Genomic DNA, 110,534 nt, shown 5'->3' on the forward strand with positions numbered 1-110,534 from the left:
GTATTGGTGCCTGGCGCGATGGTGGAGATTCGAGCCGCCGCCGGCGCCGCGGCCTGGGCAACGCCCGTGCCGGTCGCGCCGAATTGCGCTGCGGCAACGGTCAGCGCTGCCACGCCCATGAACCGCCGTCTTTGTTGATTGATTTCCTCTGTCATCACTGCTCTCCGACCTGTGTTAAAGACACCCGCATAAATCACTATCCGTGTGTATCAATTGTGTATCCGGCGCTCGGAATTGAAAGCAAATGTAGGTATCGGTCTAGCGATACATTGGTATACATTCGCGCGAGTTCATCAGCAGTTCGCAACAACCGAGGCATGCTGAGTTAGGAAGCGGTCGGGGCACCGACATGACCCGACCTCGAATATCACTGCGACCGGCATTGCCGGCGTACTTTGTTACCGGATGAGTTCAGGCACCGGCACGCTGAACATTGTAAATGCCCCGCGCGAATGCCCCGATGCCCTTGGCATCCAGCAAGCTGAGTGGCGCGCGAAACGTCACCCTGGCCACGCCGGGATGCCGGCCGATTTCGATGGCGCCGGCCAATGTGGCACGGTTCATCACCTCCGGTACGGTGAGTCCCAGGAAACCGGCTGCCCGTTCAAGGCCGTTCGTGGTGGCGTCGTTCAGGTTCGGACCGGTGCCGATGAAGCAGACAGGCACATCGTCCTCCACCTTTCGCACCCCGTGCTTGCGGGCAAGCGCCTGGACCCTTGTCCGCTCGGTTTCGTCGAGCGGGCGCGCCAGGAACGGCACGTCATCGAGAACCGGAAAAAGGATCGGCCCATCGATGTCGAGCCCCTTGATGACATGCACCTCGAGTGTCACCGTTCCAGCCACGTCGCATGTGTGGCCGGCAATCTCACCGTCTCCTTGCAGCGCATGCATATCGCCCAGATAAACACCGCTACCGGGAACCTTGACCGGGCAGATCAGAACGGCCCCTTCGCGGACCGTGTTCACGTCGAGGTGGCCGTCCGTCTTGTGCTCGGCTATCTCCTCTGCCGTCAGCGCGTAGATGTGGGGCGCATGATCCAGGAACGCGCCAAAATCGCCGGCATTGTGCGAGTCCGGCATGGCCTTGGACGGCGTGGTTCCCAACTGTCCGAGGAAAGGCCGCAGGCGCGTGGCGATACCAACGAGATCAGCCGGCGCGAAAGTCAGGATAGGATGCTGGATGGACGCGTCCGGTAGCGCCATCAGGCGATCGGCATCTTCCGCGAAGGCTTCCGCCTCGGCCTTGCCCACCGTCAGACCGACCTGTCGCTCGTCGTCGAACGCGATCGTATAGCCATTGGTAAAGGTAAATGGTGACGCATCCGTGCTTCGCAACGGATCGCCGTCGGCCCGATGCCTTCGACACGCGTGCGCGGCCACTCCACTCCGCAACCGGGGCACACGGCCGCACAGAAGGGATCGCCGTTGAACCTGCCCGCCATTGGCTCGTCGTTGCCGGAGGCTGTGGCGGAGGAAGTCACGACAATCGAGCGGATGCGGATGGCAATCGCGTCACCCACCTCCGCGCCTGCGACCGCAACCGGGCGCGTCACCTCATGTCCTCCGCGAATTTCCGGCGTGATCATCGGGCCCCAGCACCCGGGAGCGGTGTTGGCAATGATCGTGCCGCCGTCGGCGACCGGCCCCAGCATCGGTGCCGCTGGATCTAGAATACCGTTGGTCAACTCGTTGACGAAAATCGTCTGCGACCCGAGTTTTGACTGTTTTGCTTTATCAAGCATTTAGGCTCCTGTTGAATCTATCGGTGAACGACCTGCGAGGGACGTTTAAATTCGGCGAATGCTCATGTTCGCGGCACGGGACCGTTGTCGATAAAAGCCGGGATTTCGCGAAGCCTGGCGACAACGCTCGCAATACGCGGCCATTGACCGAGGGCAAGATTGTTTCTCTCGGCGTTTACGGCTTGCGGGAACAGGCAGATATCGGCCACCGTCGGAATATCGCCAACCGAGTATTTGCCGGTTTGTCGCCGCCCGAGAAGTTCTTCTACCGCTGTCAGGCCGACGCGGATCCAATGGCGGCTCCAGTCCGCGACATCCGCCGACCCCACACCGATGGCGCTCAAATGCGCGGTCACCCTAGGCGGAAGAAGCGGATGGATGTCCGCGGCGATTGCCAAGGCAACGGCGCGTGCAAAGGCGCGATCCTCAAGCCTGCCAGGAAGCAGCGGTGGCTCGGGATAGCGTTCGTCGAGATATTCGATGATTGCCAGGGACTGTGTCAGTAGCACGCCCTCGTCAGTCAGCAGGGCAGGAACGAGTCCCTGCGGATTGACCTGCAGATATTCGGGCGTCCGATTGATGGCATCGGCACCGAGGATGCCGATCGTCTCGCGCTCGACATCGAGGCCTTTCAGCGCCAGCGCGATCCTGACGCGCGACGCCGCCGACGAGATCTTGTCTTCGAACAATTTCATTGCCGATCTCCTCAGTTGCTAAAGCTTTCGGGAGCCGCCTTGGCCGAGGCAGCATCGGCAGTATGCGCGAGCTGCTTCGCGCTGGCAGCGACTGAGGGCGATAGCAGCGAGAATAGTGCCGCGATCGGGGGCGGCTCTCCGGGAGCGCTGTCCCATGCGCATGGAACGGCTGCCAGCGCGAGCACGGCAAAGGAAGTGACTAGAAGGCGCATTGCTTATCTCCTCAATTGCTTGACCCATCTGGGCCAACTCCTGGAAAATTCTAATCTTCCGGGGAGAACTTGAGCGTGACGACCGCGCGTGTCCCGCATGTGTTCGAATCCCCAAAGAACTGTATCGTTGTGTAAGCGCAGCAAAATCAGCCCGCCTTTTCTGCGACGAGAACTGGGTGCTCCCGATACTCTTCCGGGAAAAGCCGCTTCAGCGCTTCAATCTTTGGCTGCTCATAGACGTACACATAGGGTTGATTGGGATTGTTGTAGACGTAGTCCTGATGATAGGCCTCGGCGCGATAGAAGGTCTTCCCGACCTCGATCGAGGTGGCAAGCGGGCGAGCGAAAGCACCTTCACCGCGGAGCTGAGCGATGTAGTCGGACGCGACCTTCTGCTGCTCGCCGTTCAGCGGAAAAATCACCGAGCGGTATTGCTTTCCTACGTCGGGACCCTGCTGATCCACCTGCGTCGGATCGTGAACCACGGAGAAGAAGATCTGCAGCAACTGGCCGTAGCTAACTTGCTGCGGATCGAAGACGATCTCGACTGCTTCCGCATGACCGGTCTGCCCGGTCTCGGTCATCTCGTAGGTGGCTGTCGCGGCACTGCCGCCTGCGTAGCCTGCCGTCGCGGTGACAACCCCGGCGACATGTTGGAAAGCGCCTTGGACACCCCAGAAGCACCCGCCGGCAAGGACCAGCGATTGTGTAGCTGGGGTCGCGGCGACATCGTGGAGGACCGGGGGAACGCGCCTGGCCTCTTCCGCTGCCGCCCCGCCACTTAACTTGAGCACAAGGCCGCCGCCTCCGATCACGACAAGGGCGACAATACCCACTCTGCCGACGGAGCCAAGCAACGATGAACGAGATTTTTCTCGACTTTTCATAACCTTATCCTTTCATCCGAAGGTAAATACGAAGGCTTCGACGCCGGGATCGAGGAAGCGAATTTCGAACGTCCGCTCCCGCACCTCTCCCGACTGGCGCACCAGCTGGTAGAGCCGCGTTTCGGAAACCGTGCCATTGCCGTCTGCATCGATATCCGAGCCATGATCGGCTCCCGGTGCGACCCCATCGACCTTCACCTGAAAGCGGACCTTCTTGCCGTCCGCCCCGGGTCCGAGAACCAAATGCAGATCCCGGGCACTGAACCGATAGGTGATGCCGCCGCCGGCCTGATCGAGTGAGGCTTGCTCTCCCCCAACGGTCCACTTTCCGGTGAGCCCCCATTCATTCAGATCCGGCTTTCCCACGGTGTAGTCTCGAGCAGCGTCTGCCCTGACGCCTTCCGGCGAGATGAAGTTGGCAACTCGGAGGTAGCCGATGTAGGATTCTCCGGACTGCAGGCGGGCAAGGTCGGGCGCGGCCTCGGCACCCTTGGCGTCAGGTGCGACGGTGGCTGCATCGGCCTTCTTGCTGCCTGCTGCTTCCGCCAGCAGATCCTGGATGACCTGTTCGGACTGTTCGTAGTCTCCTTCACCGAACTGGGTGTGCCTGATCTGGCCCTTCGCGTCGATGAAGTAGTGGGCCGGCCAGTAGTTGTTGGCGAACGACCTCCAGATCTTGAAGTTGTTGTCGATCGCGACGGGATAACCGATCTGGAACTTGTCGATTGCCTGACGGACGTTGTCGATCCGCTTCTCGAAGGCGAACTCGGGCGAATGAACCCCGATCACGACCAGTCCCTGATCGCGGTACTTCTCCGCCCACGCCCGAACGTAAGGGATTGTCCGAATGCAGTTGATGCAGGAGTAGGTCCAGAAGTCGACGAGAACGACCTTGCCGCGCAATTCTTCCGCGGTGAGCGGCTTCGAATTCAACCATTCTACGGCACCGTCGAGCGACTGCAGGCGTCCAAGCACGGGCAAGTCGCTCTGATATCCCTTACGCGCATCGTTCGCTGCAAGTTGCATGGCGTTGCCGCCCGGCTTTGCAACACCGCTCGAACCATGCAGCTTGTCCAGCAACGACTGTTCGATGCCGGCGTTGCTGGCATAGGAGAGACGCGACAGCAGTCCGGTATCAAGGCCAAGGGCAATAGCGGTAACGCCAACCAGCACAGCTATGCCAAGACCCTGCCGCAGGCGCTCGCCGACGCCGAGCGACCGCTTCATCGCCGAGAACACCTTCTCGCCAGCAAGAACAGCTATCGCCAGTGAGGTGGCGGCACCTGCCGCATAAGCGGTCAGCAGCAGCGTTGTCTGCACGTTGGCGCCTTGCAGGGCGGCGCCCGTCAGGACCAGTCCAAGGATTGGACCGGCGCAGGGAGCCCAGAGAAGGCCGGTTGCGACGCCAAGAAGGAACGAGGTGCCGACGCTGCCCTTCTTGCCGATTGCCTGCTGCGACAGGCGGCTGCCGAGGGCAACGGCTGGCCGGGTCACGACCGCCGCGATGCGTGGCGAGAGCAGCGTCACGCCGAAGCCGGTGATCAGTGCGATGGCGGCATATCGGCCGATTTCGTTGGCATGCACCGCCCAGCCGCCGCCGACGGCGGCAAGTGTTGCCACGCCCGCGAAGGTCACGATCATGCCGACCAGCATCGGCAGGATGCTTCTCGTAAAGGGCTGGCCTGCCCGCGACAGAACGAAGGGCAGGACCGGAAGGATGCAGGGGCTGACGATCGTCAACGCCCCTGCAAGGTAGGCAATAAGGAATAGCAGCATAGTCATCCCCTGCAGTTGACCGATGCTCGCGCACTGGTCGTTGATGGTGGCTGCAGGGAACCAGCCCGAAGTATCTCGGTTGTGTCGCGTTCCGCCCGATTTGTATCAGAATGCAAGCAACGTCAGCCGCCGCTTCAGGAGTTCAGGCGCTTCAGCAGTTTCTTGGCAGCCGAGCCCGATGAAGCCGGGTTCTGGCCCGTGATCAGCCGGCCGTCGACAATCGTAAAATCGACCCAGTCGCCGGCCTTCTCGTAGTGTCCGCCGAGACGCTTCAATTCATCCTCGACGAGAAACGGCACGACCTCGGTGAGATGGACGGCCTCTTCCTCGCTGTTTGCAAAACCGGTGACACGCTTGCCCTTGACCAACGGCTGCCCCTGGTAGGCTACCTTTTTCAGAACCCCGGGTGCGTGGCAGACCAAGGCGACCGGCTTGCCTGCATTGTAGAAGCTTTCGATAAGGGCGATCGAGTCCTGGAATTGGCGAGATCCCACATCGGACCGTGTCCGCCGGGATAGAAGACGGTATCGAAACCATCTGCCTTGACCCCGGTGAGCCGCACCGTGTTGGCAAGCTCCTTTTGCGCCGCTGGATCGCCCTTGGAGCGCGCCATCGCCTCTGTCTGATTGGCTGGTTCGTCACTCTTCGGATCGATGGGAGGCTGCCCGCCTTTCGGTGATGCAAGGGTTATCTCGGCGCCGGCATCCTTGAACACATAGTAGGGGGCAGCAAATTCCTCCAGCCAGAAGCCGGTCGGCTTGCCGGTGTTTCCGAGCCTATCATGCGAAGTCAAAACCATCAGAATCTTCATCGTCAGTTTCCCTTTGTTGAGCAACCATAAGACGTGGCTGGCATGTCCCTTTGCCTGAACGCGAGCATGGCGCGTTGCAAGGCTTTGCCACTTGAAACCCGATCCTTCGAACCGCCGCCGGGCCCAACCACGGATAGCGCGCTGGCTCAGGCTTTCCTGGTTTCATTCCCCGATATTTACTTCCGTCCAATTTCGGGTGAATACTCGCCGCCGGGCAATCACTATTCCGCGAGGCGGCACAATGGATCGCATCGACGCAATGAAGGTGTTTGTGACGGCAATTGACGAGGGCAGCCTCGCCGGCGCCGCCCGCAATCTGAAGCGATCGCCAACGGCGGTCAGCCGGGCGCTAAGCTTTTTGGAAGCGCATGTTGGTGTCGAGTTGTTGCATCGGACCACTCGAACGCTGAAGCTGAGCGAGGCAGGCCAGCGCTATGCGGCAGCCTGCCGGCGCGTACTGGTCGATCTTGAAGAAGCCGACATGCTGGCAGGCGGCGAGCGCGCGGCTCCGCGCGGAACTCTGACCATCTCGGCACCACCGATCCTTGGCGAGGAGGTGCTGCGTCCTATACTGGACGACTTCCTCAACCTTCACCCGACCGTTTCTGTCCGCTTTCTCATGCTGGATCGCTTCGTCAACATGGTCGATGAGGGCGTCGACCTTGCCGTGCGTATCGGCCAACTTTCGGACTCCTCGCATGTCTCCACCCGTCTCGGTGGTGACGTGCGTCGCGTCGTGGTCGCCTCCCCTCGCTACCTTGCAAGCCATCCGCGCATTGACGAGCCCGGCGACCTTGCCAAGCACCAGATTATCGCATTCAGCAATTTCGGCCTGGATTCCTGGAGCTTTATACCAGCGAAGGGGACCGCCATTCCTCGGGTCGTCCATTTCACGCCGCGCTGCATCGTCAATAGCGTCCGCGCCGCCGCTGCATCCGCGGCTGCCGGCGGTGGCCTAACCAGGCTCTATTCCTACCATGTTGCATCATACGTGCGCGACGGACAGCTGAAGATCGTGCTCGCAGATGCCGAGTACCCGCCACTGCCCGTACATCTGCTCGCACCACAGGGCCGCATGTCGGTGCCGAAGGTCCGCGCATTCGTGGACTTTGCGGCTCCCCGACTGCGTTCCGAGTTCGCGCGGATGGCCACTGCAGCCGGCTCACTTTCCTGATTATGCCGAAATTCGGTTGATTGTCGGTCAATCAACGTCAATTCCCTCAGTGATCGGATGGATCTAAATCAAATGCACCAACGCCGAGGGCGTAGGGCGGCCAGCAACTGAAAGGCCGCTGCACTTGAAAGGATCCCATCATGAGCACGGAACAGAAGGTCGCCATTATCACCGGCGCATCACAAGGTATCGGCGCAGCATTGGTTCGAGCCTATCGCGATCGCAACTATCGCGTCGTCGCCACCTCCCGCTCGATCGAGCCAAGCTCCGACACCGGTATCATCGCCGTACCGGGCGACATCAGCAAGCCTGAGACCGCCGAGCGCGTCGTTCGCGAAGCACGCGAGCGTTTCGGCCGTATCGACACATTGGTGAACAATGCCGGTGTCTTTCTTGCCAAGCCGTTCACTGAATTCACCGAGGAAGACTACAACCACAACATGGGCGTCAACGTCGCCGGTTTCTTCCACATCACGCAGCGCGCGGCGACCGAAATGCTGAAGCAGGGTTCCGGCCATATCGTCAGCATCACGACGAGCCTGGTGAACCAGCCGATCGCAGGTGTTCCGGCGGCCCTCGCCTCTCTGACAAAGGGCGGCCTGAACGCTGTCACGCAGTCGCTCGCCATCGAATACGCAAAGAGCGGCGTTCGGGTGAACGCGGTCTCGCCGGGTATCATCAAGACACCGATGCATCCGCAGGAAACGCATGCAGCGCTCTCGACCCTGCATCCGGTGGGCCGGATGGGCGAAATCCGCGATATCGTCGATGCCGTGCTGTATCTCGAGGGCGCGAGCTTTGTCACCGGCGAAATCCTCCACGTCGATGGCGGCCAGAACGCCGGTCGTTGGTAGGCCGTGTAGCTCCGGTCCGGCCTGCCCGGACCGTTTTCCGACGACTGCGACCCCAGATGGCCGCAGTCGCCATCAAGACAAGGCTCAAGAAGGTGGAAAATGAAACTGGTACTGGTTGCCGACCCGATGTGTTCATGGTGCTACGGCTTTGGAAAAGAAATGACGGCCCTGCAGGAACGTCATCCCGAGATGTCGCTTGAGATCGTCGTCGGAGGCTTGCGCGCCGGCGCGACCGACGTGCTTGATGATGCCGGCAAGCGTTTTCGCTTGGAACACTGGGCAAGGGTAGAACAGGCGAGCGGCCTGCCGTTCAATCGGGACGGATTGATGGCCCGTCAGGGCTTCGTCTATGACACCGAGCCCGTTTGCCGGGCGGTCGTGGCGGCGCGCATTCTTAAGCCGGAAGCCGATCTATTGACGGTCTTCCGCGCCATCCAGCAAGCATTCTATGTCGATGCCCTCGATACGACCGATGGTGCTGTCCTCGCGCAGGTCGGTGCCGAGGCTCTGAGCGCTGCCGGCCATCCCACCACACAGGATGAGTTCCTCGCGGTGTGGCAAGCCAAGAGCACGATCGATGCTGCTGCTTCCGATTTCGTCAGGGCACGATCTATGGGAGTATCGAGCTTTCCGACTTTGTTTCTTTCTGACCAAGGCAAACTGCGCCGGGTCGGCAACGGATATGCCCATGTCGAAACATTGGAGCAGGAGATTGGCGCCCTGCTCGCAGCATAGCGACCCTCAAGTTCAAATCTGAGAAAGGAGACTGCAATGCCCATCGTTACCGTACAAGTGACTCGCGAAGGAACGACGCCCGACCGAACTTCGGTCACCGCCGAGGAAAAGGCCGCGATCATCAAGGGCGTCAGCCAGGTACTGCTCGACGTCCTCAACAAGCCTCTTGAATCGACCTATGTTGTCATCGAGGAAGTCGATCTCGACAATTGGGGCTGGGGCGGACTGCCGACCGTGCAGTATCGAAAACAGCGAGCTGCAAAGCCTTGAAAAGCGAGACCCGCTGTCGGATATCGGCGGCGGGTTCGTTTGGTCTCCTCCTTCGACCACGGAAAAATCTTCCAGCTTGACGTTTGCCCGCACCGGTGGGCCCTCTCAGTCAACGCGCCGGCTGACTCTGCTGAAGATCTTGAAATCCGATCTCAGGGCACCCGCGCACATTGGCGAAAGTGATCTCGCGGCGATCACCCCACCCTGTTAGCCCTCGCAGCGTCAGAACATTCTCGTCGCGATAGACGAGATCCGTGCGGTAGATACCGGCGCGTCGGGCCCTGTTCGTCGCTTGACTGACGTTACAGGTGCCCTCCGATGGCTCCACGTGCCAAGTGCTCGTACCCCTGCCATCGGGATTCCAGCCGTCCGCGGCACCCGCCACAACCGGTAGCAAAGCTGCGAAAGTCAACAAGGTTGCACGGAACGCGGCTTTCATGATCCCTACCCGGTTGCGCTGCGCTGGAACGCTCCGCGCCAAGATAGACGGACTGTGGCGCAGCGCAATCGCGTCCGGGCAACCCACACGCCCTTTACAGACAAAAGTTACCGGACTCGTGCGGCAGCGTTGATGATCGGTTAACGTCGCCGCACTGTCGTCTGGCTGGTCACCTCATCGCTTCGCCCGAGCAAGCACGAAGTCGTGCTTCACCTCCCAGAAGTCGCCGGCAAACTGATACTGTTTCGAGCGTTCGGCATCGCTTGTCCGGCGAAATTCGGCGAGCAGGCTTTCCTTAACGCCAAACACCGCATCCGAGTCGATGTATGGATCATCGGGATCGAAGATGTGCGTGATCAGTGTTTCGAAGCCGTCGACCTTGATGATGTAGTGCAGATGCGCGGGTCGATTGGGGTGGCGCCCCAGCGCCTTCAGCATCTGCCCCACCGGACCATCGTAGGGGATCGGATAGTATTTTGGCTTCACCGCCCGGAACCAATAGTGCCCGTCCGGCCCTGTCCGGAACACGCCGCGCAGATTGAAGTCCGGCTGAATACCCTTTTGCTGGACATCATAGAAGCCCTCATCGTTGGCCTGCCAAACATCAAGGACCGCGTTGGCGATCGGCCGCCCGTCGGTGTCGAGAATCCGTCCCTCGATCACCATGTCCTCGCCCTTCTGGTCGAGACAGATGTTCGCGCCCATTGGAAGTTCCGGCGCGTCGGCAACGTGAAATGGGCCAAGCACCGTGCTCTCCGAAGCTCCGGAAGGCTTGCGATTGTTGATCGCATCGACCAGCATCGACACCCCGAGCGTGTCGGAAAGCAGGATAAACTCCTGCCGCCACTCGTTGCACATCTGACCCGTGCGCGTGAGGAAGAGAATGGCTTGCATCCACTCGTCCTGCGTCGGCTCGATCTCCTTCACTGCTTCGTGGAGCTTTCGGGTGATGACCTCCATCACCTGTTTGAGGCGTTCGTCCTTGGCGTTCTTGTTGCGGCCGGTTACGACCGCCACCGAATCTTCTTCCGTGAAGAAGCCCTTTTCATGCGCTTCCATGTTGCTCTCACTTATCAAGAATGGATTTCAGGACGCGGCGCAATTCGGCTTCCGGATTGGAAACCATGTCGTCCGCGCGCCAGGCGACGTGGTGGTCGGGACGTACCAGAATGGCGCCGGAATCCCGCACCTCTCGCGCGTTGGCCCAATCGCCAACGAGGTCCTGCCATTGCTGGCGCGGTCCGATGACGTGCGTGGTGATCCGGATGTTGAACTCCTTCGCGAGCGCCTTAGCGGCCGCAACCCAGCGGTCACCGCCAATGCCGGTCAGGATGGTGAAGGTGCCGTGGCCGGTCAGATCGAGGGTCGAAGCTTTCTCGCCGCTTTGATTGAACAGCCAAGCGTGCGGCAATCGAGCGCCGGGCCATGTTGTTGGCTGATAGTGCAGCTCCGGATCCTTCGCAAAGGCGGGTTCGGGTCGGCCGTCCGCTACAATGCCGGCCGACTTGTAGCGCTGGTTCATCTCGACGCCATGCGCATCGAATTCATAGACCTTGTAGGCAATCGCATCGCGGATCGCCTTTCGCTGCTTTTCCGCGTCTGGCGTGTCCTGGCAGCGCGCATCCATATTCTCTTGCATCTTGACGGGATCGACCGAGTCCAACAGGCCAAGCGCCTTGAAGATTGGGCCGAACTCTTCGATCGACTTGTTCGCCCGCGTTACGATCTGCTTGGCGACAGGCGCACGTTCGACATTGTAGCTATCAAGCAGTCCCGACCCGGCCTGTCCCTTTAGGACCATCGACAGCTTCCATGCGATGTTGAAGGCATCCTGGATTGACGTGTTGGAGCCCAGTCCGTTCGACGGAGGATGGCGATGCGTCGCGTCGCCCATGCAGAAGACGCGTCCGTTCGACATCGTCGTCGCGTACATGTTGTTTACGGTCCAGGTCGAGACCGACTTGATCTTTGGCTGAAGCTCCTGATCCCCAACGAGTTCGCGCACGACCTTGATGGCGAAATCCTCGGTCACCTCAGGCGCCGGCTGGTTGATGTCGTAACCCCAGACAATCAGCCATTCGTTCCACGGCCGCACCATGCGCACGAGACCCATGCCGATGCCACCGACATCGGCACCAGGCTGCAGCACCCAATAGAGCACGGAGGGGCGGTGCGCGACATGGCGCGACAGATCAGCCTCGAACAGTATGTTCATTGAGCCGCCGACACCCATCTTGCCTTCGAAGGCAAGGCCCGCATGTTCCGCCACCTTCGAATTGCCGCCATCGGCGCCAACCAGGAACTTGGATCGGACGGTAAATTCCTTGCCGGTCAGCCGATCAAGACAGGTGGTCGTGACACCATCGGGATGCTGCTCATGGCTGATATATTCGCACGACATGCGCGCCTGCGTGCCGCGCGAGCAGGCGGTCTTGAAGAGCAGCGGCTCCATGAAGGTTTGCGGCAGGTCGTTCATCAGGCTCGGTGAAGAGAGCTGATGTTCGGCGCGAGACAGCGGATGCTTACCCCAGCTCTTCATGCGGCCGATTTCCTCACCGGTCAACGAGGTGCAGAAGACGTTCTCGCCCATCAGGTCCTGCTCTGCGGCAAACATGTAGGCTTCATCCTCGACATCCCGACCGAGATCGCGCAGGACCTCCATCGTACGCTGATTGGTGATGTGGGCGCGCGGCGTAGTGGCAAGCCAGCGATAGCGATTGATCACCATGTTCTCGACGCCGTAGGTCGACAGCAGCGCCGCGGTTGCCGAGCCCGCCGGGCCCGTTCCGATGATGAGTACGTCCGTTGTGATATCAGCCATTTGGCCCTCCTATCTTCTTGTGTTCGAGAGGTCCGCCTTTGAGGATGCGGCGAACCGGAAACAGCTGGATGCCGGTTCGATCGGAGAACAGTCCCCACAACCCGCGGGGGGCGAACAGCATCGTGACGATCGCAACCAGGCCGAGGATCAGGAGATACCAGGAGCCGTAGCCGGCAAGCAGGTTTTGCAGCAGGAAAAAGACGATGACGCCGACGATCGGGCCTTCGACGGTGCCGATACCGCCGATGACCACGATAAAGATCACGTAGGCGGTCCAGTCGATCACCGAGAAGGCGGCGTCCGGGGAGATGCGCTGCTTCTGGACATAGATCAGCGCACCACAGCAACCGGTCAGAAAGGCCGCGGTCAGGTAAACCATCGTCTTCATCCGACGGGCATCGACGCCAACGGCTCGGGCCGCTTGTTCGTTGTCGCGAACTGCGGCAAGGCCCAGTCCATGCCGTGAGCGCAGCAGCCAGTAGATGGCTCCGATCGTCAGCAACGCGAGCACCAGCGCAAGCCAATAGGTCAGCGCATCGCCGGCCTCCGCCGACTTCATGCGGAACAAGGATTTCAACAAATCGATGCCGATCATGTCGCGCGTCGCATCACGGGGGAGCGAGGTGCCGGTGCCGCCGCCAAGCGCCTTCCATTGCGCAAAGAGCAGACGCCCGACCTCGGCGATGACCCATGTGCCAATGGCAAAATAGGGACCGTAGAGGCGAAAGGTGAAGAAGGCCGTCGGTGCTGCAACGATTGCCGCGAAGAACCCGGCGACGATGACCGCCGCCACCGGGTCGAGCCCGAGCAGGCTGACCAGCGCAAACATCGCGTAAGCCCCGCATCCGACGAAGAGCTGCTGGCCAACCGAAATCAGACCAGCATATCCGGCAAGCAGATTCCAGCATTGTGCCAACACGAGCATCGTAAGGATGAAGAACAGATCCTGGACAGCGCCCCGCGACAACAGCAGTGGCGCTAGAACGGCGAGGATCACGGCGACCGCCGCAATGACGGCGAATGCCGCGGAGGCGCCGGTGCGGGTCTCAACTTTGAAGTTTGGTGTGAGCAGCTGTTCCATGACGCTCAATCCACTGCGCGCGGGAAGAGGCCGCGCGGCTTGAACAGGAGGACGAGGAGAAAGGCGAGATGCCCGGCGAGGATTTGCCATTCCGGATTGACGGCAGCACCGATCGTCTGTGCGACACCAAGGATGATACCGCCGGCGAGCGTCCCCCAGAGCGAACCCAAGCCACCGATGATCACGGCCTCGAAGGCGTAGATCAGGCGCGCCGGTCCGGATGTGGGATCAAAATTGGCACGCGTTCCGAGGAAGAGTGCAGCAATCGTCACCACCACCATGGCAAGACCGGTCGCCATGGCGAAAATGCGCTGTGGCCGGATGCCCATCAGGCCCGCCGTGGTGACATCGTCGGACGTTGCACGAAAGGCCCGGCCGACGGAGGTCCGGTAGATCAGTTGGTTCAGCGCAACGATGGTGAGGACCGCCGAGCCAAAGGTGAGCATCGGCATGACACCGACATTGATCGGCCCCAGTGAAACGGAGGCAGTCTCGAGCGTGCCGGCCGAAATCCGCCGGCTGTCAGCCGTAAATCCTTCCAACAAGCCGTTCTGGATCACGATTGAAAGACCGAAGGTCACTAGCAGCGGCGGCAGAATATCCTTTCCGAGCGTGCGGTTGAGCAAATGGTACTGAAGCACCCAACCGGCCGCGAACATGAGAGGCGCCGCAACCAGCACCGCAACGAAAGGATGAAGCCCCAGCAGGGAAACAAGCAGCAGGATCAGAAAGGCCGCGAAGACAATCAGGTCGCCATGCGCCAGATTGACCAGCCGCATGATGCCGAAGACGAGGCTGAGCCCCGCCGCAAAAAGCGCATAGAGCCCACCGAGCAGGATGCCCTGAGCTATCGTATCAAGCCAGTTCATGACCATCCGCTCCGAAGTAAGCCTTGTGAATAGCCTCGCGATCGAGGTCGCATGGCTTGCCGGAGAGCGTGATACGGCCCTCCATCATGCAATAGACCCGATCGGATACCTTGAGTGCCTGGGCGATATCCTGTTCGACGATGATGATCGCCGCGCCGGTTTCGCGGATCCGTGGAAAGGCGGCGTAGATATCGCGCACAACGACGGGCGCCAATCCGAGGCTGATCTCATCGCAGAGAAGTACGTCCGGGTTGGACATCAATGCCCTGCCGATCGCCACCATCTGCTGCTGGCCACCGGAAAGCGCGGTTGCGGGGCTGCGCCGTCGCTCCTTGAGGATCGGGAACAGTGCATAGATGCTGTCGAGTGCCCAGGGCCCCGAGGTCTTGCGGCCATAAGTCCCGACCAGCAGGTTCTCCTCAACGGTGAGGGACGGAAACAGGCGCCGGCCTTCGGGTACCATGGCGATCCCCCGCGCCATAACGTCGGGAGCTGCGAGGGCGCCGATCGCCTCTCCCCGATAACGGATGGAGTCCGGCTCGTTCTTCAGGACGCCGGAAAGCGAGCGCATGAGCGTGGTCTTGCCGGCCCCGTTTGCGCCGATGATTGCCAGCGTTTCGCCCTCATCAAGGCCGATTTCGACGCCGAACAGCGCCTTGAAATCGCCATAGGAAGCCGTCAAAGCGTGGGTTTCGAGAAGAGCCATCAGACCTCGATCCCCAGGTAGACTTCGCGCACTTCCTTCGAATTCATGATCTCGTCAGGCTTTCCGATGCCGATCACCCGGCCGAAATGCAACACGAGCAGGCGTCCGACCACGGCGTTCAATGCATGCAGGACATGCTCGATCCAGATCACCGCAATGCCTTTGTTATGCAGGCCACGGATGGTTGCCACCAGCGCCCGGCATTCGCCTTCCGTCAGTCCGCCAGCGATCTCGTCGAGCAGCAGGAGTTTCGGATCAGTTGCCATCGCGCGAGCGAGTTCCAGCCGCTTGCGCTGCAGCAGCGTCAGGCTTCCAGCCGTGGCATTGGCCTTGTCGATCAGGCCGGTGTCGATGAGGATTTCCGCGCAGCGATCCATGACCTCCCCTTCCCGCTTTCGCGCGCCGAAAGACCCTGCCACCAGCAGATTCTCGAACACGGTCAGCTGATCGAAGGGTTGCGGGATCTGGAACGTGCGGCCCATACCCGCAAAGCACCGTGCCATCGGAGGGGTCTTGGTTACGTCGGAGCCTATGAAACGGATTGTCCCGTTGTCTGCCGCAATATTCCCGGTGATCAGGTTGAAGAGGGTCGACTTTCCGGCGCCGTTGGGGCCGATGATTCCAAGCGCCTCACCTTCTTCCACGGCAAAGGAAATCTGCTCGGCGACCGTCAGCGCGCCGAACTTCTTCGAGACACCTTCCAGTTCCAGTATTGGCATCCATCTCTCTCCCATTAGGGAGCCGCCTCCACGGCTCCCTCGATCCGCAAGCGCCGATGCGCTCAGGCGATCGGCTCCATCTTTCCGCCAGTCGGAATGTTCGGGGCGCTAGCGTTCTCGACGATGATCAGATCGTAACCCTTGCCACCCTGCTTCAGTCGCCACTGGCCTCCGACGAGCGGTGTCTTCGCAACGTTCTTCTGGGCGAACGGCGGCAGCTTGTCGTTGCCCCAGGCGATCGGCCCAACGAGCGTGTCGAGCTTCGTTTCGCCGATGACCTTGGCGACCGCCTCCCCGTCGCCGGGTTCGTCGGCGCGCTTCATGACATCGACCGCGAGCTCGAACAGCGCGTGGGCAAAGCCAATCGGCTGCGTCCAGGGTCGGCCCGTCGCCTTGGTGAAGGCGTCGGCGACCTGCGCTGCGGTCTCACCCGTCAACGAAGACTTGAACGGATGGCTTGGCGTCCACCACACTTCGGTCGAAAGATTGTGGCCGGCATCGCCGAGCGATTCCACCGTTTGCGGGAAAAGCAGTGCCTTGCCGACCGAGGCAACCTTCGGCTTGAAGCCTTGCTGCTTCGCCTGGTTCCAGAAGGTTGCGAGGTCTGGCGGGATGACGACGCCGGTGACGATCTCGGCGTTCGCCTGCTTGAAGGCGTTGATCTGCGCGGAAAAATCGTCCGAAAGGTTCTGGAAACGGCCGGGATCGGTCAGCGTATAGCCAAGCTTTTCGAGTACCGGCGGGAAGCCGACGACCTTGTCCCCCCAGGCATTGCCATCGCCATCGTTGGGGAAGAGTCCACCGACCTTCTTGTTGGTTTCGACCTGCGCCCACATGCCGGTGAAGACGGCAATGATATCCTCGAGTCCCCAGAAGAAGTGATAGGCGAAGTTGAACGGTTTCCAGGAATTCGGGTCGCCAGGATTGGCCTGCTGGCCAATGAACCATGGCTGCCACGGTGCTACCGTCGAAATGCACGGCATTTCTTCCGCTTCACAGGTGGTCGACACCGGATTGGTCGTCTCCGGCGTCGAAGAAACCAGCACCAGGTTCACCTCGTCGGTGACGATCAGCTCCTTTGTCACCTCAGCGGCGCGATTGGGATTGGACTGGCTATCCTTGACGACGACCTGATAGTCGAGGCCCATCTTCTTTGTCGTGGCGAGAAAGTTCTCGATGACGAACTTGTCGGCCTCGCCGAACGCGGCGAGCGGCCCCGTTTGCGGGCTGACATAGCCGAGCTTGATGGCGCTCTTCTGCGCAAGCGCAGGCAAGGCTAGCCCGGACGTGGCGGCGAGTACGCCGGTGGCCGCCGTCTGTTTCAGGAAATCGCGTCTGGTTGTCATTTCATTCTCCTCCCATTCCCCCTTGTGTAACGTCAGTTCTACGGCCTGCGGCCCTCCCAGGCCTGCTGCAGCAGCGCGCGGATCGACGACCGATCAATCGGTCGCGGATTCCAGTAAGGATTCTCGACAGCGATCTGGCTTGCCTTGTCGAGATCGGCCTCGGTCAGGCCGAGGTCACGGAGAGCCAGCGGCGCGCCGATCGACTTTGCGAAATCCCAGAGCCCCCCACCGACCGAGCCACCGAAAATCTCCGCGACAGGCTGAAGAAACTCCGGCACTGCAACGGCGTTGAAGGCTGCCGTATGCGGCAGCATGATCGCATGCGTTTCCGCATGCGGCGTGTCGAAGGTGCCGCCAAGCGTGTGGCAAATCTTGTGGTGCAGCGCCATGCCGACCGTGCCGAGGACCGTGCCGCAAAGCCAGGCGCCATAGAGCCCCTCCGCGCGTGCCTCGACATCGTTTGGCGCCGTCGTGATCTTCGGAAGTGCTGACCTGAAGGCACGCAAGCCTTCGACGGCCATGAGCGTCGAGATCGGATTGCGGTCCTGCGCATAGAGCGCTTCGACAGCATGGGCCATGGCGTTCAGACCCGAGGTCATCGACATACCGACCGGTAGGCCGGTTGTCAGCGTGGCATCGTAGATCACCACCTCAGGCAGGATTTTCGCCCCCTTCACCGTCGTCTTGCGACCGCCCTCGGTCTGACCAAGGATCGGCGTGACCTCTGAGCCTGCGTACGTCGTTGGAATGACAATCTGCGGCACGTCGGTGCGGTAGGCGATGGCCTTTCCCAGGCCTGTCGTCGAGCCGCCGCCGAGCGACACGACGCAGTCGGCGCGGCTTTCCTCAACCACTCGAATGGCCGTTTCGGTGACATCGACAGGCGTATGCATCACCGCGCCGCTGAACACGCCGACGGCCAGTGGCCCGATCTTTGCGGCCAGCGCCTCGGCGTCGCCCTTCTGCTGCGGTGTGGAGAGGACCAAGGCCTTCCGGCAGCCGATCTTCTCGATCCAGCTTGCCACCTCCTGGCTCACGCCTTCACCGAAGACGATGTGGGCGGGGCTGCCGGCATAGTTGAACGACAGGCTCATCGTGCTTTCTCCGGTCTTGCGCGCACCATCACGAAGGTGAAATCGACCTGCTTCATCTGCGACACATCTCCGTTGGCCGGGCGAAAGTCGCAGACGAGCTCAGGCTTGACGCCAAACAGCGCATCCTCATGGAGATGCGGATCATTTCGATCGTAGACATGCGTGGTGATCGTCTCGAACCCTGCCGCACGCACGACAAAATGAAGGTGCGCTGGCCGATGCAGGGGATAGCCCGCCGCTGCCAGCAAATGCCCGACAGGGCCATCGTCCGGAACGCTGTACCCCTTAGGCATGATGGCACGATAGTTGACGCATCCATTGGCATCGGAGCGGAAGAGGCCGCGCAGGTTATGCTCGGGCTGCAGGTCCGGCTGCTGGTTCTCGTAGAGACCCTGCGCATTGGCCTGCCAGGTGATGAGCTCGGCCACGGGGATGGGCTGGCCATCGAGATCAATGATCCGCGCCGAAACGCAAAGCGGCTCTCCCACCCCATCGAGCGAAATCGAGCTCCCCAGCGGGCGCTCCGGCACATCGCTGCGAAAGAACGGACCTCGGATGGTGTTGGGGGTAGCGCCCTTCGGCCGTTTCGAATTGATCTCTTCCACGAGGGCGGAGGCTCCGATCAGATCGGCGAGCAGCACCCATTCCTGGCGACGCTCATCGGAGGCATGCCCGACTTCCGTCAGAAACGCGATGACGTTGCGCCACTCGTCCTGGGTGGGTCGGAATTCCTTGATCAGTTCATGCGTGTGCTTGACGATCGCAGCCATGAGACGTGGCAGCTGGCCACCTTTTCCCGAGGGCATGCGCTCGGCAAACACCTCCGAAGAGGTCGCCTCACTGAAAATACGCGGATCGACTGCCGGCGGCATGCGTCTCTCCCAAACCGCATCGTTGGTGAAGATAAGTTAGCAGGACTGCGGCAACCGATTGATGATTTGATTCAGCTTTAATATAACAGATCGTTATGAAGATAGATGAACGGCACCTCATTCAACTCGCCGCCGTGGTCAAGACCGGAGGGGTGACCGAGGGGGCGGCCCTTCTCGGGCTCGCGCAACCGGCTGTCTCGCGCACGCTTTCGATGCTTGAAATGCGTCTCGGCGAACCATTGTTCATCAAAGGCCGCAGGCCGCTGCAGCCGACGCCCCTTGGCCTCTCACTGTCGGAGCAAGGGCTGGTGATGCTGGCGGCGTCTCGCAAGGCGTCCGACCTCGTGGAAAGCTTCCGCGTCGGCAAAAGCGGCGTGGTGCGCGTCGGAGGCACGCCCTTCTTCATGGATGCGCTGATCGCCGGGCTCTGCGCCGAGTTTCAGGTCACCCGGCCTGATGTTCGGATCGATCAGAGCTACGGCTACTTTCCGGATCTCCGTGCCGCACTGAAGGCCGACCAGATCGATCTTGCCATCTGCCCGATCGACATTCTCGACGAAGGATCCGGCCTGGAGTTCCAGCAAATCCTGCCCGGACGCAACGTGATCGCCTGCCGCGTCACACATCCCCTCTTGCTCAAGCGCCGCCTGCAACCAAGCCAGCTTCTCGATTATCCCTGGGTCGCTCCGCCGCCCGGGAGCCCCCTCCTCGCCGATCTCAGAGCCCTGCTACTTTCCTTTGGGGGAACCGAGATCAAGGTCCGCTATTCCGGCGGTTCGCTGATGAGTGTCCTCAACTATCTCAAGGCGGCGGACGCGCTCACTGTGATGCCCCATAGCGTCGTCTTCGCATTGCGCAAGGAAAAATCCATCACCGCCCTACCGTTGACGATCCCGCATCCGGAGCGGGCGCTGGCAATCCTGACGCGTGCGGATTCCGTACGGTCACCAGCGGTCGACCAGTTCGTGCAGCATATCCGCGCAGGCTTCGAAAGCCTGCGCCACCTCATCAAACGGCATGAGGAAGCAGTGGTCTGGGGGCGGTAGCGGCTTACCGCTGCCGCCGTGGTGGCAATCAACTACCGCGCAGGTTTGCCTTCTGGACCGCCGCGGCCAAGCTTGTCAGGAAGCGGCTCGCCCTTCGGTGTGAATTCGAGCGATCCTGAATTGATGCAGAAACGCTCGCCTGTCGGAGGCGGGCCATCCGGGAACACGTGTCCCTGATGCGCACCGCACCGCGCGCAAACGATCTCGGTCCTGACGATGCCGTAGCGGGTGTCGCGAATACGCCGCAGGTGATCGCTTTCGACAGGGGCGGTGAAACTCGGCCAGCCGGTGCCACTCTCGAATTTCTCGACGGCCTTGAACAGGGGAAGGCCGCAAAGGCGGCACGTATAGAGCCCTTCGCGGTGCTCATGCAGAAACACCCCACAGAACGGCGCTTCCTCCCCGTGCTCGAGCAGCAAATGGCGGTCCTCCTCGCTGAGCTCCGCCACAAGCTCTCGCATCTGCTCTCGCGTGGGAGGAGCGAGATCGAATCCAAAATCGACGACATCACGCATCTTGGTCTCCTGGGTGTTCCGGCGATTTCCGGAACACAGTTTACTGTTACGATGGATGGCAGCGCCATCCCAGGTGCAACTACGAACGCAACGTCCGGAAGGCGGTCCTGACCTCCTCGGAGAAGGCCTTTGGCTGCTCCCAGGCGGCAAAATGACCGCCCTTGTCGAGCTTGTTGAAGTGGATAAGCTTGGGATAGGCCCGCTCCACCCAGCTGCGCGGGGCCGTATAGATCTCATCCGGGAAGACGCTGACAGCAACCGGTATCTTAAGATTCTTGACCGCGAAGAAGGCGAGCTTGTTTTCCCAATAGAGCCGCGCCGACGAGACGGCGGTATTCGTCAACCAGTAAAGCGTGACATTGTCGAGGATATCGTCTCGCGTCAGGCCTTCCGTCTTTCCGTCGAAGACACGCGCGATCATTTCGTAGCTGCGGATATCGTGATCGAGCATCCATGCGGCGAGGCCAACAGGCGAATCCGCGATTCCATAAAGCGTCTGTGGGCGGTTCGCCATTTCGAGCGCGTAACCAAGGCCATGCTTGTAGAAATCGTCCAGCTGCGCGTAAGCGTGCTGCTCGTCAGCCGAGAGACCTGCCGGCGGTTTGCCGCCGAGCTGCAATGCCGCGGCAACGTCATCGGGAACGGTGGCCGGCATGTTCACGTGAATGCCGAGCAATTGCGGCGGTGCGACTACCGCCATCTGTTCCGAAACCGCATCGCCCCAATCACCGCCCTGGGCGACGTAGCGCCTGTACCCAAGCCGATCCATCAGTTCGATCCAGGCATGGGCAATGCGAATGGGGTCCCACCCCGTCTTCGTCGGCTTACCGGAGAAACCGTGACCGGGCAACGACGGAATGACCAAGTGGAACGCGTCCGAGGCCTGGCCGCCATGCGCCGTCGGGTTGGTTAGCGGTTCGATGATCTTCAGCTGTTCGATGATCGATCCGGGCCACCCATGTGTGACGATGAGGGGCAAAGCGTCTTCGTGCTTCGAGCGAACATGGATGAAGTGAATATCCAGTCCGTCGATGGTGGTAACGAACTGTGGCAAGGCGTTCAGCCTAGCCTCGACTTTTCGCCAGTCGTAGTCGTTTGCCCAGTATTCCGCCAGTTTTCGCGTCGTTTCGTACTGGACACCCTGTGAACTGTCGTTGACGGTCTCCTGCTCCGGCCATCGGGTGGCGTTGATGCGCTGGCGCAGGTCTGCAAGCTGCGCATCGGTTGCCTTGAACTGGAAGGGCCGAATTGCATTGTCGTCGCCGGCCGCTGCAACGAACGAAGCCGGCAAGAGACTGACTGCACCCGCAACCGCCGCAGAAGCGAGCAGGCTCCGTCGGGTGACCGGTGATAGTAGAGCTGACATGACGTCCTCCTAGGTATTCAGGTTCATTGAGCGTGGGCGATGACCAGGCATGGTCTCGCCGTAAACGTCGTTCAGACGAGGGTCAGCGACACGTCGATGTTGCCGCGCGTTGCCTTCGAATACGGGCAGATCTCGTGGGCTGCATGCATCAGCTCCTCTGCGACGTCGCGCTCGATGCCCGGCACGCTGACATTGAGGCGCGCCCGCAGGAAGAAGGAACCTCCGTCGACGTTCAGATCGATTTCCGTATCGATCTCAGGATCAACGGGCAGCTTGACCTTCCTCTGTGACGCCGCAAGCTCGATCGCGCCAATGAAGCAGGCCGACCATGCGGCACCGAAAAGACGCTCGGCGGCCGGATGCGGCTGTGAAAGCTGAAGATTCAACTCGCCATCGCTGCTGCGGGTGAAACCGTCGCGACCGCCCTTGTTGTGAGTCTTGCCGGAAAAAAGAAGCTTCTCAGTCATCGTAAAATCCTTCGCTCTTATCGTATCCGCTTCAATCGGATGCGATTTAAATAGATAAACAGAAAGTCGATGTCAATAGCATTGCGATTTAATCGGATGCGATTTATATATGGTACAAACAACCGAACAGGATATCCTCATGCCCACGTCCAAAACCGCAAAAAGCCTAGAGACTGGGATGCCCTCCTCCGGCGAGACCGAGAGCAACGACAAGAAGCTCTCGAACTTCCTTTGCTTCGCCGTGTACTCGGCAAACCTTGCCTTCGGGCGCGCCTACAAGCCGATCCTGGATAAGCTGAATCTGACCTATACGCAGTACATCGCGATGGTGGCGCTTTCCGAGAAGGACGACCAGACCGTGGGAGCGCTCGGTGAAAAGCTGTTCCTGGAGTCAAACACGCTGACCCCGATGCTGAAGAAACTTGAAACTCTCGGCTATATCCAGCGCAAGCGTGACCCCGCGGACGAGCGGCAAGTACGACTGAGCCTGACGCCGGCTGGACGCGATCTCGTCGCGGCTGATCCCGGCGCACCACTCGTCGAAGCCACGGGCCTCGGGGAGGATTTTCCCGTCGTTCAGAAATCCGTCGTGCGTCTACGCAACAACCTGCTGAAGACAACGCAGGACAACGCCGCGAAGCGCTGATTTCAATGCAGTTGAGCGCCTGTTTCGGCGCTCAACTCCCCTTTGTCTAAATGTTCGCACTGTTCGCGCTATAAAAAAAGCGCCGGCCTTTGGACCAACGCCCGTTGCGACAGGAGCCCTCGTCCTAGCGCGATGACACCAAGGGAAGCTCCTCTGCCTCCATCATCTCAGCTGCCTTGGCATACCCGCCGCCCATGCCATCCAGAAAGTGCAAGTGCGACTCGGGTCGCCCGGAAGGCACGAAGCAGGTCATCAACGCGTGAGATTGGCGGTGCAGTCCGAAGTTAATCTCGCCACGCGCCTTTGCGGCAGCGAGCATGGCTTCGACAGTCTCGATCTGCTCGGGCGTGCAGTCGAGCGTAAGACGCAGGCCATCGTCGTACTTGCGAAAGTCCGAGTTTGAAGCAACCGCCGACCATCCTTCGATATCCAAAGACCTAGTACCGTCCCTGGGAACGGCTGTATCCCGGGACAAAGGTTGTGCGTGCTGGGCGCTGGCCTCCAGAACGGAAAGCACGCACCCGGCTACCGACGCAAAGGCCTCAGGACTGGTATGTTCATATGGTTCGACCAACAGCGACAGGATCTCGCCTCGCTGGCTGGGAAACGGCTTCCAATCACAGGTCAGCCCGGTCAGATCAGGCTTCGTCGTGTAGCTGCCCGGCTTCACCAGGTACCGCCCCCTCTTGATTTGCCGCTCGGCCCATTTGAGACCACCGCCGGCAAACATCGCGTAAGTTGCGCTTTCAGAGGGGGCATATCGTGCGATGCGCACATCATGCCCGTTCGAACGGATTTCGCCGACAGTCAGCAAACCAACGCGAAGGGCAAGGTCAAGACTGCTCCTTGCGAAATTAGCGACCTGCCGCATTGCCGAAATCGCGGTCATGATCCCATGCGGCGGTAGCGCGAACGCAGCTCCGTCGCCGCGAAACACAAAGGGAAAATCGAAGTCGCCCCAGACATTTCCGACTGCGGCGATCACCGACGCACCAGCGTAGTTGACGTCCTCGTACCGCCCCGACTTGATCGCCGATGTCGAACTGACCACATCGGTTATGCCGATCAGCCAGTCATCGGGTAACGCCTCGTAGACGGAGGGATCGAGCATCTTCGTGAACTCGCCATAGGCCGGGGACGCGTTCGGATGATTGTCGACCGTCAGGCCATCGGCTTGCACGATTGTAGTGTCCGATTCCATCGACGGCATGAACCTGTTCCCGTGCCACATAGAGAAATCCCTTCGCTGAATTTAATTCGCGCACCAGTAACTCGTATGCGCCGCAAATAGACGGCGGAACTGGCAATGTCAATATACGATTTAATCGGATACGATCTTAATGCATCGGCGAATCACTGTTGTGACGCCGGCAGCGCGATAGAGGCATCATCCGAAATGGGGTCGGTGCGAGCCGCGTTTTCGTCGTTCAAACCACCGATACCACCGAAAGGCTCATATTCGCCGCCCCTGTGCCCCCAAAGTACATGTGGATTACCGTATCTGGTAAATTCCATGTTCCGTCACTTCGAGTAGCATGTGCTTGGATGATTACATTTCCTAGTCATCAAGAGGTCACTGCAAAACTCACATCGTCTGTTTTGTGGTGACCTCGCCAAAACCCGTCGATGCGGACCGGCACCCAAATGGTGCGTCGAACGGAAACCTTGCAACGCGCGTGCCGCGTTCCCATCTTAAGTCGGTCACCCGAAAATTCTAACTGACATGGTCGACGCGACAGCGTCGTATTTTGCTGCGTTTCCTCCGTTCGCGTGATGGAAGCTGAGGGCGCCATGTCGAAATGCCGCCTACGCGGCGAAGGACTTTAATTGAACAAACCAAACACGCCTGCTGCTCCGGCAGCCTGTCCGCGCGAGCGCGATGACGCTGCTCGCCGCCCGGACAAGAACTGGAAACCTTACCCCTGCCTGCTCACGCGTCGTGAATTGCAGGAGTTGATTGCCGAACAGCTTGGCTGAGAGGCATGCCGACCCTCAAGAACAAGGAGAAAAACATGCAGGTCATTGTCAGAGATAATAACGTCGAACAGGCCATGCGCGCATTGAAGAAAAAGATGCAGCGCGAGGGGCTCTTCCGCGAAATGAAGGCACGCAAAGCCTACGAGAAGCCATCGGAGCGCCGCGTACGGGAACGGGCGCAGGCTATCGCCAGACAGCGCAAAGCGGCCCGGAAGAGATTACAGCGGGAGGGCCTCCTGGCCTCGCCCAAACGGCGCCCGTCGGCCAGATAAATTGTCACGAATGCTGTCGCCGACGTCGTCGGTGACAGCCCAACACGAAAAGGGCCAATGATGGAAGAACTGCATAGCCTGACTGTTTCGGATGAACGGCTGGAAGATTGCCGCGAGGTGATCGAACCGGATCTCCAGGATCTGATCCGAACGACAATTGCCTCCGGCTTTACAGCCGAAGAGGTGCTGATCGCAATCAGCGAACTCGTGGCCGAGGACTACGCGGTCTCAGCCAAGCTGCCGAGTGTCCACTGATTGGTCCGCGCCGACTGGTCGACGGTTTGCCGCGGCCAGTATGGGCATGAGGAACAAGATACTCCGACACGACAGGTGTTGATCGGTTGCGACGAATACCTACATCCCCGGTATCGTTTGTTGGCAAGGAGGAGGTTCATCATGAACACTATCAGCCATGCAACCGAACCAAGATGGGCCGCACCGGTGGCTATTCGGATTGGCACGCGCCCCTCCGAACATATCCATGGCCCAGCAGAAGCGGTTGACTATCTGGAACACAGGTGGCCGATCGAAAACAGCATGCATCTGGAAGCGGCGAAGCGCAGATGTGTGGAAGCGATGAATTATCTCGCGCACCTGGAAGCCTCCAGAGACGCTTTCGTTGCAGCCGCAGTGGAGGCCAAGGTCCTGGCGTAGCCTGCTTTTGGCGAAGGTGGCTGGGATGATTTGGCCACCTTCCGCCGATCACGCGAAAATCCCAGCACACGCCCGAACGGGCGCACGTCATATAGCACGGATACATCCGCCTACAGCCACCTAACTCTGCGGGTGTGATCTAGTGCGTTGTCACGGACTTCGGAGACCGAGCGCGACGGGGCTTATCCCCCGGAGCCGCGGTTATCGCGATGGCAGCCACCTTCGTCTTCTTTCCTGGCTGCTTTTCATTCGCGGATTTCGCCGGTGCGCGCGGCTTGGCGGACTTCGCCTTGGCAGTCGACTTTGTCGAAGCGCGAGCGGCCGCGGCATCGACCTGCTCTCCGAATTCCTTGAAAGCTTGCAGCCAATGCTTCATGTCCTGGCCGTGGGGGCGGCCTTCCTGCTCCCAGATCTCGTAGGCGCGGTGACGGATTTTCTCTTCACGCTCGTTCATCACAGGGATCCTGCTCTTCGTTGCAACCCGATCTTAACTGGCGCAAGCAGCCCATTAGGCAATGGAGGCCCGGCATCGATTGATCGAAAGAAGCCGGCGTGGGCAGCCGGTTAAAGCAGCGATTGTCTTTTCCGAAATGCCCCTATCTACCAATGCGCGTGCGACCTCAATCAGAAGGAAAACGACATGAAACGTCTATCGATCTTGCTGCTTCTGGCGGGAGTGACGCTTGCCGGATGCACCCCGACCGAGCAGGGCTTAGGAATTGGTGCCGCCTCCGGCGCAGTCATCGGCGGTGTGGCGACCGGAAATGTCCGCGGTGCCGCAGTGGGCGCCGCAATCGGTGGCGCCGCTGGTGCAGTCATCGGCAACGTCGCCGGGCAGCCTGGCCAGTGCTACTATCGGGATCGCTATGGCCGTCGATATGTCGCCTCCTGCCCGCGCTGAGGATGATGCAGCATAGCATTGATACCTAAGGGTGCCGGCTTCGGCATGCGCTCGAATCTAATCGCCTCAGATCGCGACCGTGGTTTAGCAATCTGACCATGGTCGCGATAACCGCGCGATGGCTGGGCTCTAGAGGTCCACTAGAGCAAATTAAGTCCCAACCAGCACGCTCGCCTGCACTGGCAGTTCTATGCCCTTCAGGGTGAGCGGACGGACGTGCGCCCCGGACGCCAGCGGCCCGGCCTGAACGACCGTTTCCGGCGACATGACGATCTCGCCTGCGCCCGCCTGAGATTCCAATCTGGCCGCCAGATTGACAGCGCCGCCGATCGCCGTGAAATCGCTCCGGAAGCTCGAAAACTCACCGATTTCAACCTCGCCGCTGTGGATCCCAACTCCCACACCCACGTGGTGATCCACATCCAAAGCTTCGAGTGCCGTCTTGCAGCGCCGCTGTATATCCCTCGCGGCCATGACAGCGGCAGCCGCGTGATCCTTTCTCAAGATGGGAAAATTGAAGATCGCCATCAATCCGTCGCCCATCTGCTTGTTGACGATCCCGTCATGAGCCCAGACCGCCTGCGCGCATCGATCCTGAAACAAGCTGACGATATCACTCAATCTGACCGGTTCGATTTGCTCGGAAAGAGCCGTGAACCCTCTGATGTCGGCGAACAGAATGGTGACCGTGGCGGCGATATGGCGCTGTTTCTTGACATAGCGAAACGAGCGCTCGCAAATCGTGCAGATGTTCGGGTTCATTTTGCTGCGGGTAACACCAAACATGCGGAACGGCAGCGCGAGCGCACCCCGGATCGGGATCGGCACGCGCATTTGATCCCAGCACCCACGGCAGATTTGCGCGTCCCGGTGGTTGCTCGGATCGGTGGAATCGGAGGCTATTGTCATGGTCTAGGCTGCCCCGGCAGACGTCCGCTATTCCCTTGCATGCGCAAACTTCTGACATTTGCGCGTGTTTGGCAACTGAAGACGCTTAGGAAGGAAACTGCTGCCACGACAGCGCAACGGCCGCCTCTGCAGTGACGCCGGGCCAACGCTCGCCGGGTCTATCGAGGTAATGGTTCTCAGGCGGTCGAGGGCGCCCCTTCGCGCCCTCCTGTGCCATTCCGCTAAGGCATCGACACGACCATCTTGCAGAGCTTCATGAGGCTCGCCTCATAGCCGCCCGAGCGTAGCACGTCCTTGCAACGGAGCTTTGCTTTCGCCCGATCCATGTCCGACATGTCGTTGATAGCCATCAACGCCGGCTTCGTCGGCGAGGAGCCGCCTGAGCTGCCTGAACCGCTCGCTCCACTCGTGCCAACAGAACTGCCGGGACTGCCGGACCCGCCTGAATTGGGATCATTTACCGAAGGCACTCCCAGCCTGGCATCGAGCAGCGTATTTCCGCCCGCCCCAACAGTCGCGTTCGCGGTCGCAAGTCTGGAGCCTCCGACGTTCGCATTGACATCGGCATTGATGCCCCCGGAGCCGCCAACGCTTGCCGTCGTACTGACACCGATCCCGCTGCTGCTCCCGCCGACAGATGTATTGCTATTGATGCCACTGGCCCCGCCCACCGAAGCATCGACGCCAAGTCCGCCGCTGGATCTGCCGCCGATGTTGGCGTTGATGCCACTTGCACCCCCGACGGACACACCAAGGCCTCCATTGCTATTACTGCCGACACTGACTCCATTGTTGCCGCCGATATCCAAGGCGTCTGCCTGCATCGGAACGATAATGGTCGCGCAGCCAAGCGCCACCGCGGCAACGGCCGATTTATAGCACTGCATTGTCATCCTCCATTGTCTCCAGCCGAGGCCCAATGCTTCGGCAAAGAAGAAATGAAGCGCGCACTTCATGCTCGGCGATTAGGCAACCAAGAGTGGATGTCTATCTGCCGATCTACGACCTATAAAACATTCAAACCCCCTAATGTTCCGCTAGATTCGCGTATAGGTTAATTATTTCTCTGCATACGCCTTCAAACCCATCCTTTGGATTGAGTCGATATCGTTTCCGCTGCGAATACCTAGCTGCGTCTTATCCGTGCGACGCCCCCTCCTAGCCAACCGATCGGCAGTCGCTGAAGTCGGCGTCTCGGGGACTTTCCCTATCGCGTTCCCTCTGGTTTCAAGACCGCCACCAGATGCGCTCAGTCCGACAACCGTTGCAAATAGCCAAGCACTATGTTAATGACTGTCCAGTCAGTCATATTGAAAGCCGAACGAATGCCAGAGAAAAAACGCGAGAGACGAGACCCTGAGCTACGTCGGGCCGAGATCCTGAAGGCTGCCCTTGCTTGTTTTGCAGAGCGCGGGTTCGCCGCAACACGCATGGAGGATGTTGCAACGCGCGCCGGCATCGCCAAGGGTACGGTCTACCTGCATTTCCCCGACAAGGAGCGGCTGTTTATCGAGCTTGTGTCCGGCATCGCCTCACCGATCCTCGGCGAGGTCGGCGGCATGATCCAGAACGAGACGATCCCGGCGCGCACCGTGGTCTCGATGTTCTATTCCCTCTTCAAGCGCGAAGTCCTCGAGACCGAGCGTCGCCACATGCTGCGGCTGATCCTCGCCGAAGGTCCGATGTTTCCTGTCGTAACCGAGTTCTACTATCGCGAAATCATCACCAAGGGTCTCGCGATCCTGCGGGTCGTGCTTGGGCGCGCCGCTGCTCGCGGCGAATTGCGCAATCCCGCGGTCGCACAAGTCCCGCAACTGGTCATGGCTCCCGCCTTGATGACGGTCGTTTGGGCGACGCTTTTTGAGGGCTACGAGCACCTCGACGCGCAGAAACTTCTCGACACGTTCCTCAACACACTCTTCGTGCCGGAAGGAGGCGCGAAATGAAACGGCTACTTATTGTCGCGATCGTGGCCGCTGCGGCGCTCGCCACCCTGCCTCTTCTGTTCTCCGACAAGTCTCAGCGCGCCTACCAGGGCTGGGTCGAGGCCGACACGCTGTTCATTGGCGCCGACACGAGCGGCCGGGTAGTCAAACTCGATGTCGCCGAGGGCCAGGCCATTGGTCCCGGCGAACCGCTGTTCAGCCTGGACTCTCAAACCGAAGAGGCCGCTGTTGGCTCGGCCCGCGCGTCGCTTGCCCGGCTGCAAGCCGAACTCGAACTCGCCGAGGCCGCCCAGAAGCGCCCGGAAGAAATGGACATGCTGCGCGCCAGCGAACGCGAGGCAGTCGCACGGCTGGAGCTTGCGTCGCAAGACCTCGACCGCACCCGCGTTCTGGTCGAACGTGGTACGGCGACACAGGCGCGTCTCGATACGGCAACGGCCACGGAGGCTGCCAACCGTGCCGCTCTCGATAATGTCCGCAGCCAAATCACGCTTGGCAACATGCCTGCCCGCGTCGAGATGCTGCGCCAGGCGCGGCAGGCCGTTGCGGCGGCGAAAGCAGATCTCGCCTCAGCAGAAGCCGCACTCGCCCGCCGTTTCGTCTCGGCTCCAGCAGTTGGCAGTATCGAAACCATCTACTACCGCGCTGGCGAGGTTGTCCCTGCCGGCCGGCCGATTGTCGCGCTCCTGCCGCCCGAGAACGTCCGTATTCGCTTCTTCGTGCCCGAGACCGAGATCGCACTGTTCTCGCCGGATCAATCGATCCGCGTCGGCTGCAATGCCTGCCAGCCAACCGATGCGAAGATCAGCTTCATCTCAAAGACTGTCGAATATACGCCGCCGGTCATCTACAGTCTCGAGGAGCGCGCCAAACTCGTCTACCGCGTCGAAGCGATCCCCGCCGATCCGAAGGCACTGCGCCCCGGCCAGCCGGTCGATGTCACTGCGGGAGCCCGCCCATGAGCGACACGGCACCGACCGTAGACAGTCCTGAGACTGTGATCGACGTTCATCATCTCACAAAGACTTTCGGCACCCGAAAGGTCGTCGACGACGTATCGATGTCGGTAAAAAAGGGCCGGATTCACGGCTTTCTCGGACCGAACGGTTCCGGCAAGACGACGACGATCCGCATGCTTTGCGGCTTGCTGACGCCAGACAGCGGTGACGGCACTTGCCTTGGCTTCGACATCCTCACCGAGAGCGACCGAATCCGCCGCCGCGTCGGCTACATGACCCAGAAGTTTTCGCTCTATCAGGACTTGTCGATCCGCGAAAACCTGGAGTTCGTCGCCCGCGTCTACGGCCTGTCGGATGCTCGCGGCAAGGCTACCGCTGCGATTGAACGTTTGGGCCTGAAGGGCCGCGAAGGGCAACTTGCTGGGGAGCTCTCCGGTGGCTGGAAACAGCGGCTCGCGCTGGGCGCCTGCATCCTGCCTGAACCGGCATTGCTCCTCCTCGACGAGCCTACGGCAGGCGTCGATCCAAAGGCTCGCCGTGACTTCTGGAACGAGATTCATGCGCTTGCCGCCGACGGCCTCTCCGTCCTGGTGTCCACCCACTACATGGACGAGGCAGAACGTTGCCATGAGATCGCCTATATCGCCTATGGCAAATTGCTCGCGCAGGGAACGGTTGACGAGGTGATCGCCGGCACCGGGCTCGTTACCTGGACCGTTTCGGGAACGGACGTGCATCGCCTTCAATCCGAGCTCGAGAACCAGCCAGGCGTAGACATGATCGCCCCGTTCGGGACCAGCTTGCATGTTGCCGGCCGTGATCCCCAGGCGCTCGAAAAGGCGATCGCGCCCTATCGGGAACGGCCCGATCTCAAGTGGCAGAAGGGCGAAGCGACGCTGGAAGATGCCTTCATCGATCTGATGCGCCGCTCGGAGGACAATTTCCAATGACAACCACAACGGCGAACGGCAACGGCATCTCATTCGGGCGCTTCTGGGCGATGACCATCAAGGAGTTCATCCAGATGACCCGCGACCGCATCACGCTGGCAACGATGGTTGCCTTGCCGATCATGCAGCTCTTCCTGTTCGGCTTTGCCATCAACACGACACCCCACAACCTGCCGACCGCGGTGCTGATGCGCGAAAACACCGATGTCGGCCGGTCGATCTTGGCTGCCCTTGGGAACACCGATTTCTTCGAAATCCGTTCCGTCGTGACTCACGCCGAAGACATGGATTCGCTTCTGGAATCAGGCAAGGTGCTTTTCGTCGTGGAGATTCCCGAGGGATTCGAACGCTCGCTTCGCCGCGGTGATACGCCTTCACTGCTGGTCGCAGCCGATGCGACCGATCCCGTCGCGTCAAGCTCCGCTTTGGGTGCGCTTTCAGGCATCGTGACATCGGCGCTTGTGAACGACCGGCAAGTCGAGTTCACCGAGCCGACCAAGCCCGCGTTTTCCATCGTCCAGCACCGTCGCTACAATCCAGCCGGTTCATCCACCCTGAACATCGTGCCTGGCCTGCTTGGCACCATCCTGACCATGACATTGCTGATTTTCACGGCCCTTTCGGTTACCCGCGAAGTGGAGCGCGGCACGATGGAGAACCTGCTTTCGATGCCGATCAAGCCGCTGGAAATCATGCTGGGCAAGATCACGCCCTATGTGCTGATCGGCCTCGTGCAGTCGTTGCTGATCATCACGGCCGGCCTACTCGTTTTCGGAGTGCCAATTCTCGGCAATCCGGTCTCGTTGGCAGCCGCAACCACGCTTTTCGTCATCACCAATCTGTCGATCGGCTACACCTTCTCGACGATCGCAGCCAATCAGCTGCAGGCCATGCAGATGGCGATGATGTTCTTCCTGCCGAATATTCTCTTGTCAGGCTTCATGTTCCCGTTCGCCGGGATGCCGAAATGGGCGCAATGGATCGGTGAGGCCCTGCCCCTCACCCACTACATCCGCATCGTCAGGGCGATCATGCTGAAGGGCGCCAGTATCGAAACGCTCGCCTACGACAGCATCGCCCTCGCCTGCCTGATGGGGGTGGCCATGCTGATCGCCGTCCGCCGCTTCCGCAGGACCTTGGATTAGGGGTTGAGCGACGTCCTCATTGCGCGGTACGTCGTCTTCACCCGCGCCCTTGGCTAGCGGGGCCGGCGAACCGCGCGGACTTTGCCGCTGTTGCCCCCGCCGCAAAATAGGCGATCACCGCCATCGGATTCCAGCCCCGACACCGTAAGGCCGGGCGGCATATCGAGGCGTTCCAGCACGCGCCCGCTCTTTGGTTCCAGGCGCCTGATATCACTCTCATCGCCTTCCCAAGTGGCGTGCCAGAGTTCGCCATCCACCCAGGTCACGCCGGTCACGAACCGGTTGGACTCGATGCTACGAAGAACCGCGCCGGTCTCCGGATCGACCTGATGGATCTTTCGGCCGCGGTAGTCTCCAACCCAGAGCGTTCCTTCGGCCCAGGCGAGCCCGGAATCACCGCCGTTCGCCGGCGCCGGGATCGTCGTGAGCACCGCGCCGGTTTTCGGATCGATCTTCTGGATGCGATTTTCGGCAATCTGAAACAGGTAGCGTCCATCGAAGGCAGTGCCTGCATGGGCCGCCACGTCGATCGTCTGCACGAGCTCGCCGGCATCTGGATCGAAGGCATTCAGCCTATCGCCGGATGCAAACCACACATGTCGCCCGTCATAGGTGACGCCGCCCACCTGGTTCACATCCGCAAAGGGACCATATTCGCGAAGGATTTCAGCTTTGGAGTGTTTCATGGGCCTATCCTAGTCGTTGGGCAGTGGACCTGGGAGTAACAAAGTTGACGGGAATCCCGGCAGCGACGGGATCGTCCATCGACGTGCCGGTCCGCGTCCGAAGGATTGCACCTTGCCTTTTTCCGACAAGGTATCGAGTGCCCGCTGCACAGTGCGAGGGCTCGCACCGATCGCAATCGCCAGTGCCGAACTCGACCAGGCCTCGCCATCGGCCAGAAATGCGAGAATCTCACCGTGCTGCTCCTCGACGGGCGGCGCCAGAATGAGCACGTCTTGGCTGTGACGCGGCACAAATACGAAGCCGTCCCTCGTTGCATTGATATCCGCGACGCGATGAAGCTCGCCGCGCAACCGTCCGATTTCCACGCGCAGCCTGGCGCGATGCGATTCATCGGCTTCCTTTGCCCCGAAGGCTCGGGAGACAAGGGCGTTTCGCGATACGTCTCCCGGCCAACGTTCGGCCAACGCACGCGCCAGCGCGAACAAGACCGGACGCGTCGTCAGCGAAACCAGCATGTCCCCCTTGCGGACGACATAGCGACATGCGTCGACCACGAGCGCGTCCGTCGTCAGGACCGCCTCAACCTCTTCCAGCAGCAGGAACTGCTCCTTGTCTCGCCCGATCAACCGCGCCGCCGGCGTTTTCAGAACTTGCGATACGCTGTCGACTTCGGCGTCGAGAGCAGGAATTCCCGCTTCGCGCGCAGCGTTTTCCGCCCGCTGCAGGGCCGCGCGTGCAGCGCCGGTGCGAAGGCGGCGAATGGCAATCCCTCCAACGACCAGTTCGTGAGTGGTCCGCAGCGGAGGTGGAAACGGTGTCGGATCGACGCCCGCAAGCAGCTGTTCGGCCTGGTCGAGATGCCCGACCAGGAGCAATCGCCTTGCTTCGAGATGTCGCGCGTGGGCGGCGTTCAATCGGTCGCCATGCGCTTCGAGCACCTCGCGCGCAGCGGTGAGCGTTTTGGCCGGCCAGGTCAGATCACGCGAGACCAGGGCAATTTCCGCCTCGGCGACGACACAGCGCGCTCGCGGAACCGGTTCCCTTGATCCGAACGAACGCGCAGCCGCCTTCAGCAGAATTTTCGCCCTCACGAGATCGCCGAGCTGTGCCATTGCGATGCCACGAAGCGCGAGCGCCGGCGCATCGTTGCGCAGCGCAACCCTTTTCAAGGCGCCGAGAAGATCGCCGGTCGCGAGCAGCCTCGCCGCAGCGACGATCATTGAGTCCATTGAAATCCCGTCAAACTTGTAACTCCCACCTTCTCCCGCTCCGGCTCTAGTCTGTTCCCGACCAGCAAAGCAGCCGCTCGAGGCGGCGATGCTACGCAACACACAGCAAAAGGAGAAGTAGGATGACGATGCATAAAACAGGCTCACGCGAAGAATGGCTTGCGGCCCGGCTCGATCTGCTGGGTGAAGAAAAAGAGCTGACGCGACGCAGTGACATGCTGGCACAACGCCGCCAGGAGCTCCCGTGGGTGCGGATCGACAAGGAGTACCGGTTCGAGACCGCCAACGGCAGCGCTTCGCTGTTCGACCTCTTCAAGGGTCGTTCGCAGCTGCTGATCTATCACTTCATGTTCGGCCCCGACTACACCGCCGGATGCCCGTCCTGCTCTTCGATCGCAGATGGCTACAACGGCGTCGTCGTCCATCTCGAAAACCATGACGTGGCCTTCACCGCCGTCTCACGGGCTCCGTTCCCGAAGCTACAGGCTTTCAAGCAGCGGATGGGATGGACGTTCGACTGGGCTTCCTCTTTCGGCAGCGATTTCAACCTCGACTTCAGCGTCTTGTTCAGCGAACAACAACAGCGCGAAGGCGGGATCGAATATAACTACCGCCGTGAACCACCTGCCCGGGTGCCACTCGAAGGTCAAACCGTGCAGGAATGGAAACTGCGCGGCGCCGAGAGCCCCGTCGCACAGATCGCCTCGATGACGGGAACCGACGTTGCCACCTACACGCGCGATCGGCCCGGCCTTAGTGCTTTCGTTCTTGAGGATGGCGTTGTCTATCACACCTACTCCAGCTACGCCCGCGGGCTGGACGGCATTTGGGGTGTATATCAGTTGCTCGACCGGGCACCCAGGGGCCGCAATGAGGATGGCATCTGGTGGCGTCGTCATGACGAGTATGGCCGGGGATGACGTTCATGCGTTCCTACGACCAGACGAAGCGCAGCACACCGATCGAGGCCCCGACCGACACGGCAGCAAGCATCGCCGACTGGCTATGCCTGGGGGCTGCGCCCACCTTCGCCATCATGGCGATCGTCACCATGGCGAACAGTGGAGCAGAGATGATCTGCTCCGCCATGCCGGACGCCTTTCCGGTGGACGGCATGACGACCATGTACCTGCTGATGTGTGCTTTCCACCTTCCGCCATGGCTGCGGCTGATTTCCGGTCGCGCGGTCGGACCTGAGCACCCGTGATCTCCGTGGTGCCAGAGCTGTCGCGAACGGCTGAGATCGCGGGGAAAGTGACTTGCATTGTTCCTTGCCCGCTCCACCTTTAACACGCGACAAGCCCCAACCAGGCAACCGGGAGAACGTCCGTGCCAGAGAGTTCCACGATCTCAGCGGCCGCATCGGGTCAATTCTCGATCGGCAATGTCACCGTCAATCGCCTCGGCTTTGGCGCCATGCGCATCACGGGGGCCGGCATCTGGGGACCGCCGGCAGACAAGGCGGCGGCATTGGCAACTTTGCGTCGCCTGCCGGAGATCGGCGTCAATTTCATAGACACGGCCGATTCCTACGGCCCCGATGTTTCCGAAGAGCTTATCCGGGAAGCTTTGCATCCCTACAAAGGACTATTAATCGCGACGAAAGCCGGCCTGACCCGGGCAGGACCAGATATATGGACACCGAACGGGCGGCCGGACTATCTCATCGAGCGCGCGAAAGGCAGCTTGAAGAAGCTCGGTATCGACCGGATTGACCTTTGGCAACTGCACCGCATAGATCCGCGGGTTCCCGCCGGCGAGCAGTTCGGCGCAGTCAAGATGCTACTCGACCAGGGCCTCATTGCCCATGCCGGCCTCAGCGAAGTTTCAGTCGACGACATCAAGGCGGCCCGAAAGGTATTTCCTGTCGCGACCGTCCAGAACCGCTACAACCTCGTCGATCGCGGTAGCGAAGACGTTCTTGACTACTGCGAACGCGAGGGCATCGGTTTCATTCCATGGTATCCGCTGGCGGCCGGCGAGCTTGCCCGCCCTGGCTCCATACTCGACAGGCTGGCCACCAAGTATGGTGCGACGCCAAGTCAGATCGCTCTAGCATGGGTGCTCAAGCGCAGCCGCGTGATGTTGCCGATTCCCGGAACCTCGAAGGTGAAACACCTTGAGGAGAACGTTGCGGCTGCGAACATCACTCTCGATGGAGAGGATTTTGCTGCCCTCGACAAAGCTGCTCGCGAATCCGGCTCGTGAACGCGCGCACGGCCACAAATACGCTTTATCAGACATCAACGGCCAGGTGATCAAAGAGGTCTCGTGCTTGGCTCGTCAACCAATCCGGCGACTGGCAGCATAGGACCAGGCGCCGGACAGCCCATGCGTCGGCAATGCGTACCTCGGATAGCGGCAATGATCTCCGAAATCGCTTTGCAGCCGTGCCGGGAATAATGCCTATGCCGGCCCCGCTGGAGGCAAGACGGCATATTCCTTCAAAGCTTCGCACCCGGAGGCGCATCTTCAACTTCGCACCCAATCGTCTGGCTTGATCCTCGACGTGGCTTTGCAACGCGCCGTCCATGAGGCCGATAAAGTCTTCCTCCAGGACTTGGCGGAAGTTGATTTTCTTCTGTTCCGCAAGGTGCCACTGTTTGCTCGCAACGACCACCAGCCGGTCCGTGGCGAAATCGCGAAGGTGCAGGTCGCCTATTTCCACGGCATCGGAGAAGATGCCGATTTCAGCGTGCCCGGCCGCAATCGCCCGCGCGATTTCAGCACTCTGTCGCTCCTTAAGATCGAGATCGATATTGGGATGTTTGACCAACCACGGCGCAAGCCGCACCGGAAGAAACTCCATGATCGCTGCAGTGTTGGCCAAAACCTGGATTGTCGCCCGCAGTCCCTTTGCGTGCTCGCTCAGTTCACCGCGCATATGCGCCATTTGACGTTCGATCAGCCGCGCGTGATGGGCCAAGGCCTCTCCTGCCGGTGTCGGAGATACGCCTCTGCGTCCGCGCTCCAAGAGCAAGACGCCGCAGACCGTCTCCATCGACCGCAAGCGCTCACTGGCCGCAGGAAGCGACAGGCCGACTTCCGCCGCGCCGCGCGTGATGTTGCCCGCCTCGGCAACTGCGAGAAACAGGCGAAGATCGGTAAGGTCAAAGCGCATTCTAAAGGATTACACCAAGGCCAGCCTTCGGACCAGCCGAAGTCTGTGTTCCGGCAATCCGCATTGTGCGTGATGATCGATCTGCTATCCGCAACCGATGGAAACGACACTTGCCTCCCTCCCGCTCGTCATCGTGATCTTCCTTGTTGCCGGGGTCGTCAAGGGGATCACGGGCATGGGCTTGCCAACGGTGGCGATGGGCCTGTTGGGGGCACTCGTCTCGCCGCTTGCCGCAGCCGCTTTGCTGGTGGTGCCCTCGCTGATCACGAATATCTGGCAATTGGCGGCAGGACCGAACGTTTTTCCCGTGACACGACGCCTCTGGCCAATGATGGCTGCGATTGCCGTGGCTACGACCGCTGGCAGCGCCTTCATAACCGGCGGGCACAGCAATGGGCCAACCGCCGCGCTCGGCGCGGTGCTCATGCTATACGCGATCTACACGCTCGTCGCCCAGCCGCTTAGCATCCCGGCATGGCAGGAGCGCTGGCTTTCTCCGGCAATCGGCCTTGTGACGGGCCTGGTCACTGGTGCAACAGGCGTCTTCGTCGTCCCAGCAGTCCCTTATCTGCAATCGCTTAATTTATCCCGAGACGATCTCATACAGGCTCTCGGACTGTCCTTCACCGTCTCGACGATTGCGCTTGCCTGCGGACTTGCTTGGCATGGAGAATACCCGGGGAGCGCCGTGATGACGTCCGCAATCGCTGTCATTCCTGCACTTGTCGGCATGATCGCCGGGCAAGCGATCCGCGCAAGAATAAATCCCGCCATGTTCCGAACGGCGTTCCTCACCGGCCTGTTTCTGCTTGGGTTGGAAATGTTCCTGCGGGCTCTACTGTAGGACGACGGTGTGCAACGGCTGCTTTTCTATTGGGATTATTTACAGTTGCACGCTTCCGCCGGCTTTTTGTCATCAAGGCGTTTTGTCCAGATGGCACCGCTCTATCTCTCGCCAAAGGAATTGCATCCATCGACCATCATGCGACCGATTGGAGACTGCCACTTGGGAACCGAGACCGAACTGAAGCTTGAGCTGAGTGCCGACGCAGCTGATACCTTGTTGGGATCCGGCTTGCTCGGCGAGCCCGTCTCCGTAGAGCCGCTGACTTCGATTTATTTTGACACTCCCGACCACCAGGTATGGCAAGGTGGCTATTCGCTAAGAATTCGAAGTGTCGGTGAAGCGCATATCCAAACGGTAAAGGCGACAGGCCCGAACAATGCGATCTTCGCGCGTTCCGAATGGGAAGCGCCGGTCACCGGCAACACACCCGTGATCGATTACTCGACGCCATTGAAGGCAGAGCTTGATATCGACGCGACCGCCCCCATCCCACAGTTCTCTACATCCGTGAAGCGGCATCGGTGGAACGTCGATCAGGATGGAAGCAAGATTGAAGTCGCGTTGGACACCGGCTTGGTCGTCGCCGGCGACCGCCAGACGCAGATACGGGAATTGGAACTGGAGCTGAAGGATGGCAAGCCAAACGCCCTGTTTGTGCTTGCCCGCAGAATCGAGGCGATTGTCCCAATCCATTTCGGTGTCGCCTCAAAAGCAGAGAGAGGCTACCGTCTCCTCGGCGAGCAGACGACGGCGTACAAGGCCGAAGCCGTGCACCTCGATCGCGAGCTGCGAGTGTCCGCGTCGTTCCAGATCATTGCCGAAGCGTGCCTCCGGCAATTCCGTCTGAACGAGTCAATTCTCCTCGACCGGGCAAACCCGTCGGCGCTTCATCAAGCCCGGGTATCCCTGAGGCGGCTGCGGTCCGCCTTCTCACTCTACAAGGCAGTCCTCGTTGATGCGGAATCGCGGCGGCTCAAGGACGAGCTGAAATGGCTGACCGGCGTTCTCGGAACGGCGCGCAACATAGATGTCTTGATTGCCAGGGCCGGAAGCAGCGACATCCGGGTCCGGCTGCTTGAGGCCCGCGATAGCGCCTATGACGATGTGCTGAATGCTCTCTACAGCTCGCGCGCCAAAGCCCTTATGCTCGACGTTAACGAGTGGCTCCGCTGTGGGGAATATCTCACGTTGTCGGAAACCACGGAGATCCGCAACGGCCCGGTGGTCGATTTCGCGATCGAGACTCTCGACCGTCACCGCAAGAAGCTGAAGAAGCGCGGCAAGTCCCTCGTCGAGGCTGACGACGAGCACCGGCACGAAGCACGCAAGGCGGCGAAGAAGCTCAGATACGCGTGCGAGTTCTTGAGTTCATTGTTTACCAGCAAGCAGGCGGAGCGAAGGTACGCCAAGTTCATCAAGTCGATGGAGGAACTGCAGGACGAACTCGGTCTCCTGAACGATATGGCGACGGCGCCGACTGTCGTTCACGAATTGGAGCTGGATTCGCATCCCGACGCTGAACCCTTGGTCGCCGTTGGCAACCGCGAAAAATTGCTCAACGCTGCTCAGTCGTCCCTGGATGACCTGATGGAGCGGAAGAGATTCTGGCGGGGATGAAGCACGCGACCCCTAACATGCAAGCCACTTGCCTCAAGCTGAAGCGGCTCGGCAACGGTGTCCGAGATTTCCTACGTCAGATATGAGAACCGAAATATAAGCGCTTTGCGGAATGCAGAACTTCGTGCAATCTCTGATATCAGTTCAGGTCGGTGAATCGGGGCCATTTGTGACCTGGACGCGAGAGGGGACAGGTTCATTATGAGTAGCAGGATTTCGCTGATCGCATGCGCCGTTGCCGGTTTGGCATTTGTCACGCCTCTGCACGCCGCAGATCTCTTACCCGCCACGGCACCGCAGCCTCAGGCCGAACAACCGAACGGCTGGACGTTTTCTTTCGCTCCCTACTTCTGGGTGGCAGGTCTCGATGGCAAGACCCAGGTGTTCGGCCTTCCGACCGTCGACATCAATCAGAGTTTCAGCGATATCCTGAAAGACCTCGACTTTGCGTTCATGGCAGCCGGCGACGCCCGCTATGACCGGTTCAGTATCTTCACCGATATAATCTATGCTCGCATAACGACGGACGCCGCCACGCCACGCGGCGTTATCGCCGATGAGGTTGACCTCAAGTCAGTCACGTTCAGCTCGCTTTTGGGCGTTGGATACACCGTCTATGAGGATCCGAAGGCTCGTTTGGACGTGGTGGCGGGCGCCAGATACTGGCATGTCGAAACCACAATCTCCCTGAGCGGCGGCCTTATCGGCAACCTGTCACGGACCGACACCGGCAACTGGGTGGACGGGATCGTCGGCGTCAAAGGCAATTACGCTCTGACCGACACGGTCTATCTCACCGGTTGGGGCATGATCGGCGCCGGCGGCGCCGATCTGGACTGGGACGTCCTTGCAGGCGTTGGGTACAAGTTCAATGACACGATCTCCGCAGTTGCCGGCTATCGCGCCCTCGGCGTCAACTACAGCAACGACGGCTTCACCTATGACACGATCGAGCATGGCCCGATCCTGGGAGCTGTCATCCGCTTCTGATCGAGGCTCCAGAGTGCGCTCGCTCAACGGCGGCGCACTCGGTAGCCCTCTTGCCATCACACCGAACGGGTTAGCCCACCGTCGACGCGAATGTTCTGCCCGGTCATGTAGCCCGCCCCCGTCGAAGCCAGAAACGCAACGGTCGCGGCGATCTCCTCGCTCGTTCCATATCGCTTCATCGGAACACTGTCACGGCGCTCCTCCGTCGCCGGAAGACTGTCGATCCAGCCGGGAAGAATGTTGTTCATGCGGATGTTCTCGGCCGCATGTGTCTCGGCGAATATCTTGGTGAAGGATGCCAATCCGGCGCGGAACACAGCCGACGTCGGGAACATCGGGCTCGGCTCAAAGGTCCATGCCGTTGAAATGTTGATGATGGAGCCGCCCTTCTGCTTCTGCATGTGCGGCGTGACCAGCCGTGTCGCGCGGATGACGTTCAACAGGTAGACCTCCAGGCCCCGATGCCAATCGTCGTCCGATATTTCGAGAATGGCTGCTCGAGGACCGTGGCCGGCGCTGTTCACGAGCACGTCGATGCGTCCCCAGGTCGAGATCGCAAGGTCAACGAGCTTGCGCAGATCATCATTGGACTGGTTTGAGCCAGTCACCCCGAGACCACCCAGTGTCTTCGCAAGCTCCTCTCCCTTGCCCGACGATGACAGGACCGCCACCTTAAATCCATCGGCTGCAAGACGCGTCGCCGCGGCGGCGCCCATTCCGCTGCCGCCTGCCGTAATCACCGCTACCTTTTCTACTGACATCAAACTCTCCTCTTTCAAAAAGATCGGCACCGATTGGCATCTTCTGTCACACACGTAAGCCGTGATATCATTCCGGCATCGGCTACGCGAACCAATTCCCCTCTCATCAAGCAGTAGAAAAACTATCGAATGGCAGAAGGTATCCGGCGTCTTCCCTCCCTGAACGGCCTCCGCGTCTTCGAGGTCGTCACCCGGCACTTGAACCTTCGGCTGGCCGCCGAGGAAATTGGGGTGACACAGGGAGCCGTTGCGCAACAAATACGCGGCCTAGAAGCGGAGTTGGGCCTGAAGCTGTTCGACAGACTCCCGCGAACGCTGGCGCTGACCGACGCGGGACAGAGCTACATCACCAACGTCCGCCGTGCCTTCGAATTGATCGCTGACGCGACGGAGACGCTGAAGCCGGAACCACTCCATCTGACAATCAGCGTGACGCCAACCTTCGCCTCCAAATGGCTGATTCCTCGCCTGCCCGATTTCACCGCGGCTCACCCCAACATCGATCTGCGCATCCTGGCCACGGACCGCATGCGAATTTCCAGACGGATGCTGTGGATCTCGCCGTCCGTTATGGCCGGCTTCCTTTCGGATCGGGGTTGAATGCGGAACTTCTCTTCGACAACGTGCTCGTCGCAGTCGCCAGCCCCCTACTGGTCGAGAAGCTCGGGCAGCCCGGCCAAGATGGCAATTTCGGGCGCTATCCGCTTCTTCACGACGCCCACGATTCTTGGCCACAATTTCTCGAATTGGCGTTTCCGGACAACCTGCCGACTATTTCCAAAAATATCAGATTCAATCAGACGTCCTTAGCGATCGAGGCCGCGATTGCTGGCCAAGGTCTCGCGCTGACGAGCACGTTCTTCGTGGAGGACGACGTTGCGTCTGGCCGCCTCCTCCGTGTGTTGCCGAACGAACTTACGATTGGCTCCGATTTTTACGTCGTCTCGCCGCGCAAGCCTCGTCATCCGACCTCGGTGATTGCCGTAAGGAGTTGGCTCGCGGACGCCGCAAGCAGGCAATGGGTAAAGATTCGTTCCGCGCTCCAGGCGTCGTTGGAACCGGATTTTGTGGGAACGGGCCGGCAAAAGCACCCCGATGAACGGAACTGACTGGTGTCGCTCCCATTTCTATAGTAGCCCTCAGTTTGAAGTCAGGATTGCATGCTACTGTGCAGAACCATAATCATCGGGACGTCCGGATGACGCGAAAAAACATAGGCGTATTGCAGCTGTCTTTTGTAGCCTTGGTGCTGGCGGGATGTACGAAGGTCGAGCCTCTGGAAACCGCCGCCGTTCCACAGTCGGCCCCAGTCGCAAAGACTGACCAAGCGGTTATCGCAGACACTGTCAGCCGAGGCGACGTCGGCGTGAAGCCGCTTGCCTGGGCGAATCCATCGACCGGAAGCGCCGGCGTGATTGAAGAAATCGGCGTAGACCCTGAAAGCTCATGCCGGGCCTTTGTGACAACACAGCGCACGCTCGAAGGCGAAACCCGCTTCAAAGGCCTCGCCTGCCCGGCCGGTGACTCCGACTGGAAGCTCGGACCCGCACGATAAGCATGATGGCCCGCGCTGCCCCGGGCAACAGCTAGACGCTCGAGACATTTCTCATCCTCGACCACCGGCAATCACCCGTATCTCCGGCGCATAGACAGCATCATCAGCCTCAAGACGAAACGCCGACAGAAGGTCGCGGAGGCGCGCAGCCTCGCCTGCGAGCGCGGCGGAAGCTGCATTGCTCTCCTCCGCCATGGCAGCATTTTGCTGCGTGTCGTGATCCATCTGGTTCACCGCGGCGGCGAACGCCGCTTCGCAATCGCGGGGTGAAAGGTGGCGATCGAGCATGGCGCCAAAAGCTTTCGTCAAATTGCGTTCACAGTCCTTACCTAAAAGGACCGCAGAGGTAGTTGTGAGATGAGCAAACCCTGGACCACCAGCCGCGGCCCGATTGTCGCAAATGAAGCGGATATCCGCAAAGCCCAGGCAATCAACGACTTGCTCGTGCAACCCGTCGCTGTTCTGCCAAACGCCGTCGGTGAGCCGATCCGGCCATTTGCGCTTGGGCTATGGCACGAGCTGAGGCCGCTTCTCAAGCCCGATGTTGGCATCACCACTCTGCGCCGCGCGACAGGTGCCTATCTTCACTCCAAGCGCTATTATTTCGCCACCGCACAGCCCGACTCTTTGCGCTACGGCATCGATGGCAAACCGCGCGAGGCGGTTTCGGAGGGTGACCGGATTACGGCGCAGGAGAAATATCTCGGCCTCAAGCGGCAAAATGTGGCGCGTGCGGATGCCGACGTTCATGCGCCGATGGCCTCGCCAGCGCCTACGAAAGCGGATTTGATCCGGGCAGCCCTGCTTGACCGCCGCAAGACCTCGCCGTTGAAGAGCTAAAGCCGCTGCTTGCGGATGCAATCCCTTTGTTTGGGTGATCGTCGGATCAATCGCGTTGTTTGCGGGCGCTCGACTAAACCGCTTGGGTCGGAGAACCATTCGAAACGTTCGATGTTCCGCCTCGCCTGCGACCACCCGCGCTACCATATGCATGGGCCCGCCAGTTTCCCGACGGGCCCTAGACGCAATACAATGGCCGCATCTGGCCAACACCATAAAATCACAACCGCGCATTGACTGCACGTACCCCATTGGCGGTAAGGCGGCCTACCTTTCGGTGAATTTCGTGTTGTTGCCGCGACTGCCAACCCGAAGTCGAAGTTCCAGCGCCACCCTTGAAAAGGATCATTCGGCCTCTGACAGGTGTGGAACAATGACGAAGCCCTGCAGTTTCAAAGGAAGTGCAACCAAGCAAAGCTCCAAAGGAGGAGACAATGCGCTTCAAGATCATCGCAACCTCACTTCTCGCCATCGCACTCGCAGGATCCGCATTCGCCCAGTCCAACCCGGCGCCGGCAGGCTCCACCATGGACAAGAACCATGGTGCCTCCAGCAGCACGACCAATGGAATGAAGATGAAGAAAGTCGATAAAACCACGACCGGCAGCACGCAGACTTTCAACAAGCAGAACTGCAAGTCGATCAAAGGCAAGAACTCGCTGCAGACGCAAGGCGGCAACAGCAACACGCAGAATGCCGAAGACACCTGCGCTGACAACAACAACTAAAGCCGCGCGCGCAAGTGGGAAGGACGCGGTCGTCGTTGAAGCGACCGTTTTCCTTGAGACAGCGACGACCGCCGTCATCCCGCCGGTTTCCGCTGCACCCGTTACCAGACTAGACTTGACTATGGCGGGCGTCACGTGCGTATCACTGTCTCTGCAACGCAGCGAGATCAGCCTATAGAAATTCGGGAAAGGACGATCGGACCGGCGCAGCGGCGCGCGACCTGGAGGATTCGGTCGGCCACCGCCTGGTTCGGAGCCTTCCCTTCCAGAAAGAACACTCCGGCGGACTCGACAACCGATAGCTCCAGGTCTTCCGTAAATCCGCAATAGGCAATTGCTGACCAAATCTCGTCAGCGAGAGAAGCCAAGGGGGCGCGTTCGCCAATGGAGGCGTATCCATCGAATTGAGGCATGAACATTATTCCATCTCCTGGAGAGTGAACGCGCCCAAGCCTGTTTCGTTCATCTGCCGTTCATCAAAACTCCCGAGGCCCGGTGCCAAAAAAATCTGGAACGAAGCGGTTGGCGCACTGTTCCAGCCTCAACTAGACGACGATCAAGCCGGCCGTCGGCGCAGACGCGGATGCGCAAGCCTTCGGCTTGAGCGTCCAAGAGGACGGATAGCCCCTGCGGGAGGGTCAAGCGAAGGAACAAAGTGGCGGCTTATCTGTTGGCCTTAGAAGTATGGAGGAAACCCGATGAAGCCGAAGGCAACACCAGACGCCAAAGGCCAGTTCGCACCATCGCAAGCGGATCGAAAGAGCACTGGCGTGCACAGGCCAAGCCGACGGTCATCACCGGATCAGAAGACGCCACGATCAACCCGGTGCTACCGGACGGCAAGAAGGTGAAGGACTGGGATCTGCACTGAGATATCCGCGATGTCAGGGAAGACAATGACCGGGGCTGAGACCGCTCGGTGCCGGGGCCTATCGTGAATGGAGAAGCAAGCATGTCAAATGTCGTGAAAACGGGTCAAGACGAGATCAACAATGCGACGAGCCGAACAACCTTCGGTCGATCGGTCGAAAGCCAGGCGCAGATCCGCGATGCCAATGCAATAAAGGAGTCCGACCTTGATGGTCCGTTGAATGTCTATCGCCTTGAACCCATCGCAAGAGCGGATGATCCGAGGTGGGGAAACGCGGCCAACCACGGTACGGTCGTCGTCGCAGCGAGAACCACCGGCGACGCACGCATCGTTGCCGCCAGCCGGGAACTCGACTTCATGGAAATCGATGCCGCGCCAGCGGAAGACGTAACCACCTTCAATGCCAGCGCCTTTCGGGACGACAAGCTCTACACCGTCATCGAAATCGAACGTGACCGGATCGACCTCAAGCGCGGTGTGATCGCTGGCGAGATTTCTGTCGATACCATCTTGCCCGTTCAGGCCGAGTGAGCGCGTCTCGCAATCTCACTGAAGAGAGATAACGAGGATCAAGATTTTCAATGGCAGCGATCGCAAGCCACGCCCACCAGAACAATGGTGGACGACGCTCATGCCGCTTTCTCAGGTCCTCGTCATGATGACAATCGCTGTTCGGATCGAAGGACATAAGCGTCTCCTTCTGCCAGATGAATGCGGGCAGGTTCTTTTTGGTTCCTACCAAACGATCGCGGGGACCGCCGCTTCGCAGGCTCCGCGTCAAATCCCGATGGACGGAACATTCCGCCAATGCGGAGCTTATCTGGCTGAAAACGGACCCAATCAATTCGCCCGATTGCGTGACCGCGCTCCGGTCATCAGCGGTGACTATCGCCGCGCCCGCCAGCCGGCGATCACCGAGTGGAGAGCGGCGTTTCCGGAGGCCTGACAATGGATCCATGGGACCTTCTGCTGAACAGAATGTCAGAAGAACTCACCTGGCCGGACATTCTTCTTCGCGTGTTGCTGACGGTTGTCGCGGCATCGCTCATTGGCATCAACCGGGAAAAGGGCGGACATGCAGCTGGGTTCCGAACCACTGTCCTCGTCGGCCTGGCGGCATGCCTTGCTATGCTGCAGGCCAACGCATTGCTGGTGGTGGAGGGAAACGACGAACACTCCGGCTTTGCCCGGATGGACGTACTGCGTTTTGCGCTTGGCGTGCTGACGGGCGTTGGCTTCATCGGCGGCGGAGCAGTCCTGCACCGGGGAAATTTCGTCACCGGCGTCACGACCGCCGCAACCATCTGGGCGATGACCACAATCGGGCTCTGCTTCGGGGGTGGGCAACTGGGCATCGGGATCGTCGGCACCGCGGTCGCATTCTTTTTTCTGTCTCCGATGCGGTCCCTCGACAACTGGCTGTTAAAACGACAGCGGGCGACGGTTGAGATCCTCGGCGATGGAATGCTTGGCGCCGCGGAGCTGAAGCGGGTGCTCGACGCCTATGACTGCGAGGTTCGCTTCATCTCGAGCCGAACTCGCCACGACGCCCAGCACTTGCTGGTCTTCGATGTCAGATGGAAGACCAGGACATCAGCCAATGCGGAAATCATTCATCGCGAACTTCAGCGCCATTTCAAGCTGGAGCATTTTGCACTCAACGAGCACTCAGTCTGACCTACAGCCGGGGCGTTCCATTGGAACCTTCGCACGCTTCCACGGTTAGCATCACTACGGAGCCACCACTGGAGCAGTCGAAATGCCAAAGGAACCGAAGAAGAAATGGTCGCAAGAGGTGACGGATAACAGCGACGCGATGGATCTGGAGGCGGGGGTGTTCAAGCAGCGGAGTGCGAAGAAGATCGCGGAGGCCCTGAAGCATTCGGCAGAGCGAAGCCAGCGTCGAAAGGCCGGCCCCTTCCAATCCGCCATGTCGATGCTGAACTTCTATATCAACCGCGCAGGGCAGCAACTGACCAAAGCGCAGCGCGCGAAACTGGAAAACGCCAAGGACGAACTCCGCAAGGACTTCGGGCGAAAGCCCAAAGCGTAGGAGGCGCAATCATCTGGCATGATATTGAACGCGTGACGATCGAAGGAATCTTTATCATTCGCGGAAAGTCCATACGCGTGAGCCGGGAAGCAATCGACACCTGGATCGAATACCCAACCGCGGCTTTCTACACGGTGACGGCCGATCCGACGGGTAGTGCCGACAAAGTGAACCTCGTGCTCGCCGGTTTCGAGACTTACGAAGGTTAGTCCGAGGTCGCCTCAAGCGTAAATCATCGTCGAGACTTGATGTGCAAGCACATCCCTTCTGATGCACTTGTGGAGGGGAGGAAGCATGGACGCCGCTGACCGGCCGCGTCCATGCCAGATTTTACCGATCAGACGAGATCGAAACGATCGGCGTTCATGACCTTAGTCCACGCTGCGACAAAGTCCTTGACGAACTTCGCCTTCGCATCGGACTGGCCATAGACTTCCGCAAGCGCACGAAGCTGCGAATGCGAACCGAAGATCAGGTCGACCCGCGTACCGGTCCACTTGCGTTCGTTCGTCTTGCGATCACGACCCTCGTAAACGCCTTCCTTGCCCTCAACCGGCGACCACACCGTGCCCATGTCGAGCAGGTTGACGAAGAAATCGTTCGTCAGCGCTTCGGGACGCGAGGTGAAGACGCCATGCTCAGGCACGCCGGCCTTCAACACCCGCAGCCCGCCGACCAGGACAGTCATTTCCGGAGCGGTCAGCGTCAACAGCTGGGCGCGGTCGACGAGAGCCTCTTCCGGTCGCATGAACTGCCGGCCACCGACATAATTACGGAACGCGTCGGCGCGCGGCTGGAGCGCGGCGAAGGACGCCGCATCCGTCTGCTCCTGCGAGGCATCCATACGACCAGGCGTGAATGGAACAGTGACGTCATGACCGCCAGCCTTTGCAGCCTTCTCGACACCAGCGGCACCGGCGAGCACGATCAGGTCAGCGAGCGAGATCTTCTTGCCGCTCGTCTGGGCGGCATTGAAGTCCTTATGGAGGCCTCCAAGCACGCCGAGCACCTTGGCGAGCTGCGCAGGCTGGTTCACGTCCCAGTCCTTCTGTGGCGCAAGACGGATACGCGCACCGTTCGCGCCGCCGCGCTTGTCCGAGCCGCGGAAGGTCGAAGCGGACGCCCAGGCGGTGGAAACCAACTCTTGCACCGAAAGGCCCGTCGCGAGAACCTTTTCCTTCAGGTCCGCAATGTCGGCGTCATCCACGAGCGGATGATCTACGGCCGGGATAACGTCCTGCCAGATCAGGTCTTCGGCCGGGACTTCCGGACCGAGATAACGCACCTTCGGGCCCATGTCGCGATGCGTCAGCTTAAACCAGGCGCGGGCGAAGGCGTCAGCGAATTCGGCCGGATTCTCCAGGAAGCGACGCGAGATCTTTTCGTATGCCGGATCGAAACGGAGGGAGAGGTCGGTCGTCAGCATGGTCGGCAGTTGCTTCTTCGCCGGGTCGAAGGCGTCCGGAATGGAAGCCTCGGCGTTCTTGGCCTTCCACTGCTTCGCACCGCCCGGGCTTTGGGTCAGCTCCCATTCAAAGCCGAACAGGTTTTCGAAGAAGTAGTTGCTCCACTGGGTCGGGGTCTGCGTCCAGGTCACTTCAAGGCCGCTGCCGATGGCATCGCGTCCGACACCGGTGTTGAACTTGCTCGTCCAGCCGAGGCCCTGCGCTTCCAGTTCGCCGCCTTCCGGGTCGACGCCGACAAAAGACGGATCACCCGCACCGTGCGTCTTGCCAAAGGTATGACCACCAGCGATCAGCGCTACGGTCTCTTCGTCGTTCATCGCCATGCGGGCGAAGGTTTCGCGGATGTCGCGGGCAGCAGCGACCGGATCCGGAGTGCCGTTCGGGCCTTCCGGATTGACGTAGATGAGACCCATCTGCACGGCACCGAGTGGCTCGGACAGCTCGCGTTCGCCGCTGTAGCGCTCGTCACCCAGCCAAGTGCCTTCCGGACCCCAATAAAGCTCTTCCGGCTCCCACACATCGGCGCGGCCTCCAGCGAAACCGAAGGTCTTGAAGCCCATGGATTCGAGCGCGACGTTGCCGGTAAGGATCAAGAGATCCGCCCAGGATATCTTGTTGCCGTATTTCTGCTTGATCGGCCAGAGAAGGCGGCGGGCCTTGTCGAGGTTGACGTTGTCAGGCCAGCTGTTCAGCGGAGCGAAACGCTGCTGACCAGCACCGGCGCCGCCGCGGCCGTCGGTGATGCGATAGGTGCCGGCACTATGCCAGGCCATGCGGATGAAGAGACCGCCATAGTGGCCGAAGTCGGCTGGCCACCAGTCCTGCGAGTCGGTCATCAGCGCATGAAGATCCTTCTTCACTGCGTCGAGATCGAGCTTCTTGAATTCCTCGGCGTAGTCGAACGCCTTGCCCATCGGATCGGAGAGGCTGGAATGCTGATGAAGAACCTGAACGTCCAGCTGGTTTGGCCACCAGTCGCGGTTGGATCGACCACGGGGCGTATGCGCAACGGGACATTTACCGGCGCTGTCGGGTTTCTGGTCCATAACGTTCTCCTTGATTGCTTTGAATTTTCTGCCGCCCAAAGGGAGCCCTTCCAATCATCCGGTCGAGCCGCGCCGCTTCCGAATGAGGTTCGGTGCTTGAGGCGAAGACACCGGTCGGCGCGCATCCTCCCCTTGTTTCTTCTTACCGGAACTGGACGATAATTCTAAGTTGGATTTACTGATCGTTACGATAACCAAAAGCTATGATTCTGCGGCTGTGATCCACTGTGCAAAAGTCTGCAAGCTGCGCAACAACGAACATCCGCGTTCTTGGGTCTGGCACCTTCCAACTCCTTGTTATCGCAAGGCTCCGAGCTACCAGAAGAAGGATCCGCCGCCGCTCGAACTTAACACACGGCATCCGCCGCGTACATGTTCATTTGACAGATATCCTACAAGTGGATATGTGTCTCAACATCAGGAATTTTCCGCAGCGAGATCGGCATGCCCCTAAAGACCATGAAGCCGTTGACAAGAGCCCCGTTGCTGCATGTTTCCGTGCAGGAGAGCCTGCGCGCCTACATCAACGACAACGGCCTGAAGCCGGGAACCCTGCTGCCGGCCGAGAGCGAGCTTGCGACACAACTTGGCGTCAGCCGCAACTCGCTTCGCGAAGGCATCAAGGCACTTGAATCGCTCGGCGTGTTGGAATCACGGCGCGGCGTCGGAATCTTCGTGAAGGCGTTCTCGTTCGAACCTCTGCTCGACAACCTTGCCTACGGCCTTGGCGGCGCGCTTCGCCAGATCGAGGAAGTGATCGAGATCCGTCGGACGCTCGAAGTTGGCCTGATCGGCAAGACCTTGGAAACGATCGGCAAAGACGACATTGCCGAGCTCCGCGCCACCGTCAACCGCATGAAGGCGCACGCCGAACGCGACGAATCCTTCGCCGAGGACGACCAGCTCTTCCATCGCCTGCTCTTCCGCTGCCAGGAGAACGAAACGCTGAGCCGGTTGATCGACGTGTTCTGGCTCGCTTTCTACAAGGCCTCGGATTTCGTGAATCTCGACAACGTCGATCCGATGGCCACCTGGCGCGATCACGCCGCCATCGTCGATGCCGTCGAAGCCCGGGACCTGGAGGAGGCCCGCCGGCGCCTCGACCACCACTACGAAGGCATCGCCCGAGTTATCGCAACCAACAAGACAAGTTCAAATGTGGGAGGAACGCAATGAACACCCTGTCTCGAGTTTCGGCGATCGCAATCGCCGCGATGATGGCAACAACAGTCGCATCGGGCTTCACCCGTCCCGCGCAAGCTGCAACCCTGTCGGGCGGCTTCGACGTCGGCCCCGGCGGCTTCCAGGGCAATTTCAATCCGCTCGCCGCGACCGCCGGCTTCACCTGGCTCAGCATCTATTTCGAACCGCTCGTGACCTATGATGCGAAGCTGCAGAAGACGGTCGGCGTTCTTGCATCGTCTTATGACGTGAGCCCCGACCAGTTGACCTATACGTTCAAGCTCGTTGACGCGAAATGGCACGACGGAAAGCCATTCACGGCCAAGGACGCGAAATTCACGATGGAACTCGCCAAGAATGCAAAGACCGGTTCCGTCCTGGCCGCCCGCCTGACACCGGTGTCATCCGTCGAAGCTCCGGACGACCACACGCTCGTCATCAAACTCAACGCGCCGTCGGCCAGCCTCATGGATACGCTGACAAAGGTCATGATGCTCCCCGAGCACGCACTGGCCGCAATACCGGCCGACCAGCTCGCCAAGAACGCCTGGTGGTCGACGTCACCGATCGGCACCGGCGCGTTCAAATTCTCGAAGTACGTCAACGACCAGTATGTCGAGCTCACTGCCAACACCGACTACCGAGGCGGCAAGCCGGCCCTCGAAAAGATCATCAATCGCTACTTCGCCGATCCGGCGGCTGCGATCGCCGCGCTTCGAGCCGGTGAAATCCAGTTCACCTATGTCGACTCCAATGATGTTCCGACATTCAAGGACGACAAGTCTTTCCAGGTGATCGAAGGTAATTCCTTCGTCGTCAACTATCTGGGTTTCAATCATGAATCGCCTATCTGGAAGGATTTGCGTGTCCGACAGGCGGTGATGCACGCCATCAATCGCGACGCGATTATCCAGAGCCTTTACGGCGGCGCCGCCAAGCCCGCCAACTGCGCCTATGTCGCCGATCAACTCGTCCCGAAGGGCATTGATGACTATGCCTACGATCCCGAAAAGGCAAAGGCGCTCCTGAAGGAAGCTGGCTGGGACGAGATCAACGGCGGCAAGCCGATCACTCTCCTGACCTACTACACGACGCCATTGGCGACCAATGTGCTGGCTGCCGTTCAGGCAATGCTGGCTCAGGTTGGCATCAACGTCGTGCCGCGTGCGGTAGATGCCCCAACCTACAACAGCATCGTCCTGAAGCCGGACGCCGATATCTCGCAGTTTCAGCTGGTCTATGCCGGTCTGCAAAACGGACCGGATGCAGGCAGCATCAATGTCGGGCTGAATGAAAAGCAGATCCCGCCGGCCGGCCCGAACGTCGTTCGCGCCCGCATGCCCGATCTGACGGCCGCGCTCGACGCCGCCCTGGGTGAACCTGACGCGGCAAAGCGTGACGAACGCTATCAGCAGGTCTGCAAGGTCATGAATAGCCAGCTCCCGTGGGGGACCCTCTGGGTGGCCAATCGCTATGGCGTGGTGTCCTCCAAGGTCAAGGATTTTGTGTGGACTCCCGCCCCTGGCGGCGGCCCCTATCAGGCCGATCCGCAGCGCTGGTCCATCGCCGAATAGGACCGCCATGGATAAGAAAGGGTGGCGTTGCCACCCTTTCAGGACGGAGTTGCAATGCTGAGATATAGTCTCCGGCGCCTGGCGATCGGGATAGGTATGCTGCTTGCCTTGAGCATGCTGATTTTCCTTCTGCTGCGCCTCACCCCCGGCGATCCGATCGACGCCTATATCGATCCGAACATCCCGATGTCGCCAGCCGACTTGGCCGAACTGCGCAGCAGCCTCGGTCTCGACCAGCCCCTGCCGGTGCAGTATCTGGCCTGGCTGCAGCAAGCCTTGGCCGGCAATCTCGGCTACTCGATCAAGCGGATGGATCAGCCGGTGCTCGGTCTCGTCTTGTCGCGCATAGGTCCCACCGTCCTGCTGATGGGAACGGCTCTCGTTATCTCGACCGTCGTCGGCATCGCCACGGGCATCATCAGCGCCGTACGGCGCAATTCCATAGCCGACCTCTCGTTCTCGGTGGTTGCCCTCACAGGCATTTCCAGCCCGGCCTTCCTCAGCGCATTGATCGGACTTTACGTCTTCGCCGTGCGGCTCAAATGGATGCCATCCGGTGGCATGCTGACGCCGGGCGAGGCTTTCTCGGTGCTTGATCTGCTGCATCACCTGATCCTGCCTGCCTCGCTCCTTGCGGTCGCTCAAGCGGCTCTGATCATGCGCTATATGCGCGCCTCTCTGCTTGAAGTGCTCAATCAGGACTATGTCCGCACGGCACGGGCGAAGGGCGTCCTCGAGTTCTGGGTGATCGTCAAGCATGCATTGCGCAATGCGCTGTTGCCTGTTGTCACGCTCATCGGCTCGACTATCGGCCTTGCCATCGGTGGCGCAATCTTCATCGAGAGCGTCTTCAACTGGCCGGGCATGGGCTTGCTGCTGGTGGATTCCGTCGAGACCCGCGACTACCCGGTCATCATGGGCGCCACGCTCATCATCGGAGCCTGCGTGATCGTCGTGAACCTTCTGACGGACGTCACCTACGCGGTGATCGATCCGCGCATCAAGGTGGCGTGACCATGCTGGCCAGAACCCCTAGCCGCAGTCCCGGCCCCCTCGCCCGTGCACTCGACCGCTTCCTGATCAACCGCGCCGCCGTTTTCGGTATCTGTCTGGCTGTTCCTGTCCTGGCGATGATCCTCACCTATCCGCTCTGGTGGAGTTTCAAGCCGAACGACATCGACCTTTTGGCAATGAACTCGGGCCCGAGCCTGAAACATTGGTTCGGTACCGATGGCGTCGGCCGCGATGTGTTTGCCCGCGTGATGGAAGGCGGCCGCATCTCGCTCCTCGTCGCTGTCGCGTCGACACTGCTATCGGCCGTCATCGGCTTTCTTTTCGGCGCTGTCTCCGCCCTTTCCGGCCGCTGGGCAGACGCGGTCGGTATGCGGTTTGTCGATCTCGTGATGACACTGCCGCCGGTGATTTTTCTCCTTGTGCTCGCCTCCATCGCCGGCACGGGCATCTGGCCGACGGTCCTCGTCATCTCACTGCTGTCCTGGCCACTTCTGGCGCGAATGGTGCGCGCACGGCTGCTGGAACTGCGTGAGCGTGACTTCGTCGTCGCCGCTCGGGGAATGGGCGCCGGCTTGCCCCATCTCCTCTTCCGACACGGGCTGCCGAACTCCATCGATATCTTGGTGGTCTACGCCACGCTGCAGATCGCCAACGCCATCCTCCTCGAAGCCGGGCTTTCCTTCCTTGGCCTCGGCATCGCACCGCCGGCCGCCAGCTGGGGCAACATGCTGAACGCGGCCCGTTCGACGGCGGTCCTCGAACAATATCCCTGGCAATGGCTGTTCCCAGGCGGGGCGCTCATCCTGGCGGTGCTTGCCATCAACTTCATCGGCGACGGTCTTCGGGACGCTTTTGACCCTCGCGCTGAACTAAACTGATCACTCGAAAGAAAGAGACAATGACAAAATTCAAAGGTGTAATTCCTCCAGTCGTGACGCCGCTCAATGCGGATTTCACGGTCGACTATCCGTCCTACACGCGGGTTCTGGAGCATCTCATCGAGGGCGGTTGCCACGGTGTTTTCGTGCTCGGCTCGACAAGCGAGGTGATCTTCCACGACGACAAGACGCGCCGCGAGATCATCGAGCACTCGGCAAAAGTGGTGAACGGACGCGTACCGCTGATCGTCGGCGTCATCGATCCGACGACGGATCGCGTCATTCATCATGCGGACGTTGCCAAGCGTGCCGGTGCCGACGCCGTGGTTGCCACCGCGCCGTTCTATACGGTCACCAGCCAATCCGAGATCCTCGACCATTTCCGCTTTATCCGTGACGCCGTCGACGTGCCGCTGGTCGCCTATGACATTCCGGTCTGCGTCCACGTCAAGCTGCAGCGCCAGACGACGGTGGCCTTGGCAAGAGAAGGCACGATCATCGGCCTCAAGGATTCCAGCGGCGATGACGGCAATTTCCGCTATGCCCTCCTCGATCTCGCTGATCGGCCGGATGTGTTCCTGATGACCGGCTCGGAGATTGTCGTCGACAATGCCTTGCTGATGGGCGCGCACGGGGTCGTTCCGGGCATCGCCAATGTCGATCCTCACGGCTATGTGCGCCTTTGGGACGCCGCCCAGCGTGGCGACTGGGTCGCCGCACGCAAGGAGCAGGAGCGGCTCTGCCGCCTTTTCGAAATCGTCTGGGTTGCCCAGGGCCGCGTTAGCGGCGGCGCCTCCGGCATCGGTGGCTTCAAGACTGCCATGAAGAGCCTCGGCATCATCGACAGCGCGGTCATGCCGCGCCCGCGCGCTGCGCTCAACGAAGCCGAGACAGCCAGGATCAACGAGATCCTGCGCGCAACCGGCCTGCTTGGGTGACCAATATGCCGTCAGCCGAACCGATCCTCGCCATTCAGGGCCTCAAGACCATCTTCCGCATTCGCGGAGGCGATGTCACGGCAGTCAACGATGTCGACCTGACCGTCGGCGCGGGGGAGACCGTGGCCCTGGTGGGAGAATCCGGTTCGGGCAAATCGGTGACCAGCCTTTCCGTCATGCGCCTTCTGACCCGTAACATCGGATCGATCGCGGCAGGTAGCATCCGGCTACGCCGAAAGGACGGATCCGGATGCAATCTCGTTTCGCTGACGGAAGACGAGATGCGCGACATTCGCGGCGACGACATCGGCATGGTGTTTCAGGAGCCGATGTCCAGCCTCAACCCCGTCTATACAATTGGCGATCAGATCTCCGAGCCAATTCGCATTCATCACAGAGCAAGCCGGAAAGCGGCAATGGCTACGGCCATTTCGCTGCTGGAAACCGTCGGGATTCCAGATGCCAAGCGCCGGGCCCGTCAGTATCCGCACGAGCTGTCCGGTGGCATGCGCCAACGTGCGACGATCGCCATGGCGCTTGCCTGCGACCCGACCTTGCTGATTGCGGATGAGCCAACAACCGCACTCGACGTGACGATCCAGGCGCAGATCCTCGACCTGCTGATGAAGCTTCAGCGCGAGCGCGGAATGGCAATGCTGTTCGTCACCCACAATCTCGGCGTCGTCGCCCAGATCGCCCATCGCGTTGCCGTTATGTACACCGGCCGCATCGTCGAAGAAGGCCCGGTCAACGAGGTCTTCAGCAATCCAAAACACCCCTATACGAAGGGCCTTCTCGCCTCGATGCCTCGGCTTGGCGATGCGACACGGATGAAACAATCGGGCGAAAAGCTCGCAGCCATTCCGGGCGTTGTTCCGAGCCTGATGAACATGCCTTCTGGCTGCACCTTCGCACCGCGTTGCCAATTTGCGATCGAGGCCTGTCGCAAGGCGGTGCCGGCGCTCGAAGCCGTTGGACCGCTTCATAAGAGCCGATGCATTCGCTGGCGGGAGATTTAGATGACCAAGCCTTTGCTTTCCGTTCGCGACTTGTCGAAAAGCTACACTTCCCACGGCACGCAACTGACAATCCTGAAGGACATTTCCTTCGAGATCGGCAAGGGCGAAGTCGTTGGGCTGGTTGGCGAATCCGGCAGCGGTAAAACGACGATCGGCCGCTCTGTCCTTCGCCTGGTCGAGCCGTCATCTGGCAACGTCCGCTTCGATGGCGTGGAGTTGACCGGCCTTTCATCCACGGCGATGCGACGCATGCGTCCGCGGATGCAGTATATCTTCCAGGACCCCTTTGCCAGCCTCTCGCCGCGCATGACCATCGGCGAGATCCTGACCGAAGGCCTGAAAATCCAGCGCATCGGAACCCGCAGGGAGCGGCTCGAGCGCGCCCGTGTGGCGCTCGAGCAGGTCGACTTGCCGGCAGAAGCGATCAATCGCTACGCGCACGAGTTCTCAGGCGGGCAGCGTCAGCGCATCGGCATTGCGCGCGCGCTGACACTGGCCCCGGAACTGATTGTCGCCGACGAGCCGGTATCGGCGCTCGATGTCTCCATCCAGGCGCAGGTGATAAACCTGCTGCGCGATCTGCAGCAGCGGCTTGGGCTGACCATGCTGTTCATCTCGCACGACCTTGCGGTCGTGGAGTATATCTGTGACCGGGTGATCGTCCTCTATCTCGGGCGCATCATGGAGATCGCGGCGAGCAGCGACCTCTACGCCCGGCCGCAGCATCCCTATACGCGCGCGCTACTGTCCGCCATCCCCTCCACCGATGTCGGCGCCAAACGCGAGCGTCAGGTGCTGAAGGGTGAAATCCCGAGCCCCGCCAATCCGCCGAGCGGCTGCGTTTTCCGCACCCGCTGTCCGCATGCCATCGAAGCCTGCAGCCAGGCCGTTCCTGAGCTGCGGGAAGTCGCCCCGGGACACCTCAAGGCGTGCATTCGCGACGACATACCGTTGGGAGCCATGCCTTGACGACGCAGAGACGACATTCAATCGCCGGCAATTGGGCGAGCCTTCTTCTCCCGATCGTGGAGGACGACGCGATCGATTTCGCTGCCCTCGGCGAAGAGGTCGACATCCTGATCAATGCCGGGGTCGACGGCATCTATTCGAATGGTACAGCCGGCGAGTTCCACAATCAGACGGACGTCGAGTTCGAGCGGATCCAGGTTATCCTCGCGGAGCGTTGCACAGGCGCCGGCATGCCATTCGTGATCGGCGCATGCCAGCCGGATCCGCACATCGCTCTGTCACGCGTTGCCCGCGCATCCGCGCTGAAGCCGCTGGCGATCCAGGTCATTCTGCCGGACTGGTGGCCCGTCACCGATCTTGAGGCAATCGATTTCCTGAGACGCGCGACGGACCGCGCCGAGGGGATCCCCTTGATCCTCTACAATCCGCCACATGCCAAGCGGGTTCTGACGCCGCGGGAGCTTGCCGCCGTCTGTGGCCCATCGCCTGCCGTCGTCGGTATCAAGCTCGCCGATGGCGACGCCAATTGGTATGCCGCTGCCCGCGAATACCTTGCCGAGTTCGCGCTCTTTGTGCCTGGCCATCATCTCGCGACCGGCATGAGCCACGGCGTTGCCGCAGGTGCCTTTTCCAACGTGGCCTGCCTCAGCCCGCACGGCGCTCAGTGGTGGACAGATTTGATGGCGGAAGACATCGAAGCCGCGCTGGCAATCGAGAAACGTATTTGCGCGTTCATGGATGACCACATCGTTCCATTCCGCCAAGCGCAAGGCTACTCGAATGCCGCCCTCGACAAGTTGCTGTGCGCGATCGGAGGCTGGGGACCGGTTGGACCGAAGCTCCGCTGGCCATACCGCTCTATCGATCAAGCCGAAGCAGAGCGTCTAAGACAGATCGCGCGAGCGGAACTGCCCGAACTCTTCGATTGAGCGGAGTCAAATGCGGCCGTGACGGACCCCCGCGGTCGCACTCAAACCACGTCGATCTTGAAATCGGCATCTTCCCACCGCTGGGTGTTCGTCCAGAAGATTGTAAACAGAATTGTGCCTGGACCCAGCCGCTCTGTCGGCAGATCGCAGACGTATGTGCCGAAACCCGTATCGTGAGTATGACTGTCGACAACGGTTGCCCAACCGTCGGTCGACCAATGCACGAGGGCCTGTTCGGGCAGTTCGATCCGCAGTTTGCGGCCGGCAGCCATACGGGTGCGCTTGGCGTTTAGGCGCCATGCGAATGGCGGACGACCGGGCTTCGCCGCGACATACCGAGCAAAGGTTTGAGGCGGCATGTCGAAGACGACGCCATCGCGGATCGAGCGCAGGAGCTTGATATGTTCCGCGTGAGCCCAGACCAAGGGCATGGCGCTGCCGGACGGACGACCGAGAAAGAGCTCGCGCTCCGGCACGTCGTCGCTATCCCATATCTGCTCCGGCAGCAGCCCGCCATCGCTTGCCGAAGCTTCCAACGCCGCCAAGAGGCGTTGCGCCTCATCGCGTCGTCCAGCGGCAAGTTCGTAATGGGCGCGCTCGCCGGTCAAAAGCGGCCAAAGCCGGCCGACGCCGCGACCGGCGAATGGCGCGCCGCCAACGCGCTCCCCGTAGCCGTCGTCATTGTACCGGTACCAGTAGGATCCGGTCGGCAGGTCACGTCGCAATTCGGCATCGATCGCCGCGATCGTGCCTAGGATGCGTGGGTCGTCGGCGGCGCGAAGTCCGAACCGCACCAAGGCAAGCGCGTCGGGGCTAATAAGAAGGTCTGCTTCGAGCACGGCCTCGCCATCGTCGCGATTGCGGATCGGGATGAAGTCCCGGCCGAGCGAGGAGACGTCTTCCGCGGCGGTGGCAATGCGAACGTAGTAGCCGTCGATGCCGAGCCGGCGCGACAACTTCGTATCGCTGGCATAGGTCCACTCCTCGATGCGCTCGTTCCAACCATCTGCGACTTCCCGCAGATATTGCGCTTGAGGCAACCGTCCGGCCGCTTCCATCGCATCGGCCGCCGCGAGCAAGCCCGCGATCTCGACGGCCAGCGTAAAGGGCGAGTAGCCAGCATCCTCTTCCCAGCGATCTTGCTGGGTTGCGGGGCCGTTGGTGACGATGTAGGCCGCAGCAGCCTCGATCATCGCCACGTATCGGCCTGTCTCCGACAAACCGATCACGCCGGCGCGAAGAAGCATGTCGTAAAGCAGGACAGGAAAGGCCGTCTCGTCCATCTGGATGCCGTTCCAATACGGCCGGCCGTCTAGCCAGGCATTTTGCACCCAATGGCCATCTGCCTCCTGGATCGCCGAGAGATAGTCGAGCACCGACCGCGCATCGGCTTTGGCGCCAGCGGCAAGCAGCCCTCCCGCGGTTTCCACCAGATCGCGTGTCCAGACCAGATGATACCCGCCGAGATCGTCATCGCTTTTGTTGAAGCCCCAGGGGATGGAAAGGCTCGCGATAATGGCGCCGGAGGCATCGTCGCGGTGGCTGGCGAGCACGCTGGTGCTGACCCGGTAACGGTTCAACTGGTTGGGATCATGAGGCTCGTCCAACGCAAGCAAGCCGGCCTGCCACTCCCGCCAGCCGCTCTGATAGTACCGCAGCGCCGGCTCGATACCCTGCTCCAGGCTGAGGACGGCACGGAAAGCAGCCTCCTCGGGCTGCGCGCCGAAACCGATGGCGACCAATATCCGCCCTTGACCCGCCTGCAGGTCGAGTGTCCCCGATAGCGCAACATTGCCGGACACGGCACAGCGATACTCCTCCTTCAGCCCTTCCCCCCGCGACAACGTTTGCCAGCCATCCGAAAAACCGACATACCCGGCCGAACGCGCAAGCCAAGGCACCGAAGCGGCAACCGCAAGCGCTCGACCAGAACCCTCGGCAAAAAGCATCGGCCTGCCCTTGAAATCGGAGCACCAGGCGGTGTTGTCGGCACCGCCGTTGACGAGATGCGGTGCCACGAGGGCGTGCAGTTGGTAGTCGGAGAGGCCACCGATCAACGCCTCGAAGCGTACCTCTTGCAGCACCACCTCGCGCTCAGGATCGGTAAGGATCGTTTTGGTGATGCGATAACGGCCATCGCGGGCGGTGTTGATAAGGCGGAAGGCCGGGACGCCATCCTCGATTGCCTGCACCCGATGATCGGCATCACGCTTCTCTTCCGAGAAGTAACCATCGCCCGTCACGATGAAGCCGAAATCGCGGACACAGGCCATGTCCAGCCGCGGCGCATAGATCTCGTTGAGGATACCGTGGCTTGCCGTGAACCAAACGGGACTTGCCGGGCCGACGGCGGTGCCGACCGCGCTCTTATCACTTGAGGTCCAGCGCGGCTCGATCCCGGGAGCGCCGGGTGGGTCGATGGAACCGGGAGGCAAGCTCGGAAAGGTCAAGTGATGATCCTCCGCTAGTGTGCGCTCTTTTCAGTGAGCCATCCTGGCGTTTAAATCAAGCGACACCGCATTTTCGCCCGACGCTTGACAGAGGCTACCGATCTTGCCCCGATACGCGGTGCGGCAGGGATGAGAGCATAGGCCGGCAGAGGAGCGCAAAGATATGGCAGACACCGTCAACACATCTGCAGCCGAACGGAAGCGCGAGCAAACCAAAGCGCCGACCGGCCGCACTGTGCTTGCCGTCGATATCGGCGGATCGCACGTGAAAGTCGAACTCAGCAGCGGCAGCGAACGACGCGCGGTCGATTCCGGTGATCAGATGACCGCGACCAAGATGGTAGGTGCGCTACGCGATCTTACCCAAGACTGGCATTACGACGTTGTCACGATGGGTTACCCAGGTCCCGTCGCCGCCAATCGTGCCGCGGCCGATCCCTTCAATCTCGGGCCGGGTTGGAAGGATTTCGATTTCGAAGCCGCCCTCGGCCGGCCGGTCCGAATGGTCAACGACGCTTTGATGCAGGCAATCGGCAGCTATGAAAACGGCCGGATGCTCTTCCTCGGCTTAGGCACCGGCCTGGGCTCGGCCATCATCGCCGAGAATGTCTGCATGCCGCTGGAACTGGCTCACATGCCCTACCGCAAGGCGACCTTCGAAGACTATGTTGGCGAGCGAGGACTGAAGCGGCGAGGCAAGAGCAAGTGGCGGAAATCGGTCTTTGACGTCGTCGATCGTCTAGGGGCGGCGCTGCTGCCTGACTACATCGTGATAGGCGGCGGCAATGTCGACCGGCTCAAGGAACTGCCGCCGAAGTGTCGACGCGGCAACAATGACAATGCGTTTCGCGGCGGCTTCCGTGTTTGGTTGGATGACAGCCTGCGAATTTGAGCGGAGGGGCTTCACCCAACCGGTCGAGCAAGGGCACTCGGCGCTCAATTGCGCGGTGCGCCTCGCCGGTTGCGCCGCGTCCCCCGCAATGTCGATCCGAAGTGGCCGCTGAAAGCTCTGGAGAGGGATGCGGCCGAAGCGAAGCCGGTACGCGCGGCGATCTCGTGCGCGGCGAGCGACGTTTCCTCGGCGAGGCTGCGCGCGACGTCGAGCCGGATGCTTTGATAGTAATGGCCAGGCCCCATCCCGAACTCTCGCTGAAAGAGGCGGGCCAGCGTACGCGGAGACGTCGCGGTCGCATCCGAGATCGCGTCGAGGCTGAGCGGGCTTTCGACATGCGCGCGCATGCAGGCGACGGCTTTTAGAAGCTGCGGAACGCGCGTTGCCAGGGAAAGGCTGCGCGCGCCCCGTTCCTCCGGTGCTCGCAATCGGGCATCGTAAACGAACATGTTGGAAACATCGAAGGCGAGTGCTCCGCCGCCATGATCACCAATCAGCTTGAGCATGAGATCGACGACTGTTGTGGCGCCGCCGGCGGTGATCCGGTTGCGGTCGATGACGAAGCGATCGGATGTAACCTCAATATCCAGATGGATCTCGGCGAATTGGGAGAGATCCTGCCAATGTATCGTGGCGCGGTAACCGCTCAGCAGGCCGGCTTGCGCGAGCAGCCAGGCGCCGCTGTCGAGCCCGCCAACGATGCCAATAAACCGGCTTAGACGCTGCAGCCGCTTCAACACCGAGCTCTGTGCGTGCTCGCGCGCACCGTAGCCAGCAACAATGAACAGGATGTCGAGATCACCGGCGTCCTCGATGTTGCCGTCGCAGCGCAGGAGCAGGCCACTGGAGCTACGGACATCCATTCCCTCCGACGACAGCAATCGCCATGCGAATGTGTTAGGACCCGCATAGTCACGCGCCGCGCGCAGCGGCTCGATCGCGCTGGCCAACACCATATTGGAAAAACCGTCGAAGATCAGAAAGCCACAGCTCAAACCCATTCTGTCAATTCCTGCAAACTCTTTGGCAGTTTATGCCAATAAGCGCACACCGGCAATTCGTATAGTCGCCTCATCGAGTTAGGAGGCCGCACGTGAATTGGGACGTATTCATTACCTGCGCAGTCACCGGTTCAGGCGCCACCGTCAGCAAGAGCGACAGGCTCCCGGTAACTCCCAAGCAAATTGCCGAGGCTAGCATCGAGGCCGCAAAGGCTGGTGCGGCTGTCGCTCACATTCACGTGCGCAACCCTGAAACGGGTGCGCCTTCGCGCGATCCCGCCCTTTACCGCGAAGTCGTCGCGAGAGTGCGGGATTCCGGAGTCGACGTCGTCCTCAACCTGACAGCCGGCATGGGCGGCGATCTGGTACTCGGTTCCGCGGAACAGCCGCTGCCATTCAATCCGAAGCAAACGGATATGGTGGGCTCGACCGAGCGGCTTATCCATGTCGAGGAACTGTTGCCGGAGATTTGCACGCTGGACTGCGGCACGATGAACTTTGCCGAGGCCGATTATGTGATGACCAATACGCCAGGCATGCTGCGGGCAATGGCAGCCCGCATCCAAGCGGCTGGCGTCAGACCGGAAATCGAGGTTTTCGACACCGGCCATCTCGTGCTTGCCAAGCAGCTGGTCAAGGAAGGGCTGATCGACGATCCGGTCATGATCCAGCTCTGCATGGGCATCCCTTACGGCGCGCCTGACGATCCCGGTACGCTGATGGCCTTGGTCAACAATGTGCCGGCGGGCTGGACCTACTCGGCATTTTCCATCGGCCGAAATCAATTGCCCTACGTTGCGATGGCGGCGCTAGCCGGTGGAAATGTCAGGGTCGGCCTGGAGGACAATCTCTTTCTTTCAAAGGGTGTCCTGGCCAGCAACGGTCAACTCGTCGAGCGGGCCGCGTCGATCCTGTCGGCAATGAACGTCAACATCCTGCGACCGCAAGATGTTCGGGAAAAACTGAAACTGAGAAAGCGTTGGTAGGAGCGAGCAGGACCAATCGATTTGACCGAAGCAGCCAAGACAGCGGAGAAATTTTGTGGCGGCATCCGATGCCGCCAGCCAGAATTCGGCTATGAGCTTGCCTGCGGCGACCTTATCCCCTTTCCATCTGCTTCGACCCAGACAAGGAGGTGCGCGACCAGCAGCCTGTCAATCGATGAATGAGAAGCAAAAAAGGGGAACAACAATGTCTCAGAATTCTATGACGAGAAGAGGCCTGCTGCAGGCAACTGCAGCGGCAGCGCTGATATCTGCAATGCCCTCGCGCTCCCATGCTCAATCATCGCCGAAACGCGGTGGGATGCTCCGCATCGGCCACTCCGGCGGCGCCACGTCCGACTCCATCGATCCGGCCACCTACGCGGCGGGACCCGTCGTGACGGCCATGTTGGGCGGTGTCTGCAACAACCTCGCCGAAGTCGATGCAGACGGAAAGATTGTGCCGGAGCTTGCGGAAAGCATGGAGCCAAGTCCCGATGCGAAAGTCTGGACCTTCAAGCTCCGCAAGGGGGTCACGTTTTCCAACGGCAAGCCGCTGACACCCGAGGACGTCATGGCGTCCTTCAATCATCACCGTGCCAAGGACTCGACGTCCGGCGCGAAGGCGATCCTTTCGGAGGTCGTCGATATCCGCAAGGATGGCGAGGCCGTTGTCTTCGAATTGAAATCCGGCAACGCTGACTTCCCGTTCCTGACGGCCGAGTATCAGTTCGTCATCATGCCGGCCAATACCGATGGCACGCTGGACTGGAAGTCCGGCATTGGTACGGGCGGCTACACGCTGGAATCGCACGAGCCCGGCGTACGCATCAAGCTGAAGCGCCGGCCGGACTACTGGAAGCCTGATCACGCCTGGTTCGACGAGGTCGAACTGCTGACGATCAACGACGCAACGGCCCGCCAGAATGCCTTGCTGACGGACCAGGTCGATGTCATCAACAGCGTCGAGATCAAGACGTTGCCGCTGCTGCAGCGGAAGGCCGGCATTACCATTGAAGAGGTGACGGGCACCGCCCACTACCTCTGGCCCATGTGGTGCGATAGCGAGCCGTTCAAGGACGTGAACGTGCGCCTGGCGCTGAAATACGCCGTCAATCGCGAAGAACTGCTGCAGAAGATCCTCCGCGGCCACGGTCACCTCGGCAACGACAGCCCGATCGCGCCGGCCAACCGCTTCTACGCCGCCGATCTGCCGCAACGCGCCTATGACCCTGACAAGGCCAAATTCCACCTCAAGAAGGCCGGTCACGACACGCTGAAGATCGAACTTTCCGCGGCAAACGCCGCCTTCGCCGGCGCCTTGGACGCCGCGACGCTATTCCAGGCAAGCGCCGCAAAATGCGGTATCGACGTCAACGTCAAGCGCGAACCCGACGATGGCTACTGGTCGAACGTGTGGTTGAAGAAGCCATTCGTCACTGGCTACTGGAACGGCAGGCCGACCGAAGATTCGATGTTCTCGCTGGTCTATGCAAAGGGCGCGGACTGGAACGAAACCCATTGGTCCAATGACCGCTTCAACCAGCTCCTGCTTGAGGCGCGCTCCAGCCTCGACGAAACCAAGCGCCGCGAGATGTATCATGAGATGCAGCAGCTCGTCAGCGATGACGGCGGCGCGATCATCCCGATGTTCAGCAACTATATCGATGCCCGCAACGACAAGGTTGCGCATGGAAAGCTGGCGTCGAACCGCTTCTTCGACGGCTGGAAGCTGATCGACCGCTGGTGGAGCGCCGCCTAAGGCACTCCACCGATTGTCGGCGCCGCCTAGAGGGCGGCGCTTGCTCCAATCTCAAATCTGGCAAGGTGAACATGACTGGCACGGTGAAATCCGCCGCAGCGATCGGCGGCGGCGTCATAGGCGGCGGCTGGATCGCTCGATTTTTGCTCAACGGCTACGATGTCAAGGTCTTTGACCCGCATCCGCAAGCGGAACGGCTGGTGGGAGAAGTTCTCGCCAATGCGGAGCGCGCCTATCGCAAGCTGACCCTCGCTCCCATGGCGCCGAAGGGTAAGCTGAGCTTCGTGTCGTCCATCGAAGAAGCAGTTTGCGATGCCGACTATGTGCAGGAGAGCGTGCCGGAACGGCTCGATCTTAAACGCAAGGTCTACGCCGAAATCGAGAGGCACGCCAAGGAAAGTACGTTGATCGGGTCGTCCACCTCGGGGTTCAAGCCGACGGAACTCATCGAGGGCCTAGCAACGCCGGAGCGCCTATTCGTCGCCCATCCTTTCAATCCTGTCTATCTGCTCCCGGTGGTCGAAGTGGTACCGGGGCAAACATCGCCGGACAATCTCGATCGTGCCAAGTCCTTCCTCACCGCCATCGGCATGAAACCGCTGGTCGTCCGCAAGGAAATCGACGCTCATATCGCCGACCGTCTCCTAGAGGCGGTGTGGCGGGAGGGGCTCTGGCTGATACATGACGGCGTCGCGACGACGGAGGAAATCGATGACGTCATCCGCTTTGGCTTCGGGCTTCGCTGGGCCCAGATGGGCCTGTTCGAGACCTACCGCATCGCGGGCGGCGAGGCCGGCATGCGCCATTTCATGAGCCAGTTCGGCCCGGCGCTGAAATGGCCCTGGACCAAGCTTATGGACGTCCCCGATCTGACCGACGACCTGATCGATATCATCGCCGCGCAGTCGGATGCGCAATCGGGCAAGCATAGCATCCGCGAACTCGAGCGGATTCGCGACGACAATCTCGTCGCCATCATGCAGGCACTAAAGGGCAACGACTGGGGTGCTGGCGCCCTCCTCAAGGAATACGAATCCACGCTCTATGCCAACGCCCACAGCCACGCACGTCCGCCGACGGTCGATCCGGGAAAACCTTTGGCGCTCCACGCCGATCGCGTTCGGGAAGATTGGGTGGATTACAACGGCCATATGACCGAAAGCCGCTATCTGCAGGTCTTCGGGGACGCAACCGATGCCTTCCTGCACTTTATCGGCATGAACAAGCATTATCTGGCCAGCGGCCGCTCGCTCTACACTGTCGAGACGCACATCAGGCACCTGCGCGAGGTGAAGATGGGGGCACCGTTGCGTGTGGAAACGCTGCTGCTCGGCTTCGACCAAAAGAGAGTGAGAATCGTGCACGAACTCTACGGCGGACCTCAGGACGAACTCCTGGCGACCGGCGAACACATGCTCCTGCACGTCGATACGACAAAGTCCGCCGCGTCGCCGATGGATCTGTCTCTATCGATCAAATTGGGAGAGGTGTGGAAACACCATCGTCATCTGGAGGTTCCGGCCTATGCAGGCAAGCCGGTGCGTGAAATCATGATGGAATCCGCTGCCGCCAGCTAAGGGATATCGCAATGGGGCCCATACCGAAGCTGATACTCAAGAGGTTTTCGACCGGTCTGCTGACGCTCTTCCTGGTATCGATCATCATTTTCTTCGCGATCGAACTCCTTCCGGGCGATGCCGCTCAGCAGCTGCTCGGCCAGAGCGCAACGCCCGAAACGCTTGCGGCCCTGCGCGAACAACTCGGGCTGAACCAGCCAGTGGTCATGCGCTATGTGCACTGGCTAGGCGGCGTCGCCACCGGCGATTTTGGCATGTCTCTTGCCAACAACCGCCCGGTGGGGGAACTGATTGCCGGGCGGCTTGGCAACACACTGTTTCTCGCCGCCTATGCTGCAGCACTTGCCATTCCCGTGTCACTGACGCTGGGACTTCTGGCCGCCCTCTGGCGCAACAGCCTGTTCGACCGCCTCTCGAGCCTCCTGACGTTGACCTCGATCTCCTTTCCGGAGTTCTTCGTCGCCTATATCCTCATCCTGTTTTTGGCTGTGCGAACGAGCCTGTTCCCGTCGCTCGCCACCGTGGACGCCACGACCTCGCTCATTGAGCGGCTTTACATCTGTTTCCTGCCGGCGATTACGCTTACCCTCGTCATCGCCGCACACATGATGCGGATGACACGGGCGTCGATCATTAACCTGCTTGCCAGCCCCTATATCGAGACTGCGCGGCTGAAAGGACAATCACGCTTCAAGGTGATAAGCCGTCACGCCCTGCCCAACGCGCTCGCCCCGATCGTCACGGTCGTTACGCTAAACCTCGCCTATCTCGTAACGGGCGTTTTGGTGGTCGAGGTCGTCTTTGTTTATCCGGGCCTGGGACAATTGCTCGTCGATTCCGCCGCCAAACGCGATCTCGCCGTCGTTCAGGGCTGCTGTCTGATCTTCGCTGCGATCTACATTTTCCTCAACATGTTTGCGGACATCATCGCGATCGCGACCAATCCGCGCTTGCTGCATCCGCGATGAGGAGGAAGCACGTATGACTGCCATTGCAAAATCGCTCCGCCTCTCGACCGTCCCATGGTCGGCGCGTCTCGGCCTTCTTATCATCGCCTTCTACATCGTCGTCGCGGTCTTTGCGCCGTGGCTTGCTCCCTACGGCGAAGCTGAAGTTGCCGGCGGCGAGTTTGAACCATGGAGTTCCCTGTTCGTGCTCGGAACCGACGGCCTGGGGCGCGATATGCTCTCCCGCCTGATCTTCGGTGCCCGCAATACGATCGGCGTGGCTTTCGTGACCACCGCCCTCGCCTTCCTGATCGGCGGCGCCAGCGGAATGCTGGCCGCGACCCTGGGAGGCTGGACGGATGAAGTGTTGTCACGCATCGTCGATGTGATCATGGCGATACCGCGCGTGATCTTTGCGTTGTTGTTGCTGACCATTTTCGGCACCGGCCTTGTTAATCTGATCCTCATCATTGCGATCCTGGACTCGACCAGCGTCTTTCGCCTGACACGCGCCGTTTCGATGAACGTGGTCGTCATGGAGTTTGTCGAAGCTGCAGCGCTGCGCGGTGAGAGCCTCTGGTGGATCATCCGCCGTGAAATTTTGCCCAATATCCTTCCGCCGCTCATCTCGGAATTCGGCCTGCGCTTCTGCTTCGTTTTCCTGAGCATTTCTGCCCTTTCCTTCCTCGGCCTCGGATTGCAGCCACCGACTGCGGACTGGGGGAGCATGGTCAAGGAAACGGCTTCGCTGATCAGCTTCGGCGACATCACGCCGCTGCTGCCGGCCGGGGCCATCGCGCTGCTCACCGTCGGGGTCAACTTTGTCGTCGATTGGATGCTGCATCGCTCCAGCGGCTTGAAGGACTAGACGATGGGCAACGTAAAACCGCTCCTGGAAATTCGTGGCCTGAAAATGGAAGCACAGATCGACGGTGCGTGGACCGAGATCGTCCATGGTGTCGATATCGATCTCAGGCGAGGCGAAGTGCTGGGACTGATTGGCGAATCCGGCGCCGGCAAGTCGACCATCGGACTTGCGGCCATGGGCTATGCTCGCAACGGCTGTCGGATCAGCGGCGGCTCGGTTTGTTTCGATGGAGAGGAACTCCTCGGCCGCAGCGAAACCTTCCTGCGCAAGCTTCGGGGCCAGCGTATCGCCTACGTTGCGCAGTCGGCGGCAGCGAGCTTCAACCCGGCACATCGCCTCATCGACCAGTATGCCGAAGCCCCGATAGCCCATGGCCTTCTGAGTAGGCAGGATGCGGAACGGCAGGCCGTCGATCTCTATCGCCGCATGCGTCTGCCGGAACCCGACGTTATCGGCTGGCGCTATCCGCATCAGGTTTCCGGTGGCCAGTTGCAACGCGCCATGACCGCGATGGCGATGGCCTGCAAGCCTGATCTCATCATCTTCGACGAGCCCACGACAGCGCTCGACGTTACCACCCAGATCGAAGTATTGGCCGCGATACGCGATGCTGTCCGCCAGTTCGGTACCGCCGCGATCTACATCACCCACGATCTGGCCGTGGTTGCGCAAATGGCGGATCGCATAAAGGTGCTCCTGCGCGGACGCGAGGTCGAGGACCAGTCCACGCGTGGCATGCTTGCCGAGCCGAAGGAAGCCTATACCAAGAGCCTTTGGTCAGTCCGTTCGATGGAGGCGGAAGATAATCGCCAAGACGGAAGCATCCTATCCCGCGGATTCGAATGTCGCTTCGGCAACGGACAATCGCCGCTATTACGACGCGATGTGCGCTGCCTTTCGCCAGCCTCGTCCCACGGATATCAGCGTCATCGACACCACCGTCAATCATGTCCCGGTGCGGCACTACATACCGGCTCATGCCAGCGAGGGCCGGCCTTCAATTCTCTATTGTCATGGCGGCGGATTCGTCGTCGGTTCCCTGGAAAGCCACGACGACGTTTGTGCCGAAATCGCAAACAGCACCGGCATGCATCTGACCGCCGTCGACTACCGTCTTGCGCCGGAGCATCGCTATCCCGCTCAGATCGATGACCTCGAAACGGTCTGGCGTCATCTCGCGGTGAAAACGCCGCGACTGATTACGGTCGGCGACAGCGCCGGCGCCAATCTCTGCGCGGCGCTCTCCCTGCGCATGCGGCGTCTCAGCGGCCCAATGCCGATAGCGCAGCTCTTGATCTATCCCGGCCTCGGAGGAGATCACTCCTGGCCGTCCTATATAGAGAACGCGGAAGCGCCGCTGCTGCGCACTTCCGATCTCGCCGGCTATCGCGCCGCCTATTCCGGCTCCGAGCAGCCATCAGATCAGGAGTTGGAGGAAGTATCGCCTCTGGAGGCAAAAGACTTCTCGGGCCTGCCGCGAACACGGGTATTCACCGCCGATGTCGATCCTGCGCGACGACGGGAAGGCCTATGTCGATCGCCTGAAAGCCGCAGGCGTCGATGCCGATTGGCGCAACCACGAGCAACTCGTGCACGGCTATCTGCGCGGCCGCATCATGAGCCGCAGAATCCGCGCTGCATTCGAGGAAATCTGCCGCGCGCTACAAGAGATGGCAAAGGACGTTTCCCTCACGCCCGACTTTGCCGGTTAGGCGAGGCTCGCTGCGAGCACGCCTTCTTTCCTACGCCGAGCCAATGCTGGCATGGGCCGGAAAAGTCAGGCCGATGGCGTCCTCATAGCTCCGGGGACTGAAGCGTACGTAGAGAGCAAATACGACCACGAGGCACGCCAGGTGCATGATCCACCCGCTGGCAAAGCTGCCGGTCATGCCGTGTAGGAAGGATGTGGCAAAGGGTCCAAGCGATGCAATCAGAAAGCCACCTCCTTGCATCAGGGAGACGAGAACGCCGGCCTGCTCCGGCCGTGGCAGATGATCCAGCGCCGTGACAATGGCAAGGGAGAAACTTCCCCCGAGCCCAGCGCCACAAATCGCCACCCACAGGACCGGCAGCATTCCCGAAAGAAATGCCAGCCCCGCAAAACCGATGGCCTGCATCAGAAGTGTCAGCAGCAACCAGCCGCGACGATCGATGCTGCGGCGTGCCAGGTTGGGAAGAAGAAGGGCAGAGACGGCCTGGCTGACCGCCATGATCGCGACCAGATTGCCGCTCTCAGCGTTCGACCAGCCGTGCGCCTGATAGTAGGGCGCGAGCCAAGCGACCATCGACGAATACCCGCTGTTTACCAGACCAAACGCGATCATCAATGTCCAGGTGCGCGGACGGCGTAGCAGCAGACCTGTCAGATCCTTGTCGGGTTTGGACGCCTTGGAGTCCGACAGCACAAGGAATGCCACACAAAATGCGATCGCAGCGGGCACTGCCAGCCAGGCAAGCGCGGTCCGCCAATCGTATCCACTGTTGACGAGGGCCGGCGTCAGCCGCGCACCGACCGCACCACCGCCCATAAGCATACCCGAATAGAGACCGGTGACAGCAGGCACGCTGGCCGGAAATTTTGACTTGATGATGCCGGGGAACGCGGCCTGAATGAATGCCACCCCAACGCCGCAGAGCGCCGCCGTCAGGATGAACGAAAGCCCCCCGGGTGCGACGAGCCTCAGCAGAGAGCCTACCGTCAGCATCGCAAGGGCGGCAAGGATGCCGCGGCGTGTGCCGATCGCAGCCTGGATGCCAGGCGCCACGAATGCGCCGACGCCCATCAGCAACATCGGCAACAAGGTCAGCATCGCAAGCATGCTGTAGCCCATTGCCGTGTCGGCCACGATATTCGCAACGACCGGCGCCGGCGCGGTGAGGAATGGCCGCAGGTTCACTGCAATCAACATGACAAGGAGTAGCATCGGCCAATGCCGATCGCCGGCAGCCTGGGTGACCTTCAGCATTTGATGTTCCAATATTGCAAAGACGCTCTACCTCGGGCCGACATCATCACTGCAATGTCGGGGTAGCGCCGTGCGGGTCGCTCGCGGCTGTAATTCAAGGCTTGTCAGCAGCTCCGCGAGTCGGACCGCCGCGGATACGCCTTCTACCACCGGGACCGAATGAAGGTCGGATAGTTGCTGCGCCATGTCGGCCATACCGGCACATCCCAGAACGATCGCACCGGAGCGGTCCACGCGAAGCGCATCACGAATCCCCTCGCCTATGGTCGAAAGTGCCGCACTCGGATCCGCCTCCAGTCCCAGCACCGGAATGCCGCTCGCCCGCACTGTTCCAACCGATGCGAGGCCGTAGCGAACGAGATTGTCTTCAAGCACAGGAATCGAGACCGGCAGCGTCGTGATGATGGTGAAGCGCCTGGAAATCATCGCGGCGATCCGCGCGGCAGCCTCGCCGATGCCAATGACCGGCTTGCGGGTGAGCATGCGCGCGGCATCAAGGCCGGTGTCATCAAAACAGGCGATGATATAGGCATCCATCGCGCCGCCGCGTTCGGCCCGTTCAATGCAATCGAGAAGCCCCGGAACAGCCCTCGCCCCATCGACGGCACCTTCGATGGAAGCCGGGCCGCGATCGTTCTGCATAGCAATGATTTCAGTCGTCTTATGCGCGGCCCTCAAGGCCGCAGCGCCGATGGCGGTCGTCATGGACGATGTCGAGTTCGGATTGATAATGCCGATACGTGTCATGAGAGAATTCCTGATGTCGCTCAAGCCGGAGACTGCCGTCGCCAACCCGTCGAACGGACTGCCGAGACGCCCTATTCGATGAGGCTAGTATCGCGGCTGTGGCGCCAGAACATGTCAGGCGTCACCAACAGATCCCGCAGCCCCAGCCGGTCGATTAACAGTTCGGTCTCACGCTGCGCGGCATCGAGAACTGCGTCCTGGTTGACATTCACGGGATTGCGGTCGCGGAGCAGCACGCGGCCACCAACCAGAACGGTGTGGACATCGTTGCCGTTGGCAAAATAGGTCACCCGGAACTCCGGCATGTTGGCCGGATAGAGGTGCGGGCGCCGCAGATCGACGAGAATGATATCCGCCTTCTTGCCGGGCTCCAGCGATCCGATCTCATGGTCGAGACCAAGAACGCGTGCCGCATCGATCGTGCACATTTCCAGGACCTTGCCCGGCGGGAGCCAGCTCGGATCGTGGAAATGGGTCCGATGGTAATGCATGCATTGCTGCATGTGCCGAAACATGTCCGCCGAACGGTCAGGCGCCGTCGCATCGGAGCCTATTGCAACGACGACACCGGCATCGAGAAGCTCGGGAACCGGACAGCGCGCCAGGATAGAAGCAACCGCGCTTGGATTGTGAACGATGCGCGTCTCTGTCTCTGCGCAGATGGCGATTTCCCTGTCATCAAGTCCTGTGGCGTGAGAGAGAAGCGTGCGCGGCCCGAGAATCCCGATCTCGCGTGCGATGCGAACACTGCCTCTGGTATGACCGTCCTGGGTGAAGAGCAAACCACGGTCGTCGGCCAGACGCTTGACCTTGCGCGATTGCGCGATCGCGTCCTCGGCGCCGCGAGCGTCAAGGTGTTCCTGATGCAGTGTTGGCGTCAGCAGCGCGACATGCAGGCGATCCTCGTGAGTGCGGTGCCAACGATCGACGAGGGTTTGGCACGTTGACAGCTGCTGCTCGAACGAGACTGCACGGTCCAGCCGAACGGAATCTTCCCAGTGTGCATACGTCAGGGGATGCGGGGGTCGCGTCGTACCGACGGCAACGACCGAGCGCGTTCCGATGCCAAGCACGCCCTCCATATGGGCGTCGCCATAGACAGGCTCGTCAGTGCGCATGACTGAATCGCCGCCGCCGAGCAAAGAAACGCCCGTCGTCACCCCAAAGCGCAGGCGCTCCAACGCCGCAAGCTGCGCCTCTGCATGCCAGAACTCCGGCGTCGAACCGACCGTGTAGGCGCCCTGACAAGCGCGATACCAGAGGTTGCTTCGCCCGCCGCCCATCGTCTTGATGAGGCCATGCCCGGCATGCGCATGGCTGTCGACCAGCCCGGGCATGATTGCCATACCACCGGCATCGATCGTTTCCCGCGCCGGATGATCCCTCGCGACCTCCTCCGAGGGACCGACAGCGACGATGCGGTCGCCCTCGATGGCCACGGCCCCATCGGGAATGATCCGCCGCTCGTCGTCGATGGCGATCACGGTGCCGTTTCTAATCAGAATGTCTGCCATTGCTTCAAATTCTCACAGACTGGCGACGGCATTCTCTTTGCAGAGAATGCGATCGAGGGAAGGAGCCAGGCGCAAAAGTTCGCGCGTGTAGTCGTGTCGCGGTGCCGAGAAGAGCGTTTCCGTATCAGCCAACTCGACGATCTCTCCCGCCTTCATCACGGCGACGCGGTCGCACATCTGGCGGATCACCGCCAGATCGTGACTGATGAACAGGATAGAGAGGCCGGCGAGATCACGCAGATCCTTGAGGAGATTGAGGATCTGCGCCTGGACCGAGACGTCGAGTGCCGAGGTTGGTTCATCGCAGATCAGCATGGATGGCAACGGCCCCAACGCCCTAGCAATGGCTATGCGTTGCCGCTGTCCTCCCGAAAAGGCATGCGAGAACCGGGCACCGGCGTCTCCCGGCAAACCGACTGCTTCGAGCAGAGTCTTCGCGTCAAGGCGCGCCTCTTCCGCTGTCGAGGCAAGCTTGTAGAACAGGATTGGCTCAGCGATCGCCGAGTTGATCCGCAGCCGCGGATTGAGTGCGGAGTACGGATCCTGGAATACCATCTGCAGCGATTGCCGAACCGACTTCTCACGGCGCGCGCCAAGCGCGGCACCCTGGAATTCGATCTTGCCTGAGGTCTGCGTGACGAGCCCGGCAATGGTATTCGCGACCGTGGTCTTCCCGCAGCCGGATTCGCCAACAAGGCCGAAGATCTCGCCTCGCCGGACATCGAAGGAAACATCCTTGACCGCACGGAAGACAGACGACTTGCTGCCCGGCATGAAGGAACGGCTGCCATATTCGACGCACAGGTTACGAACGTCGAGAACGACGTCTGTCTGCTTGGCGCCGCCGCGGCTTGTGCTCTTCGTGCGGACCGCCTCGCGGGCCTTGAGCGTGGTTTCGGTCTCCTCGCTCGGAACCGGCAGACGCTTCAGCCGCGTGTCGATCGGGGGTACGGCCGATATCAGCGTGCGAGCATAGGGCGCCTTCGGCGATGTGAGGACATCGCGTGCTGGCCCGCTTTCGATGATATGGCCGTTCTGCATGATCGTGACGCGATCGGCGATCTCGGCCACCACGCCCATATTGTGCGTGACCAACAGAATACCCACCCGGCGCACGTCGGCGAGATCGCGGATCAGCCTGAGGATTTGAGCCTGCACAGAGACATCGAGCGCCGTCGTCGGCTCGTCGGCGACGATCAGCTGCGGATCGCAGGCGAGCGCCGTGGCGATGACCACACGCTGCCGCTGGCCGCCCGACAGCTGATGCGGATAGCTGCCAAGCCGGCGTTCCGGTTCCGGAATGCCAACGGCCTTCATGAGGTCGAGGGCCTTGGCGCGTGCCTCCCGCCGGCTGATTTTCAGATGTGTCAGCATGCCTTCGCACAGCTGGCTCTCGACCGTGAAGAGCGGGTTGAGGCTCGTCATCGGATCTTGAAAGATCGCGCCGACGTCGCGGCCGGGGATGATGCCCGCGGTGCGACCGGTACGAACATCGATAGGCTTGCCTGCGATGGCGATCGAGCCCGATGCGATCCTGCCGGGAGCCTGCAGGAGGCCCATCAGTGCGTTGCCGACGGTCGTCTTGCCGGCGCCGGATTCACCGACCAAGGCGTGAATTTCGCCGGGCTCGATCGTCAGATTGACGTCGTTGACGGCTGCGAGGGTCTCACCGTTGGCGAGCGGATATTCGACTCGCAGGTTCCTGATCTCCAGGACAGGTTGCGTTGCGTTTCTCATCAGCGTGCCATCAGTTTGGGATTGAAGCGATCTCGCAGGTAGTCACCGATAATGTTGACCGCCAGGACGAGGATGACGAGGACGGTGGCGGGCATCACGGCGATCCACCACAGGCCGGAGAACAGGAACTGGTTGCCGATGCGGATCAGCGTGCCGAGCGACGGATAGGTCGGCGGCATGCCGGCGCCTAGAAACGACAGCGTCGCCTCGGTCAGGATCGCGCCGGCGAGATTGATCGTCGCAATGACCATGACCGAGCTCATTACGTTCGGCAGGATATGGCGAAGCATGATACGGCGTGGCGGCAGACCGATGACCTTTGCAGCGCGCACATAGTCCCTCGATATCTCGACCATGCTGGAGGCGCGCACTGTGCGGGCGTACTGAACCCACTCGTTGATCGCGATCGCGAAAATCAGGATGAGTGGAGCCCAGGTCAGAACGGTATCTGCATGCAGTTGGGCGCGGGCGATGCCGCTGATCAGAAGCGCTACGAGGATCGTCGGGAAGCTGACGAGGATGTCGGCAAGGCGCATCACGACGCTGTCGACGAGCCCGCCGAAGAAGCCCGCGATCAGGCCCAGCGCGACACCGACGGCAGCGGCGAACAAGACGGCTCCAATACCGATGAGGATGGAGATCCGCAGGCCGAAGAGGATGACCGAAACGAGGTCGCGGCCTTGGTTGTCAGTGCCGAGCAGGAAGCGCGGGTCGCCGCCCTCCATGAAGATCGGCGGGATCTCCATGTCCATCAGCGAGTAGGACGAGACATCGCGGGGATCCATCGGCGCGATCATCGGCGCGAAGATCACGAGCACCAGCATGATCGCCAGAACGAGGCAGGCAATCATCACGGAAATCGGCGGAAGCCTATGCAGTAGACGAGCTTGCGTGGCCATTATCGTGTCCTCAAGCGGGGGTCGATGAAGGTGTAGAGAATGTCGACGATCATGTTGATCAGCACGAACAGGAAGCCGACAAACAGCAGGTAGGCCGAAAGAACGGGGATGTCCGGATAGCCAACGGCATTGGTGAACAACAGGCCCATGCCGGGCCACTGGAACACCGTTTCCGTGACGATCGCGAAGGCGATGAGCTGGCCGATCTGCAGGCCTGTCACGGTGACGACAGGCATCAGCGCGTTGCGCAGCGCCAGACGCCCATAAATGTAAGAGCGCGGCAGTCCGCGTGCGAAGGCGAAGCGAATGTAGTCCGACGAGAGCACGTCGATCATCTCGGAGCGGACGAGACGCATGATCAGGGTCAACTGAAAGAGGGCGAGCGTGATCGAAGGCAGGATCAGGGACTTCAAGCCGGAGACCGTCAGGAAGCCGGTTTGCCAGAAGCCGAGATCGACGAGATCACCGCGCCCCGATGAGGGCAGCCAGCGCAGATTGACCGCGAAGACAAGAATGAGCAGCAACCCGGTGACGAAGGTCGGCATGGAGATGCCCACAAGCGTCAGTGATTGCGTCAGTCGCGACCAGAAGCCGTTCGGCTTCAGCGCACAGACGACACCGAGGGGGATGCCGACCGCAAGCGACATGACGGTGGCGACAAGCACGAGTTCCAGCGTCGCAGGAAGCCTGCCCAGCAGCAGGACACCAACCGGCTGCTGGTAGCGAAAGCTGGTGCCGAAGTTGCCCTGCAGCACCCGACCGACAAACTCGAGGAATTGCACGACGAGCGGCTTGTCGAGGCCGAGGGTGGCGCGAAGCGCGTCCTTCTCCGCCTGAGTTGCGCCTTCCCGAACCATCGCGGCGACAGGATCGCCGACGAACCGGAACATGATGAAAGCAATGGCCGTGACGGCCACCATCACCAGAATGGCCTGAAGCAGCCTTACCGATAGAATCCTGAACATCAGAAAGTACCTTGCAGGAGCGCGCTCGGCCGATCGGCGGAAACTGCGCTGCTTTGCGTATTCCGTTCCCTCATCCGAGCGCGGAACGGATCGAACCGGCATGACGAACGCCATCGCGCGTCGTCCCATTGGATCAGGCTCATCACCCAATTCAACGCGTGATCCCGAGGTCCTTGCGTCGCTCGGGATCACGGAAGCGGCTGGCTTACTTCAGCTGTGCGAACCAGGGGCGCACGTACTCGTCAGCGAACTGCGGAATCTCCACCTTGTCGCTCATCGCCCAGGCAACCGGCTGCTGGTGCAGCGGCAGGTAAAACGCCTGATCATGGGCGATCTGGAAGGCGGTCTTCAGCATGCCGACGCGCTTGCCTTCATCGAGCTCGACAGACGCCGACTTGGTCAGGGCATCGATCTTTGCGTCGGAAAGGCCGTTAGGGTTGCTGCCGCCGTAGTTGCCGTCGTTGGTCGCCAGCAGCGCCTGCAGGACGCTGTAGCCGTCCATCGGAGGCAGGGAGGCCCAGCCGAGCATGTAGACGTCGAGATCGCCCTTATCCATGCGCGGGAAATACGTCGTCTTGCTTTCGACGGCGACATCCGCCTGCACACCGACCTTGGCCCACATGGACGCGATCGCCAGGCAGATCTGCTCGTCGGCGATATAGCGGTCGTTCGGGCATGCCAGGCCGACCTTGAAGCCGTCGGGGTACCCGGCTTCCGCGAGCAGAGCCTTCGCTTTCTTCGCATCATAGGGCAAAGGCACGTCGATCGACTGATCGTAGCCGGTGACTTCAGGGGCGACGAGCATGCCCGAGACGCGCGACTTGCCGCGCATCAATCGCTTCTGGATCGCATTGACGTCGACGGCGTGCCAGAGAGCCTGTCGGACCTTCACGTCGAGCAGCGGATTGGGCTTGCCGGGTGCGGCATGCAGCTCCGGCCGGAAATTGAAGCCCAGGAAGATTTCGCGCAGCGACGGGTTCTCGACGACCTTCAGACCCGGGGTGCTACCGATCCGGTCGATGTCCTGCAACGGAACCGGCGCGATCATGTCGAGTTCGCCGGAAAGGAGGGCGGCCACGCGCGTTGCGTCCGACGCGATGGGACGGAACTCGACGCCGGTCAGGTTATGTTGCGGCTTGTCCCACCAGTTTTCGTTGACGGCAAAGACCGAGCGAGAATCCGGCTCGTAGGTCACCAGCTTGAAGGCGCCGGTGCCGTTGGCATGGTTGCTGGCATAGGTCGTAACACCAGTGGAGGCGTTGCCGGGCTTCAGCGCCTGGTGCTCTTCCATCCACGGCTTGCTCATGATGTAGATTGCCGCAAGATCGTTGAGCAGAAGCGGATATGGGCCGCGCAAGATCAGGTCGACCGTGTAGTCATCGACTTTCTCGACGCCGACGACGGCGGAGAGATTCTCGCGGTTGCGCGCGCCGGGATCAATCTGGCGCTGGATCGTGGCAACGACATCGTCAGCATTGAAGACCTGCCCTTCGTGGAACTTCACTCCTTGGCGAAGGTGGAAGCGCCAGCGTGTCGGCTCGACGACTTCCCATGACGTTGCCAGCGCGGGCTCGAGCACGAGATCCTTGTTACGGCGCACCAGCGGATCGAACACCATGTGGTGCACGCTCTGCGTGAAGCTGTCGACCTGTGCGTTCGGATCATACGAGATGACATCGCCGGCCGACGACCAACGCAGCGTCTTTGCCAGCGAAGGCGTCGCCAACGGCACCAGGATTACTAGCCCTGCCAGGAGGGTCTTCAGATAGTCTTTCACATCAGTCTCCCATTTTTGGTATACATATTTGTCATTTTATTGGATACGATTGTTCCCGATCATTAAAGTACATATGATGTGCACAATATCAAGCACCAATATTCGATTTTGCTTGATTGTGTACAAAACGCTCGCAAATATTCTTGAGGGAGGAGTCGCAATGGCGAAGGTTTTGCTGATTGAGAACGGTGTCGTCATCACCATGGATCCGGAACGGCGCGTCCTGGAAAAGGCACATCTGCTGATCGAAAACGGACGGATCTCGGCCATATCGGACGGCGCGATAACCGCGCCCGCAGACGCTGAACGCATGGACGCCACGGGCATGGTGGTCATGCCCGGCCTCATCGACACCCATGCGCATGCCGGCCACACCTTGACCAAAGGGCTGGGCGATGGCTCTGAACAATGGATGGATGCGACCGGACGCGTCTACGCGCAGGCAACGGATACTGAATTTTGGGCCGCTGAGGCGGCGTTATCGGCCCTGGAGCGAATAAAATGCGGCACCACCACGGCCGCGCTACTCTTTGGCGGCGGACCGGATATCATGCGCACGGAGGCACCCGAAGCCGCGCGTGCTCATCTTGCCACGGTCCTCGACATGGGCGTGCGCGAGGTCCTCGCGATCGGGCCGAACCGACCGCAGCGGCACGTTTATCGTACATTCACCGGGGATGCGTTCATTGAGACCCCAGTCTCCACCGAGGCGCAACTGGCCATATGCGCGGAGCTTGCCGACGAGTGGGCAAATCGCGACGATCGCATCCGGATTGCAATGTCCCTTCCTGTCTTCGATGCCGGCGAATTGCAGAATCGCACTGTATACAATCTATCACGACAACTGCGAGATCTTGCACGTGAGAAGAGTACACTTCTCGTTCAAGATGGCCATCGCTCCGGCTCCATTGCTGCCAATGCAGCGGCGCTAGAGCTTTTCGACGGTCGCTCGCTTCTTGCCCACTGCATCGACCTGACAGAGGACGATATCGCCGTCTTGAAGCAGAGCGGCGCGAAGGTCGCCCATAATCCGAGCGCACTGATGTCTGTATCCGGTCGCTGCCCTGCCCCGGAGTTGATCGAGCAGGGGATCACCGTATCGCTGGGCACGGATGCCGCCGCCCCCGACCGTTCGTTCGATATGTTCCGAAACATGTTTCAGGCTCATCGCTACCATGCACGGCACTTCCGGGATGACCGTGTCCTGCCGCCAATGCAGTTGCTGGAAATGGCAACGATTGCCGGTGCGCGAGCGCTGTCGATGGAGAGCGAAATTGGTTCGCTCGAGCCCGGCAAGCGCGCCGACATCATCCTCGTCAACATGCGTCAACCACACCTCTGGCCACCTGCGCATCCGGTGCAGAGGATCGCACGCTTCGCAAACGGTGCTGACGTGGACACAACGATCGTTGGTGGTCGCGTTCTGATGCGCTCACGCAAGCTCGTCGATCATGACGAGGACGCGATCCTCGATCGTGCAGGTAGAGCTTTCCGGACGATGATGGGACGGGCGCAGCTTGCCTGACGGCGAAGAGGCAGCATCGGCAATGGCAGGCAGGCTAGGGAGACGACCGTGACCGCAGACATTCTTATTCGCAACGTCAGACCATTCGGTGGCGAACCGACTGACCTTTATATCCGTGACGGTTGGTTTGCGGAGAACCCCACGCAGAAGCCGGCGATTGAAATCGACGGGAGCGGCCACATCGCGCTGCCCGGTCTTGTCGAGGCGCACACCCACCTGGACAAGACGCTGGTCGGCATGGACTGGTTCGAGAATCGCGTCGGCCCGACCCGCAACGACCGGATTCTGGCCGACCGGCGCGCCAAGCAGGAGCTTGGCATTGATGCACGCCGCCAGTCTGCACGCCAGATCATGCAGACTTTGGCGTTCGGGGTCATGCACATCCGAAGCCATGTCGACGTGGACACGGAAATCGGCATCGCCAACATCGAGGGCGTCATCGAAACCCGCGACAGGCTCAAGGACCTTGTCGACGTGCAGATTGTCGCCTTCCCGCAAAGCGGCATGCTGGTTCGCGAGGGCACGCTTGCGCTGATGGAAGAAGCGCTGAAAGCCGGCGCCGACGTCGTCGGCGGGATCGATCCGGCAAGCATCGATCGTGATCCGGTGCGCCATCTCGACGCAATCTTCGCGCTTGCCGAACGCTATCAGAAGCCGATCGACATTCATTTGCATGAACCGGGAGATTTGGGGGCGTTTTGCCTCGAGCTGATCCTGGAGCGTACGCGCGCACTTTCCCTGCAGGGCCGGGTAATGGTGAGCCACGCCTATTGCCTCGGCATGCTGGACGGCCAGCGGCAGCGTTCGCTCATCGATGCGTTGGCAGCGGAGCGTATAGCGGTGATGACAGTCGGAAGCCCGTCGGCGCCGGCGTTGCCGCTCCGCATCCTGCGGCAGTCCGGTGTTGTCATGGCCTCCGGCTCCGACGGTATTCAGGGCACGTGGGAGCCGTGGGGCAACGGCGACATGCTGGAGCGCGCCAAATATCTAGCCCAGCGCAACGGCATGACCAACGACGCAGACCTCAGCGACGCCGCGAACATCTGCACTTTCGGTGGCGCCGAAGGAATCGGGTTGACGGATTACGGCCTGTCTGCTGGCTGCCGGGGTGACCTCATGCTCGTTAAGGCCCGAACGCTCGCCGAAGCGGTCGCACTGACGCCGCAGAACCGCACGGTCATCCGTCGCGGACGGGTCGTCGTGCGTGACGGCGTGATGAGCGAGGAACTGCGGAATGTCGAATGACGCATGGAAGACCAAAGAGGCCGGACAGACGCTTTTGACTGCACGCTGGGTCGTCGGGCACGAGAACGGCCGCCATGTCCTTTTCGAGAACGGCGAAGTCGTCTACGAGAATGGCCGAATCGTATTTGTCGGGCACCACTACAGAGGCCCGGTCGCCCGCCGCATCGACCACGGCATGGCGCTCATCGGCCCGGGCTTTGTCGACCTTGACGCGCTTTCGGATCTCGACACCGGCGTGCTTGGCCTCGTCATCGCCGGCTCCGGCGCAACATTGGTCCACTGTCCCCTGGTGATGGCAAGACACGGAGCCGCCCTCGACCATTTTTCCCGCCTCCGCGGGAGCGGTTTGCGGATCGGCATGGGCACCGACACCTGGCCACCCGACATGATCTTGAACATGCAGTTCGGCCTGATGCTCGGTCGCGTAATGGCAGGCGAGATCGACACCCCGAAGTCGGCCGACCTCTATGATGCGGCAACAATCGGCGGCGCCGACGCACTTCACCGCCCTGATCTTGGGCGGCTGCAACCGGGAGCCGCGGCGGATATCGTCGTCATCGACCTGTCGAACGATCGGCTCGGACAGATCATCGACCCCATCGCCTGCCTCTTGACGTCCGCATGCGGGCGCGACGTTCACACCGTGATCATCAGCGGGCGCACAGTGATGGCGGAAGGCCGAATCCCGGGCTTCGATTTCGAGGCGGCACATCAGCGTGCGCAGGCGCAGTTTGAGCGCCTCGTTGCACGCTATCCCGAGCGAACCTGGCGTCATCCCTCCGTCAACAAGATCTTTCCTCCGACCTATCGGAGGCTACGGGCATGAAAAACGATGGGATCATTGGGATGAGCGAGGACAATCCTGCCGTTCCATGCCTTTACGTGTTCGACGACACAGTGGTAGCGTCCCCATTCTCTGGGTCTGCAAACACTTTACGTCATTGCACGCTTGGATTTTAGATTAGGACAGTCATGGCCTCGACACTTCGGGATAAGAACCAGAAATCGGCGGTATCCAAATCGGACGCCGTCTACCGCACCTTGAAGCGTGCGATCCTCGATCAGGCGCTTGCGGCCGGCACAAAGCTGCCGGAGGACTCGATCGGCGAGCGGCTCGGTGTAAGCCGCACCATCGTCAGGCAAGCGCTCGCCCGGCTGAACGGCGAAGGCCTGATCGAGTTGCGCCCCCACAAGGGCGCGTGCGTGGCACAGCCCAGTCTCGAGGACGCTCGCCATATCTTTGCCGTCCGTCAGTCGCTCGAAACACTGGTCGTCGACACGTTGATCGGAAAATTGACCCCGCAGCAGATCCGACAGCTCGAAGCCCATGTGGATGCGGAAGGCGCGGCACGCACCAACAACACGTCGGCGTCCATCCAGCTGGCGGGCGAATTTCACGTGCTGCTGGCCAAGCTGACGGAAAACGACGTGCTCCTGCGCTACGTCACCGAACTGGTTTCGCGCTCATCGCTGATCCTGTCGCTATACGGACGCCCGCATTCGCCTGACTGCGCGGTGTCTGAACATCGGGAACTGATCGCCGCCCTCGACAAGGGTGAGCGGGAACATGCGTGCGAGCTCATGCGGCATCATATCGATGCCATCACCACTCGGGCGCTGCTCAAGGGCAACTCGGAGAAGGATTTCCCCGATTTGCTTGCGGCGTATGCGAGGGAAGAGGGATTGTAAGGCAGGCAAGGCGCCAGTGCGGAATGGTTCAAAAGCCGTCACCGCCCGCGATCATATCCAGAAGAAAGTGCGACTAGAGCGAACGGTATGGAATCTCTGACGGCCTTGAAGCCTCAATGGTCAAGTGCTTGGCGGCGATCGAAGCCGCCTGGAGGATTCGCTCCTTCTGCAGGCTCGGGCCGGCAATCAAGGTGTCAATTCCGATGTTCGTTCGTCCGCGATCATCTTGCCCCAGATCGAGGTCGACCTCGAAGTACGGCACCAGCATCGTTGCCGTCCCGCGGACTTTCACAGACTCATGGTCGACCGGCACAAACTTGGAAATAATGCGCCATTCGCACTCCTCACGAAACGAAGGATCCTTGAACGCACAGGCGAGTTGTTGGTAGCGGGTGACGATCTGGTTTGCCAATTCCTCGACCCGCTCATTGTCCAAGGCAGTGGTGGCATCGATCGCCGTTAAGGAGTGATCTATGAACTCCTTGGCGAGTGCGGCTTTCTGGCTCTGCTCATAGATGCATTTGATGAGGCGGAAGCCCGACCGCTCCGCGATCTTTTGCAGTTCGCGGACCAAAAATCCCAGACATACGCCTCCTCCAACACCATATCCCCTCCACTGGCCGAGCAGATCGTCGTCCTCCGCAAAGGATGCCGTGTAGACATATCCCTGCTTGAAGTAGTCAACGAGAGAGGCGACCCGAAGCAATACGGCCCGATGTCCAGCGGACGCGTCCTTTGCACGGGTCTCGGCTTCTGTTTTCAGGTAGCCAAGGCCATAGACGAACTCCTCTGAATCATTGAGGTAATGAATATTTGTCGCCCACATCATTTTCGAGCCTACAATACCGAGAAAGCCCTGAAGCGTTGTGTAGTGGAAGAGACGCGGCTGCAATGTTGCTGTGGCCCTCCCGGTGGATTCCGGCAAAAGGGCAAGGTGACTTTCGATCAGGTTTGGCATAGGTCGCGCTCCGTTAAGGCAGAACCACGCTACTCGTCTACAATACAGATAGGTCTCCGCCTATCACCGGCGAACCCACCGGTTGATCTTCCGGCGACGATCAAGACACCTCAAGACCCGATCGCCAAATCCTACCCTACGGCGGTGCCGGGTTACCGTCGCGGCCCGTTCCAAACAGCTCAACGACCCACCGACTTGAGGGGTGGTGACGACAAAACGTCAGCAAGGCGATCGAGATCGGCACGCCAATGAACGCGCCGAATACTCCCCAGAGATAGCCCCAGGCGAATACTGAAAACAACACGATAACAGGAGAAAGAGACAGCGCACTGCCTGAGACGCGTGGCTCGATGTAGCTACCGACGGCGAACTGTATGAGATTAAGCCCGATGAAGACTGCCAATACCGACTGCCAACTGTCGAATTGGATAAGGGCAAACATCGTGGGAAACAGCGTTGCCACGAGCGGACCAACAAACGGGATGTAGTTAAGCGCGAACGCTATGATACCCCATTCTTCGGCTAGGGGCAGACCGAGTGTGCGTGTGAAGATCCAGACAAGCAGACCGGTTGCGATGCTCATCACCGTCCTGATTGACATGTAGCGGCGAAGTTTCTGTGCTGTTTCTCGGCTCCCGTTCAGTAGGAGCTCTCTCGCCGACTGGCTTCGCATCGCGGCAATCCTGCGGGCAAAATCCTCGACCTCCATCATCCCAAGCACAACATATGTCAGCGCGATGAGCCAGAAGCTCAGGGCGCTGTTGACGTGGCTGCTCACAGTCTGGACGGCGCGTAGAATGGAGGCCGTTGAAAAGCTATCGACCGAGAGCACCGCAACGCCTATGCCCTTGTCCTCTAGCCAGGCGCGGATTTCTTCATAGTGCTGCTGGAAGCGGGAGGCATCGGCTATGACCCACCGCCCCACCTGCCCGAAGGACCAGGCCACGATCCACGCGAACACCACAAAGGCCAACACGACAACAAGCAGGCTCACAAGGAGCGCAATGTAGCGTGGAACGATCCGTTGCATCTTCTGCTGTACAGGCCAGAGAAGAGCAATCACCAAGAGGGCAAACGTCAGCGGGGCAAGGACCGTCCTTGCCATCGGCAGCATTGCAAGGACGAGAAGTACCGCAATCAGAACCCAGGTTGCGGAAACCGCCCTCTCGCTACTTGCCCGCATCGCTTCCTCGTAGCCTAGAGTGTGTTCTTGAATATCCGTCCGTCCTTGATGACGACACTCAGATTCTTTTGCGGATCTTCGATCATATGCAGGTCATCAAGCGGATTGCCGTCCCAAACCAGGATATCGGCAAACGCCCCTTCTTCGATAACGCCGAGTTTGCCGCCATATGGCGTCCGCAGATTTGAAAGCGCCAGAAGGTCCGCATTGCCGGACGTCGCCATGCGCAAAGCCTCGGCATTGGTATACCAGTTGGCAAGATGGGTCAGCATGGTATTCTGGCGAGGCGTCAGCGCCGGAGAAAAGAGCACATCGGAACCCCAGGCGGTCCTGATGCCATGTTTCTTCGCAAACTCGTAGATCTTAGGGGTTCCGGCAAATAGCTGCTTGATGCGCTCCGCACCCGGGCCAGTTTGTGAGGCCGCATCGTCCATGGTCAGGAAAGGCTGCGTGCTCAGCCAGACGTTCTTGTCCACGAACATCCTTGCCGTGTCTTCATCCATCAGATGCGCATGCTCGACACACGCCGCTCCGCCGACGAGGGCGCGCTGCACTGTCTTCGGTGCGTAAGCGTGAACGGTGACGTAAGTATTCCAGTCCCGCGCCACATCGACTGCCGCCCGAATTTCGTCCTCGCTGAAAGTGGTCATGTCTAGAGGACTGCGGGGCGACGAAACGCCTCCCCCTCCGACGAGCTTGATCTGTGAGGCGCCCTGGAGAAGCTGTTCACGCACGCGTCGTTTCAGGTCGCCTACATCGTCGACAATAGCCGAGCTACCCATCATTTCACTGAGGCTGAGCTGACCATCGCGTGCAGGTATTTCGAATGGCATGCGCAGGTCGGCGTGACCGCCGGACGTTGTAATCATCGCCCCTGAGGGGAAAATTCGAGGTCCCGGAATAATGCCTTCATCGATTGCCTTCTTGAAGGTAAAGACAGGCCCGCCCAGGTCCCGCACGGTCGTGAAGCCTCGCATCAAGGTGCGCTCTGCTTCAGCCGTTGAAGACGCAAAAACGATGCCTGGATCCCCGACCATCAATGTTTGCAGCGGCACCGCAGCATATATCGTGTGCCAATGCGCATCGATCATACCTGGCATCAGAACGCGGTCACTGCATTCCAAGATCGTTGCATCGGAAGGCGGTGCGCCGTTGGTTTTATCGATGGCAGAGATCTTGTTGCCTTCGATCAGCACCTGAACGCCTGTCTGCAGTGTATCCGACTTGCCATCGAACAGTCGCACCTGAGTAAGAAGTAGTCGGGACGGTGGCGGCGTCTGTGCACTACCCACGCCGGGAAGCATCCCGGCAACCGTTGCCGATCCGATCCCGGCCAGAAAGTTTCGTCGCGAGTAGTCGCTGAGATAGCCAGATCGTCGCTGCAGAAACGGGTTTGCGCAGCCGCAACCGGCGTCATGAACAAGGTGTCGATACTTTCTGCCCAATCGGAACATTCGCATTCCTCGTAACCAGCGGCACCCCCACTATGGCTAGGAACCTAACATTGTATATGAGCGGACGCTACACCGTGAGTGGCGCAGCCTAGTCTCGAAGATGCCGCGATATCTTTGCCGATCGTCACGCGCCTGAACGCTGGTTATTTGAATCGTCAACTTGACAGCGGAACAAAACCGCCAGCGCCATCTCCATGTAGACGTGCAGGAGACGGCGTGTCGGCAAGACGTTGGCCGACATCAGGATTGTAGAAAGACCAAGGCCAACTCATGAACGCCTGGGGAAGGCGTCCATTTGACTGACTAACAAAGGCAAGCGATCGCAAGCCCAACTGCCGTTGTGTCAATCGTCAGTGGGAATATGCGAGTCGACCCCGGTTGTTTCGATCTTGTTACGGACATGATGCACACCATCGACCGCAAGCGCGGCGAGCTCGACTTTCCGGGCCATTCCGATTGTTTCGACCTCTCCTTCGAGGGTTACGACATGGCCATCTGCATGAACCTCAATACCGCCGACATCAACGTCGGGGATGTTCTCCAGGTTTTCCGCCACTTTCGCTTCCAGCTCATCGCTGTCGTCGCGGTCGATCATTCCGGGGCGCAACGAGTCCTTGAGAGGATTCTCGTTGCCATCCTCATCGACTCCATCCACCCGGAAGCCGCTGTTGGTGTCTCGCCCAGAAGCTTCGCCATAGGCACCGTTTGCCGAATCGGCGCCTTTCTCTCCCTTGTCGGCATAAGGCCAGCCGTCATCGATATTGCGCTCCTCAAAATCGCGATAATCTTCTTCACGCGACAGTTCTTTATCCTTCGCAGGCATGATGATCTCCGTCGGTTGAGCTTCTGGGAGAAACTCATCGGCCCGGAAATGGTTCAGGGACGGTGTTACTCCGCGCCGACGTGCGTCGACGCCCTAAACAATCTCTCGAACTCGGCAAGATCGCCGGACGCGACGTCGGAGATCGCCCAGAAGGCGAGACCGCCGTCCGACTACAAAGCCATGTTGTATCCATCAAGCACATTTGCGGCCTGCATGGACGACACAGCCGGCCAGATGAAGAGGTTGATCACGTGCCCATGACGTCGGAAAACAAGGGCAGCGACGGCTCGACCGCCAATGTAGTCGACACGCCCCCCGACCAACGGGAAGCCGTCCTTTGAAAGATCGGTGACCGGTGGCGAAAAATCGGAAGGCATGCTCATGCTCACCATGTCACGTCGCGCTGTCCTGGGATCGGCAGCCGCCGCTGCGGCCTTCGGCCTCTCGTCGAAGCTCGAATTCGTCCTGCCGGCGCTCGGCGCAACACCGCTCGAGCCAGCAGTCGGCTTGTACAAATACAAGGTCGGCGATGTTGAGGTCACGGCGATCTATGACGGAATCTGGAAAAAACCGCACGATCCGAAGTTCATCAAGAATGCCTCGATCGATGACACCAGACAGGAACTCTCAAACGCGGGGCTCACCACCGAATTCATGCCGATTCCACTGACGGTCGTCGTCCTGAAGCTCGGCGATCATCTTGTCATGATGGATGCCGGCTCCGGCGTCGGCCAATGGCAAAGCAATGCCACGCACCTGCCGGCAAACATGGCTGCCGCCGGCATCGACAAGCAACTGCTCGTCTCCGCCGACATAATGTACGTGCCGGCGCTGCTCGCTCCCCATCCCGAATGGCAGGGCAGCTACGATCAGGACGGGCCAATGGCAATCGATACGCGCCGTCGCCTCATCGACCGCGTTATCGCCGACGACATCGCCATTTGCGGATCGCACTTCCCCTTCCCTGGCTCAGGCACCTTCGTCAAGGACGGAAGCGCCTACGGCTTTACTCCGACAATCCACGCCTAAAGGCTCAAAGGAGACCAACATGAAACACATGCTCTCAAGCTTCGCCCACTTCTGCGCTGCAGCCGTCTACCTTACGACATTCCCGGCCTTTGCTGTCGACAACATCGAATCCACGACGGCTCCTGACCTGACCTCGGTACGTGCCAAGATTGAAGCCAGGAACTATGCTGGCGCCCTCGCCGAGCTTCGCGACCTCGCCGACAACAACCAGCAGGCCGATGTTTACAATCTGATGGGATTCACGCTTCGCAAGACCGGCGACTACAGGACATCGCTGACCTATTATACGAAGGCACTGGAGCTGCAGCCCGACCACAAGGCGGCACGCGAATATCTCGGCGAGCTCTATGTCGAAACAGGCGATCTACCCAAGGCCGAGGAGCAGGTGGCATTGTTGAAGCAGCTCTGCCCGGGCGGTTGCGAAGAGCTCGAAGACCTACAAAAGGCGATCAGTACGAAGAACGGTAACTGACCCATCAAACGAGCATGAGAGCGGGCGGACAAGCCGCCTGCTTTCGGGATTGCGAATGGGACGGGCGCGTGCTCCGTAGTTCTGCGCGTTTCAGTCCCGTACGACCGTCCAGTTATCGTCAGGGTTGAACTCTTTGATCGCCGCGGCGCGCTGTTCGGTCTCCGGTCCGAGATCGCGCTGATAGACAATGTTGGCACCGTTGACGATAAACGTCTGAACCCCGGTCACACGATACGAGACTGGCCAGGCGATCAACGCAAAGCCGCCCGTCATGTTGCCGTTGACGATGTAGCTCTGCTTTCCACCGATCACGTTGGGGCCCTGGGCTGTCAGGATGCGATAGCGATAGCCGTAATAGCCTTCTCCACGCTTTGCCTTGCTGAAGGCGGCGGTTTCTACCAGCGGCCCGGCCGGGCTTTCTTCGTCAAAGGCACCCGGCTCCCAGTAGAGGCCGTCACGTTGTCCCGGAGTGCTGATCAGCTTTTGTGCGAATTCGAAGAGACCGTCCTCGTCCTCGTCGATTTGCGCGTAGGCGTACTGGGCATTCACATAGTCATGCATGGTCTGGATCGTCGAGAGTTCATTCTGGCCAACGCGTCGATTGATGATCTCCTGCAGGCCGACTTCCGTATCGAATGCCCATTTGCCGTCCTTGTTCTTCGACAGGGGAAAGGGCAGCGGCCACAGGATGTCACCAATCAGAACAACCTTTCGATCTCCGACGTCCTGCAATTTCAGTTGTCGTGCAGCACCCTCACGGATCGTTGCGTAACTTATCATCGCCTCGTTGCTGGCCTGCAGCTTGGCCGCATCTAGCCCGAGAAGTTTGGCCAGGCCATCAAGGTCATTGGAGCCCAACACGGTCTTGAGTTGTTCAAGCGCCGCTGCTGGGTCATCGAAAGCCGGCGGCGTGCCGGCCTCGAATTCCTGAAGATTCGTCTGACCCTGGGACATCGATGGGGCCGCCCAGGCCAGGGAGAGAGCCGTTCCGAGCAACAGCGGGATCAATTTCAACTGTAGTCTCATGGTTTATCTCCGGAAATCTGAATAGCTGGACACCCTATCGCCGACCGCCGCCGCCGCGACCGCCGCCCCCACGACCACCACCACCACGGCCGCCGCCGCCATGGGGAATCGGGCGCGAGCGTTGGGCAGAGGGACGTGGACCACCGCGCTGACCGCCGCCCATGCTCTGTCCGCCTCGCTTGGAAGCCACCGCCTCACGCCGACCGGATTGGACATTGCCGAGGGCGCTCGATTGGCGCGAACGGTTGTCGGGCCGCGCGGCCATCTTCGGTGCACTTGACCTGTTCTTTGCTGCCGGCTTTGACGGACGGTTGGCAGCGATACCCGGCCGATTGGCCGCATTCCCAGGACGTGCATCCGGACGATTGGCCGCGTTGCCTGGACGAGCATCCGGGCGCGACGCCCCTGGTCGGTTCGCGGCACGATCTCCTGCCCCGGGCCGCTGCTTCAGACCTTCCGCCGTGCTCTTGCGGATGTCGTCAGCGCGAGCGCTGACGTTTCTGGTTCCCTGTCCGCGATTTGCCTGCCGGTCGCTGACCTTGTTCTTCAGCTGATTGCGGTTGTCGGACTGCAGGCTGGATTTGATTGCCGAACGATCAATGTTCGCAAGTTGATTCCTGTCGATGTTCAGCTTGCTTCGATCGACCTTGGTCCAGTCGACGTCGTTCCAGTTGACCTTGCCGCTGAAATTCCGGTCGTTGAAGCAATTGTTGCAGTCGATATCGAGGTCGCCGCCCCAATTGCCGCCCCATACTCCCCAATCATCCCAGTTGACGATGGCCCCCCACGCAACGCCCGTCACTGCTGCCGCGAAGAACGCGGCGCCAGGATAGTAATAATTGTCGTAAGAGTTGGGATAGTACGAGATCGGCTCGACCGCATAGCCCGGCTGGTAGAGCATTTCGGGCGGATACTGCGGAATATAGATTTTCTCTGGATTGGTTGGCCGAATGACGACGTTCTCGTTCTCCGTCACGACCGTGATCTTGTCGTCCGTCTTGATGACGTTTTTCGCAACCGCTTCGTCACGAAGCTGCTGGATGGCAATCAGCACATCCTTCTGCTGGTTGGTAATCGCATCCCCGAGCGATTGCGTCCAATCGAGGTCTTCGCTCATCATCTTGACGATGTCGGGGTAATTCAGAAGCGAGATGACGCTTCCGTCCCAGTCATCCTTCGGCTTGAGGTTTGTGTCCTTTTTACTCGCCTCCAGGAAACGCTGCGCTTCGATAATCTGCACCGGAAACAGCGATGCCGCCGAGATCGCGGCTACCAACTCGTCCGGATAAAGCGCGATGCGAGCCACAAGCACTTCCATTTCGTCCTCGGAGAGGAGATCCGTCTCCGGCTGTGCCTGCGTGGGCGCGGTCGTCTCTGTCGCCACAGGCTTCGGCGTGGGCGTCGCAGTCTGCGAATAGACGGGCGGCACCGCCTGCATCGAGATGATTGCCAAGGCAGAAAGCCCCGCAAGCAGCTTGAAGGATCTTGCTTTCATCACGCATTGACCTCCTTGCATGAAACCTTCGATTGAATGTTCAGACTCATCGCAGCTTGGGCTTTGCCCGGCCCCATCGACTAAGTGTCACGATTTTCGATTGGGACAGCGCGTCGCCGATCTCGGCGACAAGCGCCTCGACAAGGCTCGCATATTCCTGGCGCCGAGCTTCCCTCACGTCATGCGGAAGACCGTCGACATTCGCCAACGTCTCGGCAGCGGCGGCCAGGTCTTCGCACATGCTGCGAAAGGTCTCGTTTGCGCGAAACAACTGCCGCACCCGCTCGACCTGCCCTGAAAAATGCGCCTCGGCGATCGCGAGCGCGGACAGTTCTGCCGAATTGCTTTCTTCCGACGTCATGCCGCCCCCCGCTGTCATAGTCGCGTCAAGCAGATGGCGGCATCATATAGTGTTTGCCCGGAGCGCAGGCGTAACTTACGCGATCCTACGGCGTAGCGCCCCTCGATCGACCTCGACATGGTTTTGCTTCCCGCCGACCAACCATGACAGCCTTCCAAGACCATTCATCGACGGCAATGGACCCTCGGCGATTCAATAGAGGTTACGCGATGCTACGGGTCTTTATGCCAAAGTGCGCCTAGTATTTCCTCCTCGGCTGTGACCGGATGGGCGCTGCAAACAGCCGAAAGGGAGGGACTGTGTTTCTCGACTGCTTTGCACTCGGGGTGTTGTTCTTCGTGGTGGTCACTCTCTTCTACGCGGTGATCGGTAGCTGTCTACACGCACTATTGGCACCATGTCGCGGTTCTTCGGAAGGTGTTGCTGCGCATGAGCAGCTGGATGAACTACGTCTTCCTGGAACACTGAAACGCATCAACCTTTCCGGCAGCCGCTTGCGTCTCGCGGCCGGGCAGACTCGGAGACTACAAAAAGATAAAGGAGCCCGAGGTGATAGGCAGCCTACCAATGTTGCGGGGCCTGGCCGGCTTCAACAAGGACTGGCTTCGTAGCGATATTCCGGCGGGGCTGTCGATCGCCGCGGTAGGTTTGCCGAGCGCCATCGCCTATCCCGCGATTGCCGGCCTGCCGCCGGAGACAGGCATCTATGCCAGCATCGTTGCTCCGATCGCTTACGCAATCTTCGGTCCCTCAAAGCTTCTGATCGTTGGCCCCGATGCCGCCACGATGACGGTTCTTGCAGCGGCAATGGCCGCGATCATTGCGGCCGAGCCTGCCGCGGCCAGTGTCGATCGCGTCGCTATCGCCTCGGCGCTCGCGATCGGCGTCGGTGTATTCTGCATTGCGGCAAAACTGCTGCGCCTCGGCGTCCTCGCGAGTTTCCTGTCACGCCCAATCTTGGTCGGCTTCTTTGCCGGGGTATCGCTGTCCATCCTGGTCGGGCAGATCAACCGTTTCACCGGAGTAAAGATCGAATCCGACGGTCTCCTTGCACCGGTCATCGAGATTCTCAGCAAGGCCGCCTTGATCCATTGGCCGTCACTTCTATTCGGCCTCTCCATGTTCGCGCTGCTCTGGATCGTGAGGGCTTTCGACCTCAAGATCCCGGGTCCTGTTCTCGTGGTTGTTGTTTCCGTCGTTCTCTCCGAGCTCTTCGACTTCCGCGGACACGGCATGGCCGTCGTAGGCGATATCCCAAGCGGCTTCCCGAGCTTTTCCCTGCCGGCAGTCCATCAGATGCCGATTACTCAACTCGTTCTTGGTTCAGCTGTGATCTTTCTGGTGAGCTTCGGCGCAGGCATCGTGACCGCGAGAAGCTTCGGATCGCGCACTGGTGAAGACGTCGATGCGAACCAGGAACTGATCGGCCTCGGCGCAGCCAACATTGCACCCGGTCTGTTCGGTTCATTTCCCATCAGCATGTCGGACTCGAGAACCGCCATAAATCTGTCGACCGGCGGCGTTTCCCAACTGGCGGGACTGGTCTCAGCCGCCACTCTGGTTGCAGCTCTTGTATTCCTCCACAGTGCCCTGCGGATCCTGCCGATCCCCGCGCTCGCTGCCATCCTTGCAACCGCAGCGATCAGCCTCATCGACGTTCAGGAACTCAAGAAGATCTGGCGCATCAGCCGCATGGAGTTCGTCTTTGCGCTCATCGCCATGTGGGGCGCAATCAGCTTCGGCGTCCTCAACGGCGTGATCGTCGCCGTGGCCGCTACCTTCGTCTACCTCCTGCGCAAGACGATGTTTCCGCGTGATGGCCTACTTGGCCACATTGAAGGTCGGCACGGCTTTTTTGACCTCGCCCGTTTCCCGGAAGCTCGTCCTGTCGAAGGCGCTGCCGTCTTCGCGATCCAGGGCAACATCCTATTCTACAACGCCGACTATGTACGCACGCGATTGACGACAGTGGCTAAGGAACTCGCCGCCGGAACCAAGTGCTTCGTTCTCGACGCCAGTGCCATCACGCACGTGGACAGCACCGGCGCCGTCGCACTCGATGCCGTGGCGGATGCCTTGGCGAAACGGGACATCGTCTTTGCCATCGCCGATCTCAGCCAGGAAAGCCGCGGCATCCTAGAGCGTGCCGGCGTCATCAAGAAGATCGGCACCCACAATCTTTTCAATGGTCGGGAAGAGGCGTTACGCGCGCTGATAGGCAATTCTGCAGAACAGTGAAAGTGCACGGCGACATAGAACAATGGAGGGAACGATGGACGAAGCATACGATGTGAAACAAGAGGCTCCAACGGAACGCAAAGGCAAGCAAAAGAAGGCCAAGTCCTGGGATTACGACAAGGAGATCAAGCGGCTGCAGATTGAACTGGCCCATCTGCAGGCATGGGTAAAGAAATCGGGCGCCCGGATCGTCATTATCTTCGAGGGCCGCGACGCTGCCGGCAAGGGCGGCATGATCAAGAGGATAACGGAAAAGGTCAGTCCGCGCGTATTCCGTGTCATTGCTTTGCCCGCGCCCACCGATCGCGAGAAATCCCAGATCTACATGCAGCGTTATATTGCGTATTTGCCGGCAGCCGGCGAGGTCGTTATCTTCGACCGCAGCTGGTACAACCGCGCGGGCGTTGATCGCGTGATGGGCTTCGCCAGCGAGAAGAAGGCGCAGCGCTTCCTCGAACTGGCGCCCCGCTTCGAGGCGGCCATTGTCGAAAGCGGCGTCATTCTGCTGAAGTACTTCCTGACTGTCAGCGAGGAAGAACAGGAACGCCGTTTCAAGCGCCGCATCGATGATCCGGTCAGACAGTGGAAGCTCAGCCCCATGGACGTGGAGTCCTACCAACGCTGGTGGGACTATACGCGGGCGTACGACGAGATGCTGCGGATGACAGACAGCAACCACGCTCCATGGTGGATCGTACCTTCCGACGACAAGGAGCGCGCCCGGATCAACTGCATCTCGCACATCCTGCAGTCGATCCCTTACGAGCGGGTAAAGTTCCAAGCACCGGATCTCGGCAAACGGCAGAAGCGACCGTCGAATTACGTGGAGGATCAGAGTCTTAGAAACACCGTGCCGGAGACGACGCGATGACGCCTGATCCATTCGGACATGCCCTGTCGAAACTCTTGGGATAGGCACACACGATGGAGCAACAGACGAGCGCGACCGCGATTGGAGCCAGTCCCGCGCAGATTTCGGTGGAGGCCCGGGTCAGCGACCTGGTTCGGATCGGCATCATTGGGCTCTTCGCCTATTGGAGCCTGCAGTTGATTGCGCCTTTCGCGCTGATCGTCATCTGGTCGGCGATCCTTGCGGTGGCGCTCTTTCCCTTGTTCAACGGCCTGTCCAAGCTGCTCGGGGATCGGCCCGTGCTTTCGGCCACGGTTATCGTCATCGCTTGCCTTGTGCTGATCATCGCACCGCTGGCGCTGGTCGCCGTCAATTTCGCTGACGCAACGCAGGCCCTCGTGGCTCAATTGAAGTCCGACAATTTCACCCTACCCGCGGCGCCGGAAGCAATACGCGGTTGGCCTGTGGTCGGCGAGCGCCTTTATGCCGGCTGGAACCAGGTGGCGGGCAATCTTGCTGCGGCGATCATGAAATTCCAGGCGCCTCTTCGCGAAGTGATGGGCGTTATCCTCGCCAAGCTTGCGTCGATCGGCGGAGGAGTGTTGAGCTTCGTTGCTTCCATCATTCTCTCCGGCATCTTCCTCACCATGTCTCCCCGCCTTGCGACAACCATTCAGGTATTGGCCGGTCGCATCGGCGGTGAGAGGGGTGTGGGCTTCGCGCGGCTGGCGGGATCGACCGTTCGCAACGTCTCGCGCGGCGTTATCGGTGTTGCACTGCTTCAGACACTCCTCTGCGGCCTGTGTTTCGCCTTTTTCGATATTCCGGCACGCGGAGCTCTTACTTTTCTCGTCTTCATGCTTTGCCTGATGCAACTCGGCCCCGGCCTCGTTCTTATCCCGGCCATCGTTTGGGCATGGTTCTCCTGGCCGGCATCGATGGCCTTTGCCTTCACGATCGTCGCAATCCCGATCACGGTCGTCGACAACGTCTTGAAGCCGATCCTGATGTCGCGGGGGCTATCAACGCCAATGCCGGTAATCCTCATCGGCGTTATCGGCGGAACCCTTTCCCATGGTCTGCTCGGTCTGTTCTTGGGGCCGATTGTCCTCAGCGTCTTCTACGAGCTTCTGCACGCCTGGGCCTGGCCTTCGGACGTACCGAATGAAGCGACGAGTTCTCCGGCGATCACGGCGGGCGCGAAAGCAGATTGAGACCGCATCTGCCGAGGTGATCCGCAGCAGGCGCCTCTATTGCATACTATCGATAAGCAACCATTTCAGGCTGGATCGCATGCAGCGGTTGCAGCCTTCGGTAGTTATGGCTAGTATCAGGTCCAGCTAAATATTTGCGTGATCTCGTTAGGGCGTCATCATGAGCAGCGCAATAATCAAGCCCGTGAGGCCGACTGCCGAGGAAGTCTACCAGCAACTTGAACGAATCCTCTCGAGCGAAGAGTTCCACTCGCCGGAGCGAGGTCGCAGGTTTCTCGAATTCATCATAAGCGAGACCTTGGAGGGACGGTCGGAGTTCCTGAAGGCCTTCACGATTGCCAACGAGGTTTTCGGGCGCCAGGTCAACTTTGACGCCCAAAACGATCCAGTCGTCAGGATCGAAGCAGGTCGCGTTCGACGCGCGCTCGAACGCTACTACCTTGTTGCCGGACAGATGGACACTGTGACGATCACCATACCAAAGGGCGGATACAGGCCTTACTTCGAGTATCACTGCCCGTCGGCACCGACGCTGCCTACACCAGCAGTCGGTTCGGCCCCATTTACGGAACAGGGCGACACGGTACGACCGCTTCCCCAGAACGCACGCCCGGTCCGTCAACAATTCATCGGCCTGACGCTGGGCGCTGCTTTGCTGGTCGGAGCCGTCTCGCTTCATGTCTTTCTCACGCCGACATTTTCTATCTTGGGCAAGAGCCCTTCTGGAACATCGCAAACGGAACCATCGGAACCACGAATTATTGTCGAGACTTTCGAGGGCGGCAGCCTTTCAACGACTGCCGCCAGCCTCGCGCATGGTCTTAGAGACGAAATCATCGGCAAGCTTGCGAAGTTCGATGACATCGTCGTTGTTGCGGATTCGTCAAAAACCGAACAACGAAGCCAGACCGCTTATGGCTTGGAAGGCACCGTCCAGCTCGACGGAGACAGGCTGCGGCTAGCTGCCCGGCTGGTACGTCAGTCAGACGGGGTTGTCATCTGGGCGAACAACTACGATGCGGATGTTCGCGTGCAGGGCAAACTCGAGATTCAGGCTGACGCGGCCGAACAGATTGCCAGCGCCGTCGCCGAGCCATACGGCGCGGTCTTTGAGGCCGACGCCGACACAATCGCCCAGCAACCCCAGGCTGGAAATGCGGATGCCTATGCCTGCAGGCTAGCTTACTACAGCTATCGCCGGTCGATGGATGTTCAGAGTCACAAAGCGGCGCGCGATTGCCTCCAGCGAGCGACGGAAATGTTTCCAAAGAGTGCCGTTTCCTGGGCGCTCCTGTCTCTGACCTATCTGGATGAAATGCGGTTTCGCTACAAGCTAGGCACAGCACCCACGGGCCAGACCCTGGAACTTGCAGCTGGCGCCGCGGCGACAGCAGCGTCGCTCGCGCCTAACGACGCACGCGTCTTGCAGGCTCTAATGCTGGTGAGTTTCTTCAGAAACGACATCGACAAAGCGCTGCAGGCGGGCGCGGCCGCCTACGCATTGAATCCCAACGACACGGAAGTCGCGGGTGAGTACGGTCTGCGACTGGCGATGTCCGGCAAATGGCCGTCTGGCTGCGAGCTGATTTCGAGCGCCGTCAACCGGAGCGCTGGACCGAAAGGATACTATGAAATCGGCATGGCATTGTGCGCACTCATGAGAGACGATATCCAGGCGGCGGAGCTTTGGTCACGCATGTCCGACCTGGAATACAATCCGATGCATCATCTCGTACTTCTCTCGATCCTCGGCACCGCCGGGAAGACAGCCGACGCCAAGCAGGAAGAGGATTGGCTGAACGCCCACGCACCAGGATTGATGAAGAATATCCGCCGGGAGGTCTCTCTGCGCCTACAACGGCCGGAGGATCAGGAAAGATTCTTCAGCGGCCTCCGGGCCGCGGGTATCGCAGTCGAACCTACGGGGTAGCTGCGATGACGGACACGTTTCGGACGCATCCGGCAGAGGATGTCGTCCGCCTTAGTTGACGTCCACCGGGACTAGCCTCCCGCGATTACAAGCCGCAATCTTCAGGAGAGCAAATCCTCCAGAGGAGGTGGACGTTACTGCCGCATGGACATCGCATCCGCGACCTGCCGCGCGATCTCATCCTGGATGTCGAGAATGCCGCCTTCGCGAAGGTTGTTGTCATAAGCGCCTGTCCAGACCACGGCTCCGTCTGCCCGATCAACTAATCGAATTTGGACATGCAGCCGGCCATTCTCTGTCTCCACGCTACCTTGCAAAAAGAGCTGCGCTTGATCTGCCGCGAGAGGCGCTTCCGTCCCCAGCGTCTTAACCGCGATTGAGTTGACTTTTGTAAGCTGCACGATGATCCCGTCCGTCAACCCCTTGGCAATATCCGCGTCGCCATCGCCCCGGCCGATGCCGACCAACGGTTCGACGACGATCTGCGGCCGCAACTCATCGCGACGCGGCGAAGTCGCGACGAATATCGGGCGAAGCGAAGCGAACAATCCCTCGATCGGCCGTACCAGCGCGAAAACGCTCACGGCAAAAAGGACAACCAGTAAACCAAGCGGCAGCAGCAGTTCGCGGTGTGCAACGCGGCGTTTCTCTTGCCTCGCCACGGCCTCATCGTCACCTCGTATTGAACGGGTTTCCGGTCCGACGTCCAGCTGGCCCGAAATGAAACTCGGTACGTATCCGCCCTTGGGAATGGTAATCTGAATGGGGTCGCCTTGCCCGGCCACCAGATAGTAACGCTCCAGCGCGCGGCGAATACGCCCGGTCTCGATACGAACAACCGGGTCGTTTTGCGCATCAAAGGAGGCATCACGGCCGAAGACAGCCTGGGCAATGGCATAGGCTTTCAGATTCTCCAGCCGCCCCGCCAAGCCTTCGTCGACGATGTACGCCAGAAACCTTCGGCTGCGATCCGGAACCTGGAACTCTGCGCTCGACAAGATGCGATCGAGTTGATCACGGACCCTTGCGGGTTCGGATGAGAGATCATCGCTTTGTCCGCCCGGCGAACTCATTGCCTCCTCCCGTAAGCAACTGCAAGTACGCTGCATCTAACCAGTTTGGAACGCACGTTCCGAGCAAGCGGCAACAATCTGGCAACGTCCACTCGGTAGCTCCGCATAGTTGAAGTCGATTCCCGGGAGGCCGGCAAGGACCATGCAGCAACTCCCAGTACAATTCCTGAGATTACTTCGATCGGTCAATCGATAATTGATGATCGAGCCGACAGCTCGGGCCGCATGGCGGCCAGCATCATGACCGCCCAGCCTGCCTGGCAATTTCCGATAATGCAGGGTTTGGCGTCGGCCTGCGGATGCAACGAGATGACTTTCTCCACAAACACGGCTTCGGCAAGCGCAATGTCTTCTATCGCCTGCGCCGGGACCGGCTCGGGGAGGAAACCGATAAAATAGCAGGGATGCCCGGCTCGCAGCGCGACGCCGATTTCGCTGTCCGCCTTGAACCCGCCAATGCCCGGCCCGTGTCCGGCCCTCGGATCCACGACCACGAACGGCCGGCGCGTCTCGTCGACCTCGATTCCAGTGGGTGGAATGATCCGAACCAGTGCGTAGTTGACGGGTTTCTCGAGGGAGCGCCCATCGAGGACAATTTCGGGCGTGAAGCTCAGTACGTGCGGAGCCGTCGCTTCGGCATGGGCCCGATACTGATTGCCGCGCTTTCGCATCACATCCCAGAACAGCAAACTACGCTGGGCAGAGCATCCTAGGCGTAATCGAAGAAGAACCCAGCAGGACGGAATTGAGCGGCGAAATCGGCTTTCGGAAGATAGGAAGGATACTGCATGCCAAATCTCCTCATTCGCGCTCTCAGCGAGAGACCAAAGATCTATGCTCGAATGATATTCTCGATCTGCGTCCGCTCTGTGAAGGAACTGCCCCGCGGCTAGCCATCTGTTAGCCATCTGTTTGTTAGCAGTTGCAGCATAACAGCCCCCGACCGCCGCACCTACGTATCTTACGGTAGTATACGCCGTTGGCGAGCAGACATCATCTGGAGCGGTGGGCATTACATCCGGAACGACGTGTCGGTCGCCCGCCAGCCGTCGGATGCACCGTTCGTGACACATCGATGCTGCTTCTCGCACCCTACTCACAAAGGGCTTATGAAAACGAGTGAAGTGTGCGTAGATTACAGGATTCTACTCTTCCTTGCGGCGTAACTTACTTCCATGTCAGGAGTGTTCGACCGATCATCCCCGAACGTAAGCACAACGGCGGCGTCCACGCAATTGGCGAGCGCTGCGTGACAAGGAGGAATGGTCATGCCAGACGCTGGTATTTACGCCAAATTCGAGGACCTTAGCCCGTTTGAGATCAAGGATGAACTGATCCGCCTGGCACAGGCCGACAAGGCCGGGCGCGTTTATCTTAACGCTGGGCGAGGAAATCCGAACTGGATTGCCACACGGGCGCGCGAGGCGTTCTTTCTGCTCGGGCAGTTCGCGCTCACCGAGGCCAAGCGAGTCTCTTATGACGAAGCAGCCGGTCTCGCGGGCATGCCTCCGACGGATGGCTGCTACGGCCGCCTGAAAGCCTGGGTGCAGAAACGCAAGGGCGACCCCGATATCCCCGGCGCCGAGACGCTCGAGGCGGTTGTCGATTTTGCCATCAAGAAATTCGCTTTCGAGCCGGATAAATTCGTCGATGAATTGACGGATTCAATCATCGGGGACCACTACCCCGTACCCGACCGTGCGCTTGTCCACAACGAAGCGATCACGCACGAATACCTGATGTGGGCCATGTGTGCCGGCCATCGTCCGAGCGCGAAATTCGACCTATACCCGGTCGAGGGTGGCACCGCGGCCATGTGCTATATCTTCAAGGCCCTGAAAAACGCCCGGCTGCTGAATTCCGGCGACACGATCGCGTTGGTCACGCCGATCTTTACGCCATATCTGGAGATGCCGCACCTCGAAGATTACGCGCTGAAGCAAGTTCACGTTTCGGCGGAGGCTGAGGATCGTTTCCAACTCACTGATGAAGACTTGAAAGCCCTCGAGGACAAGTCGGTTAAGGCTCTGTTCATCGTCAATCCCGGCAATCCGTCGGCCGTTGCGCTTGATCCCGAGTCGATGGGACGTCTGGTGAAATTCGTGAAGACGAAACGCCCGGATCTAATGATCCTGACGGATGACGTCTACGGAACCTTCGTGCCGAATTTCGAGTCGGTGATGGGTCACCTGCCGCACAACACGATCGGCGTCTATTCTTACTCCAAGTATTTCGGCTGCACCGGCTGGCGCCTGGGCGTCGTCGCAGTCGCCCAGGACAACATCTTCGACAAGGCGATCCGCGCGTTGCCGGAATCTGCCCAGAAGCTGATGGACGCCCGCTACAAGGCACTCACTCCGCATCCGCGAGAGATCAAATTCATCGATCGCATCGTCGCTGACAGCCGCGATGTAGCGTTGAACCACACCGCCGGCCTGTCGCTGCCGCAGCAGGTGATGATGTCGCTGTTCGGCCTCGTCGAGATGATGGACGAGGACAAGATCTATCAAAAAGCCTGCATGGCCATCTGCCAACGGCGCTTCGACAAACTGATGAACGGGATGGGGATCGAGTTTCACGCCCGCCCCTATTTCGACCGCTACTACGGCATTATCGACTACGAATTCTGGGCGCGGAAGTATGTCGGCGACGAGGTGACCGACTGGGTCAAGCAGAACGTCCATCCGCTCGACATTGCCTTCAAGCTCGCCGAAGACCACGGCATCGTGGTTCTGAACGGATCGGGCTTCGATGCCCCCAACTGGTCGGTACGCGTATCGTTCGCCAACCTACCCGACGAGGCTTACGATTCGATCGGGCGCGCAATACGAGCGGTCGCGCGCGGCTATCTACAGGCCTATCGCGCGTCAAAGGGCGAGTTGGCGCAGCCCTAGCGGGCGACGAACACTCCGTCGCAGTTCTACTCAGGAGATCACGCCGTCATGTTCGAATGGTTCGCCGAAACGCTTCGAAAATATCCCGAGATCGCGATCTTCCTATCGCTTGCGATCGGTTACTTCCTCGGAAAATTCACCTATAAGGGTCTCGGCCTTGGGGCCGTCACCTCGACCTTGCTTGCGGCCGTGGTCATTGGTCAGCTCGGAATTACCGTGTCGCCGAACGTAAAATCGGTGTTCTTTCTCATGTTCCTTTTTGCGGTAGGATACGGCGTCGGCCCGCAATTTGTGCGGGGCATCGCGACCGATGGCCTGCCGCAGGCTGCCTTTTCGGTGATCGTCTGCATCTACTGCCTTGCCGTTCCGGTGATCCTTGCGATGTTGGCGGGTTATGATATCGGTTCCGCTGCCGGTCTTTATGCCGGGTCTCAGACGATCTCGGCCTCCATGGGCCTAGCGACGGACGCGATAAACCGCGCCGGCCTACCGCCCGACCAAGTAACTGCGACGCTCAACGCGATGCCGATAGCCTATGCGGTGACCTACATCTTCGGCACGGCGGGATCGGCAGTCATTCTCGCGCTTGTCGGTCCAAGACTTCTTGGAATCGACCTCGTCGCCGCCTGCAAGGACTATGAAACGCGCCATAGCGCCGCGGCAGAACTTGGTGGGGCAGGTTCGGCCTGGCACCGTTTCGAACTGCGCGCATACCGGATCAAGCCCGGTGGGCCCGTGGTTGGCCTGACGGCGGCGAAGGCCGAGGCGCTTATACCGAACGCACGGGTTTTTGTAGAGCGCATCCGTCGGGACGGCGCGATCCAGGAGGCGACGGCCGATACGGTTCTGCAGGCTGGCGATGTCGTTGCCGTGGTTGGTCCAACCGATGTGCTGGTAAACGTGCTTGGTCACGAAGCGGAGGAAGTCAACGATCCCGAACTGCAGAATGTCCCAGCTGAAGGCGTCGACGTATTCGTTACCAGCAAGGAGATCGATGGCAAGAAGCTCTCCGAGATTGCCAAGTCGCCTGCCGCGCGTGGTGTATTCCTGCGCAAGATTGTGCGCGGAGCTACCGCGGTCGTCATCCCCATCCTGCCCGACACCGTCCTACACCGCGGCGACATCCTGACACTCGTCGGCCGCTCAAAGGACATTGCGGCCGCCACCAAACACATCGGCTATGCCGACCGAGCTACCGACGTCGCCGATGTCGCCTTCATCGGCGCTGCAATCGTATTGGGCGGGCTCGTCGGCGCGTTCGTCCTGAATGTTGCGGGCATACCGCTAACCCTCTCGACCGCCGGCGGCGCATTGATCTCGGGCCTTGTCTTCGGCTGGCTGCGATCAGTGCACCCCACATTCGGTCGGATTCCATCGTCGACCGTGTGGTTCATGAACTCCGTGGGCCTGAACGTCTTCATCGCGGTCGTCGGCCTTACCGCCGGGCCCGGATTCGTGGCAGGTCTCAAGGAACTCGGCGTCAGCCTCTTCCTCTGGGGCGTCGTCGCGACCACCATCCCCTTGATCCTCGCGATGTACACCGGGAAGTATCTGTTCAAGTTCGACCCGGCCATACTGTTCGGCGCCTGCGCTGGCGCCCGGACCACCACCGCGGCCCTTGGCATGATTACCGACGCTGCGAAAAGCCAGGTTCCGGCCCTCGGCTATACCGTAACCTACGCCATCGGCAACACGCTACTGACGATCTGGGGCATGGTGGTCGTTATGCTGCTTGGCTAGTGGCGACCCGCGCGGTATCCGAGCTAGTCGGCATAGCGGATCCATGCGGTGAGCAACTTCTTACGGCCTCAGGCATTTGCAAACGATGGTCGAACCGCGCACCGAACATGATGGGTCGTTCACCGGTGTCCACTGCGCTAGTTCTCCGGAGAAGGTGGATTTCACGAAGTCCCGAATTTCATCCTGAACCGGACTGATCTCGCGGGGGACGCTGAAGCAACTCCCAGTTTGGCCAGATGTGAAGTCCAGATAGTCGAACGTGGTCCAGCCACCGGCCTTTTGTAGAAGTGTGTCTCCCTTAAACCCCGGCGAATGCGCGGCAATTTCAATCTTCCTCAACCTGCCAGGATCCTCGTTGCAAAACCAAACAGGATCGTCTTGCTGCCAGCTCTCCACCGTGCAACTGGCCCCAGCGTATACGCTCGTAATGGTATTTCCCCACACATCGGCCTCATTCACATCAATGATTTTAAGAAGATACGGCCAGGTGGTCTCAACGCCAGAATCGAAAACTCGCACCATTTTGAGCGTCCCGTTACGAAACTCGCCCTTTAGGTCAATTCCATCGGCGGACAGCTCGTCAACAATGGAGACGAAATCTGGATAGGGAAGCCCATTGATCGAAAGGAGGCTGATGTTCTCCTTTACACCACGAATGTGCTCGAAGTTTTTGCTTCTTAGCGCCCTGATGATCCGAAGCGTAGATTCAGCGCCGCGTCCTTTAACGCCCCCGACGGCCACCACGTAAGCGCCTGAGGCGCGACCTGCGAAATAGTCCCATCCCTTCTGGTCCGCGCCGTTCTCCAGCAATAGATCGACCAGACGGTCATCAGCCTGCGCCTGCAGAGCTTCCTTTACAAAACTGCGCTTGAAACGCCCATCGGCAAATCCATTTCCGTCGACATTCCCGCGGCGTAAGATGTTGCGAGCGCTAAGAAAATCGTTCTCCCGTATAGCTGCTATCAAAGCGCGACCATCATCGGTAACGGGATCTGCGAATGTAATCTTTGGCAATCCACAGGTAAAAAAGAACAGCGCTAGCGTCACTGCGATGAAGGGCGGCCGCCATCGCGTGTACCGTCGGGGAGCGGCAATCATCTGCTTACCTTGGGCCGTCCTCCAAAGGGCGGACCTTCCCCCCGGCGTCCGCTCTGGGGCGCTGCTCATCATTTCTTGGGTAGTTCTTTTGCGATTTTTCTCCGTCGTCCGGAAGAACGCGAAGCCCCGCTTCGTGCGCCGCAATTACGAAAGCTGCCCGAGCAGTCGCTGCGTCAGTGTAAAATTCCATCGCCTCCAAGGACGCCATCAGAGCGCTGTGAAACGACGGACGGCTTTTCGGCCATTTGCTGCTTAGGAGCATGGCGGCGAGATCCGCGACTGTATCAGCATGTCGATATCGGCCGTTGCCTTCAATTTCGACGTCCATCGGACTGATAAAGACGGGGATTTCGCCAACCATGCCCCTAACTCCCTTGACTTTTCCCTATTGATAAATGGAGACCGATTCGTTTTCGTCCAGAGCACTGAGCGCCGCACGTCCTTGACTTTTGATTGAATGAGAACAAAATAGGAACATTCTCATGGAGGCTCCTATGACCCATACAGAGCAAGTCATTGCAAATGCCCTGGCAGCCGTAGCCGCGAGTAAGGCTGAGCGCGAACGCGATGCCGAACGCCGCAAACGCGTATTTGGCAACATCGAGATCGGCCGCCCCCTGCCCGCTCTGAAAGGCCAGCAACTGAGCCTGGATTTACACTGATGCTGCCCGTGGCCAAGGAAGACGTCGATTTCGAAGTGCAGGCAGCCCTCGCCTGGCATGACGATGACGTGAATGCGACGATTGCCACGCTGCTCGAGGACATCAGACACTTGCGGCAACAACTGTCATTAGCCAAGAGCGCCATGAGTCGGGGCATAACGCGCGGTTGGGCTCCTCAGTTTGAACGCAAATGAGCATGCAAAGTTTGTCAAGCGAGATCGACCTACGCCTTGAAAGGATTAGACTACCGGCCGGCTAGAGCCTCTCGAAGGTCGTCTCGTCGGAGGCGGTGGCCTCGAGGATGAGCGGTCCTTCCGCCTTCAGCCTGACGCGGCCTCTGCTGACGCGGACGAGGCGTATGGGCGCCTGCTTTTCGTCGAGCCGGCGACGCAGCAGCAGCAGCCGGGTTTCGAGATTGTCCTTGATCTCCGGCATCCGGGAACCGACCGCAAGCCGCATTTCTCGGTTCGTGAATTCGGTCCTGCCATCGCTCAGATGCCAATCGAGCATCAGGCGCAGCAAGGTCCCGGCAACGCCCTTCACTATGTAGGTTCCGTCGACGAACACGCTGTCGTCGAAGCGGTGATGGACCACGCGCACTTCCCGCCCAACGATAACAGACTCGGGCACGCCGACCGCCGGCTTCAATTCGGCCGCCGCCTCTTCCCGTTCGCTGGCCCTGAGGGCGCTGGCCGCCTGTCCAACCAGAATTTCGAGAGCAGCCTCGTCCTCTTCGCGGAAGGCGAGCCGCTCTGTGCTCTCAATGAAGAGTACACCTGTCACCGTTCCTTGGGCGGTCATGGGAATGGCAATCTGGCTCATGGCCGTCGACAATTGCGGGAAAGCGACAGTACGCGTGGCATTTTCGGTCCGTTCTGCCTCCAGACCGATCGCCTCTCCGAACCGGCGCACGCGGCTCATGTCGCTGACCTTGATCGTCTGGCCGCTCGTTGCAGCTGCGCCGATCAATCCCTCGCTGCCGGCGATTTCCGATCCGAGACCCGAGCGCTCGTAGCCTATGCTACCGGTGGTGATGAGGCAGCCACGATGGCTGTCGTGGATGAGCACGAGCGCATGATCGTATCCGAGGACATGCTGGACGCCGCCGAGCAGACTGTCGATGATCTCATCGGCTTCCGCCTGTCGCTCGATGACCTTGATCGCGTCAGAAAGGGCGGGAAGGCTGACAGGCGCGCGGCCCGTCGCGGGTGAGCCTGTTTCCACCGGCGATGGAACCTTTTCGATCCCGTGCACTCGGAAGATGTCGGCGCTTCTGAGCCGCATGACATCGGACATGCCGACCTGCGCGCTGCTCGCCTTGAGCTGGCGGGCGATCCTGTCGAACAGCGTACCGACATCAACAGAACGAACAAAACCGATGTCGAGCAGGAACTGATCGCCGGTGAAGCCGTCGACCACGATCAGTGTGACCTTGGGATTGGCGCGTACATTCGCCGCGGTCTTGGCGAAGAACTGGTTGGAAAGCGCGACATGCTCTTCATCGACCCGCACCACATGCGAGAGATAGGAGATGTTCGGCATGCCATCGGCCGACGCCGTGGCGATGATGGACGGGATGACGCCCTCGAAGCAGGCGGAAAGATCGGAAAGCCGCAGGTTCATTGAGACCTCGCACCAGTCTGCGTGCCTGCCAGCATGCCCGCGAGCGGGCCGGGCGTCTGAATGTAGATTTCACTGATCATGAGCCGAGCGACGCGCGCCTCTCGTGCCGTCAACCATGGAGCGATGAGGCGCCGCGGCACGCCGAGAGATTCCAGCTCGTCCGTCGCTGCCATCATAAAACGGTCGGCGCGATCGAGGTCGGGTGTTTCCGTCTCCCGCATCTCGGCCGACCCCTTCAGTTGAAAACTGACATAATCCGACGGGCTGACGAAGGTGACAGCGAGCCGCCCGGTCTGCCGGATGCAAGCTTCGAGCCGTGGCCACTGCCAGGCGGAAAAGATGACATCGACTGTCTCGCGGTCTTCCAGGAGATGGAAGCCGACACCGCGTCCCGCCGAAGGACGGCCGGTCTCGTCAGCCACGGCGATAATGCACATCAGCGGCCGATTGAAAAAATCGACAAGCCTGTCGTCGAACCTCACTGCCGTCCCCCATTGCCCGCATCCCCGATCTTCTTAGCAAACTTTTAGGATATTCGGCATGGCTTGCACATTCATTTAGGAACGCCGGTTTTCGCTGTGCGCTATAGAAATGCCGTACCGGCTGGACGGCCCGGACAATCGTCATCTGCACGCCATCGGCGGCCTTGTGCCGCCTGGCAAAGGATATTGGCACCGCGCCCCGCATGTCGGAGCGCGGCTCGGATTTCTGCGTCCTGCCGCAACAGTGAAAGCGTCGACAATCGATGCATTCCGAACCTGGAGAGCAAGATGAAAAAGTTTACCTATGCGGCGGTTTCGCCGCCGAGGCATGGAACGCGAGCAATGGCGTTCGGTAAGCATGTGATCCGCATGATGGCGGACAATACTGGCGGTTCCCTCGGCATGTACGAGGCCTATTTGCAGGCCGGCGAAGGCTCGCCACTGCATATACACGAGCGCGAGGACGAGTTCTTTCGCGTCCTTAGCGGGCGCTTCGGCTTCTGGTGCGGCGGCGACTACATCGAACTTGCGGAAGGCGGCTGCATCGCACTGCCGCGCGGCGTGCCGCACCGCTTTCGCAATGTCGGGAAGACGGAGGGCCGCCTCATGGGCGTGGTCACACCGGGCGGGTTCGAAAGCTTCTTTCCGATCGTCGAGCTCTGCAAACCCGAAACACCCGAGCAGATCGCCTCGGTCGCTAGGGACTTCGGTCTGGCCTTCCCGCCCGAGGACGACCGCGAGGTCGCCTGAACCAAACCAAGCAAAACACCGGACCTGAACAACGGTCCATTGAAAGGAGACCGAAGGATGACACACCTGCCTTCGAACGAAAACGCTATGCCCCTGACAGCCACGCAGCTCGATGTCTATCTGACCCGGATCGGGCTTGGACGGCCGTCGCGTCTCGACATCCGCAGCCTATCGCAGCTGCACCGCGCGCATCTCATGAGCTTTACATGGGAGGCGCTCGACGCCTTCATGGGATGGCCCTCAATAATCACACCGGCTGCGGCCTTCGCCAAGATGGTCGAGGGGCGGCGCGGCGGCTGGTGCTACGAAATGAACGGCCTCTTCGGTGCCGCGCTTGCCGCACTCGGCTTCCGCGTGACCCGTCTGTGCGGCGGCGTCGACCGGGAAAGGCTCGGCGACATCGCCATCGGCAATCATCTGACACTGCGTGTCGACCTCGATCGGCCCTATCTTGCCGAGGTCGGC

113 protein-coding genes and 7 pseudogenes (2 of these 120 running past the window's edge) are annotated in these 110,534 nt (G+C 60.3%); 65 read left to right on the top strand and 55 right to left on the bottom strand.

What is annotated here, in order from left to right:
- The 8 genes and pseudogenes from RGCCGE502_RS15025 to RGCCGE502_RS15055 all read right to left on the bottom strand — a co-directional run.
- Positions 1-155 carry the start of an alpha/beta fold hydrolase gene (locus RGCCGE502_RS15025; protein WP_016555021.1) on the bottom strand. The gene continues 898 nt to the left of window position 1, outside the view, so 155 of the gene's 1,053 nt are visible here — the first part of the coding sequence; the start codon lies at positions 153-155; its stop codon lies beyond the left edge, outside the window.
- 256 nt (positions 156-411) lie between these two features.
- Positions 412-1,335: an acetamidase/formamidase family protein gene (locus RGCCGE502_RS15030; protein WP_244441703.1), complete on the bottom strand. Its 924-nt coding sequence runs from the start codon at positions 1,333-1,335 to the stop codon at positions 412-414.
- Positions 1,254-1,742, bottom strand: a complete 489-nt coding sequence (locus tag RGCCGE502_RS37940; RefSeq protein WP_244441704.1) for an acetamidase/formamidase family protein — start codon at positions 1,740-1,742, stop codon at positions 1,254-1,256. The genes RGCCGE502_RS15030 and RGCCGE502_RS37940 overlap by 82 nt, the downstream gene beginning before the upstream one ends.
- Positions 1,743-1,804: 62 nt before the next feature.
- Positions 1,805-2,437 carry a maleylacetoacetate isomerase gene (gene maiA / locus RGCCGE502_RS15035; protein ID WP_016555022.1) on the bottom strand — a complete coding sequence of 211 codons (633 nt, stop codon included), beginning with the start codon at positions 2,435-2,437 and terminating at the stop codon, positions 1,805-1,807.
- A gap of 11 nt (positions 2,438-2,448) precedes the next feature.
- Entirely contained in the window at positions 2,449-2,649 is a 201-nt protein-coding gene (locus RGCCGE502_RS15040; RefSeq protein WP_016555023.1) for a hypothetical protein, read from the bottom strand.
- 146 nt (positions 2,650-2,795) lie between these two features.
- Entirely contained in the window at positions 2,796-3,536 is a 741-nt protein-coding gene (gene msrA, locus RGCCGE502_RS15045) for a peptide-methionine (S)-S-oxide reductase MsrA (RefSeq protein WP_019279987.1), read from the bottom strand.
- A 12-nt stretch (positions 3,537-3,548) separates the two neighbouring features.
- Positions 3,549-5,312 (bottom strand): cytochrome c biogenesis protein DipZ, encoded by a 1,764-nt coding sequence (locus tag RGCCGE502_RS15050; protein ID WP_016555025.1) that lies wholly within the window; start codon positions 5,310-5,312, stop codon positions 3,549-3,551.
- A 134-nt stretch (positions 5,313-5,446) separates the two neighbouring features.
- Positions 5,447-6,123, bottom strand: a pseudogene (locus RGCCGE502_RS15055) (type 1 glutamine amidotransferase domain-containing protein).
- 241 nt (positions 6,124-6,364) lie between these two features.
- On the opposite strand from RGCCGE502_RS15055, the gene RGCCGE502_RS15060 reads away from it, so the two are divergent.
- From RGCCGE502_RS15060 to RGCCGE502_RS15075, 4 genes are all read left to right on the top strand, one after another.
- Positions 6,365-7,297 (top strand): LysR family transcriptional regulator, encoded by a 933-nt coding sequence (locus tag RGCCGE502_RS15060; protein ID WP_016555026.1) that lies wholly within the window; start codon positions 6,365-6,367, stop codon positions 7,295-7,297.
- A 140-nt stretch (positions 7,298-7,437) separates the two neighbouring features.
- Positions 7,438-8,151, top strand: a complete 714-nt coding sequence (locus RGCCGE502_RS15065; protein WP_016555027.1) for an SDR family NAD(P)-dependent oxidoreductase — start codon at positions 7,438-7,440, stop codon at positions 8,149-8,151.
- Between the two features lie 99 nt (positions 8,152-8,250).
- Positions 8,251-8,886, top strand: coding sequence for a DsbA family protein (locus RGCCGE502_RS15070; protein WP_016555028.1), 636 nt, complete (start codon positions 8,251-8,253; stop codon positions 8,884-8,886).
- A gap of 36 nt (positions 8,887-8,922) precedes the next feature.
- Positions 8,923-9,156 (top strand): tautomerase family protein, encoded by a 234-nt coding sequence (locus tag RGCCGE502_RS15075; RefSeq protein WP_016555029.1) that lies wholly within the window; start codon positions 8,923-8,925, stop codon positions 9,154-9,156.
- Positions 9,157-9,265: 109 nt separating this feature from the next.
- Here RGCCGE502_RS15075 and RGCCGE502_RS15080 read toward each other — a convergent pair whose 3' ends face one another.
- From RGCCGE502_RS15080 to RGCCGE502_RS15125, 10 genes are all read right to left on the bottom strand, one after another.
- Positions 9,266-9,595, bottom strand: coding sequence for a hypothetical protein (locus tag RGCCGE502_RS15080; RefSeq protein ID WP_016555030.1), 330 nt, complete (start codon positions 9,593-9,595; stop codon positions 9,266-9,268).
- Between the two features lie 174 nt (positions 9,596-9,769).
- Positions 9,770-10,654: an intradiol ring-cleavage dioxygenase gene (locus RGCCGE502_RS15085; protein WP_016555031.1), complete on the bottom strand. Its 885-nt coding sequence runs from the start codon at positions 10,652-10,654 to the stop codon at positions 9,770-9,772.
- A 7-nt stretch (positions 10,655-10,661) separates the two neighbouring features.
- Entirely contained in the window at positions 10,662-12,416 is a 1,755-nt protein-coding gene (locus tag RGCCGE502_RS15090) for an FAD-dependent oxidoreductase (protein ID WP_016555032.1), read from the bottom strand.
- Positions 12,409-13,497 carry a branched-chain amino acid ABC transporter permease gene (locus tag RGCCGE502_RS15095; protein WP_016555033.1) on the bottom strand — a complete coding sequence of 363 codons (1,089 nt, stop codon included), beginning with the start codon at positions 13,495-13,497 and terminating at the stop codon, positions 12,409-12,411. Before RGCCGE502_RS15095 ends, RGCCGE502_RS15090 begins: the two co-directional genes overlap by 8 nt.
- Positions 13,498-13,502: 5 nt before the next feature.
- Positions 13,503-14,366 (bottom strand): branched-chain amino acid ABC transporter permease, encoded by an 864-nt coding sequence (locus RGCCGE502_RS15100; RefSeq protein ID WP_016555034.1) that lies wholly within the window; start codon positions 14,364-14,366, stop codon positions 13,503-13,505.
- The gene (locus RGCCGE502_RS15105) at positions 14,353-15,072 is read right to left on the bottom strand and encodes an ABC transporter ATP-binding protein (protein ID WP_016555035.1); all 720 of its coding nucleotides are present in this window, start codon (positions 15,070-15,072) and stop codon (positions 14,353-14,355) included. The genes RGCCGE502_RS15100 and RGCCGE502_RS15105 overlap by 14 nt, the downstream gene beginning before the upstream one ends.
- On the bottom strand, positions 15,072-15,791 hold the full coding sequence (locus RGCCGE502_RS15110; RefSeq protein ID WP_016555036.1) for an ABC transporter ATP-binding protein: 720 nt from the start codon (positions 15,789-15,791) through the stop codon (positions 15,072-15,074). The genes RGCCGE502_RS15105 and RGCCGE502_RS15110 overlap by 1 nt, the downstream gene beginning before the upstream one ends.
- Positions 15,792-15,853: 62 nt before the next feature.
- Positions 15,854-17,137, bottom strand: a complete 1,284-nt coding sequence (locus RGCCGE502_RS15115; protein ID WP_016555037.1) for an ABC transporter substrate-binding protein — start codon at positions 17,135-17,137, stop codon at positions 15,854-15,856.
- Positions 17,138-17,175: 38 nt separating this feature from the next.
- On the bottom strand, positions 17,176-18,231 hold the full coding sequence (locus RGCCGE502_RS15120; protein WP_016555038.1) for a maleylacetate reductase: 1,056 nt from the start codon (positions 18,229-18,231) through the stop codon (positions 17,176-17,178).
- Positions 18,228-19,103, bottom strand: a complete 876-nt coding sequence (locus RGCCGE502_RS15125; protein WP_016555039.1) for a dioxygenase family protein — start codon at positions 19,101-19,103, stop codon at positions 18,228-18,230. Before RGCCGE502_RS15125 ends, RGCCGE502_RS15120 begins: the two co-directional genes overlap by 4 nt.
- 95 nt (positions 19,104-19,198) lie before the next feature.
- On the opposite strand from RGCCGE502_RS15125, the gene RGCCGE502_RS15130 reads away from it, so the two are divergent.
- Positions 19,199-20,149: a LysR family transcriptional regulator gene (locus RGCCGE502_RS15130; protein WP_016555040.1), complete on the top strand. Its 951-nt coding sequence runs from the start codon at positions 19,199-19,201 to the stop codon at positions 20,147-20,149.
- Positions 20,150-20,181: 32 nt separating this feature from the next.
- On the opposite strand, the gene msrB is transcribed toward RGCCGE502_RS15130, so the two are convergent.
- From msrB to RGCCGE502_RS15145, 3 genes are all read right to left on the bottom strand, one after another.
- Positions 20,182-20,664, bottom strand: coding sequence for a peptide-methionine (R)-S-oxide reductase MsrB (gene msrB / locus RGCCGE502_RS15135; RefSeq protein ID WP_016555041.1), 483 nt, complete (start codon positions 20,662-20,664; stop codon positions 20,182-20,184).
- A 79-nt stretch (positions 20,665-20,743) separates the two neighbouring features.
- Entirely contained in the window at positions 20,744-22,030 is a 1,287-nt protein-coding gene (locus RGCCGE502_RS15140) for an epoxide hydrolase family protein (protein ID WP_016555043.1), read from the bottom strand.
- Between the two features lie 71 nt (positions 22,031-22,101).
- Positions 22,102-22,497 carry an organic hydroperoxide resistance protein gene (locus RGCCGE502_RS15145; RefSeq protein WP_016555044.1) on the bottom strand — a complete coding sequence of 132 codons (396 nt, stop codon included), beginning with the start codon at positions 22,495-22,497 and terminating at the stop codon, positions 22,102-22,104.
- 139 nt (positions 22,498-22,636) lie between these two features.
- On the opposite strand from RGCCGE502_RS15145, the gene RGCCGE502_RS15150 reads away from it, so the two are divergent.
- Positions 22,637-23,143: a MarR family winged helix-turn-helix transcriptional regulator gene (locus RGCCGE502_RS15150; RefSeq protein WP_040674669.1), complete on the top strand. Its 507-nt coding sequence runs from the start codon at positions 22,637-22,639 to the stop codon at positions 23,141-23,143.
- A gap of 124 nt (positions 23,144-23,267) precedes the next feature.
- Here RGCCGE502_RS15150 and RGCCGE502_RS15155 read toward each other — a convergent pair whose 3' ends face one another.
- Positions 23,268-24,353 (bottom strand): DUF3095 family protein, encoded by a 1,086-nt coding sequence (locus tag RGCCGE502_RS15155; RefSeq protein ID WP_016555046.1) that lies wholly within the window; start codon positions 24,351-24,353, stop codon positions 23,268-23,270.
- A gap of 617 nt (positions 24,354-24,970) precedes the next feature.
- Between RGCCGE502_RS15155 and RGCCGE502_RS37275 the strand changes: the two genes are divergently transcribed.
- The 4 genes from RGCCGE502_RS37275 (at position 24,971) to RGCCGE502_RS15170 (ending at position 26,046) form a co-directional block, all read left to right on the top strand.
- Positions 24,971-25,120, top strand: coding sequence for a hypothetical protein (locus RGCCGE502_RS37275; RefSeq protein WP_176705698.1), 150 nt, complete (start codon positions 24,971-24,973; stop codon positions 25,118-25,120).
- Between the two features lie 35 nt (positions 25,121-25,155).
- Entirely contained in the window at positions 25,156-25,392 is a 237-nt protein-coding gene (rpsU, locus tag RGCCGE502_RS15160) for a 30S ribosomal protein S21 (RefSeq protein WP_016555047.1), read from the top strand.
- Between the two features lie 60 nt (positions 25,393-25,452).
- A complete protein-coding gene (locus RGCCGE502_RS15165; protein WP_040674674.1) occupies positions 25,453-25,647 on the top strand; it encodes a hypothetical protein in 195 nt (64 codons plus the stop codon).
- Between the two features lie 141 nt (positions 25,648-25,788).
- Positions 25,789-26,046, top strand: coding sequence for a DUF982 domain-containing protein (locus RGCCGE502_RS15170; RefSeq protein ID WP_016555049.1), 258 nt, complete (start codon positions 25,789-25,791; stop codon positions 26,044-26,046).
- Positions 26,047-26,185: 139 nt separating this feature from the next.
- On the opposite strand, the gene RGCCGE502_RS15175 is transcribed toward RGCCGE502_RS15170, so the two are convergent.
- On the bottom strand, positions 26,186-26,500 hold the full coding sequence (locus RGCCGE502_RS15175; RefSeq protein WP_016555050.1) for a DUF2934 domain-containing protein: 315 nt from the start codon (positions 26,498-26,500) through the stop codon (positions 26,186-26,188).
- A gap of 186 nt (positions 26,501-26,686) precedes the next feature.
- Between RGCCGE502_RS15175 and RGCCGE502_RS15180 the strand changes: the two genes are divergently transcribed.
- Positions 26,687-26,947: a YMGG-like glycine zipper-containing protein gene (locus tag RGCCGE502_RS15180; RefSeq protein WP_016555051.1), complete on the top strand. Its 261-nt coding sequence runs from the start codon at positions 26,687-26,689 to the stop codon at positions 26,945-26,947.
- Positions 26,948-27,097: 150 nt separating this feature from the next.
- Here RGCCGE502_RS15180 and RGCCGE502_RS15185 read toward each other — a convergent pair whose 3' ends face one another.
- Positions 27,098-27,856 carry an adenylate/guanylate cyclase domain-containing protein gene (locus RGCCGE502_RS15185; RefSeq protein ID WP_016555052.1) on the bottom strand — a complete coding sequence of 253 codons (759 nt, stop codon included), beginning with the start codon at positions 27,854-27,856 and terminating at the stop codon, positions 27,098-27,100.
- A 221-nt stretch (positions 27,857-28,077) separates the two neighbouring features.
- A complete protein-coding gene (locus RGCCGE502_RS15190) occupies positions 28,078-28,743 on the bottom strand; it encodes a hypothetical protein (RefSeq protein ID WP_019279992.1) in 666 nt (221 codons plus the stop codon).
- Between the two features lie 438 nt (positions 28,744-29,181).
- Between RGCCGE502_RS15190 and RGCCGE502_RS15195 the strand changes: the two genes are divergently transcribed.
- From RGCCGE502_RS15195 to RGCCGE502_RS15210, 4 genes are read left to right on the top strand one after another with little or no spacing between them, the layout of a single operon-like run.
- Complete coding sequence (locus tag RGCCGE502_RS15195; RefSeq protein WP_016555054.1) at positions 29,182-29,802, top strand: TetR/AcrR family transcriptional regulator; 621 nt, start codon at positions 29,182-29,184, stop codon at positions 29,800-29,802.
- Positions 29,799-30,764, top strand: coding sequence for an HlyD family secretion protein (locus RGCCGE502_RS15200; RefSeq protein WP_016555055.1), 966 nt, complete (start codon positions 29,799-29,801; stop codon positions 30,762-30,764). Before RGCCGE502_RS15195 ends, RGCCGE502_RS15200 begins: the two co-directional genes overlap by 4 nt.
- Positions 30,761-31,711, top strand: coding sequence for an ABC transporter ATP-binding protein (locus RGCCGE502_RS15205; RefSeq protein WP_016555056.1), 951 nt, complete (start codon positions 30,761-30,763; stop codon positions 31,709-31,711). Before RGCCGE502_RS15200 ends, RGCCGE502_RS15205 begins: the two co-directional genes overlap by 4 nt.
- Positions 31,708-32,856 (top strand): ABC transporter permease, encoded by a 1,149-nt coding sequence (locus RGCCGE502_RS15210; RefSeq protein ID WP_016555057.1) that lies wholly within the window; start codon positions 31,708-31,710, stop codon positions 32,854-32,856. Before RGCCGE502_RS15205 ends, RGCCGE502_RS15210 begins: the two co-directional genes overlap by 4 nt.
- A gap of 53 nt (positions 32,857-32,909) precedes the next feature.
- Here the strand turns inward: RGCCGE502_RS15210 and RGCCGE502_RS15215 are convergent, their stop codons facing one another.
- Both RGCCGE502_RS15215 and RGCCGE502_RS15220 read right to left on the bottom strand, forming a co-directional pair.
- Positions 32,910-33,542: a Vgb family protein gene (locus RGCCGE502_RS15215; RefSeq protein WP_016555058.1), complete on the bottom strand. Its 633-nt coding sequence runs from the start codon at positions 33,540-33,542 to the stop codon at positions 32,910-32,912.
- A 9-nt stretch (positions 33,543-33,551) separates the two neighbouring features.
- Positions 33,552-34,772, bottom strand: coding sequence for a hypothetical protein (locus RGCCGE502_RS15220; RefSeq protein WP_016555059.1), 1,221 nt, complete (start codon positions 34,770-34,772; stop codon positions 33,552-33,554).
- Between the two features lie 122 nt (positions 34,773-34,894).
- Between RGCCGE502_RS15220 and RGCCGE502_RS15225 the strand changes: the two genes are divergently transcribed.
- The 3 genes from RGCCGE502_RS15225 to RGCCGE502_RS15235 all read left to right on the top strand — a co-directional run bounded on the left by RGCCGE502_RS15225 (position 34,895) and on the right by RGCCGE502_RS15235 (position 36,980).
- Complete coding sequence (locus RGCCGE502_RS15225; protein ID WP_016555060.1) at positions 34,895-35,692, top strand: DUF899 domain-containing protein; 798 nt, start codon at positions 34,895-34,897, stop codon at positions 35,690-35,692.
- 5 nt (positions 35,693-35,697) lie between these two features.
- Entirely contained in the window at positions 35,698-35,979 is a 282-nt protein-coding gene (locus RGCCGE502_RS15230) for a hypothetical protein (RefSeq protein WP_040674676.1), read from the top strand.
- Between the two features lie 122 nt (positions 35,980-36,101).
- The gene (locus tag RGCCGE502_RS15235; protein WP_016555062.1) at positions 36,102-36,980 is read left to right on the top strand and encodes an aldo/keto reductase; all 879 of its coding nucleotides are present in this window, start codon (positions 36,102-36,104) and stop codon (positions 36,978-36,980) included.
- Positions 36,981-37,008: 28 nt separating this feature from the next.
- Here the strand turns inward: RGCCGE502_RS15235 and RGCCGE502_RS15240 are convergent, their stop codons facing one another.
- On the bottom strand, positions 37,009-37,893 hold the full coding sequence (locus RGCCGE502_RS15240) for a LysR family transcriptional regulator (RefSeq protein ID WP_016555063.1): 885 nt from the start codon (positions 37,891-37,893) through the stop codon (positions 37,009-37,011).
- A gap of 97 nt (positions 37,894-37,990) precedes the next feature.
- Between RGCCGE502_RS15240 and RGCCGE502_RS15245 the strand changes: the two genes are divergently transcribed.
- The 3 genes from RGCCGE502_RS15245 to RGCCGE502_RS15255 all read left to right on the top strand — a co-directional run bounded on the left by RGCCGE502_RS15245 (position 37,991) and on the right by RGCCGE502_RS15255 (position 41,347).
- Positions 37,991-38,737 carry a sulfite exporter TauE/SafE family protein gene (locus RGCCGE502_RS15245; protein WP_016555064.1) on the top strand — a complete coding sequence of 249 codons (747 nt, stop codon included), beginning with the start codon at positions 37,991-37,993 and terminating at the stop codon, positions 38,735-38,737.
- A gap of 162 nt (positions 38,738-38,899) precedes the next feature.
- Positions 38,900-40,357: a CYTH and CHAD domain-containing protein gene (locus tag RGCCGE502_RS15250; RefSeq protein ID WP_040674678.1), complete on the top strand. Its 1,458-nt coding sequence runs from the start codon at positions 38,900-38,902 to the stop codon at positions 40,355-40,357.
- Between the two features lie 201 nt (positions 40,358-40,558).
- Positions 40,559-41,347: a DUF481 domain-containing protein gene (locus RGCCGE502_RS15255; protein ID WP_016555066.1), complete on the top strand. Its 789-nt coding sequence runs from the start codon at positions 40,559-40,561 to the stop codon at positions 41,345-41,347.
- A 56-nt stretch (positions 41,348-41,403) separates the two neighbouring features.
- On the opposite strand, the gene RGCCGE502_RS15260 is transcribed toward RGCCGE502_RS15255, so the two are convergent.
- Positions 41,404-42,108 (bottom strand): SDR family oxidoreductase, encoded by a 705-nt coding sequence (locus tag RGCCGE502_RS15260; RefSeq protein ID WP_016555067.1) that lies wholly within the window; start codon positions 42,106-42,108, stop codon positions 41,404-41,406.
- Positions 42,109-42,237: 129 nt separating this feature from the next.
- Between RGCCGE502_RS15260 and RGCCGE502_RS15265 the strand changes: the two are divergent.
- Positions 42,238-43,121 (top strand): annotated as a pseudogene (locus tag RGCCGE502_RS15265) (LysR substrate-binding domain-containing protein); the annotation flags it as partial.
- Positions 43,122-43,306: 185 nt separating this feature from the next.
- On the top strand, positions 43,307-43,663 hold the full coding sequence (locus tag RGCCGE502_RS15270) for an RT0821/Lpp0805 family surface protein (protein WP_016555068.1): 357 nt from the start codon (positions 43,307-43,309) through the stop codon (positions 43,661-43,663).
- Positions 43,664-43,714: 51 nt separating this feature from the next.
- On the opposite strand, the gene RGCCGE502_RS15275 is transcribed toward RGCCGE502_RS15270, so the two are convergent.
- Entirely contained in the window at positions 43,715-43,972 is a 258-nt protein-coding gene (locus tag RGCCGE502_RS15275; RefSeq protein ID WP_019279994.1) for a hypothetical protein, read from the bottom strand.
- Between the two features lie 48 nt (positions 43,973-44,020).
- On the opposite strand from RGCCGE502_RS15275, the gene RGCCGE502_RS15280 reads away from it, so the two are divergent.
- A complete protein-coding gene (locus RGCCGE502_RS15280; protein WP_016555070.1) occupies positions 44,021-44,503 on the top strand; it encodes a ProQ/FINO family protein in 483 nt (160 codons plus the stop codon).
- A gap of 434 nt (positions 44,504-44,937) precedes the next feature.
- Positions 44,938-45,231, top strand: coding sequence for a hypothetical protein (locus RGCCGE502_RS15285; protein WP_016555071.1), 294 nt, complete (start codon positions 44,938-44,940; stop codon positions 45,229-45,231).
- A gap of 167 nt (positions 45,232-45,398) precedes the next feature.
- On the opposite strand, the gene RGCCGE502_RS15290 is transcribed toward RGCCGE502_RS15285, so the two are convergent.
- Positions 45,399-45,650 (bottom strand): BON domain-containing protein, encoded by a 252-nt coding sequence (locus tag RGCCGE502_RS15290; RefSeq protein WP_016555072.1) that lies wholly within the window; start codon positions 45,648-45,650, stop codon positions 45,399-45,401.
- Positions 45,651-45,886: 236 nt separating this feature from the next.
- Here RGCCGE502_RS15290 and RGCCGE502_RS37280 point away from each other — a divergent pair, with 236 nt between their 5' ends.
- The 6 genes from RGCCGE502_RS37280 to RGCCGE502_RS38755 all read left to right on the top strand — a co-directional run bounded on the left by RGCCGE502_RS37280 (position 45,887) and on the right by RGCCGE502_RS38755 (position 48,364).
- Positions 45,887-46,102, top strand: a complete 216-nt coding sequence (locus tag RGCCGE502_RS37280) for a hypothetical protein (protein WP_016555073.1) — start codon at positions 45,887-45,889, stop codon at positions 46,100-46,102.
- A gap of 81 nt (positions 46,103-46,183) precedes the next feature.
- On the top strand, positions 46,184-46,633 hold the full coding sequence (locus RGCCGE502_RS15295) for a hypothetical protein (RefSeq protein WP_016555074.1): 450 nt from the start codon (positions 46,184-46,186) through the stop codon (positions 46,631-46,633).
- Positions 46,634-46,733: 100 nt separating this feature from the next.
- Positions 46,734-47,048 carry a hypothetical protein gene (locus tag RGCCGE502_RS15300; RefSeq protein WP_016555075.1) on the top strand — a complete coding sequence of 105 codons (315 nt, stop codon included), beginning with the start codon at positions 46,734-46,736 and terminating at the stop codon, positions 47,046-47,048.
- A 2-nt stretch (positions 47,049-47,050) separates the two neighbouring features.
- Entirely contained in the window at positions 47,051-47,779 is a 729-nt protein-coding gene (locus tag RGCCGE502_RS15305; protein ID WP_016555076.1) for an MgtC/SapB family protein, read from the top strand.
- Between the two features lie 82 nt (positions 47,780-47,861).
- The gene (locus RGCCGE502_RS15310; protein WP_016555077.1) at positions 47,862-48,155 is read left to right on the top strand and encodes a DUF3175 domain-containing protein; all 294 of its coding nucleotides are present in this window, start codon (positions 47,862-47,864) and stop codon (positions 48,153-48,155) included.
- A 77-nt stretch (positions 48,156-48,232) separates the two neighbouring features.
- A complete protein-coding gene (locus tag RGCCGE502_RS38755) occupies positions 48,233-48,364 on the top strand; it encodes a hypothetical protein (protein ID WP_280114297.1) in 132 nt (43 codons plus the stop codon).
- A gap of 128 nt (positions 48,365-48,492) precedes the next feature.
- On the opposite strand, the gene katG is transcribed toward RGCCGE502_RS38755, so the two are convergent.
- Positions 48,493-50,667 (bottom strand): catalase/peroxidase HPI, encoded by a 2,175-nt coding sequence (gene katG / locus RGCCGE502_RS15315; RefSeq protein WP_016555078.1) that lies wholly within the window; start codon positions 50,665-50,667, stop codon positions 48,493-48,495.
- 444 nt (positions 50,668-51,111) lie between these two features.
- On the opposite strand from katG, the gene RGCCGE502_RS15320 reads away from it, so the two are divergent.
- The 8 genes from RGCCGE502_RS15320 to RGCCGE502_RS15355 are packed head-to-tail and all read left to right on the top strand — an operon-like array spanning position 51,112 to position 59,170.
- The gene (locus RGCCGE502_RS15320) at positions 51,112-51,843 is read left to right on the top strand and encodes a FadR/GntR family transcriptional regulator (protein WP_016555079.1); all 732 of its coding nucleotides are present in this window, start codon (positions 51,112-51,114) and stop codon (positions 51,841-51,843) included.
- Positions 51,840-53,423 (top strand): ABC transporter substrate-binding protein, encoded by a 1,584-nt coding sequence (locus RGCCGE502_RS15325; protein WP_016555080.1) that lies wholly within the window; start codon positions 51,840-51,842, stop codon positions 53,421-53,423. The genes RGCCGE502_RS15320 and RGCCGE502_RS15325 overlap by 4 nt, the downstream gene beginning before the upstream one ends.
- 54 nt (positions 53,424-53,477) lie before the next feature.
- Complete coding sequence (locus RGCCGE502_RS15330) at positions 53,478-54,437, top strand: ABC transporter permease (protein WP_016555081.1); 960 nt, start codon at positions 53,478-53,480, stop codon at positions 54,435-54,437.
- Between the two features lie 2 nt (positions 54,438-54,439).
- A complete protein-coding gene (locus tag RGCCGE502_RS15335) occupies positions 54,440-55,315 on the top strand; it encodes an ABC transporter permease (RefSeq protein ID WP_016555082.1) in 876 nt (291 codons plus the stop codon).
- A 20-nt stretch (positions 55,316-55,335) separates the two neighbouring features.
- On the top strand, positions 55,336-56,253 hold the full coding sequence (locus RGCCGE502_RS15340; RefSeq protein ID WP_016555083.1) for a dihydrodipicolinate synthase family protein: 918 nt from the start codon (positions 55,336-55,338) through the stop codon (positions 56,251-56,253).
- A 5-nt stretch (positions 56,254-56,258) separates the two neighbouring features.
- A complete protein-coding gene (locus RGCCGE502_RS15345) occupies positions 56,259-57,272 on the top strand; it encodes an ABC transporter ATP-binding protein (protein ID WP_016555084.1) in 1,014 nt (337 codons plus the stop codon).
- The gene (locus RGCCGE502_RS15350) at positions 57,273-58,241 is read left to right on the top strand and encodes an ABC transporter ATP-binding protein (protein ID WP_016555085.1); all 969 of its coding nucleotides are present in this window, start codon (positions 57,273-57,275) and stop codon (positions 58,239-58,241) included. It begins immediately after the preceding gene.
- Positions 58,238-59,170 (top strand): dihydrodipicolinate synthase family protein, encoded by a 933-nt coding sequence (locus RGCCGE502_RS15355; RefSeq protein ID WP_016555086.1) that lies wholly within the window; start codon positions 58,238-58,240, stop codon positions 59,168-59,170. The genes RGCCGE502_RS15350 and RGCCGE502_RS15355 overlap by 4 nt, the downstream gene beginning before the upstream one ends.
- 41 nt (positions 59,171-59,211) lie before the next feature.
- Here RGCCGE502_RS15355 and RGCCGE502_RS15360 read toward each other — a convergent pair whose 3' ends face one another.
- Positions 59,212-61,620, bottom strand: coding sequence for a glucan 1,4-alpha-glucosidase (locus RGCCGE502_RS15360; RefSeq protein ID WP_016555087.1), 2,409 nt, complete (start codon positions 61,618-61,620; stop codon positions 59,212-59,214).
- Between the two features lie 163 nt (positions 61,621-61,783).
- Here RGCCGE502_RS15360 and RGCCGE502_RS15365 point away from each other — a divergent pair, with 163 nt between their 5' ends.
- The gene (locus RGCCGE502_RS15365) at positions 61,784-62,512 is read left to right on the top strand and encodes an ROK family protein (protein WP_016555088.1); all 729 of its coding nucleotides are present in this window, start codon (positions 61,784-61,786) and stop codon (positions 62,510-62,512) included.
- A gap of 44 nt (positions 62,513-62,556) precedes the next feature.
- Here RGCCGE502_RS15365 and RGCCGE502_RS15370 read toward each other — a convergent pair whose 3' ends face one another.
- Positions 62,557-63,513, bottom strand: a complete 957-nt coding sequence (locus tag RGCCGE502_RS15370; RefSeq protein ID WP_016555089.1) for a GlxA family transcriptional regulator — start codon at positions 63,511-63,513, stop codon at positions 62,557-62,559.
- A 92-nt stretch (positions 63,514-63,605) separates the two neighbouring features.
- Here RGCCGE502_RS15370 and RGCCGE502_RS15375 point away from each other — a divergent pair, with 92 nt between their 5' ends.
- From RGCCGE502_RS15375 to RGCCGE502_RS38905, 8 genes and pseudogenes are all read left to right on the top strand, one after another.
- Entirely contained in the window at positions 63,606-64,499 is an 894-nt protein-coding gene (locus RGCCGE502_RS15375; protein ID WP_016555090.1) for a beta-keto acid cleavage family enzyme, read from the top strand.
- Between the two features lie 205 nt (positions 64,500-64,704).
- Entirely contained in the window at positions 64,705-66,258 is a 1,554-nt protein-coding gene (locus RGCCGE502_RS15380) for an ABC transporter substrate-binding protein (protein WP_040674641.1), read from the top strand.
- Between the two features lie 71 nt (positions 66,259-66,329).
- The gene (locus RGCCGE502_RS15385) at positions 66,330-67,835 is read left to right on the top strand and encodes a carnitine 3-dehydrogenase (RefSeq protein WP_016555092.1); all 1,506 of its coding nucleotides are present in this window, start codon (positions 66,330-66,332) and stop codon (positions 67,833-67,835) included.
- A gap of 11 nt (positions 67,836-67,846) precedes the next feature.
- Entirely contained in the window at positions 67,847-68,803 is a 957-nt protein-coding gene (locus RGCCGE502_RS15390; protein WP_016555093.1) for an ABC transporter permease, read from the top strand.
- Positions 68,804-68,816: 13 nt separating this feature from the next.
- A complete protein-coding gene (locus tag RGCCGE502_RS15395; protein ID WP_016555094.1) occupies positions 68,817-69,650 on the top strand; it encodes an ABC transporter permease in 834 nt (277 codons plus the stop codon).
- Between the two features lie 3 nt (positions 69,651-69,653).
- A pseudogene (locus RGCCGE502_RS15400) lies at positions 69,654-70,454 on the top strand (ABC transporter ATP-binding protein); the annotation flags it as partial.
- A 79-nt stretch (positions 70,455-70,533) separates the two neighbouring features.
- Positions 70,534-71,112, top strand: a pseudogene (locus RGCCGE502_RS15405) (alpha/beta hydrolase fold domain-containing protein); the annotation flags it as partial.
- A gap of 37 nt (positions 71,113-71,149) precedes the next feature.
- Complete coding sequence (locus RGCCGE502_RS38905) at positions 71,150-71,362, top strand: alpha/beta hydrolase family protein (protein ID WP_019279998.1); 213 nt, start codon at positions 71,150-71,152, stop codon at positions 71,360-71,362.
- A 30-nt stretch (positions 71,363-71,392) separates the two neighbouring features.
- Here the strand turns inward: RGCCGE502_RS38905 and RGCCGE502_RS15410 are convergent, their stop codons facing one another.
- From RGCCGE502_RS15410 to RGCCGE502_RS15440, 7 genes are all read right to left on the bottom strand, one after another.
- Positions 71,393-72,616, bottom strand: coding sequence for a cyanate transporter (locus RGCCGE502_RS15410; protein ID WP_016555097.1), 1,224 nt, complete (start codon positions 72,614-72,616; stop codon positions 71,393-71,395).
- 27 nt (positions 72,617-72,643) lie between these two features.
- Positions 72,644-73,363: an aspartate/glutamate racemase family protein gene (locus tag RGCCGE502_RS15415; RefSeq protein WP_016555098.1), complete on the bottom strand. Its 720-nt coding sequence runs from the start codon at positions 73,361-73,363 to the stop codon at positions 72,644-72,646.
- Between the two features lie 71 nt (positions 73,364-73,434).
- Entirely contained in the window at positions 73,435-74,877 is a 1,443-nt protein-coding gene (locus tag RGCCGE502_RS15420; protein ID WP_016555099.1) for an amidohydrolase family protein, read from the bottom strand.
- A 12-nt stretch (positions 74,878-74,889) separates the two neighbouring features.
- Positions 74,890-76,614, bottom strand: coding sequence for a dipeptide ABC transporter ATP-binding protein (locus RGCCGE502_RS15425; RefSeq protein ID WP_016555100.1), 1,725 nt, complete (start codon positions 76,612-76,614; stop codon positions 74,890-74,892).
- Positions 76,614-77,513: an ABC transporter permease gene (locus RGCCGE502_RS15430; protein ID WP_016555101.1), complete on the bottom strand. Its 900-nt coding sequence runs from the start codon at positions 77,511-77,513 to the stop codon at positions 76,614-76,616. Before RGCCGE502_RS15430 ends, RGCCGE502_RS15425 begins: the two co-directional genes overlap by 1 nt.
- Positions 77,513-78,478: an ABC transporter permease gene (locus RGCCGE502_RS15435; RefSeq protein WP_040674688.1), complete on the bottom strand. Its 966-nt coding sequence runs from the start codon at positions 78,476-78,478 to the stop codon at positions 77,513-77,515. The genes RGCCGE502_RS15430 and RGCCGE502_RS15435 overlap by 1 nt, the downstream gene beginning before the upstream one ends.
- A 205-nt stretch (positions 78,479-78,683) precedes the next feature.
- Complete coding sequence (locus RGCCGE502_RS15440; protein WP_016555103.1) at positions 78,684-80,255, bottom strand: ABC transporter substrate-binding protein; 1,572 nt, start codon at positions 80,253-80,255, stop codon at positions 78,684-78,686.
- A 160-nt stretch (positions 80,256-80,415) separates the two neighbouring features.
- Here RGCCGE502_RS15440 and RGCCGE502_RS15445 point away from each other — a divergent pair, with 160 nt between their 5' ends.
- The 4 genes from RGCCGE502_RS15445 to RGCCGE502_RS15460 all read left to right on the top strand — a co-directional run bounded on the left by RGCCGE502_RS15445 (position 80,416) and on the right by RGCCGE502_RS15460 (position 84,714).
- Entirely contained in the window at positions 80,416-81,780 is a 1,365-nt protein-coding gene (locus RGCCGE502_RS15445) for an amidohydrolase family protein (RefSeq protein WP_016555104.1), read from the top strand.
- A 48-nt stretch (positions 81,781-81,828) separates the two neighbouring features.
- Positions 81,829-83,025, top strand: coding sequence for an amidohydrolase (locus RGCCGE502_RS15450; protein WP_016555105.1), 1,197 nt, complete (start codon positions 81,829-81,831; stop codon positions 83,023-83,025).
- Positions 83,015-83,851 carry an amidohydrolase family protein gene (locus tag RGCCGE502_RS15455; protein ID WP_016555106.1) on the top strand — a complete coding sequence of 279 codons (837 nt, stop codon included), beginning with the start codon at positions 83,015-83,017 and terminating at the stop codon, positions 83,849-83,851. The genes RGCCGE502_RS15450 and RGCCGE502_RS15455 overlap by 11 nt, the downstream gene beginning before the upstream one ends.
- Positions 83,852-83,997: 146 nt before the next feature.
- A complete protein-coding gene (locus RGCCGE502_RS15460; RefSeq protein ID WP_016555107.1) occupies positions 83,998-84,714 on the top strand; it encodes a GntR family transcriptional regulator in 717 nt (238 codons plus the stop codon).
- Between the two features lie 73 nt (positions 84,715-84,787).
- Here RGCCGE502_RS15460 and RGCCGE502_RS34505 read toward each other — a convergent pair whose 3' ends face one another.
- The 5 genes and pseudogenes from RGCCGE502_RS34505 to RGCCGE502_RS15485 all read right to left on the bottom strand — a co-directional run.
- Positions 84,788-85,672, bottom strand: coding sequence for a DUF2971 domain-containing protein (locus tag RGCCGE502_RS34505; protein ID WP_016555108.1), 885 nt, complete (start codon positions 85,670-85,672; stop codon positions 84,788-84,790).
- Positions 85,673-85,808: 136 nt separating this feature from the next.
- Positions 85,809-86,855 (bottom strand): AI-2E family transporter, encoded by a 1,047-nt coding sequence (locus RGCCGE502_RS15470; protein ID WP_016555109.1) that lies wholly within the window; start codon positions 86,853-86,855, stop codon positions 85,809-85,811.
- A 14-nt stretch (positions 86,856-86,869) separates the two neighbouring features.
- Positions 86,870-88,309, bottom strand: a complete 1,440-nt coding sequence (locus RGCCGE502_RS15475; protein ID WP_016555110.1) for a metal-dependent hydrolase family protein — start codon at positions 88,307-88,309, stop codon at positions 86,870-86,872.
- Between the two features lie 343 nt (positions 88,310-88,652).
- Complete coding sequence (locus tag RGCCGE502_RS15480) at positions 88,653-89,132, bottom strand: BON domain-containing protein (RefSeq protein WP_016555111.1); 480 nt, start codon at positions 89,130-89,132, stop codon at positions 88,653-88,655.
- 65 nt (positions 89,133-89,197) lie between these two features.
- Positions 89,198-89,500: pseudogene (locus RGCCGE502_RS15485) on the bottom strand (anti-sigma factor family protein); the annotation flags it as partial.
- 13 nt (positions 89,501-89,513) lie between these two features.
- On the opposite strand from RGCCGE502_RS15485, the gene RGCCGE502_RS15490 reads away from it, so the two are divergent.
- Both RGCCGE502_RS15490 and RGCCGE502_RS15495 read left to right on the top strand, forming a co-directional pair.
- Complete coding sequence (locus RGCCGE502_RS15490) at positions 89,514-90,161, top strand: MBL fold metallo-hydrolase (RefSeq protein ID WP_016555113.1); 648 nt, start codon at positions 89,514-89,516, stop codon at positions 90,159-90,161.
- A gap of 19 nt (positions 90,162-90,180) precedes the next feature.
- Positions 90,181-90,633, top strand: a complete 453-nt coding sequence (locus tag RGCCGE502_RS15495) for a tetratricopeptide repeat protein (protein ID WP_016555114.1) — start codon at positions 90,181-90,183, stop codon at positions 90,631-90,633.
- A 90-nt stretch (positions 90,634-90,723) separates the two neighbouring features.
- Here RGCCGE502_RS15495 and RGCCGE502_RS15500 read toward each other — a convergent pair whose 3' ends face one another.
- From RGCCGE502_RS15500 to RGCCGE502_RS15510, 3 genes are read right to left on the bottom strand one after another with little or no spacing between them, the layout of a single operon-like run.
- Positions 90,724-91,659, bottom strand: coding sequence for a DUF2950 domain-containing protein (locus RGCCGE502_RS15500; protein WP_016555115.1), 936 nt, complete (start codon positions 91,657-91,659; stop codon positions 90,724-90,726).
- Positions 91,660-91,693: 34 nt separating this feature from the next.
- On the bottom strand, positions 91,694-93,154 hold the full coding sequence (locus tag RGCCGE502_RS15505) for a DUF3300 domain-containing protein (RefSeq protein WP_016555116.1): 1,461 nt from the start codon (positions 93,152-93,154) through the stop codon (positions 91,694-91,696).
- Between the two features lie 46 nt (positions 93,155-93,200).
- Positions 93,201-93,515 carry a hypothetical protein gene (locus RGCCGE502_RS15510; RefSeq protein WP_016555117.1) on the bottom strand — a complete coding sequence of 105 codons (315 nt, stop codon included), beginning with the start codon at positions 93,513-93,515 and terminating at the stop codon, positions 93,201-93,203.
- Between the two features lie 299 nt (positions 93,516-93,814).
- Here RGCCGE502_RS15510 and RGCCGE502_RS39190 point away from each other — a divergent pair.
- The 5 genes and pseudogenes from RGCCGE502_RS39190 to RGCCGE502_RS15530 all read left to right on the top strand — a co-directional run.
- A pseudogene (locus RGCCGE502_RS39190) lies at positions 93,815-93,883 on the top strand (DUF3302 domain-containing protein); the annotation flags it as partial.
- Between the two features lie 181 nt (positions 93,884-94,064).
- On the top strand, positions 94,065-95,753 hold the full coding sequence (locus tag RGCCGE502_RS15515; RefSeq protein ID WP_040674644.1) for a SulP family inorganic anion transporter: 1,689 nt from the start codon (positions 94,065-94,067) through the stop codon (positions 95,751-95,753).
- A gap of 34 nt (positions 95,754-95,787) precedes the next feature.
- Entirely contained in the window at positions 95,788-96,624 is an 837-nt protein-coding gene (gene ppk2, locus RGCCGE502_RS15520) for a polyphosphate kinase 2 (protein WP_016555119.1), read from the top strand.
- Positions 96,625-96,677: 53 nt separating this feature from the next.
- Positions 96,678-97,817, top strand: coding sequence for an AI-2E family transporter (locus RGCCGE502_RS15525; protein WP_016555120.1), 1,140 nt, complete (start codon positions 96,678-96,680; stop codon positions 97,815-97,817).
- A 160-nt stretch (positions 97,818-97,977) separates the two neighbouring features.
- Positions 97,978-99,747 (top strand): hypothetical protein, encoded by a 1,770-nt coding sequence (locus RGCCGE502_RS15530; RefSeq protein WP_016555121.1) that lies wholly within the window; start codon positions 97,978-97,980, stop codon positions 99,745-99,747.
- A gap of 134 nt (positions 99,748-99,881) precedes the next feature.
- Here RGCCGE502_RS15530 and RGCCGE502_RS15535 read toward each other — a convergent pair whose 3' ends face one another.
- Positions 99,882-100,820 (bottom strand): hypothetical protein, encoded by a 939-nt coding sequence (locus tag RGCCGE502_RS15535; protein ID WP_016555122.1) that lies wholly within the window; start codon positions 100,818-100,820, stop codon positions 99,882-99,884.
- 212 nt (positions 100,821-101,032) lie between these two features.
- A pseudogene (locus RGCCGE502_RS15540) lies at positions 101,033-101,610 on the bottom strand (DUF3141 domain-containing protein); the annotation flags it as partial.
- A 478-nt stretch (positions 101,611-102,088) separates the two neighbouring features.
- On the opposite strand from RGCCGE502_RS15540, the gene RGCCGE502_RS15545 reads away from it, so the two are divergent.
- Both RGCCGE502_RS15545 and aspT read left to right on the top strand, forming a co-directional pair.
- Positions 102,089-103,714 carry a bifunctional aspartate transaminase/aspartate 4-decarboxylase gene (locus RGCCGE502_RS15545; protein ID WP_016555124.1) on the top strand — a complete coding sequence of 542 codons (1,626 nt, stop codon included), beginning with the start codon at positions 102,089-102,091 and terminating at the stop codon, positions 103,712-103,714.
- A 48-nt stretch (positions 103,715-103,762) separates the two neighbouring features.
- A complete protein-coding gene (aspT, locus tag RGCCGE502_RS15550; RefSeq protein ID WP_016555125.1) occupies positions 103,763-105,454 on the top strand; it encodes an aspartate-alanine antiporter in 1,692 nt (563 codons plus the stop codon).
- Positions 105,455-105,514: 60 nt separating this feature from the next.
- Here the strand turns inward: aspT and RGCCGE502_RS15555 are convergent, their stop codons facing one another.
- Complete coding sequence (locus tag RGCCGE502_RS15555) at positions 105,515-106,552, bottom strand: hypothetical protein (RefSeq protein WP_016555126.1); 1,038 nt, start codon at positions 106,550-106,552, stop codon at positions 105,515-105,517.
- 4 nt (positions 106,553-106,556) lie between these two features.
- A complete protein-coding gene (locus RGCCGE502_RS15560) occupies positions 106,557-106,913 on the bottom strand; it encodes a DUF982 domain-containing protein (RefSeq protein WP_016555127.1) in 357 nt (118 codons plus the stop codon).
- 133 nt (positions 106,914-107,046) lie between these two features.
- On the opposite strand from RGCCGE502_RS15560, the gene RGCCGE502_RS37285 reads away from it, so the two are divergent.
- Together RGCCGE502_RS37285 and RGCCGE502_RS15570 are read left to right on the top strand one after the other, a co-directional pair.
- Positions 107,047-107,214, top strand: a complete 168-nt coding sequence (locus tag RGCCGE502_RS37285; RefSeq protein WP_176705699.1) for a hypothetical protein — start codon at positions 107,047-107,049, stop codon at positions 107,212-107,214.
- Entirely contained in the window at positions 107,214-107,408 is a 195-nt protein-coding gene (locus RGCCGE502_RS15570) for a hypothetical protein (RefSeq protein WP_016555129.1), read from the top strand. The genes RGCCGE502_RS37285 and RGCCGE502_RS15570 overlap by 1 nt, the downstream gene beginning before the upstream one ends.
- Before the next feature lie 61 nt (positions 107,409-107,469).
- Here the strand turns inward: RGCCGE502_RS15570 and RGCCGE502_RS15575 are convergent, their stop codons facing one another.
- Positions 107,470-108,837 (bottom strand): GAF domain-containing protein, encoded by a 1,368-nt coding sequence (locus RGCCGE502_RS15575; protein WP_016555130.1) that lies wholly within the window; start codon positions 108,835-108,837, stop codon positions 107,470-107,472.
- Positions 108,834-109,319, bottom strand: a complete 486-nt coding sequence (locus tag RGCCGE502_RS15580) for a pyridoxamine 5'-phosphate oxidase family protein (protein WP_016555131.1) — start codon at positions 109,317-109,319, stop codon at positions 108,834-108,836. Before RGCCGE502_RS15580 ends, RGCCGE502_RS15575 begins: the two co-directional genes overlap by 4 nt.
- A gap of 288 nt (positions 109,320-109,607) precedes the next feature.
- Here RGCCGE502_RS15580 and RGCCGE502_RS15590 point away from each other — a divergent pair, with 288 nt between their 5' ends.
- Together RGCCGE502_RS15590 and RGCCGE502_RS15595 are read left to right on the top strand one after the other, a co-directional pair.
- Positions 109,608-110,069 carry a cupin domain-containing protein gene (locus RGCCGE502_RS15590; RefSeq protein ID WP_016555132.1) on the top strand — a complete coding sequence of 154 codons (462 nt, stop codon included), beginning with the start codon at positions 109,608-109,610 and terminating at the stop codon, positions 110,067-110,069.
- A 57-nt stretch (positions 110,070-110,126) separates the two neighbouring features.
- A protein-coding gene (locus tag RGCCGE502_RS15595) for an arylamine N-acetyltransferase family protein (RefSeq protein ID WP_016555133.1) crosses the window boundary here: on the top strand, positions 110,127-110,534 show its beginning. The gene runs 438 nt beyond the window's last position; only the first 408 of its 846 coding nucleotides appear in the window; the start codon lies at positions 110,127-110,129; its stop codon lies off the right edge, out of view.

The sequence above is a fragment of the Rhizobium grahamii CCGE 502 genome, from assembly GCF_000298315.2.
GTDB classification, from domain to species: domain Bacteria; phylum Pseudomonadota; class Alphaproteobacteria; order Rhizobiales; family Rhizobiaceae; genus Rhizobium; species Rhizobium grahamii.

Bases quoted from the DNA above. Each gene is read 5' to 3' on its own strand.
- RGCCGE502_RS37940 (WP_244441704.1), bottom strand. From the start codon at position 1,742: ATGCTTGATAAAGCAAAACAGTCAAAACTCGGGTCGCAGACGATTTTC.
- maiA (WP_016555022.1), bottom strand. From the start codon at position 2,437: ATGAAATTGTTCGAAGACAAGATCTCGTCGGCGGCGTCGCGCGTCAGG.
- RGCCGE502_RS15040 (WP_016555023.1), bottom strand. From the start codon at position 2,649: ATGCGCCTTCTAGTCACTTCCTTTGCCGTGCTCGCGCTGGCAGCCGTT.
- msrA (WP_019279987.1), bottom strand. From the start codon at position 3,536: ATGAAAAGTCGAGAAAAATCTCGTTCATCGTTGCTTGGCTCCGTCGGC.
- RGCCGE502_RS15050 (WP_016555025.1), bottom strand. From the start codon at position 5,312: ATGCTGCTATTCCTTATTGCCTACCTTGCAGGGGCGTTGACGATCGTC.
- RGCCGE502_RS15060 (WP_016555026.1), top strand. From the start codon at position 6,365: ATGGATCGCATCGACGCAATGAAGGTGTTTGTGACGGCAATTGACGAG.
- RGCCGE502_RS15065 (WP_016555027.1), top strand. From the start codon at position 7,438: ATGAGCACGGAACAGAAGGTCGCCATTATCACCGGCGCATCACAAGGT.
- RGCCGE502_RS15070 (WP_016555028.1), top strand. From the start codon at position 8,251: ATGAAACTGGTACTGGTTGCCGACCCGATGTGTTCATGGTGCTACGGC.
- RGCCGE502_RS15075 (WP_016555029.1), top strand. From the start codon at position 8,923: ATGCCCATCGTTACCGTACAAGTGACTCGCGAAGGAACGACGCCCGAC.
- RGCCGE502_RS15080 (WP_016555030.1), bottom strand. From the start codon at position 9,595: ATGAAAGCCGCGTTCCGTGCAACCTTGTTGACTTTCGCAGCTTTGCTA.
- RGCCGE502_RS15085 (WP_016555031.1), bottom strand. From the start codon at position 10,654: ATGGAAGCGCATGAAAAGGGCTTCTTCACGGAAGAAGATTCGGTGGCG.
- RGCCGE502_RS15090 (WP_016555032.1), bottom strand. From the start codon at position 12,416: ATGGCTGATATCACAACGGACGTACTCATCATCGGAACGGGCCCGGCG.
- RGCCGE502_RS15095 (WP_016555033.1), bottom strand. From the start codon at position 13,497: ATGGAACAGCTGCTCACACCAAACTTCAAAGTTGAGACCCGCACCGGC.
- RGCCGE502_RS15100 (WP_016555034.1), bottom strand. From the start codon at position 14,366: ATGAACTGGCTTGATACGATAGCTCAGGGCATCCTGCTCGGTGGGCTC.
- RGCCGE502_RS15105 (WP_016555035.1), bottom strand. From the start codon at position 15,072: ATGGCTCTTCTCGAAACCCACGCTTTGACGGCTTCCTATGGCGATTTC.
- RGCCGE502_RS15110 (WP_016555036.1), bottom strand. From the start codon at position 15,791: ATGCCAATACTGGAACTGGAAGGTGTCTCGAAGAAGTTCGGCGCGCTG.
- RGCCGE502_RS15115 (WP_016555037.1), bottom strand. From the start codon at position 17,137: ATGACAACCAGACGCGATTTCCTGAAACAGACGGCGGCCACCGGCGTA.
- RGCCGE502_RS15120 (WP_016555038.1), bottom strand. From the start codon at position 18,231: ATGAGCCTGTCGTTCAACTATGCCGGCAGCCCCGCCCACATCGTCTTC.
- RGCCGE502_RS15125 (WP_016555039.1), bottom strand. From the start codon at position 19,103: ATGCCGCCGGCAGTCGATCCGCGTATTTTCAGTGAGGCGACCTCTTCG.
- RGCCGE502_RS15130 (WP_016555040.1), top strand. From the start codon at position 19,199: ATGAAGATAGATGAACGGCACCTCATTCAACTCGCCGCCGTGGTCAAG.
- msrB (WP_016555041.1), bottom strand. From the start codon at position 20,664: ATGCGTGATGTCGTCGATTTTGGATTCGATCTCGCTCCTCCCACGCGA.
- RGCCGE502_RS15140 (WP_016555043.1), bottom strand. From the start codon at position 22,030: ATGTCAGCTCTACTATCACCGGTCACCCGACGGAGCCTGCTCGCTTCT.
- RGCCGE502_RS15145 (WP_016555044.1), bottom strand. From the start codon at position 22,497: ATGACTGAGAAGCTTCTTTTTTCCGGCAAGACTCACAACAAGGGCGGT.
- RGCCGE502_RS15150 (WP_040674669.1), top strand. From the start codon at position 22,637: ATGCCCACGTCCAAAACCGCAAAAAGCCTAGAGACTGGGATGCCCTCC.
- RGCCGE502_RS15155 (WP_016555046.1), bottom strand. From the start codon at position 24,353: ATGCCGTCGATGGAATCGGACACTACAATCGTGCAAGCCGATGGCCTG.
- rpsU (WP_016555047.1), top strand. From the start codon at position 25,156: ATGCAGGTCATTGTCAGAGATAATAACGTCGAACAGGCCATGCGCGCA.
- RGCCGE502_RS15165 (WP_040674674.1), top strand. From the start codon at position 25,453: ATGGAAGAACTGCATAGCCTGACTGTTTCGGATGAACGGCTGGAAGAT.
- RGCCGE502_RS15170 (WP_016555049.1), top strand. From the start codon at position 25,789: ATGAACACTATCAGCCATGCAACCGAACCAAGATGGGCCGCACCGGTG.
- RGCCGE502_RS15175 (WP_016555050.1), bottom strand. From the start codon at position 26,500: ATGAACGAGCGTGAAGAGAAAATCCGTCACCGCGCCTACGAGATCTGG.
- RGCCGE502_RS15180 (WP_016555051.1), top strand. From the start codon at position 26,687: ATGAAACGTCTATCGATCTTGCTGCTTCTGGCGGGAGTGACGCTTGCC.
- RGCCGE502_RS15185 (WP_016555052.1), bottom strand. From the start codon at position 27,856: ATGACAATAGCCTCCGATTCCACCGATCCGAGCAACCACCGGGACGCG.
- RGCCGE502_RS15190 (WP_019279992.1), bottom strand. From the start codon at position 28,743: ATGCAGTGCTATAAATCGGCCGTTGCCGCGGTGGCGCTTGGCTGCGCG.
- RGCCGE502_RS15195 (WP_016555054.1), top strand. From the start codon at position 29,182: ATGCCAGAGAAAAAACGCGAGAGACGAGACCCTGAGCTACGTCGGGCC.
- RGCCGE502_RS15200 (WP_016555055.1), top strand. From the start codon at position 29,799: ATGAAACGGCTACTTATTGTCGCGATCGTGGCCGCTGCGGCGCTCGCC.
- RGCCGE502_RS15205 (WP_016555056.1), top strand. From the start codon at position 30,761: ATGAGCGACACGGCACCGACCGTAGACAGTCCTGAGACTGTGATCGAC.
- RGCCGE502_RS15210 (WP_016555057.1), top strand. From the start codon at position 31,708: ATGACAACCACAACGGCGAACGGCAACGGCATCTCATTCGGGCGCTTC.
- RGCCGE502_RS15215 (WP_016555058.1), bottom strand. From the start codon at position 33,542: ATGAAACACTCCAAAGCTGAAATCCTTCGCGAATATGGTCCCTTTGCG.
- RGCCGE502_RS15220 (WP_016555059.1), bottom strand. From the start codon at position 34,772: ATGGACTCAATGATCGTCGCTGCGGCGAGGCTGCTCGCGACCGGCGAT.
- RGCCGE502_RS15225 (WP_016555060.1), top strand. From the start codon at position 34,895: ATGACGATGCATAAAACAGGCTCACGCGAAGAATGGCTTGCGGCCCGG.
- RGCCGE502_RS15230 (WP_040674676.1), top strand. From the start codon at position 35,698: ATGCGTTCCTACGACCAGACGAAGCGCAGCACACCGATCGAGGCCCCG.
- RGCCGE502_RS15240 (WP_016555063.1), bottom strand. From the start codon at position 37,893: ATGCGCTTTGACCTTACCGATCTTCGCCTGTTTCTCGCAGTTGCCGAG.
- RGCCGE502_RS15245 (WP_016555064.1), top strand. From the start codon at position 37,991: ATGGAAACGACACTTGCCTCCCTCCCGCTCGTCATCGTGATCTTCCTT.
- RGCCGE502_RS15255 (WP_016555066.1), top strand. From the start codon at position 40,559: ATGAGTAGCAGGATTTCGCTGATCGCATGCGCCGTTGCCGGTTTGGCA.
- RGCCGE502_RS15260 (WP_016555067.1), bottom strand. From the start codon at position 42,108: ATGTCAGTAGAAAAGGTAGCGGTGATTACGGCAGGCGGCAGCGGAATG.
- RGCCGE502_RS15270 (WP_016555068.1), top strand. From the start codon at position 43,307: ATGACGCGAAAAAACATAGGCGTATTGCAGCTGTCTTTTGTAGCCTTG.
- RGCCGE502_RS15280 (WP_016555070.1), top strand. From the start codon at position 44,021: ATGAGCAAACCCTGGACCACCAGCCGCGGCCCGATTGTCGCAAATGAA.
- RGCCGE502_RS15285 (WP_016555071.1), top strand. From the start codon at position 44,938: ATGCGCTTCAAGATCATCGCAACCTCACTTCTCGCCATCGCACTCGCA.
- RGCCGE502_RS15290 (WP_016555072.1), bottom strand. From the start codon at position 45,650: ATGTTCATGCCTCAATTCGATGGATACGCCTCCATTGGCGAACGCGCC.
- RGCCGE502_RS15295 (WP_016555074.1), top strand. From the start codon at position 46,184: ATGTCAAATGTCGTGAAAACGGGTCAAGACGAGATCAACAATGCGACG.
- RGCCGE502_RS15300 (WP_016555075.1), top strand. From the start codon at position 46,734: ATGCCGCTTTCTCAGGTCCTCGTCATGATGACAATCGCTGTTCGGATC.
- RGCCGE502_RS15305 (WP_016555076.1), top strand. From the start codon at position 47,051: ATGGATCCATGGGACCTTCTGCTGAACAGAATGTCAGAAGAACTCACC.
- RGCCGE502_RS15310 (WP_016555077.1), top strand. From the start codon at position 47,862: ATGCCAAAGGAACCGAAGAAGAAATGGTCGCAAGAGGTGACGGATAAC.
- katG (WP_016555078.1), bottom strand. From the start codon at position 50,667: ATGGACCAGAAACCCGACAGCGCCGGTAAATGTCCCGTTGCGCATACG.
- RGCCGE502_RS15320 (WP_016555079.1), top strand. From the start codon at position 51,112: ATGCCCCTAAAGACCATGAAGCCGTTGACAAGAGCCCCGTTGCTGCAT.
- RGCCGE502_RS15325 (WP_016555080.1), top strand. From the start codon at position 51,840: ATGAACACCCTGTCTCGAGTTTCGGCGATCGCAATCGCCGCGATGATG.
- RGCCGE502_RS15330 (WP_016555081.1), top strand. From the start codon at position 53,478: ATGCTGAGATATAGTCTCCGGCGCCTGGCGATCGGGATAGGTATGCTG.
- RGCCGE502_RS15335 (WP_016555082.1), top strand. From the start codon at position 54,440: ATGCTGGCCAGAACCCCTAGCCGCAGTCCCGGCCCCCTCGCCCGTGCA.
- RGCCGE502_RS15340 (WP_016555083.1), top strand. From the start codon at position 55,336: ATGACAAAATTCAAAGGTGTAATTCCTCCAGTCGTGACGCCGCTCAAT.
- RGCCGE502_RS15345 (WP_016555084.1), top strand. From the start codon at position 56,259: ATGCCGTCAGCCGAACCGATCCTCGCCATTCAGGGCCTCAAGACCATC.
- RGCCGE502_RS15350 (WP_016555085.1), top strand. From the start codon at position 57,273: ATGACCAAGCCTTTGCTTTCCGTTCGCGACTTGTCGAAAAGCTACACT.
- RGCCGE502_RS15365 (WP_016555088.1), top strand. From the start codon at position 61,784: ATGGCAGACACCGTCAACACATCTGCAGCCGAACGGAAGCGCGAGCAA.
- RGCCGE502_RS15370 (WP_016555089.1), bottom strand. From the start codon at position 63,513: ATGGGTTTGAGCTGTGGCTTTCTGATCTTCGACGGTTTTTCCAATATG.
- RGCCGE502_RS15380 (WP_040674641.1), top strand. From the start codon at position 64,705: ATGTCTCAGAATTCTATGACGAGAAGAGGCCTGCTGCAGGCAACTGCA.
- RGCCGE502_RS15385 (WP_016555092.1), top strand. From the start codon at position 66,330: ATGACTGGCACGGTGAAATCCGCCGCAGCGATCGGCGGCGGCGTCATA.
- RGCCGE502_RS15390 (WP_016555093.1), top strand. From the start codon at position 67,847: ATGGGGCCCATACCGAAGCTGATACTCAAGAGGTTTTCGACCGGTCTG.
- RGCCGE502_RS15395 (WP_016555094.1), top strand. From the start codon at position 68,817: ATGACTGCCATTGCAAAATCGCTCCGCCTCTCGACCGTCCCATGGTCG.
- RGCCGE502_RS38905 (WP_019279998.1), top strand. From the start codon at position 71,150: ATGTCGATCCTGCGCGACGACGGGAAGGCCTATGTCGATCGCCTGAAA.
- RGCCGE502_RS15410 (WP_016555097.1), bottom strand. From the start codon at position 72,616: ATGCTGAAGGTCACCCAGGCTGCCGGCGATCGGCATTGGCCGATGCTA.
- RGCCGE502_RS15415 (WP_016555098.1), bottom strand. From the start codon at position 73,363: ATGACACGTATCGGCATTATCAATCCGAACTCGACATCGTCCATGACG.
- RGCCGE502_RS15420 (WP_016555099.1), bottom strand. From the start codon at position 74,877: ATGGCAGACATTCTGATTAGAAACGGCACCGTGATCGCCATCGACGAC.
- RGCCGE502_RS15425 (WP_016555100.1), bottom strand. From the start codon at position 76,614: ATGAGAAACGCAACGCAACCTGTCCTGGAGATCAGGAACCTGCGAGTC.
- RGCCGE502_RS15430 (WP_016555101.1), bottom strand. From the start codon at position 77,513: ATGGCCACGCAAGCTCGTCTACTGCATAGGCTTCCGCCGATTTCCGTG.
- RGCCGE502_RS15435 (WP_040674688.1), bottom strand. From the start codon at position 78,478: ATGTTCAGGATTCTATCGGTAAGGCTGCTTCAGGCCATTCTGGTGATG.
- RGCCGE502_RS15445 (WP_016555104.1), top strand. From the start codon at position 80,416: ATGGCGAAGGTTTTGCTGATTGAGAACGGTGTCGTCATCACCATGGAT.
- RGCCGE502_RS15455 (WP_016555106.1), top strand. From the start codon at position 83,015: ATGTCGAATGACGCATGGAAGACCAAAGAGGCCGGACAGACGCTTTTG.
- RGCCGE502_RS15460 (WP_016555107.1), top strand. From the start codon at position 83,998: ATGGCCTCGACACTTCGGGATAAGAACCAGAAATCGGCGGTATCCAAA.
- RGCCGE502_RS34505 (WP_016555108.1), bottom strand. From the start codon at position 85,672: ATGCCAAACCTGATCGAAAGTCACCTTGCCCTTTTGCCGGAATCCACC.
- RGCCGE502_RS15470 (WP_016555109.1), bottom strand. From the start codon at position 86,855: ATGCGGGCAAGTAGCGAGAGGGCGGTTTCCGCAACCTGGGTTCTGATT.
- RGCCGE502_RS15475 (WP_016555110.1), bottom strand. From the start codon at position 88,309: ATGTTCCGATTGGGCAGAAAGTATCGACACCTTGTTCATGACGCCGGT.
- RGCCGE502_RS15480 (WP_016555111.1), bottom strand. From the start codon at position 89,132: ATGCCTGCGAAGGATAAAGAACTGTCGCGTGAAGAAGATTATCGCGAT.
- RGCCGE502_RS15490 (WP_016555113.1), top strand. From the start codon at position 89,514: ATGCTCACCATGTCACGTCGCGCTGTCCTGGGATCGGCAGCCGCCGCT.
- RGCCGE502_RS15495 (WP_016555114.1), top strand. From the start codon at position 90,181: ATGAAACACATGCTCTCAAGCTTCGCCCACTTCTGCGCTGCAGCCGTC.
- RGCCGE502_RS15500 (WP_016555115.1), bottom strand. From the start codon at position 91,659: ATGAGACTACAGTTGAAATTGATCCCGCTGTTGCTCGGAACGGCTCTC.
- RGCCGE502_RS15505 (WP_016555116.1), bottom strand. From the start codon at position 93,154: ATGAAAGCAAGATCCTTCAAGCTGCTTGCGGGGCTTTCTGCCTTGGCA.
- RGCCGE502_RS15510 (WP_016555117.1), bottom strand. From the start codon at position 93,515: ATGACGTCGGAAGAAAGCAATTCGGCAGAACTGTCCGCGCTCGCGATC.
- ppk2 (WP_016555119.1), top strand. From the start codon at position 95,788: ATGGACGAAGCATACGATGTGAAACAAGAGGCTCCAACGGAACGCAAA.
- RGCCGE502_RS15525 (WP_016555120.1), top strand. From the start codon at position 96,678: ATGGAGCAACAGACGAGCGCGACCGCGATTGGAGCCAGTCCCGCGCAG.
- RGCCGE502_RS15530 (WP_016555121.1), top strand. From the start codon at position 97,978: ATGAGCAGCGCAATAATCAAGCCCGTGAGGCCGACTGCCGAGGAAGTC.
- RGCCGE502_RS15535 (WP_016555122.1), bottom strand. From the start codon at position 100,820: ATGAGTTCGCCGGGCGGACAAAGCGATGATCTCTCATCCGAACCCGCA.
- RGCCGE502_RS15545 (WP_016555124.1), top strand. From the start codon at position 102,089: ATGCCAGACGCTGGTATTTACGCCAAATTCGAGGACCTTAGCCCGTTT.
- aspT (WP_016555125.1), top strand. From the start codon at position 103,763: ATGTTCGAATGGTTCGCCGAAACGCTTCGAAAATATCCCGAGATCGCG.
- RGCCGE502_RS15555 (WP_016555126.1), bottom strand. From the start codon at position 106,552: ATGATTGCCGCTCCCCGACGGTACACGCGATGGCGGCCGCCCTTCATC.
- RGCCGE502_RS15560 (WP_016555127.1), bottom strand. From the start codon at position 106,913: ATGGTTGGCGAAATCCCCGTCTTTATCAGTCCGATGGACGTCGAAATT.
- RGCCGE502_RS37285 (WP_176705699.1), top strand. From the start codon at position 107,047: ATGACCCATACAGAGCAAGTCATTGCAAATGCCCTGGCAGCCGTAGCC.
- RGCCGE502_RS15570 (WP_016555129.1), top strand. From the start codon at position 107,214: ATGCTGCCCGTGGCCAAGGAAGACGTCGATTTCGAAGTGCAGGCAGCC.
- RGCCGE502_RS15575 (WP_016555130.1), bottom strand. From the start codon at position 108,837: ATGAACCTGCGGCTTTCCGATCTTTCCGCCTGCTTCGAGGGCGTCATC.
- RGCCGE502_RS15590 (WP_016555132.1), top strand. From the start codon at position 109,608: ATGAAAAAGTTTACCTATGCGGCGGTTTCGCCGCCGAGGCATGGAACG.